Origin of the sequence: Caulobacter vibrioides (genome assembly GCF_002858865.1) — a bacterium.
Taxonomy (GTDB): domain Bacteria; phylum Pseudomonadota; class Alphaproteobacteria; order Caulobacterales; family Caulobacteraceae; genus Caulobacter; species Caulobacter vibrioides.
Map to the genome: position 1 here is coordinate 112,881 of NZ_PJRR01000013.1, position 108,316 is coordinate 221,196.

Here is a 108,316-nt window from a genome sequence, read left to right on the forward strand (position 1 = left end):
GATGGTCGCCGCCGCAGGGTGCGGCGACAACATGAGGCAGTCGACGAGCGTATCGACGACGGATTGGGAGGATCTGACCATGGACGCCCCGTGGTTCTTGTGACCAAGCGGCACGCGAACCCGGTTCGTCGGCCACTACCCGTCGTGGACGGGTATGGACGATATGGATGGAGATTTCTTCCACATGTCAAGCGCACGTCCATGTGGACGTAACGTCCACAATGGGCGCTTTGACGCTTGTGATTCTAGCGAAGCATCCGGAAGGGCAGATCAACGGCATGGATCGCGCGGACGCTCGAAGCGTCATAGCGAACCTCGTTCCCCTCGCCGCTCGGCGGGTTGTACTGCCATGCGAAGACCTGGCCGTCGCGCTGGCCGCGATAGCTCTTGATCAGCCCAGATCCGTCATTGAACTCGATCAGGCAGTCCTGGCCGCGCGCAGGCGGCAAGCCGAGGCGGACGGTAACAGCCTCGCCTGCGAAGTAGCGAGGCTCCATGCTGTCTCCGATGATCCGGACGACCGCTAGATCGCCCACGCCATTCCAGAGCGGCGGCGCATCTACCCAGTCGATTACCTGACCCGGATTGATGGCGATGCGCTCTGAGCCGCCCGCAGCCGCATAGCCATAGACAGGGATGCGCCTTGGCGCAGTGCGTCGGCGCTCCGACAGCTGTTCGACTGCCGCCTCGCGGTCGATCGGCTCGCCGAAGAACTGCTCGATCTTCAGCAGCTCGTCAGCGCGAAGCCGGCGCTCGCCCTTCAGCGTCTTAGTCAGGCTGGACGGATCCAGGTTCAGGTGACGCGCCAAGTCGGCCTGCGAGCGTTTGAGCTGGCGCAGGCGCGAGGGGATTTCGGAGATTTCCATAACCGCAAGCATGGAAAATATTTCCGTGGAACGTCTCTTGAGGTTTTTTCCAAATCGGTCCAGGCCTGGACGTGGAAATAATCTCTAGATGGATTTTCCATGATGTCCATGGGTGACGCTTCGGAAACGCCGGCCAATCGTGCCGTGCGCCTATTGGGCCTGATCGATCTGGCCCATGCATGCCGGCTGACGACCGACGCGGTTCGCAAGTGGCAGAAGAGCAAAGGCGGCCTGATCCCAGCCGCTCACCAAGCTGGGGTGCTTCGATTAGCGCGCGAAAAAGGTGTGTCGCTGACTGCCGCCGATATCATCGGCGGAGAGGCAGGGGGGGCAGATCAATGACCCGCACACCTCACGCCACCTCGGCCGATATCGCCAAGTGGAAGCGCCTGGCCAAGGAGGCGTCGCGCGCAAGCGGTGACGGCTCCGTCCCGCTCGGCGACCTGGAGAAGGCGACCGCCGCCGCGCGCCGCGCGATCGTTCCCGTCGGGGTCATCGACAAGAACAACCCGTTCGTTCGCCTGGTGCGGACCTCGCAGCGGTATCTCGCCAGCGACCGGGAACGCATCGAGCTGGCCTCCGACATGGCGATGCTGGCCCAGACCTGCGAGGCGCAACTTGCCCCGGCCCCTGACCCTCGGGCCTTGGCGCGCGAACCGCGTTCGCGCCTGCCCTACGCAGACGAGTAGGCGCCATGTCGGGGGGCGGTCACTTCAGCTGGACGGTCGGAGCGCTCGAAGATCTGCGCGCCTTCAACCGGATCGACGGCGACCTGAAGAAGCTCGCCCACATCATGGGCTGCACCTCGCAGGACGTGGACCAGGCGCTCTGGTTCCTCCTCGGTCGCAGCCCCGAACAGGCCCTTGAGGCCATGCACCAATATCGAATGGGGGCCTGCGCGTGAGCTGGGGCAACGATCAGAACCTGCGCATCGAAGATCTACCCGACTTCGCGACGCGGGCGCGTGGCGTCTTACGCCACTCGGGCGTGACCACTCTGGCCGACGCCGCCGCCAATCGCGGCGCCTGGCGAGACCATCCGCTGGCGACCAAGACCGTGATCGCCCATGTCGAGGACGTGCTCGCCGAGTACGGCGCGCCGGCATGACGGACGCGGGCCGTTTCTTGCGCGCGGCCATGGACTACGCCCGCCGTGGGATCGCGGTCTTTCCGCTCCAGCCGCGCGACAAAGCCCCATATGGTCGGACCATCGGCTTCAAGCAGGCCGCGCACATGCCGGGTCTGGTCGAGGACTGGTGGACCGGCCGGCGCCGTCTCGAGTTGAAGGCGGACGCCGACAACAAGTCGCCGGTGCGCGCACGGCTCAACAGCAACATCGGCATCGCGACGGGCGCGATCTCGGGCTTCTGGGTCCTGGATCTAGACGGCCCAGAGGCCGAGGCGGCTATCGCGCGGCTCGAAGCGCTGCATGGTCCGCTGCCGAAGACCGTCCAGCAGGCGACGGGGCGAGGTCGCCACCTATGCTTTGCGTGGAACCCGGCCCTCCCGGTGCGCAACATGAGCAAGCGCAGCCAAGAGCGGATCGGCGCCAAGATCGACGTGCGTGGCGACGGCGGCTACATCGTCGCGCCGCCGTCGGTTCACCCCGGCAAGCCCGAGGAAGGGATCCCGCCCGGCCGGATCTACGCTTGGGCGCCAGGCTGCTCGCCCCAGGATCTGCCGTTCGCGGACGCCCCGGCATGGCTGATGGAGCTGGTTTGCCCGCCGCCGGAACCAGAGCCTGTTCGCGCACCCATCAAAACTCGGGCGCCGGCGGCTGGTCGCGCGAGCGCCTATGGCGAGGCTGCGCTGGATGGCGCCGTCCGCACGATCCACGGCGCACGGGTCGGAAGCCGTGACACGACGCTCTATCGCGCCAGCTGCTCGATCGGCTGTCTGATCGCGGGCGGAGAGATCGACCACGACTATGGCCGGTCGGTACTGATCGAAGCGGGCCGGGTTCACGTGCCCGACGCCATGACGGTCGCCCAGCTGGAGCGCCAGGTGGATCGCGCGCTGGCCTGGGGCGAAAGCCGCCCGCGATCCGCGGGCGAGCGCCCGCGCCAGCGCAGTGTCCAAACCGAACGGCGGGCGTCGGCGACCAAAGGGGTAGAAGCCATCCCTGGGGATGAGGCGAACGCGGCGGCCCAGCTGTGGGACACGGCGCGGTCGGCCTGGTGCAAGGCGACAGTTCAGTGGTTCGAGGCCCGAGGCCTTGCCGGCACGCCGTGCGGCGTCACCGAGCTGCTCAATCGCTTCCGGGTCCACCCGAACGCCCCGATCGGCGGCGGCCGGACAGGTCCCGCCCTGATCGCGCCGCTGGTGCGCCTCGACGGCGATCCCATCGAGGCGCTGGCGGTGCTGCCGTTCGAAGCCGACCGCATCACGCACCTGGTCGGCGACAGCGACGGTCGCGTCGTCATGCTGACGCCGTTGCGCCCAGGGCATGAGCCGGAAAGCCTGATCGTCGCGCTCGACTTGCAGGACGCTTGGTACCTGCTGACCCAAGCCTGGCGCGAAGAGATATCGGCCGGCGCGGTGATCGCGCCTCGCCTTTCCACCTTTGCCGGCGGCGCGCTGGGCGACCGCTGGGGGCGCATTGATCCTGACGCCCCCGCGCACGATCCGACACGTCCGCCGTGGCGCGCCAGCGATCAGCGCAGCGTCTGGCTTGCTGTCCGGCGTGACATTCGTGGTCCCGAGATGCGGGCGCGGGCGTTCGGCGGCGGCTCGCGGCCGGTGCGCCTGGAAGGCGACGAGGCCAGCCGGTTCTACGGCGGGCTCGCGACCCAGGCCTGGCAACGGCCGGCCGAGAAATTCAATCCCGCGAACCGGGTTCGCGTGATCGGCCCGCTTGGGACGGGCGGCTTCAACGTGGGAGGACAAATCTAGTGGCCGACGGTGAGTTTCCGGGCGCGGCGCCGATGAGCGCAGGCCCCTCGGCAGCTGAATTGAGCGGGTATCCGCTGAACGACTTCGGCAACGCGATGCGCTTCATTCGGCTCGTCGGCGGTGAGGTCGACAAGGACGGCGACGTGCGCGAGCTGTCGGCGGCGACCGTGCTGTACGTGCGAAACCATGGCTGGGTCGGCTTCAACGGCCAGCACTGGGACCTGAAGGCTGGCGAGGGGTTGGCGCGCAAGTGGGCGGCCAAGGTCGCGCGCGGCATGCACGCCCAGGCCGAGATCCTGTCGCAGCAAATCTCGGCGACGGGCACCGCCTCCAAGAAGGACATCGAGGCCCCTTACGACTTCGCCGAAAGCTGCGGCAACAGCGGGCGTATGGACGCCATGTTGAAGGTGGCCAAGACGTACTTGGAGGTCGAGCTGGACGCGTTCGACCGCGATCCGCTGGCGCTGAACGTCCGCAACGGCACGCTGTTCTTCAAGCGCAAGAGGGACGCGAGGGACCGGGTTGTCGGCGCGGAGTTCGAGTTCCGGGCGCGGCACGACCCGTCCGACCGCATCACCCGCATGGCCGAGGTCAGTTACGACCCGAAAGCCGAAGCCCCAACCTTCCAGGCCGTGCTGTCGACTTGGCAGCCGCAAGAGGCGCTGCGCCGCTATCTCCAGGTGCTGACCGGGTACGGCTTCACCGGCGACACGTCCGAGCAGATCTTCATCATCTTCCAGGGCCTGGGCCGAGACGGCAAATCCACCTTCATGAACATGCTGCGGAAGCTGGCGGGCAGCTATGCCGCGACGGCCGACGTGAAGACGTTCCTGGAGCAGTCAGCCAAGGGCGGCGGGGACGCCAGTCCCGACCTGGCGCGCTTGGCCGGGGACACCCGCATGATCTCGACGGCGGAGCCGCCCAAGAACGCCAAGCTCTCGGACGATCGGATCAAGAGCTTCACCGGCGGCGGCAACATCACGGCCCGCCATCTGCGCGAGGGCATCTTCGAGTTCGAGCCGGTGGGCAAGGTCTTCATGGAGTGTAACGGCAGGCCTCAGCCACAGGGCTCCGATGAGGGGATCTGGCGACGGCTGAAGCTGCTGCTCTGGGAAAATCAGATCCCCAAGGGGACCGAGGACAAGGAGCTGCCGGGCAAGCTGGCCAAGGAGTGGCCCGGCATCCTGAACTGGATCATCGAGGGCATCGTCCGGTGGCTGACCGAAGGGGTCAAGGATCCGCCGCGCGTGCTGGAAGCGATCGAGGACTATCGCAAGGGCTCGTCCAGCTTCGCCGAGTGGGTCAGCGACAGCCTGGTTCTGGACAAGCAGGCGATCACGCCCGCCAAGGAGCTGTACGACAGCTACAAGACCTTCATCACCGATCGCGACGAGAAGCCGATGAGCCAGACGGCCTTCGGACGCGCGCTCGCCGATCTCCAGGTCATCCGAGGCAAGCGCGACAGCGTGGGCCGCGTCATGCGCACCGGCGGTCGCCTGAAGACTGATGCCGAGCGCGCGGAAGAGACGGCGGCATCGTCAGAGGATGGCGCCGGCGGCTCGTCGTTTGGCGACCTCGGCGGCGCATCCGGCTTCGACATCCCGCCAGACGAGGAGGAGGACTGAGGGCGCGCTCGCCCATGGCTGAGCGGCGCGGAGCCGAACAGTCCTGAACAGTTTGAACAGTTGAGCGCTGGGGCAAGGGCCTCGCCGAACAGTTCGAACCCTTCGGCGAGGCGGGACTATTCGGGGACTAAGTGACTGAACATGCTGGGGTTCTGAACAGTCCGAACAGTCCGAGGAGTTTTTAGGCGACGGGCGTTCGTGAGGCGAGTGCGGGCAGGCGTGGCGTTTGTGGGTGTGTGAGGCGGGTATCTGTTCGGCGTGTTCGGTGGGTGTCGAGGCGTCGTTTTCTGGGTCGGGAGAAGTTGAGATGATCAAATCCATCAAAAAAGAAACCAAGGGGAAGGCTGGCCGGAAGGCCAGCGGGCTGCGTGACCTGTCGCCGGAAGCCGCCCGTCTGGCGATCAGCCGCGCGGCGCTGAAGGCGATCGAGACGCCGCTTCCCGCCGACATGTCGGCGGCGGCGCAGCAGGCCCGCCGGGCGGAGATCGCTCGGGTCGGCCTGAAGCGGGAAGCGAACCTGGTTCGCGGCGCGGTCGCCCTGCAACAGACCGCCATCAAGGCCACGGGCATGTCGGGCGGCGTCCCGACCCTGGAGCGCCTGCTGCGCGAGGATGTCTCGATCGCCAGCTTGCAGACGGTCGAGGACGGCGAGTTCGCTATCCGCCCGGTCATGCGCAGCAAGACGATGCAGGAAGTGCTTGTCGGCTGTGGCGTTGAACGGGCGGTCGCCTGGGCTGGCGAGGAGTTCATTGCCGATGTTGAGCGTGCTACGATCGGGCGTCTGACGGCGAGCTACGGCGAGGGCCTTGGCGGTGCGGCCACGGCCGAGCCGCTGCGTGTTCTTCAAGCCCTCGACCGCCTTGGCCGGGCGCAAGAACGGCTGACCCGCAAAGAGCGTGTCGCCGTGTGGGGGTTCCTAGTGCTGGGCATGTCGGCCACCGACGTAGGCTGGGCCTTGGTGGGCAACGCGCTGGCCAAGTCCAAGGGCGGCGAGCGCGACATGCGGACTGCGACGGCCCTGGTCGTCGAGGCGGCCCTCGAACGAATGGCGGTCTTCTACAAGTCGGTGGCTTGACAAAAACGGCACTTTAATCGCATTGATTTCCTCACGCACAGAGTTGCGCCTGAAGCCCGCCTGGCCCCGAGCCCGGCGGGCTTTTTCGTGGCCCGACGCTGGCGCGTGCGTCCCCTCCCAAGGTCCCTCGGCGTTCGCCCTGTCGCGGGGCGGACGCCCTTCTTGGAACGTCATGCCGTCTCAGCCCCGCATCTTCCGGCCGGGCGGCTCACGCACGCGCGCCGCCGCCCGCCGCGCCTACGACGCCACGCGCCGGGAGCGCCACGCCTGGCGCGCCTGGTACGGCTTGGCACGCTGGCATCGCATCCGCGCCCGCCAGCTGCGCGACCATCCGCTTTGCGCTGAGTGCGACCGCCAAGGGCGCATCACCCCGGCCACCGTCTGCGACCACGTCGAGCGCCATGGTGGTGACGAGGAGAAGTTCTGGGCGGGTCCGTTTCAGTCGCTCTGCAAGCCCTGCCACGACCAGACCAAGCAGGCCGAGGAGGCCGCCGCCCGCCGCGCCGCCCCCCGGCCGCGCGAGGGTGGGGGGGCATCAAAAGTCTGAGGTCGCACGGCCCCCACACCGGCATCCCAAGGACGCGCATTTCTCCGCGATATTTTCCGAGAAGTTTTTTTATAGGGAGGGGCGCATGGGCCGACGCCCTGATCCCGCGAGCGTCCAGCACGCGAAAGGCAATCCTGGCAAGCGGCTCTCGAAAGCCGAGCGCCAACGGTTGGAAACGGAACGCCTGGCGGGCCTCATGGCCGCCGCACCGGCGGCTGGTGCCGACCCGCTGTCGCCGCCCGCGTTCCTCGACGATCGTTTCGGCCCGGCCCTTGCGATCTGGCGCGAGTACGCGCCGAAGCTGGCGGCCACCAACCGCCTGGGCGAGCTGCACCGCCACACCTTCGCGCTGTTCTGCGTCTACATGGGCGAGTGGGTGGCCGCGAACGAAGAGATCGCGACCAAGGGCGCGACCCAGCGGATCAAGAACGTGTCGGGCTCGTACCGGGAAGTCGACCGCCCGGCCGTCTCGCGCCGCGCCACGGCCTTCGCCGCCGTCATGGAGCTGTCGGAACACTTCGGCTTCACGCCGCACGACGAGTACGCGCTGATGAAGGACCAGGTGGCGATGGGCCAGCTGGGCCTCTTCGGTGGCCACAAACCTGCCGCCGGCGCAGCACCGCAACCCGAACAGCCTGCGGCGGCCACCCAGGCAGATGACCCCATCGGCGCCCTCGGGCGCATGGACTCGGCGCCTCCGCGCCTCAACTGACCATGACGCGCGACGAGGCGTCGGCCGGCGCCTCGCCGGACGCGATCCAGGCGGGCGCGGGTGAGGGTCTGTGGCCGCTGCCCGACTGGCTGAAGGCGGTCGAGAACGACCCGACCTACGCCTGGGTGGTCAGCCAGTGGAAGCGCGCGGCGTCGGTGCCCGGCGCGTGGTTCGACTACGCCAAGGCCCAAGGCGCGGTCGATCTGTGGCCCACGATCTTCACGCTGACCGAGGACCGTTTCGCCGGGAAGCCTTTCCGGCTGGTGCTCTGGCAGGAGTTCATCGTCAGGCTTCTGGTCGGCTGGAAGGTCCCGGTGGACCTGCTGGACGAAGAGACCGGCGAACCGAAGGTCGAGCAGGTCCGGCTGTTCCGCCGGCTGATGCTCTGGATCCCGCGCAAGAACGGCAAGAGCGAGTTCCTGTCGGCGCTGGCCCTGCTGTTCTTCGTGCTGGACGGCACCGTCGCCGGGCAGGGCTTCGCCTTCGCCCGCGACGAGAAACAGGCCAAAATCGTCTTCGACAAGATGAAGGCCATGGTCTTCGGCGAGCGGTCGGACGGCAAGCCGCCGCCGCTGGCCAAGGGCATCGTCGGCTTTAAGAAGTCGCTCTGGATCCCCAAGATCCGCGCGCTGTTCGAGCTGCTCACCGGCAAGGCCGAGGGCAAGCACGGCCGCTCCCCCACCGTCATCGTCGGCGACGAGATGCACGAATGGGAGAGCCTGGATCTCTCGACCACGCTTCGCCAGGGCACCGGCGCTCGCCTGCAGCCGATCGAGCTGTACGCCTCGACCGCCGGCTTGAAAGACAAGGTGGTCGGCTTCGGGCTCTGGGAAGAGAGCCGAGCGATCCTGGAAGGCCGCATCGACGATCCGACCACCCTGGTGGTGATCTTCGCGGCGGATCCCGACGCCGACCCGTTCGACGAGGCCAACTGGCCGGGCGCGAACCCATCTCTGGGCCTGTCGCCCACCATGGCCTTCCTTCGCCGCGAGGCGGCGCTGGCCAAGGACAATCCGCGCGCCGAGGCCCACTTCCGGCGTTATCACCTGAACCAGTGGGTCGACAGCCTCGTCCGGTGGCTGAACATCAAGCGCTGGGATGCTTGCGCCAAGGACAAGAAGGCCTGGAAGCGGTTCCCCAAGGATCTGCTGGGCCGCAAGTGCTTCCTGACCATCGACGTGTCGTCGACCCAGGACGTCACGGCGCTGGTGCTGCTCTTTCCGCCCGTCGAACCGGGCGAGCCCTGGAAACTGGTCTGCCGCTTCTGGGTGCCCGAGGAGACGCTGGCGAACCGGGTTCGCAACGATCGCGTCAGCTACGACAAGTGGCTGTCGGTCGGCGCGCTGGAAACGACCGACGGCGACTACGTCGACCAGAACGCCGTCTATGAGGCGGTGCTGGAAGCGTTCAACGACTACGAGATCGAGCTGCTCGGCTACGATCCGTGGAACGCCCGCAAGCTGATCGGCGACCTGCAAAAGGCCGGCGTCGATCCTGAGAAGATGGTCGAGATCCGGCAGGGCATCCCCTCGCTGGGCGAAGGCACCAAGCACTTCGAGCGCCTGGTCTATGCCGGGCAGATGGACCACGGCGGCAACCCGATGCTGCGGTGGATGGCCGGCAACACCGTCGTCCGCTTCGACGAAAACATGAACTTCGCCCCGGCGAAAAAGAAGTCGCGCGAGAAGATCGACGGCATCGTGGCTGCGGTCATGGGCTGTGTCCTGGCCTTCCATGAGGAGCCCGAGGACGAGACGATCGGCGGCGGCGTGGTGGAGGTCTGATGCTCGGATCCAAACCCAAGGCCTCAGCCGCCTACCGACCGCTGGTTCTCGACGAGCCCACGGCGGATCGGCCCCAGGCGGCCACCACTTTTCTGTCGTCGGATCTGGAAGCCTGGCAGGGTCTGTTCCCGGACCTGGGCGCCGGCGTTTCGCCCGACACGGCGATGCGGCACTCGACGGTCTATCGCTGCGTCTTCCTGATCGCCTCGGCCATCGCCAAAGCGCCGCTGCTGTCCTTCCGTCGTGGCGAGGACGGCTTCGACGTCGAGCTGGTCGATCATCCGACGGCCCGGTTGCTGAAGGATCGCCCGAACCCGCGCATGACGCCGACCATCTTCTGGCGGCTCGTCGTCTCGCAGATGCTGCTGCGCGGGAACGGCATCGTCTGGATCGAGCGCAAGCGCTCGGGCGAGCCGGTGGCGTTGTGGCCGATCCCCATGGCGCGAGTGACGATCAGCCTGCGGAATGGGCGTCTGCGCTACCAGCTCACGCTCGATGACGGCACGATCGTCATTGCCGACCAGGATGACGTGCTGCACTTCCCCGGCTCGACGGAATGGGACGGCCTCAAGTGCAAGACCCCGATCCAGGCGATGGGGGCCTCGGTCGGCATCGGCCTGGAAGCCGACCGCTATGCGCGCGCCTTCTTCGAGAACGACGCCACGCCGCCGAGCTACATCACCTATCCGAACCAGTTCAAGAACGCCTCGGGCCAGGCCGACGAGATCCGGCGCGTCTGGAAAGACCGCTTCGGCGGCGCCAATCGCCACTCTGGCCCGGCCGTCCTCGACCAGGGCGGCGAGGTCAAGCAGCTGGCCATCACGGCCGAGGACGCCCAGCTGCTGGAAACCCGCAAGTTCCAGGTCGAGGATATCGCCCGCCTGTTCGGCGTGCCCCGCCCTCTGCTGGCCATGGACGACACCACCTGGGGTTCGGGCGTCGACAGCCTGGGCCTGCTCTACCTCGTCCACACCCTCGACCCGCACTTCGTGGCCATCGCCCAGGAGTGCGGCTGGAAGCTCTACACGCCGTGGGCCATCTACTGCGCCCACGATCCCGAGGCCCTGACGCAGTCCGACACGAAGGGCCGATCGGAAGCCGATCGCGTGGCCCTCGGGGGTTCGGCCGGCCCTGGCTACATGACCCCCAACGAAGTCCGCCGCCGTCGCCGTCTGCCTCGCAGCAGCGACCCCAACGCCGACAAGCTGACCGGCTGGACCCCAAAGCAACAAAAGGACACCGGCGATGCAAAAGCTGATCCAGCTGCTGGCCAGCAATAGGGACCGCGGTTCACGGCCGAAGGCGGAAGCCTCGGGCGACGAGGCCACGGTCTATCTCTACGACGCCATTGGCTATTGGGGCGTCGAGGCCTCGGACTTCGTGAAGGATCTGAAGGCGATCGACGCCAAGACGATCAACCTCCGCATCAACTCGCCGGGCGGTGATGTCTTTGACGCGCGCGCCATGAAGGTCGCGCTGGAGCAGCACCCCGCCAAGATCGTCGCCCATATCGACGGCCTGGCCGCCTCGGCCGCCTCTTTCATCATGCTGGCGGCTGACGAGATCCGCATCGCCGACGGCGCCTTCGTGATGATCCACAAAGCCTGGGGGCTGGCTATCGGTAACGCCGATGAGATGCGATCGACGGCCGATCTTCTGGACAAGGTCGACGGCACGATCGTCAACGACTACGTGGCCAAGACCGGCAAGACGGTCGACGAGATCAAGGCCTGGATGGTCGCCGAGACGTGGTTCACGTCGGCCGAGGCCGTCGAGCATGGCTTCGCCGATAGCGTCGCCGAGAAGCAGAAGGCCGACGCCTCCGCCGCCAACTTCGATCTGTCCGCCTACCGCAACGCGCCCAAGGCGCTGCGCGAGCCGGCGGCGAAAACCTTCGACGCGATGGCCAATGACCGCCAGCGCTACGAAGCCCGGCTCGGTCTTTACGAACGCGCCGCCTAAGCCCGCCCCCGCAAGGGCGTCACACCCAAGCCGCCAGGGACCTCCCGGCGGCTTTTTTTATGGAGACTACTGATGTCGAAAGGCATTCAGGCCCTGCGGGAACAGCGCACGGCCCACGCGAAGGAAGCCCGCAACATCCTGGACACCAAGACCGGGAAGGACTGGACGCCGGAAGCCGCCGCCCAGGTCGACGAGCTGTACGCCAAGATCGACGATCTGGACGGCCAGATCGAACGCTTCGAGCGCGCCCTGCAGCTGGAAGACAGCCTGGACGAACGCGGCCAGCAGCGCGCCGAACGCACGGGCCGCTCGGCCGACGAAGAGACCCAGAACGTCGCCACCGAGAAGGCGATCTTCGACGCCTGGTGCCGGGGCGGCACCGAGCAGCTGAACGACGAGCAGCGCGAGTACGTCAACAACCGCCGCAACGAAGCCCGCCGTCTGTACGGCGCGCAGTCGGTCGGCACCGGCTCGCAGGGCGGCTATCTGGTGCCGCGCGACTTCTCGGCCACCCTGCTGGAGAAGATGGCGGCCTACGGCGGCGTGCGCTCGGTCGCCGACGTCATCCAGACGGACGGCGGCAACTCGATCGACTATCCGACGGTCGACGAGACCGGTCAGGAAGGCGAGCTGGTCGGCGAGAACACGGCGGCCACCGGCCAGGACGTCACGTTCGGCACGACCGACATCGGCGCCTACAAGTACAGCTCGAAGGTCGTGGTGATCCCGATCGAGCTGATCCAGGACTCGCGCATCGACGTGGAAGCCTACGTCAATCGCGCCCTGGCCGAGCGCATCGCCCGCATCACGAACCGCCACTTCACCGTCGGCGACGGCACCAACAAGCCGCGCGGCGTCGGCGTCGCTGCCGCCTTGGGCAAGACCGGCGCGGCCGGCCAGACCACCAGCGTCACCTACGACGATCTGGTGGACCTGGAGCACAGCGTGGATCCGGCTTACCGCGCCTCGGGCGCGCGCTGGATGTTCCACGACCAGACGCTGAAGGTGCTGAAAAAGCTGAAGGACAGCACGGGCCGCCCGCTGTGGCGTCCGGGCGTCACCGGCGGCGATCCGAACGACATCCTGGGCTACGGCTACACCATCAACCAGCACATGCCCCAGATGGCCGCCGGGGCGAAGTCGATCCTGTTCGGCGACTTCAAGAAGTACCTGATCCGCGACGTGATGGCGGTGACGCTCTTCCGCTTCGCGGACAGCAAGTACATGGAAAAGGGCCAGGTCGGCTTCCTGGCCTGGTCGCGCCATGACGGCGACCTGATCGACGCCTCGAACGAGGCGATCCGTCACTACGCCAACGCCGCCTCGTAAGGCGGTCACGCCGGCCGGGGCCAGCCTCGGCCGGCTTTCTCTTCCCCTCTCGCGACAGGATCGGACGCCATGTTCGTCAAGATGCTCACGGCCATGGCCGGAGACTCGTTCTCGTATGACCACGGCGCTGTGGTCGAGGTTTCGGCCAAGTACGGCAAGGCGTGGATCGCCGCCGGCCTCGCCGAGGAGACCCGCCCCACCGATGTGCTGGAGGCCGAGGTCGACAAGCAAGCGGGCGTCGCGAAAGAGGCGGTCGCCAAGTTCAAGGTCGCCGAGCGCGATCTGGCCATCCACAAGGCCGATCTCGCCACCGCTCGACAGCAGATCGAAGCTCTGACTGGACAGCTCTCTGAAGCGCAGGCGGCGACCCAGGCTCTCGCGACCGAAGTCGAGGAGCTGAAGGCCGCTCTGGGCGACGAGAAGGAAGCGAAGCTCACCGCCCTGGAGGAGCTGGACACCGAACGGGCGGCCAAGGAGATCCTCGAAAAGGAACTCGAGGCGCTGAAGACTGCCACGGCCCAAGAGCCGCCGCCGGCTGAAGGCGCCGCGTGATGGCGGACCCGGTCGAAGTCCCGGCCGGGCCGCTGGTCACGCTCGACCTGGCCAAGCAGCACCTGGGCGTCTGGTCCGATGAGACCGACGCCCTGATCACCCTCTATATCAACGCCGCCAGCGACCGGATCCGCACCCGCCACGTGTTCGGCGATCCGGTGCCCGCCAATGTCCAGGCCGCCGCCCTGCTGATGGTCGAAGACCTCTACGACCCACCGGAAGCAGCGGCAGGCGAGCAGCGGCTCAAGACGATCGACAACCTGCTGCGTCCCTTCGAGACGCCCGAGGTCTAGGAGGCCGCGCCATGGCTTGGGTCGAGTTCACCGACAAGTTCCGCTTCGTGCCGCCGGCCGATCGCCGCGTGACCGTGCGCTACAGCGCCGGCCAGCGTCTGTCGGTCACCGCCGAGTGCGCGCGCCAGGCCGTCGAGGCCGGCGTGGCCAAACGGATCAAGGCCCCGGCGCGCGGCGAGGTCCCGGATGGGACGCCCGCCGAGGAGGCCGAGGCGAACCCGGTTCGCGAGGACTGACATGCGTTCCGGCGAGTTTCGCGAGCGCGTCCAGTTCCAGCAGCGCGCGGAGGACGCCAACGGCGACCGCCTGGGGGACTGGGAGACCGAGGACAGGTTCAAGACCGCCGCGCGCTACACCTTCCTGCGCGGCGGCGAGACCGTCATGCAGGCCCGCCTGACGGGCGTCCAACCCGTGGTCATCCGCGTGCGCGCCTCTGGCGCCATGCGCGAGGTGACCGCCGACTTCCGTGTCCTGGATCTGCGCACCGGCGCGGCCTTCAACATTCGATCGGTGCTGCCGGATCTGCGCCGGAAGGTCATCGACTTCACCTGCGATACGGGCGGCGCCGATGGCTAGGACCAAGATGGAAGGTCGCCTTGAGCTGAAACGGAAGCTGGCGCGGGTGTCCGCCGCCGGCAAGGCCGTGCTCGAAGCGGAGGTCGAGTTCGAGGCGAACGACTTGGTCAAGCGCATGAAGCGCATCGTGCCGCGTCGCAGCGGCAACCTGGCCAAGTCGATCCGCAAGGAGCCCGGCCCGCACGAGCTATCGTGGGACGTCAGGGCTGGCGGGCCGCTCACCACGAAGAAGGTCGGCAACAGAACTTACGATGGCGATGTCATTCTAGGGTCTGGGGACACCCAGGGCCGCAAATCCAAGGCCGGCGGCAAGCACGTAACCTACGACTACGCGAACGCCTTTGAGTTCGGCACCCAAAACCAAGCGGCTGACCCATTCTTCTTCACCACAGTCCGCGCTCGGCGGAAGGCCTACAAGCGCCGCCGGACCACGGCGCTGAACAAGGCCGTGAAGGCGGCGGTGACGTGATGAAGGATCCTACCGGACCCATCTGCGCCTCGGTCGAGTTGCGGCTTCGCGACAATGCCGGCGTCAAGGCCAGCATGGGCGGCAAGACCCGGTTCTACGACCGCGTGCCGCCCAAGGCCGTCTTCCCGTATGTCGCGCTCGGCCCCGTCGAGGTCGATTTCGAGGACGAGACCGACTGCAACAGCGGCGCGGAAACCGTCGTCCAGCTGGACGTCTATTCGCGCGCCGTATCGTCGGACGAGATCCGCGCCGTCGCCGGCGCCGTGGTCGAGGCCTTCCGGGCCGACCTGGCAGTCCCCGGCCACGACGTGATCGATCAGGCGGTCAGCGCCGCCCGATACCTGGACGATCCGGACGGCCTTAGCCGTCACGCCGTCCTGACCCTGCGGTTCGATACCGAACCTTCCTAACCATCGCCGCCCTGGCGCGGCCTTTCCCGGAGACAACCATGGCCTCGGTCAAGGGCATCAAGCTCGTGCTGAAGGTGGGCAATGGCGCCACACCCGAAGTTTTCACCGCCCGCTGCAGCCTCAACGCTCAGCGCGGCATCAAATTCACCGCCGACCTGCAAGACACCGCCGAGGTGGACTGCACGGACCCGGAGAAGGTCGCCTGGCTCGTCCGCGACAAGGTTTCGGTCTCGGGCGAGGTGAACGCCTCGGGCACTCTGGACAAGGCCGACCTGGCCTTCTTCTTCGACTGGGTGAAGGACAAGGACGCCAAGAATTGCGAAGTCATCGTCGACATCGCGGGCGGCTACCTCTGGGAGGGCGCCTGGCACTGCTCGGACTTCGAGGTGACGGGTGATCGCGGCAAGCGCTGCGAGATCTCGATCAACCTCAAGTCCGAGGGCGAGATCGAAGGCTCGGCCGTCACCTGATGCGCTACGACGGCAGCATCCAGCTGTCGTTCGGAGGCGGAAGGCATACCTTCCGCCTCGCGCTCGGCGAGCTGCAGGAGCTGGAAGAGGTTTGCGGCGACCGCAAGCCCGACGGCTCGATCCGCCGCGTGGGGCCGGGCCTGGTGCTCGATCGCCTTCGCACCAACCAGTGGACCACGGCCGACGTGCTCCACACGATCCGCCTCGGCCTGATCGGCGGCGGCATGAACCAGTACGAGGCCCAGCGCCTGGCCGACCGCTACGTCGCCGAGCGCCCCGCCTGGTACGAGAACGCCCTGGTGGCCCTGGCCGCGCTGGACGCCGCCCTGGCGGAGCCCGACGAAAGCCTGGGGGAGCTGGGGGCGGAGGGGACGGGGACAGGCTCCCAGACGGCCGGATCTCCTTCGCCAGCATCTACCGAAACGCCGGCGCCCTAGGCTACGACATCGACCAGGTGAACCGGATGTCGCTCTGGCAGTTCCGGGCCATCGTCGAGGGCTACCGCAAGGCCAACAGCACCGACGACGACAAGCCGCCCGCGCCCACGGACGCGGAGCATGATGAACTCATGGCGAAGTACGGCTAGGCTCCCTCCTGGAGAGGGAGAGAGCATGCGTCGTACAACCCTGGTCGCCGTAGCGCTAAGCGTATGCAGCTGTGGCCCCACCGGAGCCGGAAAGGACCTCGCTGCGGCGGGTCTTCGCGATCCGTCTTCAGCGCAGTTTCGCGACGTCAGAGCACGCGGCGACGTTGTCTGCGGCGAGGTCAACGGCAAGAACGGCTTCGGGGCTTACGTCGGGTTCAGACGCTTCATCAGCGTGCCGCGTACGCGCGAGGTCAGCTTAGCTCCCTCGCGCGACGACGGTGCCGATGCTGGATCGACTGCGCTGGCCAGCTTGGCCTTCGAGCGTGCCTGGGCCGCAACGTGTCCGCCCGGCAAGACCTCCCCTGACCAAGATGCGGCGGCGCTCGCTCGCCATACCGATGAGCTTCAGCGGACGCTGGAAGAAACAAAGAAGTACGGGGCTAAGACCCCCGACTAAGGGGGTGCTGTGGCCGACATCGACGTTCAGCGCCTACTCGTTCGCCTGGAAGCGCGCATCGACAAGTACGAGCAGGCCCTGTCGAAGGCGAATGCCCAGACGGATAGGCGCGCCCGCGCAATCGAGGCCCGCTTCGACCAGTCGGTGCGCAAGCTCGACGACGCCGGGCGTAAGATGGGCCGGGTCTACGACCCTCTCTTGGCTGCGTCTAAGCGTATGGAAGGCCAGCTCGGGGCTAGCAGCGGGAAGATCCGCAGCGCCCTGCTAGCGACTGCCGCGCCCATCGGGGCCGGCTTGGTTGCGGGGTTCTCGGCGAACAAGATCAAGGACTACGCGGACGGCTATACTCGCTACACTAACCAGCTGAAGGTTGCCGGGCTTGAGGGTCAGAACCTCACGACCGTTCAGGATCGCCTGTTCGCGACGGCCCAGAAATACGGCGCCCCGCTGGAGCAGCTTGGGACCCTCTATGGCAGGACCGCAGCGGCGCAGAAGGAATTGGGAGCTTCCAACGAGGATCTCCTGCGTTTCACGAACGGCACGGCTGCAGCGCTGAAGGTGCAAGGCGGCAGCGCCGAGGAAGCTCGCGGCGCTCTCCTGCAGCTGACGCAAGGTCTCGGAAGCACGATCTTCCGCGCGGAAGAGTTCAACAGCGTGCTGGAAGGCGCTCGGCCTATCATTCAGGCGGTCGCACGGGGAAGCGATCGGTGGGGCGGATCGATCTCCAAGCTCCGGGCCGACATCATCGCCGGCAACGTCTCGAACAAGGAGTTCTTCCGCGCCGGGCTGATCGGCTTTCAGCAGACCGAACAGGTCGCCGAGAAGGCCACTCTGACAATCGGCGCGTCCCTACAGATCATCAACAACGCCCTCGGCAAGTACATCGGTGAGTCCGACGCCTCGCTGAGCGCTACGGCCAGGCTGTCGGCTGGCATCCAGGGCGTCGCGAACAACCTCGACGTCATCGTTCCCGCGCTTGGCGTGATCGGCGCTGCCTACGGCGTTCGCGTGACCGGAGGTCTGATCAAGGCCAACGCCGCACAGATCGAGCTGGCCTTGGCTGTGGCTAGCGGTAACGCCGTTATGATCGACGGCGCTCGCGCTGCGGTTCTGAAGTCCGACGCCGCTGTGAAGGCGAACCAAGCTGAGATCGCCTCGATCCAAGCGAACATTGCCGCGCTGCGCGAAGAGGCCGCCCAATATCAGGCCAACCTTGCCCTAGCCACGGAGCAGCGTCTCGCGGCGAGGGCGGCGCAGGCTCAAGCAGCGACCAACGCAGCAGCGGGCTTCGGAAACATCCGCGTCGGTGCTGGCGGACTGTCGGACCCGGTCAACGCCACGGCTGCTGCGACGCAGTTTGGTGAAGCGGGCAAAAATGCCATTGCAGACCGTCGGCGGTTAGCTGCCGTAACCAAGGAGCTCGAAGTCGCGGAAGCCGCCCTGACGGTAGCGTCTGGGCGCGCTGCGGCTGCGCAGGCCGCCCACACGGCCGCTGTCGGTGCCGCGAGCATCGCTGCTCGCGCCGGGGCCGTTGCAACGCAGCTGTTCACCGGCGCGCTCACGCTTATTGGGGGCAGCGTCGTCGGCGGCGCCGTGGTTCTGGCTTTGGGCGCGATCGTCGGAGCGATCATCCTGCACAACCGCCACGTCAAGCAGGCAGCGGCAGACCAGGCGGCGTTGCGCGCCAACACGACCGCCCTGTCGGACAAGCTCAAGGAGACTGCTACCTACGGTCGGGCGGCGTCTGAAGGCGTTAAGGGCCTGGGGATCCAGGCAGCGAACCAGGCTCCGAAAGTAACCGCCTTCGCCGGCGCCGTGGGCGAGCTGGCCGATCAGCTCTATCGAGCCGCTAACGCACGCCGTGCCGAAGCCATTGCCAGCCTCGAAGCGCTGAAGTCCAAGGCCCAGATCGATCTGAACAAGGCCGCCGCGCGCCAGGAGGAAGAGCGGCGGGCCGTGCGCGGCCCAATTGGCGAACCCGGTTCGCGTGGCGCTGCCGGTGCTGCGGCGTCGGTCGGCCTGTCCCAGGTTCAAGCGCTCTCGCAGGGCGCGGCTTCGCAGGAAGTGGCCCAGGCTCAAGCGAACTTGAAAGCGGCGAACGCGGAGTTGGATAGGCTCAAGGCGCTGAAGCCCGAGGACTTCGTTCGCCCGGAAGATCGCACGGGCGGGCGTAACCTCGCAAAGGAGCTGACCGATCTCCAAACCCGCCTGAAGATCGCTCAGGCTGCGCACAACGGCGCCGCGACCCGCGAACTCCAGGCGCAGATCTACACGCTGAAGAAAACGTCGGCGTACATGAAGGACGGTTTGAAGTTCGACGAGGCTTACGCCCTGGCCTCGAAGGAAGCCGCCGAGATCAAGTCGGCCGCCGAGGGCTACGCCGCTCAGCAGGCCGGGAAGAGGGCCGATCGCACGGCGCTTCAAGAAGAGCGCGCGGACCTGCAGCACGACCGCCGCTACGCCGCCGATCTGGCGCGCGCCCAGGACGATCAGCTCCAGGCCCAGGCGGACCTGACCTCCTCGACCCAGGACCGCCTCAACGTCGAGCTGGCGCGGATCGAGAGCGCGCGAAAGGCGCGTGAGGAAGAGCTGGCCGACCAGGCGAAGTCGAAGGCCAATCCGAGTGGCTACACGCCCGAGGAGATCGCCGGTCTGACCAAGCTGGCCAACGACACGGCAGACAAACAGAAGGCCCGCGCCAGGGCCGTCGCTGACCAAGAAATCGCCGACCAAGCCGTCGCCCTTGCTGAGGATGACCGCCGGAACCGCGCCGAGCTGCTCCAGGCGCAACAAGGCCTCGCCACCACGGTGGCCGAGCGCCGTGACCTGGAGCTGAAGATCCTCGACCTGCAGCAGCAGGAAGAGCGCGCTCGCGTCGAAGCCATCATCGCCTCGAAGACGGCGTCGGATGCCGAGAAGGCCGTGGCGAAACAACGCCTCGCCGCCCTGCCGGCGATCGAGGCCTATCAGCGTAGCGCGGTCGAGCGGGCCAACGAGAGCCAGCTGGCGTCCTACCGCCGGTCGGTGATCGTGCCGGGCTCGGAACAGGCTGATGCGGGCGTCGTCGATGGCTTGCAGGCCCTCCGGTCGTCGCTTGTCAGCGCGGCGCTGGCGGCCGGCAACTTCGACGACGTCCTGGCCAACATCGGCCGCGTGGCCGGCGAGCGCATCATTGGCGGCCTGGTCGACCAGCTGCTGATCGCGCCCACGGCGGCGGCGGCGGAGAAGGCGCTCAATGCCCTGTTCGGCGCGGCCGATACGGCGGCCGACGCGGCCGGAGCGACGGCTTCGAGCGCGAAGGCGGCGGCGGATGGCGCTGCCACCGTGAGCGTCACCGCTCTAACGGCGGCCACGACCTCGGCCACGGCGGCGCTACTGGCGCTGACGGCGGCTGCGACCTCGTCGGCCAGCGCCGAGGGTGCGGGCATCGTGGCTGGCTTCCTGGGTCTTCGCGGCGGCGGCGCCATCCCCGGCTATGCCGGCGGTGGCGGCCTGGTGCGCGGCCCCGGCGGCCCGAGGGATGACGCGATCCTGGCCCAGCTGGCCAGCGGCCGGTTCCTGAAGTTGTCCAACGAAGAGTTCGTCGTGAACGCCGAGGCCACCCGGCAACACCGGGGCCTCCTGGAAGCGATCAACAGCGGCTCGCTGCGCGGCTACGCCAGCGGGGGCTCGATCACGACGGGGGGCGCGCTGTCGACCGTTCGCAAGGTCAATAGCCTGTCGTTCTCGTCCGGCCTGGCCGGCGGCGGCCGACAGTCGGTGTTCCAGTTCGATCTGCGCGGCGCGATCCTGACGGAGGATCTGATGCAGGACATCAACGGCAAGATCTCCGCCGCCGAGAGCCGGGCCGCCATCCGTGGCGCCCAAGGCGGCGCGGCGATGGCCCAGGCGCAAATCCAGAAGGCGGGCGCATCGCGCCTGGGCCGCTGACATGGCGATCCTGCTGCCCGCCCTGCCGCGCTCGGCCGAAGTCGAGGGCGAGATCCCCGACGCCAGCGCGCGCGTCACCCCCACGACCGGCGCGGGCGCGGCGCAGACGATCCTGCGGCCTGGGCGTTTCGCCGTGTCGGTGACGATCGGTGATCTGAGCGAAGCGGGAGCCGCCGCCTGGTTGGCGGCCCAGCTGCGCCACAAGACCGAGGGCGCCGCGGTTCGCCTGGTCTGGCCTCGCTATGGCGTGACGGGCCTGCCCGCCGGCGCCGTGGCCGACGGCTCGGGCCAGGCGGGTTCGGTGCTAGCGATCCGGGGTCTGACGCCCGGCTTGCCCCTGCCGACCTTCACGCCCTTCAGCTTCATCAAGAACGGCGTCGTCTACATGCACCGCACGACCACGGAAGTGGTCGCCGATGGGGCGGGCAAGGTCATCGTGACGATCGGCCCGATGCTGCGCGCCTCGCCCACGGACGGCACGGCCCTGGCCTTCACCGAGCCGATGATCGAGGGCGACCTCGACCCCGGCCCGGTCAAGTGGACCGTCAAGCGGCTGCGCTTCAACACCGTCTCGTTCAAGATTACGGAACGGTAGGCCCATGAGCTTCTCGCCCGAGAGGGCCGCCGCGCTCCAGCAGCCGGCGGTCATGCTGCCGTGCTGCCTGCAATGGGACCTTCCCAGCGGGCCGCTTCGCCTGGCCGAGGCCGGCTTCTTCTCGTTTGAAGTCGATGGCCAGGAGGTCACCTTCCAGGAGCGTGACGAGGTGTTCGGCGTCCTGGGCGCGATCGGCCCGATCGCCGATGGCCTGATGACGGAGGCGCCCTCGACCTCGTTCGTGATCTTCCCGCCGACCAACGCCGCTATGGCCGCGATGGCCGCTCCGGGCGTGCAGGGCTCGCGGGTGCGGATCTGGGAAGTCGTGCTGGACCCCATCACCGGCCAGGTGGTCGGTGAGCCAGACGAGCAGTTCGTGGGCGAAAGCGACGTCCTGACCAACACGGTCGATGAGAACATCCGCAGCCTGACCATCACGGCCAACTCGAGGATGGCGCGGTTCCTCCGCAAGAAGGAAGGCGCGCGGCTGAACAACGGCTTCCACCAGCGCTGCCGCCCCGGCGAGCTGGGCTTGCAGTACATGCAGGCCGTCAGCCGCGCCATTCCGTGGGGCTCGGACACCCCGACCAGTGCGCTCAGCGCGGCCCAGGCGGCGGCCTACGCCCGCCTCTACGGCACGACTTACTTCGGGGTCTGAAGATGACGCCGCTCGATATCCGCGTCGCCGCCGCCCAGGCGGCGCGCGAGGCTTTCTGTGACCAGACGTTCGAGTGGGGAGTGCGCGACTGCGTTCGCCTCGCCGCCCACGACCTGAAGGGGCTGGGCTATCGTCCACGCCTGACGCGAGGCGGCTACTACAAGACCGCGATCGGCGCCCGGAAGGCGCTGAAGCGAACCGGGTTCGCCACCTTAGAAGCCGCGCTCGACGACCTCGGCTTACCGCGTCGGCCATGGGCCTACGCCCTGCCCGGCGACATCGTGGCCCTCCCGTCGGCCGAGGACTGGCCCGCGCTCGGCGTGGTCATGGACCAGACCCTGGTTCTGGCCTTCGCACCTGACGGCGTCTGCCGCCTGGCCAAGCCCGCCGCCGCCGACATCCTGTGCCTGTGGAGCGCCGCCCCATGCCTCAAGCCGCGCTAGCCGCCGCAGTCTGGGTCGGTAGCCAGGTCGCCTTCGCCGCCGCCGCTGTCGGAGCCTCGACGGTCGTGGCCGCCGCCGCCGGCTACGCCACGCTCGGCGCGACCCTGGCGGCCGAGGTCTACGCGGTCAGCAAGGCCACCCAGGCGCTCACGCCCAAGATCAAGGGCGCGGAAACGGTTCTCCAATGGCAGGCGGATCCGCGCGCCGGCATCCCGTATGGCATCGGCCGCAGCGCCATCGCCGGCAACATCGTCTTCAACCAGGCGGCCGGGGACACCAACAAGTTCCTGAACTTCGCCACCGTCTATTCGGGCGCGGGGCCGATCGACGGGTTCGAAGCCTTCCAGGCCAACGGCGTCACCGTGCCGTTCACCGCGGACGGCGGCGAGGGTGCGAGCGGCTACTACCTGAACCGCATGTGGCTGAAGACCCAGCTGGGTCAGGCCAACGAGCCCTATCTGCACTGGACGGCGACGGGCTCGAAGGACACGCCCGCCAACCACGGCGGCATGCCGTCGGAGTGGACTTCGGCGCACAAGCTGTCGGGCTACGCCGCCTCGCTATGGGCGCTGGAGTACGACCCCAAGAAGTACGCCTCGGGGGTGCCCACGCCGCGCATGATCGGCCGCTGGGTCAAGACCTATGACCCGCGCCAAGACTCGACCTATCCCGGCGGCTCTGGTCCGCACCGCTGGAACGACGAGAGCACCTGGACGTGGTCGCGGTGCCCGTACCGACACTCGATCACCTGGATCATCGGCCGGCGGTCGAACGGCGTCCTGACCCACGGTCTGGGCGCAGACATCAGCGAGATCGACGTTCCGGCCTTCGTCCACGGCGCCAACGTCTCGGACGCGAACAGCTGGTGCGTGGACGGCGCGGTCGACAGCCTGGACGACGACTACGAAGTCCTCAAGGCCATGCTCCAGGCTGGTGGCGGCGTGCCGATCCTGGGCGGCTCCAAGATCTCGTGCATGGTCAACGCCCCGGCGGTCAGCCTGGCCACGATCACCGAGGCCGACATCGTCGGCACCATGACCATCCCCGGCCAGGTCAGCGCCGCCGAGCGGATTAACACCGTTTGGCCCAGCTATACCGAAGAGGCCCTGGACTGGCAGGTCGTGACCCCGGATGCCCCGGTGCAGGTCGCCGAGTACGTCGCGGTCGATGGCGAGGAACGCTCGATCGAGCTGGGCATGCCGCTCGTCAGCAACGCGACCCAAGTCGGCCAGATCTCGCGCTACGCCATCGAGGACGCCCGCGAGCTGACGGGCATCGTCCTGACCCTCTTCCCGCGTTGGAAGTGGCTGCCGCCCGGCGCTTGCGTCACGGTGAACAGCCCCGAGGCGGGCCTCAACGGCCAGAAGGTGCGGATCCAGAAGCGGACCCGCGACCTCTCGACCAAGCTGCCGACCTACATCTGCCGCACCGAGACCGACGGCAAGCACGCCTACGCCCTGGGCCAGACCAACACGCCGCCTGCGGATCCGTCACTGACCGGCGTGGACGCCAATGTAGTCCCGCTGCCGGGCGACGGCGCGTGGCAGATCGTCGGCGGGGTGACGGCGAACGAATTCGGTTCGCTTCCCGCGATCGTCATCCAGGGCGAAGCGGACCTCTACGACGCAGTCTCGATCGTCGTGGACTACCGCGAGGTGCTGGGGCCGTCTTCTTTCGGCCCCTGGCAGTCGCAAACCTTCCCGGCCTCGGCGCGTCAGCTGATCGTCACCGGCGTCAAGCCCGGCGCCGTCTACCAGGTCCGCGTCCGTTACATCACGGCCGGCGGAGTCGAGAACCCGGACACCGGCACCGACCTGGGCACGGTCAACACTGGCGAGATCATCGCGGCCAAGATCGGCAAGTTCGCTGAGGAGCAGCTCCAGTATTGGACCGAGCTGACCCAGCAGGCCGAGGCCACCGCGCGCGACGCCCAGCTGCGCGTGCTGGACGCCCTGACCAAGGCGGCCGGCTGGGACCTCGACCTTCTGGGCCAGATCCTGCCGCCCAGCGGTCGGCCGGTTGGGGCGACGATCGACGATCAGATCCGCAAGGTCGAGAGCAACACCGAGACCATCGCCGAGCATTATGAGGAGATGTCGGTCGGCTTCGCCAACGCCGCCGCCGCCCTGGCGATCGAGGCGTTGACGCGGGCGAGCCAGGACGAGGCGCTGTCGGCGTACCAGATCGCCCTCGCCGCGACGGTCAACAGCAACTACGCCACGGTCAACTCGACCCTAGCGACCTTGACGACGAACCAGAACGCCACGGCCCTGGCGCTCACCACGCTCACGACCAACTTCAACAGCAACGTCGCCACGGTCAGCAGCCAGCTGACGGCGCTCTCCAACGCCCAGAGCGCCCAGGCCAGCAGCATCTCGACGCTGTCTTCGACCGTGGGCGGCAACACGGCTTCGATCTCGACGATCAGCACGACGCTGGCGACCTTGAACGGCCAGGTCGGCGCGGCCTTCGGTCTTCAGTTGTCGGCCGGCAACAAGATCATCGGCTTCAAGGGGATCAATAACGGCGTCACCGGCGGCTTCCTGATCGACGCCGACTATTTCGGGATCTCGAATGGGCTGGGCAGCACCTACCCGTTCTTCGTCAGCGGCGGGACGGTCTACATGACCAACGTCGCGATCCTGGGCTCGCTGATCGTCTACGGCACGGTCGACGCGCCCCAGCTGGCGAACCGCGCAGCGACCAGCACGTCGCGGTCCAACGCCTCCTACGCCGTTGGCGGCTCGGGCGGCTTCCAGACGATCCTGTCGCACTACGTCTACCTGCCGAAGGCCGGGACGGTCGATGCCGACTGCACGGTCGCCCAGCACTTCCCGAGCGGCGACCGGAACTGGGAGTTCCAGCTCTACATCGACGGCGAGCAGCAATTCCGCTGCTACGGCGCCAACGGTCAGGACAGCGTGAGCCTCGCCGGCTCCAAGGACTGCGCCGCTGGATACCGCCTGGTCGAGGTAATCTGGTCGGCTCACACCTCGGTCAACGTCGACTACCGCATCCTGAAAAGCATGGGGAGCTGGTGATGCAGACGATCAACGCCGTCATCTTCGAACCCCTCGCGGACGATCCCAGCAGCGGCCGGATCCTCTGGACCACCCAAGCGCCGCTTGGCGCCATGGAGCTGGAAACCCGCCCCTGGATCGCGACCGAAGACTACGATCCGCAGCTTGATCAGACCCACAGGGTCGAAGGCGGGCGGCTCGTCCAGACCCATCGCTGGGTGCTCGACGAGAACAACCGCCGCATCGGCACCGAGCCGCTCTAACCCTTCCACAAGGACACTGTCATGACCGACACGACTTCGACCCCCACGGTCGGAGAGCGCCTCGCTGCGCTCGCCGCCTCTGCCGATGCCGCGCGTAAGGCCCAAGCCCAAGCCACCCTCGGCCCGCTCGCCGCCCTGATCGCCCAGGCGGGCGCGCTGTCGATCGAGGAGATCGTGCAGGTCATCAAGGGCCTGCTGCCGCTGATGACCGAGGACACCCAGGAGAAGATGGCGCTGGCCAACGCCACGCTGATCCTGCCGGGCCTTCCGGGCGCGCTGAAGATCGCCCTGCAGCAAGCCGAGAAGGCGAGCGCCTAAGCCATGGCCCTGGGCATCCCTGAGTTCACGACCCAGCTCGCCGCCCTGCAGGCGCAGTTCGCTGCTGGCGACCTGACCCAGGAGGCGCTGGCCACGGCGCTGCGCGCTCTGTGGGAGCAGTACGACAGCGTCCTGACACTGGCGGACAACATCCAGTCCCTGCTGGCGATCAAGGAAGCGATCCTCGACGCCTATCAGGCCGGCATTGGTTTGAAGGGCACCGTATCCGCGGTGAGCGAGCTACCGGCGGCTGCCGCCGAGGGCTCGGCCTACAAGCTCGTCAACGTGTTGGACGTCGCCGATGGTCATCTGTTCGCTCGGATTTCGGGCGCGTGGGTGGATCTGGGGCTGCTGACGGGGCCTAAGGGGCGCAGTGCGTACGAAGTGGCGGTCGCCAACGGTTTCGAGGGTACCGAGGAGCAGTATGCTGCTCTCCCGTTGAACAAGGCCGATCTCGCCCAAGAGAAGGCCGACTTAGCTGACGGCAAGGCGACCTTCGCGCAGGAGCAGGGCGACTACGCCAAGGGCCAGGGAGACTACGCCAAGGGCCAGGGCGATGATGCGCAGGCGGCGGCGGCGGCGGCAAACCTGGCTCGCGACGTGGCTAGGTTCAAGGCTATCTATCTTACCCGCTCTGCGCTGTTCGCGGACCTCGCGCATGAACCAAACGTGCTTGGTCTGGTCGCTGACGATCCGACGCCAGGATACAACGGTACCTACCTGAAGCTCGGCCAGGCAGGCGTGGGCACCTGGTCAAAAGTCGACTCGGTCAATGGCCTGACCTTCCAGGAGCTGCCCCGCGACACCGGCTATCTAGCCGCGTTCTGCGATGCAGCCGGCCGTCCGGCTTGGCTTGTGCGCCTCGACGGCGCGTTCGAGGTCCGCAAGATCGTTATGCCGGCAGGCATCTTGGCCGGCGCTTCTCTGTCACCAGGCACCGTCGACGCGTCGAAGCTTGAGGCGACGATCCAATCCAGTCTGACCCGTATCCCAGTCGAGTCGCCTGTCGAAGAAACGGGCTATGTCTATGCGATCACCGACGCGGCCAAGCGTCTGCTGTTCGGTATCGCGCGCGACGGCTCCACATACATTCCTAAATTCTCGCCGCTGACTGCCCTGATCCCCAAGGACTTGTCGGTTACGAGCGCTAAGCTGGCGACGGACCTCGCCGCCCTGATCGCAAGCCCCATGCTGGCGTCGGAGACCGGCTACGTCTGGACGATCACGGACGCCGCCAATCGCCTCCTCGCGGGTATCAAGCGCGACGGGACCTTCTACGCCGCCAAGTTCGAACTGAAGGACGCCTCGATCACGGAGACCAAGTTCTCGGCCGAGGTGCGCCAGCTGATGGCGACGAGCCTTTCGCCAGAGAGTGGCTATGTCTACGCCATCGTGGACGCGGCCAACCGTAGGCTGTTCGGGATCAGGACCGACGGCACCCTCGTCGGCAAGTTTGAGAACGCTCTGAACGACGGCGCGGTGACGACGCTAAAAATCGCCAGCGGCGCGGTCACCGAGGCGAAGCTGGATCCGCCGATGGCGCGCCTGGCGGTTCCGCGCGTCGGGGACGTCATTGAGGTTCCGCCCGACGCCTGGCGTTCCAAACTTGGAAGCGTTGCGGTGCGTACCGAGGCGATCGGTAGCCTCTGGGTCCAATTCCCGAGGTTCATGACCAAGGCGCTTCGTGGTCTGAACGCGGCGTCAACCTCGATCGACTTCCGCAAGTCGTCTGGCCTGTCTTTCAGGGGTAAGCGGCAAGGGAACGACTGGAGCCCCGTGGCTACGACGGCCGTGCCTTCGCTCATCAACAAGGGTAACACGACCGATCCGTCCGCGCTGTCCACGGCCGGTCGCGTGCTCGGCGACTATTATCGCTATTCGGTCACGAGCGGCACGACCACCTTTGACGGGCAAACGGTCGGCCTGGGCGACCTGATCGTCTACGACGGCTCGGCTTTCCGCGTTCAGAAAGGTCCGACGCCTCCAAATGGGGGTGGCTACACCAGCCGCGAACGCGGCGACTGGTGGATCGTGACGGCCGACGGCACGTTCGACGGCGTGTCCTACGTGGCCGGCGACCGTATCGTCTGCATCGGCTTCGATAGCCAATCGGGCTTTGGCGTCATGCTCTGGTTCAAGGGCAAGCCTGCCGAAGGAGACCTGTTCTATCGCGGCGAACACGACGCGTCGGGCGGCGCCTATCCGACCAGCCCGGCCCATGGCGACACTTGGCAGATCTCGGTCGCGGGCACGCTCAGCGGTGAGGTTTTCGCGGCGAACGACTACTTGATCTACGACAGCGGTGTTTGGGGGCGCGTGCCTGGAAACCCGATCACGACGGTGGCCAGCGGCAAGATGATCCCTGGGCTCTCTTGTGTGCAAAGCGCTTCGGAATGGGAAGTGCGGCGCACCGACAAGAGCAACACGCGCGTCGGCGTCACTGCGGCCGGTCGCCATCAGCTTTCGCCTCGGCGCAGCTCGGACGGCATTGTCTGCCGGTCCGACAGCATGTTCGGCGTCGCCGCGATCCAGACGAACCTCGGCAACCTTGTCACGCCGCGCCAGGTCGTCGCGATCGCACGGGGCGGCGGCACGAGCGACAACGTCCTGGCGACGATGGAGCACGAGATCGCAAACGGCGGCGATCCGTATCGCGGCTGGTTTGAGTTCATCTGGCAAGGTCAGAACAATCAGCCGGGCGCCGTTGGCGACGCGAACTGGTGTCGCACGATCGAGGCGGCGCTTCGCATCGCCGAGCTGATCGGCGTTCGGGATAGTCGGTTCGCCTTCCTGTCCATCTTGGGCAGCATGGCGATGACCTTCGACGGCACGCGGATCAACTGCACCCAGTGGGAACCGATGCAGGCCGGCACCCACGTCCTGGCCAAGCTGGAAGACTGGTACGCCACCAATTTCCCGGGTCAGTTCGTGAACACCCGCAAGGTTCTGCTGGCGAAGGCGGCCGCGAGCACCGTTCCTGATCCGCGCGTCCTGGGCGCCATGACCGAGGCGCAGACGGCGGCCGCCTACGGCTGGGTGCCCTATAGTTGGATGAACAAGAACACGGCCTACAGCTTCTCGCTGGTGGGGCTGAACTATATCGGCTGGTGGTCTGGCGCCGGCACGCTGCCGACCGGGGGCGCGGACGGTGACGCCTACGTGCGGAGCGCGGGCGCGACCACGATCGGAACCGGCGGCGTGGGCAATCTGATCGTCCGTCAATCCGGCGCTTGGGGCGAGTACGCACCCGACACCATCCACATCGGCGGAGGGGCCACCCAAGGCGGCCCGCAGCTCGCCGCCGCCCTGAACGACCACCTCATCACGACCAAACTTTAGGAGCCTGGAAATGGGCCAGCGCGTCAGCCTTAGCGACTACGTCACCGACACGAACATTCAGCCGCTCTACGATGATCCGGGCATTTCGGCGGGGACGCTGTTCCTGTTCGATCCTGGCCACTCGAAGGGGGCCTTCGCCGGCATCCCAGCCAACGGCGGGTCGGTTCCGAACATTGCGGCGTCCGTCGCGGCCGGCGTTCTGGGCGTGGATGCTTCCACCCTCGCCGGTACCGTTGCGTATCAGCGCGAAGCGGCGAATGCGCTTCTCATGGAGCGCACGACGAAGCTGGGCATCCACGGCTTGCCTTCTCAGGTCAATCAAACGACCCAGTTCAACGGCTGGAACTTCGCTCTGCCGACGGCGATCCGCGACCACATCTTCACCAACGTGCCCACGCGCGGTCTCTACGTGTCGATGATGGCCCGCAAGACCAGGGACTACACCGGCTCGCCGGCGGCGCCCCAGTCGTTTGGCCACATCCACAGCACCACGGCTGCCACGACAAACTACCTGTTCCACCTGCAGGCGCTCGCGCCCTCGCCGCCGACCAGCACCCAGCTTATCGGCAGATCCCCCACCGGCGTTCCGGCCGTGAACGTCAACACGCTGACTGCGGTGGCGGTGAAGGACTGGAGCGGCACCAAGCCGGGCAGCGCCGCTAACTCGGTCTCTTCCTTCGGCGTCGGTATCTTCGGCTCCTGGGCAAGCCTCAACATCAATAAGGGCGCTGGCCTGGTCCTCTACCGGGTGAAGGTCGAGGACCTGACGTTGACCAAGCGCGCCAACGGCGGCGCCGGCGGCACGCTCGCCGAAGAGTATGCGGCCGCGCTGGCGCGCGACCAGGAAGACTTCAACGCGTTCTTTGGCGTCGGCGGCAAGTTCTACGGCGACACCTGGACCGACCCGGCGACGTTCGCGTGAGGCGGCTCGATACGCGGCGAAGCGAACGCCTTCGTTCTGCCGTCGTCCTGCCGAGCATGTTTACTGGCGACGCGTCGTCGGCGGCGCAGCGCCAAGCTGCGCGACTGCTCGCTTTAGGCCTGGCGAAATCTCGAGTAGTGCTCCAATGGCCCGGAACAGCCCCGCCAGCAGATCGTGGGGAACCGGCGATCCGAGGTGGGCCGGTCCAGCGCTCTTGAGCGTCAGATAGGCTTGATCATTCTCGGGGTCGTGGGTCAGGCCCAAGGTCTGGATTGGGAAGGGCACGACGACGGGTCCGTCAGGGCGTTCCTCCGCCAACTGATCAGCCTTCGCCTTGATCGCTTGTAGCTCTCGGATGACGTGATCGAGAACGGACGGCTCACAGTCGAAGAGGATCGTAGGGCCACCTTCCACCTTCAGCCCGAACCCTGCACGCTCGCCTTTGGGCCACATGAGCACCTGGTCAGGACCGGAGATAGGGTAAGGGCCCTCTTCGTCTCTCTCTTCGCTCAAGCTCGCCTCCGCATCTGAGGCGGCAGCTAAGCCTTAACCACGCGCGGGAGTCGAGCCCGCGCATGTCTATCTCCTGGCGGTCGGTCCTTTGGTCATCATTCCGCGAACGGAAATTCCAGCGTTCTTTCCGCCCCAACGCCCACAGTCACCCGGACGCGCAGCACGCCGTCAGTAGGGTAGTGGATGAAGGCTTGGGCGTTCCGCCCGTGGTCGGGATTAAGGGTCAGGTTCTCGTCGATCAGGTCTTCAATCGCCGCATTGATCGGGCCTGCCACAACCCCGAGGATCTTTACCAGGGCTATGATTTCGTCTTCGGTAGCGCCTTGCAGCTCAATCGCCGCGCCGCCGCGAAATACGTGCGGGTTGCTCACGCCAAAGTGGACAGTGTCGCCACCTTGGATAGCGCCTTGAAGGATCTTGGCGGCGTCTCTCGCGGCCTTTTCCGCTTTGGGCGAAAGCGCCGTTTTCAAGCTGGCGGCACCCGCGTCTAGCGCTTTCCCAACCAGCCAAGCACGAACGTCCGGCATTGCGACTGCAAATAGCGGTGACATTGTCGCCCAGCCGGCGGGGCTGAGGAGCCAGTGAAGAACGTCGTTGGGGCCGGCTAGAGCAAAGAGCGTTTCGACCTCGACGTCGCGCTCAAGAAGTTCTCCAAGCAGTCTCTGGGATGCCAAAACCGGCTCGCTCTCGTGGCGATAGACGGTGCCCACGTGCGTGCCGAATTCCAGGTCGCGGGCCAAGGGCCTCTCCGCTTTTTTGGTGACTGAACTCAGAGCGTAACCATCACCCGCCACGGTGGCGATTGTCCACCGTCACAATTTCGCGCCGTGCGAACGGGGTCCGCATCATCATCATCGGGGGTCCACATGGACAAGAACCGCCTGCTGGGCGGCGTGGTCACGGCTGTGATCGTGTTTCTGCTCACTCTGCCCGAGCTGGTGGGCGTGCTGCTCGCCGAGCCGCCGCCGACCACGCGCAAGGCCTGGCGCTCGGTGATCGAGGCCATCGCCTCAATGGGCGTCGCCTTCGCTGTCGGGATCCTCTGCGCCAACTGGTCGGCCGGGGTCATGACCACGGTGATCCAGCACTTCCTTCACGTCGAGCTGAAAGTGGATCCCCTGGCCACGGGGGTAGCGCTGGCGGTGCTGGTCATGAGGATTGGCCCGACGATCGTCGCCCAACTCGAGAAGCGCGCGAACCGCAAAATCGACGAGGTGCTGCCGTGAGCGCCCTCGCCATCCTCGACCTCTCCCTGCTCTGGGCAGCGGCCTACGCCTTCCACTGGCGCGGTCATCTGCTGGGCCGGCGCGCGGAGGGATGGCCCCAGGCGCCGCGCAGCGTTCGTCGCGCTCTCGACCTGGCGGCCGGCGGGTGCTTCCTCGCGGGCCTCGCCGTCCTGATCTTCCGGCCCGCGCCGAACCTGGCGCACCTGGCCGTGGATACCACGATCGCGGCGTACGCGATCGTCATGGCGATCAACGTCGCCCGCCAGCGCGCCTCGCGCGGCTGATCTCACGCGAACCCGGTTCGCGTCTCCCACAACCTGAACCCCTAGGAGGCAGGCCATGAAGCCGAGCCCGCGATGCGTCGCGTTCATCAAGAGCTTCGAGAAGTGCAAGCTCACCGCCTACATGCCCACCAAGAACGATCGGCCGACCCTGGGTTGGGGCTCGACCGGGCGCGACATCAAGATGGGCATGACGTGGACCCAGGAGCAGGCCGACGCCCGCTTCGACCGTGACCTGGCCATGTTCGCCGCTGGCGTCGATCACCTGATCGGCGGCGCGCCGACGACCCAGGCGCAGTTCGACGCCATGGTCTCGTTCGCCTACAACGTGGGCCTCGATGACGACGGCGACGGCGTGGCCGAGGGCTTCGGCGACAGCACGCTGCTGAAGAAGCACAAGGCTGGCGACTACAAGGGCGCGGCCGACCAGTTCAAGTTCTGGAACAAGCAGAAGGGCCTCGTCCTGGCCGGCTTGACCCGCCGCCGTGGCGCCGAGGCGGCGATGTACAGGGGCGAGATATGAGCGCCCTCCTCGCGTGGGCCATCCGAGCGGGTGGATGGCTGAAAGCCTTCGCCCAGACCCGCTTCGGCCGCCTGGTGCTCGCGGTCCTCTTCATCGCCCTGCTGGTGGGCCTGGCCTGTGGCCTGAGCTACGGCGCCGGCGTCGACCATGAGAAGGCCGCCGAGGCCAAGCGGCGCGCGGCGGCCGTCAAGGTCGTGCAGCGCGTGGCGACCAAGGGCCGGGAGATCTCGGCCGACGTCTCCTACCAGCTCGACGCCCGCAAGGTCGAGATCCGCACCGTCACTCAAACCCTGATCAAGGAGGTACCGGTCTATGTCACCGCTGAAAGCGACCGCGCTTGCGTTGTGCCTGTTGGCTTTGTCGGCCTGCACGACGCCGCAGCTCGCGGGTCCGCCGTTCCCGCCGCCCCCGGTGGACCTGTCGAAGCCCCTTCCGGGGTTCCGCTCTCTGCCGTCGCCGAAACCGTCGCCGCCAACTACGGCGTCGCCTTCGAATGGCGGGCTGAGGCCCTAGCCTGGCGCGACTGGTACGCGCGTCAGGCCGATCTCTGGCGAAAGAATATCAGGCGGCCGGATCCAGGGCCTGACCGCTCGCCGACAGGTTAGAGCGAACGAAAAGGCCCCGCCGGTTAGGCGGGGCCTCAAGCCCGTTACCGGCGCCAGCTAATCTGCGGCTTCGGGCGCGGCGCGCGCACACCCGGCATCAACTTCGGCAGATGGCGGATGGCCTCGGGGTCCCGCGAGAGGAAATAGTCGCGGGAGCGATCCGGGATCCAAACGGTTTCGAGAAATTCAATGAACAGCGGCAGCATGCGCATCGGGTACTGGCGGGCCTCGAACTCGCGCTTCGGCGTCCAGTGCATGTACATGCTGTAGCAGTCAGCGACACTGTCGTGGTTTTCCTTGAGCCACTCCGAGAACAGCCGGCCGGCGCTCACGTCCGGGCGCAGCTCCTTACCGTCCGGAGCGACGTCTGCCATCAGGTGGCCGACCATCTCCAGGCGGCCGTGAAGGCGCACGGCCATTTCGCTGATCACAGAGAAGTAGCCGGGCGAGACCCGATCCCAGTTCTCGTTGAACCGTCGAATGAACTTCGGCGTACCGGCGCGGCCATAGCTGCCCGTCTTCCGAATGGACGGCAGCACCTCGGAGGTCACCCACTTCTTGAACCGCTTCGAGCCTTCCTTCCGGCTCGTGAGGATCAAGCTGTAGAGCCCGGACTCGTTGATGATCGTCTGCTGCTGCGTCCGTCCCATGGCGTCGGCAATACCGACGGCATCCTTCTCATCTGCATCGAGGCGTCCAGCCGCATCACGCGGATTGAGAATTTCCAGCGCCTTGCACACGTCCGTGAGGACGAACCAGGGTTCGCCATCTCGATTGATAGTCCGGAATTGGTCTTTGTCTTCAGTCTCGAAGACTTGCAGTTCAAATTGGAGCGCCATGGCGCTGTAGGCCTTTCCCCGGCTGTGCCGGATTGTAAGAAGGCCGTTGACAGCGAGGTCATCCCGCCGGTACCACCGGCGTACTCCCAAGGTAACTCCACTGCCGAGGCGGGGCCTATACCGCATCGGACGTTGCCCTGGACTGGCGGGTCGTTGGCGCCCAACCGACGACCCGTCCACAGCAACGCTCCCCTACCCAATCAGCCTCTTCGCGGCGCGCTTCAAGCGGCTGCAGGCGTGTTTTTGCTTAACAACCTGTGAACGGCGGTGATTGCGCGAGCAATTTCAAGGGGTTGCGCGACCGCAAAAAAACCGCTTTTCAAACGGGAAAAGAGGCAAAGTTTTAAGAACTCAGCCTCGAACAGCGATTCTGACCTTGAGGCTTGGCCGGCGATTCTGTCTCGCGCGAGTAGATCTGTCGGCGGGACCTGGTGCCAGAGAACTTCTTGAGTAGTCGGAGAGCGACTGTCAGCGACCGTCTGGGCCGTAGCCTCGGTAGGCATTGTAGGCGCGGTTGGCGCGCCGGCTCTTCCAGACCTCGATATCGCGCGCGCTCGGCGCCTTCAGCTGGGTCCATGACCCACCCTTGGCCGTCCTGGCCGAGAACGTCACGAAGCCCTCGCAGGGGAACCGCCCATCGCTGACCACGGTGCACCGCGGATGTCGGCCCCAGCCGATAGTGTCCGGGCCAAGCACCTGCACCATCACCTTCAACGAGACCCGCTGGGTGACGCCGCAGCGCCCACAATGCGACCGTAGCTGCCAGCCTAGAACGTGCATCTCGCCCAGGGTCAGCGCCGTGAGCGGCATAGCCGGCGGACAGACGCGATCGGGGCTTGGTCCACCCATCTCCAGTTTCCAGCCTTCTTGCCCGGACCTCGGGCGGGACCGGCGCGCGCCAACGCGCCGATCGACGAGCGCTCCCTCGTCACGCACCGCCGTCGATCGCCGACGGCCCGTCCGCCCTGCCCAGGGCGGCGGACTCATAAGCGCCAAGAGGAGCTTCCCGCAAATGAAATGTTCCGTAAATGTTCACGTTCCGCCATGCGACCCGGTGACGCCTGCCGAACCGGCAGCGCCGTGGATCGGAGGTAAGCGCCACCTAGCCAAGCGCATTTGCCAGATCCTGGCCGCGACGCCTCATGACGCCTACTGCGAGCCGTTCATCGGCATGGGTGGCGTGTTCCTTCGCCGGGCAGTGCGCCCCGGCGTCGAGGTCATCAACGATGTGTCCGGCGACGTCGTGACGCTGTTTCGCGTCCTGCGGGCTCACCCCGAGGCGCTGCTTCGCGAGCTGCGCTGGCGGCCGGCGATGCGCGCCGAGTTCGACCGTCAAAAGGCGCTCGCGGCCCACGACCTCACGGACGTCGAGCGGGCCGCACGGTTCCTCTATCTCCAGGTGCTAGCTTTCGGCGGCAAGGTGCGCGGCCGAAACTTCGGCGTGGACCCGTCGGCGCCGCACAACTTCGATATCCGGCGCCTGGAGCCCAGGCTGCGCCGGATCCACGACCGACTGGCTGGTGTGACGATCGAGAACCTGGACTGGTCGGAGTTCATCCCGCGCTATGACCGCGCCGGCACGCTGTTCTACCTCGACCCGCCTTACTGGGGCAGCGAAGACGACTACGGCCGGGAGCTGTTCGCCCGCGCCGACTTCGAGCGCTTGGCCGACATGCTGTCGTCGATCGAGGGCCGGTTCCTGCTGTCGATCAATGATGTGCCGGCGATGCGAACCGCGTTCGCCTGGGCTCAGATCGAGGCGGTGAACACCGTCTACTCGGTTGGCAATGCGGACCCGTCGGCGCCGGCAAAGGAGCTGCTGATCGGACGCGGCGTGAACCTCGCAAGCGTCGCACCGCCCCCGACACTCTTCTGATGCGGCGACGCGACGCACCGAGCTAGCCTCGCGGAAGAATATGCCCTGAAGGCGCTCTAAGGCACGCCAAAGCTCGGCCGAGCCGCGCAGTCGCCTCAGAAAGTTTTTAGGGTAAGTTTGAGGGTACGAGATCGCGTGTTGGCGCGAAAGCCAAGCGCTGCGGGTGTTCTCGGAAAGTCCTTGGTGGAGCCGAGGGGAATCGAACCCCTGACCTCCTCATTGCGAACGAGGCGCTCTACCATCTGAGCTACGGCCCCAAGGAGCGGCGGAGATACGGCCCCAAAGCGCGCTCGTCAAGCGGCTCCTTGCTTGCCAGCGCGCGCGTGGCGCGGCAAGAAGCGGAAAGTCCGGACGGGAAACCCATGACCGCCATCATTCAATTCGTTTTCTTCATCCTCGGCGGCCTGCTCAGCCTCCTTTGGTGGGCCATCGTCATCTCGGCGATCCTCAGCTGGCTGGTCGCGTTCGACGTGATCAACCGCCGCAACACCGCTGTGTACCAGGTGCTGGATTTCCTGGATCGCGTGACCGGACCGGTGCTTCGCCCGTTCCAACGCGTGATCCCGTCGCTCGGCGGCGTCGACATCAGCCCGATCGTTGTTCTGCTGATCATTTCGGGCGTGCAGAACTATCTGCTGCCTGCGCTTCAAGGCACGCTGATCGCTCTTCTTGGCTGACGGCGTGGCGGTGACGCTCGTGGTGCGCCTGACCCCGAGGGGCGGGCGAGACGCCGCCGAGGGTTGGGCGCTTGACGCCGACGGCCGCCTCTATCTGAAGGTGAGGGTCGCCAGTCCGCCCGTCGAGGGCGCGGCGAATGCGGCCCTCATCGCCTTTCTGGCAAAGACCCTGAAGATTCCTCGCTCGGCCGTACGACTGGCGGCTGGCGAAACCGCGCGGCTAAAGCGTCTCGAACTGGAGGGCGTAGACCCAGCCGATGTCGCACGCGCGTTCGGGCCGCCGAACTAGCGCGGGTCGGCATTCTTGGGATTTTATGCCTCAAAATCTGCCCCAAAGGCAGCAACACGCAAAAATCTTCCGGTGCGCGCCGGAGACCCAAGCCGTTGACGAAACGCTGGTCTTTCATTTCCTCTTAGCCCCTCGTGACTAGGGTTATTGGGTAAGGGATTGCTCTGCGATCTCCTTGGGGGGGCGGAGCGCCCATGAGCGCCGAGACGAAGGATATTGACCTGGAACGCGCTGTCGCCTCACGACGCGTCAACACCTATCTGCGCCTCAGCTCGACCTTTGCGATCTGCGCGACCCTGCACCTCGTCGTTGGCTTGCGCTGGGTTTGGATCTGGGGAGCGCTCTACACCGCGATCCAGTTCCTGGAGACCTGGCTGGCGCTTCAGCTCATCAAGCGACCGCAGAGCAGCCCTGATCGCTGGCGCCGCTTCTCCGTCATCGCCCTGCCCTTTCTGACCTCCTCCGTCTTCGGATTCCTGGCGATTCCCCTGTTCGCGTCCGACGCCCGGTTCGCGCCGACCTTGGGCGGCATGCTGCTGGCCGGAGCGCTGATGAACGTCGTCATCGTCCACGGCGGCCTTCGCTCAGCGACCATCGCCGCAGCGACGCCGTACGTCGGCTATCTTCTGGTCATCCCCATCGTGGCCCGGCAGGCCAATCCCGATGCACCCCTGGCCAACGCCCTGTGGTTTGGCGCGCTCCTGCTCATCGCAGCGATGGCGGTCGCCTCGCGCAAGCTTCACGCCGCGCTGAAAGCGGAGGCGGACGCCAAGACCGAGGCGGAGCGTCGCCGCCACGAGGCCGAGGAAGCCGTCGCGGCGAAATCGGCCTTCGTCGCCATGATCAGTCACGAACTTCGCACGCCGATCAGCGCCATTCTCGCGGGGGCCAGCCGCCTGCACAGCGAAGCGCCCGAAGCCAGCTCCAAGGTGCACGCCCAGCTGATCGCCGACGCGGGCGGGCTGATGCGCACGCTGCTCAATGACCTTCTGGACTTTTCGCGGCTCGAGGCGGGCCGAATGTCGGTGGAGAAATCGCCGTTCAACCTCCGCCAGAGCCTGTCGGATACGCTGCGCTTCTGGCGGCCGGAGCTTGCCCGCAAGGGACTGAAGCTGCGCGTCGTCGGCGCCTCGACGATCCCGCAGTGGACGCTCGGCGACGCCATGCGCCTGAAGCAGGTGCTCAACAACCTATTGTCCAACGCCGCCAAGTTCACCCGAAGCGGCGGCGTGTCGGTGACGCTGGGGGCCGAGATCGTCGGCGATCAGGTGCGGCTGGTTGTCGACGTGGTCGATACCGGTCCAGGCATTCCCGAAGCCGCGCTTCCGCGCCTGTTCACGCCTTTCGATCAACTCAATGAGTCGGTGGCTCGCCTGCACGGCGGGTCCGGGCTTGGTCTGGCCATCAGCCGCGAGCTCGCGCGCCTGATGGGCGGTGATCTGACGGCGTCCAATGCGCTAGGCCAGGGCGCGCACTTTCGGTTTTCGGCATTGCTGGAGGCCGCCGAAGCGCCTGTGGTTCCGACGCTGGGCCCATCGATCAGCGGCCTGCGCGTGCTGGTCGTCGACGATCACGTCGTGAACCGGCGGGCCGTCGAACTGGTCCTGCAGCCCTTCGGCGTGGAAGCCACCCTCGCCGAATCCGGGGAGGAGGCCCTCGAACTTCTTCGCTCCGAGGTCTTCGACGCCATTCTGATGGACGTCTACATGCCGGGTATGGACGGGCGCGAGACGACCCGCACGCTCCGCGCCGGCCAGGGCCCCAATCGCGATGCGCCGGTCGTTGCGGTCACCGCCTCGGCCACGATCAAGGATTGGGAGGCCTGCGCGGCGGCCGGCATGAACGCCCATGTCGCCAAGCCCATCGATCCGGCCGAACTGTTCTCGGCGCTCGCTCAAGTCATGGCGGCGCGCGGCGCTGTCGAACCTTTCAAAACCGAAGTCGCCGCGAGCAGCGCCTGAAGCCGGGCGCTCAGGGCCGCTTCGTCCTTGAAGTCACACTCCCAGACCACCTGGGTCCGCCATCCGGCCTGCGCCAGAGCCGCCAGGGCGCGCTGATCCCGCGCGATGTTTCGGGCGACCTTGGCCAGCCAGTAGTCGCGGTTCGCCTTGGGCACGCGCGCGCCCCGGGCGCAGTCGTGACCGTGCCAGAAGCAGCCGTGGACGAAGAAGGCCAGCCTGCGCCCCGGCATGACCACGTCCGGCGACCCCGGCAGATCCTTGCGATGCAGGCGATAGCGGGCGCCCAGCCCCGTAAGCAGCCGGCGCAGGCGAAGCTCAGGACCGGTGTCCTGGCTTCGCACGCGCGCCATGACGGCCGAGCGCTTGGCCTTGTCATAGACGTCGGACAAGGCGCGCCGCCCCCAGGCCTAGAGCCCGTCGAACAAAGCCGTCGACAGGTAACGCTCGGCGAAGCTGGGGATGATCACGACGATCGTCTTGCCCTTGTACGCATCGCGCAGGGCCAGATCGAACGCGGCCGTCAGGGCCGCGCCGGAGCTGATGCCGACCGGCAACCCTTCGGTGGCCGCCGCGCGGCGGGCCATGGCGAAGGCGTCGTCATTGCTGACCTGGACGATGTCGTCGATGACGCCGCGATCCAGCACGCCGGGCACGAAGCCCGCGCCGATCCCCTGGATCTTGTGCGGACCCGGCGCGCCGCCCGACAGCACCGGCGAGGCCTCGGGCTCCACCGCCACCATCTTCAGCGAGGGCTTGCGCGCCTTCAGCGCCTGGCCAACGCCCGTGATGGTGCCGCCGGTCCCGACGCCCGAGACCACCGCGTCGACCGCGCCGGCGGTGTCGTTCCAGATCTCCTCGGCGGTCGAGACGCGATGGATCAGCGGATTGGCGCTGTTTTCGAACTGTTGCGGCATCACCGCGCCCGGGGTCGCCTCGATCAGCTCCTGGGCCCGGGTGACCGCGCCGCGCATGCCCTTCTCGGCCGGAGTCAGTTCCAGCTTGGCGCCGAGCAGCAGCAGCATCTTGCGGCGCTCGATCGACATGCTCTCGGGCATGACCAGGGTGAGCTTGTAGCCCTTGGCCGCCGCGACGAAGGCCAGGGCGATGCCGGTGTTGCCCGAGGTCGGCTCGATGATCGTCGCGCCCGGCTTCAAGACGCCCTGGGCCTCCAGCGACTCGATCATCGAGACGCCGATCCGGTCCTTTACCGAGGCGATCGGGTTGAAGAACTCCAGCTTGGCCAGGACCTCGGCCTTGGGGTTCAGTTCGGCGGACAGACGCGGCAGGCGCACCAGCGGGGTGTCACCGATCGTGTCGATGATCGAGTCATAGATCTTGCCACGGCCAGCGCGCTTGAAGCGGGCGGCGTCATAGAGGGAGGAAGCGTCGTCCATCGGAGCACCCTGGGGCCTTATGCGGAGAGGCGGCACCCTAGACCCGCCTCAGGCCGCTGTCAGGGGGTCATTCGGCGGCGAGGCTTGCAGTTTTGCTATCAACGAGCGGGACCAGCAGGGTTTCCGCCAGCCAGCGCACGACGGGGACGGCGACGCCGTCGCCCATCACCTGCAAGCCTGCGGTCTGCGACTTGGGCAGCTGGTAGCTGTCGGGCAGGCCCATCAGGCGCGCGGCTTCGCGGGGTGAGATCAGGCGCGAGCGAACTTCGCCCCCGTCGATCACCAGCAAGGTCTGGCGCGAGGAGCCGCCGCGCGGCGTCCGCAGGCATCCGGCCAGACCATCGAACCGGACCTCGGCGCGCTGCTCGCCGCCGCGCATGCGCCGGAAGACCGCGCCCACGGCGCGCTCGCGCCCGGCCCGGCGCGCCTCGACGGCGGCGCGATGCGATGGCGCCATGAGCGCCAGCAGGGCTGCGGTGCGTTCCGGCGGGTTCCAGACAGCCCTGTCGTCGGGCTCCAGCATCGAAGCGAGGTCTGTATTGCGCGCGGGCGGCGACGGCGCGCCCCACCAGACCCAGCTCGCCTGCAGATCGGCGGGCAGACGCGCGGCCGCCTCGCGAACGGCCCGCGTGTGGAAGGCGCTGGAGCCGACAAGGTCGCCGGGCGGGTTTCGCGTGGCGACCACGAACACGCGGGGCCGGGACTGAGGCACGAAGGCGCCGGCGTCGATCTCCAGCGCACCGAAGCGATAGCCTTCCTCATGCAGGGCCTGGCACAGCGCGGTGAAGTCGGCGCCGCCATGCGAGGTGAGCAGTCCGACCACGTTCTCGATCACGATGACCGGTGGCGCGCGCCCTTCGGCCGAGAGGGACCGCATCAGGCTCCAGAAGCCGAAGAAGGCCGAAGAACGCCCGCCCGCCAGACCCGCGCGCGCGCCCGCCAAGCTGAAGTCCTGGCAAGGGCTGGACGCCCAGGCCAAATCGGCGTCGGGCAAGCGCTCGGCGCTGAGCGCGAAAACATCGCCTTCCTGGAAGTGCTTACCCGCGTCCGCGAAGTTGGCGCGATAGGTCGCCGCCTTGACCGGATCGAAGTCGTTGGCGAAGGCGCACGCCCAATCGGCGCCCAGGCCGAGGCGGGCCATGCCGCCGCCGGCGAAGAACTCCAGAAAACGCCGTTGACCGTTCCGATTCATCGTCGGCGAGTCTAGCCTCAAGCGACCTTTCGGGGATAGCCACAGACATGCGCCACGCCCTCCTGATCGCCGCCGCCCTGATGCTCGCCGCCTGCGGCGCCCCGATGGGCGCGTCCGAGAACGCGCCGCCGCCGGCCGACGCGCCGATCACGGTCGGCCCCGACTATTCCGGCGACTTCGACGCCATCGGAACAGAGCCGTTCTGGGCCGTGAAGGTGCGGGCCGATAGCTTCACCCTGACGCGTCCGGACGCGCCGGAGGTCACCGCCGCCAACCCCGGCGTCCGCGCGGACGGCGAGCAGGGGGTCTGGGACGGCACGGCGGGCGAGCAGCGTCTGGTTTTGCGCCTGACGCCCGGCGAATGCACGGACGGGATGTCGGAGCGCCGCTACGGCTACGCCGCCGAGGTCTGGATCGACGGCGAGACCCTGCGAGGCTGCGCGGCCAAGACCGCCGCCCTGGCCGCCCAGCCCAGGCCCTAATCGCCCTTCGGCCCCAGATAGTCGGGGCCATAGACCGCCGCGCGGAAGTCGCGGTGCAAGGTCCCGTCGAAGGGCAGGGTCTGTACGAACAGCACCGCCGTCAGCTGATTGGCCGGATCGACCCAAAACACCGTGCTGGCCATGCCGTCCCAAAAGTACTCGCCCACCGCGCCGCGATTTTCGCTCGGGGTCTGGGGCTGGCTGTTGCGAACGGCGACATCGAAGCCGAAGCCGACCGCCCCCTTGCCGGGCAGCCAGCTTCGCGCCGTCACCCGGGGGTCGAGATGATCCGACGCCATCAATCGCACGGTCGAAGGCTTGAGGATCCGCACGCCGTCCAGAGCGCCTTGCCCCAGCAGCATTCGGGAAAAGCGGGCGTAGTCGTCGATTGAGGCCACCAGCCCCGCCCCGCCCATGGTGAGGCGGCGGCTGGGGTCGAAATTCATCCGCCGGGTGACGACATCGTCCTGACGCGCCAGCTTGCCGTCCGCGCCCCTCTGATAGGTCGCGGCCAATCCGGCGAAGGCGGCCTCGGGCTGGGTCCAGGCGGTCGTCCTCATGCCCAGCGGCTCAAGGACGTTGGCCTTGACGTAGGTCTCGAACGGCTGGCCCGAAAGCCTTTCCACCAGCAGCGCCTGGACGTCGACGGCGGCGCTGTAGCTCCAGCGCTCGCCAGGATCGTACAGCAGGGGCGCGGTCGCCAGACGGCGGCCGAACTCGGCAAGGTCGTTGTTCAGGTTCAGCGGATCGGCGGCGCGGAACGCCGCATCGGCGGGGCCCTCGCCCCAGCCGTACGAAAAGCCCGCCGTATGGCGCAGGATGTCACGAACCAGGATCGGCCGGGCCGCCGGCCGCACGCCGCCCTGACCGTCCGACACCTTCATGTCGGCGAACTCCGGCAGGTAGCGGGCCAGCGGATCGTCCAGGCCGAACTTGCCCTGCTCCCAAAGCTGCATCAGGGCCACGCCCGTGACGGGCTTGGTCATCGAGAAGATCTGGACGAGAGCGCTGCGGTCCATGGGCTTGCCGGCCTCGCGGTCTGCCATGCCGGCGACGCCGAAATAGCGCTCCTGGCCGCCTTGCCAGACCAGCGCAGAGACCCCGGCGGCGCGACCGCTGTCGACCATGGCCTTCAGCGCCGCATTGATCCTGGCCTTGTCGATCTTGACGCTCGCCGACGCCTCGGCGGCCCGGGCGGGCGCGGCGATCGTCGGCGCGGCCTGCGCGCAAAGCAGCGACGCCGCGACGGCGGCGAGAACGAACTTCCTGGACACGCGGCCCTCCCGCAACGCTGTTGTGACAACGTTGGACTGTCGCCGAGCGCGCGGCGCTTTTCCAGCGCGACGTGGACTTAAGCCTGCTTCGACAGACCCAGGCGCTGGCCCGCATAGCGTTCGCGCAGCGGCGCCCACCAGGCCTCGTTGTCGAGGTACCACTGGATGGTCTTGCGCAGGCCCGTGTCGAACGTCTCCTGCGCCGTCCAGCCGAGCTCGGTCTCCAGCTTGGTGGCGTCGATGGCGTAGCGGGCGTCATGGCCCGGACGGTCGGCGACGAAGGTGATCAGGTCGCGGCGGCTCCGGCCGGGGATCGGGCGCAGCTCATCGAGGATGTCGCAGATGGCTTCGACCACCTGAAGGTTGGTCCGCTCGTTGCGGCCGCCGACATTGTAGCTCTCGCCGGGCACGCCCTTCGTCGCGATCAGATGCAGCGCGCGGGCGTGATCCTCGACATGCAGCCAGTCGCGGACATTGTCGCCCTTGCCGTAGACCGGCAGCGGCTTGCCCTCCAGCGCGTTCAGCGTGACCAGCGGGATCAGCTTCTCAGGGAAGTGATAGGGCCCGTAATTGTTCGAGCAGTTGGAGACCACGACCGGCAGGCCATAGGTGTGCTGCCAGGCCCGCGCCAGGTGGTCCGATGAAGCCTTCGACGCCGAATAGGGCGAGCGCGGATCATAGGGCGTTGTCTCGCTGAACAGGCCCTCGGCGCCCAGGCTGCCGAACACCTCGTCGGTCGAGATATGGTGGAAGCGGAAGCGGTCCTTCGCCTCGCCTTCCAAACCGCGCCAGTGCTCCAGAGCGGCCTGCAGCATCACATAGGTGCCGACGATGTTGGTCTGAATGAAATCGCCCGGGCCGGTGATCGAGCGGTCGACATGGCTCTCGGCGGCCAGATGCATCACGACGTCGGGGCGGAACGCCTTGATGGTGGCGCAAACCCTCGCTGCGTCGGCGACGTCGCCCTGAACGAACTGATAGTCGGCCTTGCCCTCCAGCATGGCCAGGCTGGCCTGCGAGGCGGCGTAGGTCAGCTTGTCGTAGTTGAGGATCGCGACATTGTTCTGGCCGGCCAGATGACGGCACACGGCCGAGCCGATGAAGCCCGACCCGCCGGTCACCATCACGCGAAGATTTTGCTGCGACATGCGCTGGACGGCTCTTGCCCTTGGAAGAGCAAGCCCCGTATCCAGTTTTTAGTGTACGCGCAACTCCACCCGCCTAATCGGTGAACACCACAGTCTTGCGGCCGTTGAGCAGCACCCGGTCTTCCAGGCGGTAACGCAGGGCCCGGGCCAGGACGCGGCGCTCGATGTCGCGGCCCTTGCGGACCAGATCCTCTGGCGTGTCGCGGTGGCTGATGCGCTCGACGTCCTGCTCGATGATCGGACCTTCATCGAGGTCGCCGGTCACATAGTGAGCCGAGGCGCCGATCAGCTTCACGCCCCGCGCATGGGCCTGGTGGTAGGGCTTGGCGCCCTTGAAGCCCGGCAGGAACGAGTGGTGGATATTGATGCAGCGGCCCTGCAGCTTGGCCGACAGGCCGTCGGACAGCACCTGCATGTAGCGGGCGAGAACGACGATGTCGGTCTTGGTTTCCTGGATCAGCTTCCACAGTTCGGCTTCCTGCTCGAACTTGGTTTCCTTGGTCACCGGCAGGTGATGGAAATCCAGACCCGACAGATCAACGTGAGCGTAGGTTTCCGCCGGGTGGTTTGAGACCACGCCGGTGATGTCCATCGGCAGCTCGCCGATCCGCCAGCGATAGACGAGGTCGGCCAGGCAGTGGTCGAACTTGCTGGCCAAGAGCAGCACCCGGTAGCGGTCGGCGCGATTGCGCAGCGTCCACTTCATCTTGAAGCCGTCGGCGAGCGCGCCGAAGTCGCCGCGAAGCGCCTCGCGATCCGCGCCGTCGGCGTCGAAGACCACCCGCATGAAGAACTGACCGGTCTCCTGGTCGTCGAACTGCTGGGCGTCGAGAATGTTGCAGCCGCGCTCGAACAGGAAGGCGGAAACCTTGGCGACGATGCCGCGCTGGTCGGGACAGGAGAGGGTCAGGATCATGGTCCGCTCCCTCTAGAGAAGCCGGCGCGCAAAGAAAAGCGCTTCATCCTGGCGGGCGAGCACGAAATCACCCAGCGGCGGGCGCTCTGATCGCCACAAGGGCACGTCCTTGCGGAGGAGAACCCTGAGGGACGCCGGGGTGGCCGATTAGGTGCAAACGGGTCTAGGCTGGCGCCATGGTCGCCTCCTCAGAAGCCCTGTCCGCCCGCGCCATCGACATCCTGGCCAAGCTGGTGGCGTTCGACACCACCTCGCGTCGCTCGAACCTCGCGCTGATCGAATGGGTCGAACAATATCTCGCCGAGCTGAACGTCCCGACCCGACGCGTGCCGAACGCGGACGGGACGAAATCGAACCTGATGGCGATGATCGGACCGGCCGTGGAGGGCGGAGTCGTGCTGTCAGGCCATACCGACGTGGTGCCGGTCGACGGCCAGCCCTGGTCCACCGATCCTTGGACGCTGACCGAGCGTGACGGTCGGCTGTATGGACGCGGAACCTGCGACATGAAGGGGTTTCTGGCCCTGGCCCTGGCCGCCGCCCCAGACCTGGCCCAGGCGAACCTTCGCAAGCCCGTGCACCTGGCCTTCTCCTATGACGAAGAGGTCGGCTGCCTGGGCGCGCCCGACATGATCGACGTGATCGCCCGCGAAGTTCCCCGCCCCGCCCTGGTGGTGGTGGGCGAGCCCACCGACATGGTGGCGGTACGCGCCCACAAGGGCATCGCCAGCTTCAAGGTCACCGTCACCGGCCGCGAGGCCCATTCCAGCCTGACCCATCTGGGGGTCTCGGCGAACATGGTCGCGATCAAGCTGATGGCCATGCTGGTCGGTCTCTCCGAAAAGCTCGAGCGGGAGGCCGATCCCAACTCGCCGTTCACGCCGAAGGGCGCGACCCTGACGATCGGTCAGGTCAACGGCGGCACGGCGGTCAATATCCTGGCGCGCGAATGCGTGTTCATCTTCGACCTGCGGACGCCCGCCGGGATGGATCCGGTCGCGCTGCTGTCGGACTTCTTCGCCATGGCGTCGGCCCTGGACGCCGAGATCAAGGCCAAGGCCCCCGAGGGCGGGGTCAAGGTCGAGCGGCGTTCGCTGACCCCGGCCTTCGCGCCGGAAGAAGACGGCGTCGCCGAGGCCTTCGCCCGCAAGCTGGCGGGTGACAACGGCCCCGCGCGCGTCGTGCCCTACGCCGCCGAAGCCGGACAGTTCCAGGGCGCGGGCTTCTCGACCGTGATCTGCGGACCCGGCTCGATCGACCAGGCCCACCAGCCCAACGAGTATGTCGAGATCAGCCAGATGCAGCGCGGCGGGGCCTTCATGAGGCGGCTGGTCGAGGACCTTTCCACTTCCTGATCACGAACCGCCGGCCGATAAAGGCCGCCGGATCGAGCGACATCACCCGCAGGATCGCGCCCGGCGAGGCCTTGCGCCTGGCCTGGATCACCCGACGATCCGCCATCACCTGGTCCAGATCCTCGCGCTTCAGCGCCGCCCGGATGCCCCGGATCGCCGGCGCCACATCACCCCGCCGCCAGTGCAGCAGCAGAAGCCCAGCCGTCACCGCCACGTGCAGCGGCAGCGTCACCGGCAACAGCCAGCCGGGCGTGTTCTTCAGGAACGTCCAGACGCGGTTGCGCGAGCCGTGGAAGATCGAGAAATCCGACCGAACCCCGGTGCTGGCCGAACCCACATGGGCGACCTTGGCCTTGGGCAGGAGCAGCGTCGGCTGGCCATAGAGCCGCAGGCGATAGCCCAGATCGACGTCCTCGCAGTAGCAGAAGTAGCGCTCGTCAAAGCCGCCGACCGACAGGAACAGGTCCCGGTCGATCAGCATCGCCGCGCCGCAGGCCGAAAACACCTCGCCCTCGGGTAAGACCGGCGGCGGCTTGCGGCCATACCCGCCGCGAAACGGTATGCCCGCGCTGGTGACATTGTCGCCGGCGCCGTCCAGCAGACCGGGACGATCGGCAGACAGTTGCAGGGAGGCGAAGCTCTTCACGGTCGGATGGCGCGCCGCGCCCGCCATCAGCTGCTCCAGCCAGTCCGGTTCGGCATAGGCGTCGGGATTGAGCAGCACCAGCCACCGGCCCTTGGCGCGCCGGGCGGCCAGGTTGTTGCCGGCGGCGAAGCCGAGATTGGCGCCCGCCTCGACGAAATCGACCCAAGGATGGGCCTTGGCCGCCGCCTGGGGCGCGCCGTCGGTCGAGGCGTTGTCGATCAGGATCGTCTCGAAGTCGCGAAACGTCTGCGCCGCCAGCCTGGCCAGGCAAGGCTCCAGCGTCGGCCCGCTCTGATAGGAGACGATGACCACCGTTACCGCTGGGCCGGTCTTGTGTTCGGTCGTTTCAGACGGCATCGGTGGTCAGCAAATTCCAGAGCAAAGTATCGCGTCATGAAGATCACGCCGTTGGCGATCCCCGAAGTGCTGCTTATCACGCCCGCGCGCCATGGCGATGAGCGCGGCTGGTTTTCCGAGACGTTCCGGCAATCGGCGCTGGAGGAGGCCGGATTCCAGGCCGCCTTCGTCCAGGACAATCACGTGCGTTCGACGACACGCGGCATCCAGCGCGGCCTGCACTACCAGAAGCCGCCGCACGCCCAGGACAAGCTGCTGCGCTGCGTGGTGGGATCGATCTTCGACGTCGCAGTCGACATCCGCAAAGGCTCGCCGACCTTCGGCCACTGGGTCGGGGCCGAGCTGTCGGCCGAGAATCGGCAGCAACTGCTGGTGCCCAAGGGCTTCGCCCACGGTTATGTCACCCTGAGCGACGCCTGCGAGGTGCTCTACAAGGTCACCGACTACTACGCGCCCCAGGCCGAGGGCGGCGTGCGCTGGAGCGATCCGGCCATCGGGATCGACTGGCCGATACCGTTGAACGAGATCACGGCCAATGATCGCGACAACGCCGCCCCGCTGCTGGCGGAGATCGAGACGCCTTTCGCGTACTGAAATCCTCCCCCCAGCGGGGGAGGTGTCCGCGAAGCGGACGGTGGGGGAAGTTCTGGAGGGCCTACCACTTCCCTCTCCGTCGCCTTTCGGCGACACCTCTCCCCTAGGGAGAGGATTTGAGATGACCGCTTTCACCGACCTGTTCTGGAGCTCCCACGACGGCCTGACGCTGCATGCGCGCGACTATGCGCCGGTCGATGCGGCGCGCGGCCTGCCGGTGATCTGCATCCACGGCCTGACCCGCAACGCCCGCGACTTCGAGGACCTGGCCCCGAGGGTCGCCGCCATGGGCCGGCGCGTGCTGGCGGTGGATGTCCGAGGCCGGGGTCTTTCGGCGCGCGACCCGCAGCCGCTGAACTATCACCCCGGGACCTATGCGGCCGACATTGTCGCCTTGCTCGCGGCGACCGAGATCGAGCGGGCGGTGTTCGTCGGCACCAGCATGGGTGGCCTGATCACCATGGTGCTGACCTCACTGCAGCCTGAGGCGATCGCCGGGGCGGTGCTCAACGACGTGGGTCCTGAACTGTCGCCCGTGGGTCTGGCCCGTATCGCCGGCTATACGGGGCTGGCGAGCCGCTTTGCGACCTGGGACGAGGCCGTAGCCTACGCCAGGGCGATCAACGCGGCGGCCTTCCCGGGCTTTGGAGCGCAGGATTGGGACGTCTTCGCCCGCCGCCTGTGCGACCAGGAAGGCGACGGCTTCGTGCTGGCCTATGATCCGGACATCTCCGCCCCGATCAAGGCCGCCGCGCAAGCCGCCGCCAAGACCCAGGCTGAGGGCGGCCAGGCCTTGGCGCCGCCCGACATGTACCCGCTGTTCCGGGCCCTGGCGAAGAACCGGCCGCTGCTGCTGGTTCGGGGCGCCATCTCGGACCTGATCGACATCGATATCGCCGAGCGCATGCGCGCCGTCGCGCCCGAAATGGCCTATGCCGAGGTCCCCGGCGTCGGGCACGCGCCCATGCTGAGCGAGCCGGAAGCCTGGTCGGCGATAGAAAAGCTGCTGCGTGAAGCCCCCTAAGAGACGTGAACGGAACGCCCTGGCGTGCTAGAGGCCCCGCCACGGCAGTTTCTCGCCGCGACAGAAGTGGACGACATGACCCTCGACCTCGCCGCTATCCAGGCCGCCGCCGGCCGTCTCCAGGGCCAGATCGAGCGCACGCCGTGCCGCCACTCCAAGACCCTCTCGAAGATCACCGGCGCCGAGGTGTGGGTGAAGTTCGAGAACCTGCAGTTCACCGCCGCCTACAAGGAGCGCGGCGCGCTCAACAAGCTGATGCTCCTCTCGGAGACCGAGAAGCAGCGCGGCGTCATCGCCGCCAGCGCCGGCAACCACGCCCAGGGCTTGGCCTATCACGGCGCGCGCCTCGGCGTGCCGGTCACCATCGTCATGCCCAAGACCACGCCTTTCGTGAAGGTGCAGCACACCCGCGACTTCGGCGCGACCGTGGTCATCGAGGGCGAGACCTATGACGACGCCAACGCTCACGCCCGCAAGCTGCGCGACGAGCAGGGCCTGACCTTCGTCCACCCGTTCGACGACTACGACATCATGGCCGGACAGGGCACCATCGCCCTGGAGATGCTGGAAGACGCGCCCGATCTGGAGATCCTGCCCGTGCCGATCGGCGGCGGCGGCCTGATCAGCGGCGTGGCCACGGCGGCCAAGGCGCTCAAGCCGGACATCCGCATCATCGGCTGCGAGCCGGCCATGTATCCGTCCTTCACCGCCAAGATGCGCGGCGTCGCCGCCCACTGCGGCGGCCAGACCATCGCCGAAGGGGTCGCGGTCAAACAGGTCGGCGAGCTGACCTATGGCGTCGTTCGCCCGTTGCTGGACGACGTGCTGCTGCTGGAAGAGCCCTATCTGGAGCAGGCCGTCTCGCTCTATTGCAATGTCGAGAAGACCATCGCCGAGGGCGCGGGCGCAGCCTCGCTGGCCGCTTTGCTGGCCTATCCCGAACGCTTCCGGGGCAAAAAGTGCGGCCTGATCCTGTGCGGCGGCAATATCGACACTCGCCTCTTGGCCTCGGTGCTGACCCGCGAACTGGTGCGCGCCCAGCGCCTGGCAAGCCTGCGGATCATCGGTGACGACCGTCCGGGCCTGTTGTCGACCGTCGCCTCGGTCATCGGCGCCATGGGCGCCAACATCATCGAGGTGAACCACAACCGCCTGGCCCTGGACGTGCCGGCCAAGGGCGCGGAGTTCGACATCACCATCGAAACCCGCGACGCCCAGCACACCCAGGAGGTCATGGAAGCCCTGCGCGAGAGCGGCTACCCGCCGCGGGTGGTTTGATCCAAAGCCCTCCCCCTCAGGGGGAGGATTTTCATTCCTTCGGCTTGCCCGGACCGATGCGGTTCACGTCGAGCAGTTCGATCCGGAAGATCATCACGCTGTTGCCCGGGATCGGCCCCTTGTCCTGCGCGCCATAGCCCAGGGCCGGCGGCACATAGAGGATCCACTCATCGCCCGTCTTCATGCGCTGCAGGGCGATGACCCAGGCCGGCACCAGACCGTCCAGCGGGAACACGGCCGGCACGCCGCGCTCGTAGCTGGAATCGAACACCGTGCCGTCGATCAGCTTGCCCTCGTAGTGGACCTTGACCTCGTCGGCCTTGTTCGGGTGCATGCCGCCGTTCGGGCCTTCGCGCACGACCTTGTACTGCAGGCCCTGCGGCAGGGTGACGACGCCCGGCTCCTTGGCGTTCTTGGCCATGAAGGCGTCGGCGGCCGCCAGGTTCTCCTGCGCCTTCTTGCTGGGTCCGCAGGCCGAAAGGGCCAGTCCGGCGGCGGCGAGGGTGACGAGCAGGGCGCGGCGATGCATGGGAACCTCGATCAAAATACGCCGTCCAGCTAACACGCCCTGCCTAGAATTCCACGCTCCGACGTCCCTAAGGGCTTAAGCGACGCGAATTTCACGGAACAGTGGTGGCGCTCATGCGACTTGGCGCCTAGAAACAGCAACCCATGTCCGCAGACGAGATGTCCATGAAACCCGTTCGCAAAGCTGTTCTTCCGGTCGCCGGTCTCGGTACGCGTGTCCTGCCGGGCACCAAGACCACGCCAAAGGAACTGCTGAACGTCGTCGATCGGCCAATTCTTTCCTACATTGTCGAGGAAGGTCGCAAGGCGGGCATCGAACACTTCGTCTTCGTCACCGGCCGCTCGAAGGGCGCGATCGAGGACTATTTCGATCATCAGATCGAGCTTGAGGCGCAGCTGGAAGCCAAGGGCAAGATCGAGATCCTGGAACAGCTGCGCGCCGAGCTGCCCAAGCCCGGCGAGATGAGCTTCGTGCGCCAGATGGCCCCCCTGGGCCTGGGCCACGCCGTCTGGTGCGCCCGTGACATCATCGGCGACGAGCCCTTCGCGGTCATGCTGCCGGACGTCATCGTCGACGCCGAGCGCGCCTGCCTCGGCCAACTGATCGACCTCTACAACAAGGTCGGCGGCGGCAATGTCATCGGCGTCGAGGAAGTGCCGGAAAGCGAGACCCACAAGTACGGCGTCGTTGCGCCCGGCAAGGTCGATGGCCGCATGGCGACCATGACCGGCATGGTCGAGAAGCCGGCGAAGGGCACGGCGCCGTCCAACTGGGCGATCGCCGGCCGCTATATCCTGCAGCCTGAAATCTTCGCCCTGCTGGCCGCCCAGGAAAAGGGCGCCGGCAACGAGATTCAGCTGACCGACTCGATGGCCAAACTGATGCAGGACCAGGCCTTCCACGCCTATGTCTATGAAGGTGTCACCCACGACTGCGGCGACAAAATCGGCCTGCTGCGGGCCAATGTGGCCTTGGCCTTGAAGCGCGCCGACCTGGGCGTCGCCGCCCGGGCGGCGGTTGAGGCGGCGCTGAAGGCCTAAGAATAGATCCTCCCCCCAGCGGGGGAGACGGCTGAAGGCCGGAGGGGGAAGTTCGGGCTATCCGGCTACTTCCCCCTCCGTCGCCTGCGGCGACACCTCCCCCGCCGGGGGGAGGATTTGCCACTCCGCCAGAACGTCGGGGTGGCTGTCGGGGCCTCGCAGCGCCCGCGCCGCGTCTCCGAGCAGGCGACGCGCGGCCCATACCGCCGCGCCACGAACCACGGGCGCTGGGTCGTCGAGCAAAGGCTCGACCACATCCATCAGGCCTGCATCGCCGCTATTGCCGATCGCGTAGAGCACGTTGCGCACGAAGCGGTCGCGGCCGATCCGCTTTATCGGGTTCTTCGAGAACAGCGCCCGGAACGCCGCATCGTCCAGCACCGCCAGTTCGGCCAGGGACGGCTGACGCAAGGCCTCGCGCGCTACCAGCTTGGCCTCGTTCGACAGGCTGGCGAACTTGTTCCACGGGCATACCGCCAGGCAGTCGTCGCAGCCGTAGATCCGATTGCCGAGCGCTGGCCGGAACTCGGCTGGGATCGGGCCGGAAAGCTCGATGGTCAGGTACGAGATGCAGCGCCGCGCATCCAGTTGCCGCGGCGCGGGAAAGGCGTTGGTCGGGCAGACGTCGAGGCACGCGCGGCATGAGCCGCAATGGTCGACCTCGGCGTCGTCCGCAGGCAGGTCCAGGGTGGTCAGGACGCTGCCCAGGAACAGCCACGAGCCGAACTGGCGCGAGACGAGGTTGGTATGCTTGCCCTGCCAGCCCAGGCCCGCGCGCTGCGCCAGGGGCTTTTCAAGCAGCGGCGCGGTGTCGACGAAGACCTTCACCTCTTGGCCAAAGCGGCGGTGCATCCAGCCCGCCAGCACCTTCAGGCGCTTCTTGATCACGTCGTGATAGTCGTCGCCCTGGGCGTAGACCGAGATCGCCGCGCGCGCCGGATCGGCCAGCTGTTCGAGCGGATCGATGTCGGGTCCGTAGTTGACGCCCAGCACCACCGCTGACTTGGCGTCGGTCCACATGGCGGTCGGATGCGACCGCCGCTCCAGCGTCTCCTCCATCCAGCCCATCGCGCCGTGACGCTCGGCCTGGACAAACTCACGCAGCCATTCGCCGTTGGGCCAGGCCTCCGTGGCGCTGGCGAAGCCACAGACGGAAAAGCCGAGCTTCAGGGCCTCGGCGCGGATCTCGTCCTTGATCGCCAAGAGGCTTGCGGGAGGCGTGGGCTCAGAAGTCGAGATCGTCATAGTGCGCGGCCGGCGCGAGGCCGGGCCAGCGGTCGGCCAGGATCGGCCTGAAGCACGGCCTCGACTTGAGCTTCATGTACCACGTCTTGGCCGCCTGGAAGTCCTTCCACGGCACGTCGCCGAAGTAGTCGATCACCGACAGGTGCGCGGCGGCGGCGAAATCGGCCAGGCTCATGCGACGACCCGCCAGCCAGTCGCGAGTCTGCAGCAGGCTCTCGATATAGCCAAGATGCATGCGCAGCGCTTCTCGCCCCTGGCGCAGGGCGGCCAGGTCCGGCGCGCCCATCCGCAGCAGCCGCTTTTCCATCTTCTCGTGAAGCAGGAAGCCGTTGACCTCGTTGTCGAACTTGCGGTCGAACCACTGCAAGAGCCGGCGAGCCTCGGCGCGCTCGGCCGGATCGCGGCCCAAGAGCGGCGGTTCGGTTTCGGTCTCCTCGATATGCTCGAGGATCGCGCGGGTCTCGCAGATCACGAGGTTGCGCTGATGCTTGGTCTCGACCAGCACCGGCGGCATGCCTGACGGGTTCAGGCTGGTGAACTCGGGCGGCATCTCCCAGTAGCGGACCTGCATCTCGACGAACGGCAGGCGCTTCTCGCCCAGCGCCAGGCGCACCTGTCGCGAGGCGGGGTCGAGAGGGAAATGATGAAGAGTACGTTCGACGCTCATGCCCAGGCGCAATCAGGCTGCATCGAAAGAGCGATGCGCCGTTTTGCTTAACAACAGATTGCTGAACCGCGTTTAGTCAGGAAATCCAGCCTATTGCGCGGCGTTTTAGCGTCGCGGTCTCAGCTGTTCATCCGGGCGATGAGGTTCGTCGTGCTCTGACCCTGCTTGAGCTCGGCGAGCACCACCTTGCCCCCGTAGCCCAGCACGACGTCGGACCCCACCACCGTCTCGACCGTATAGTCCGCGCCCTTGACCAGGACGTCGGGTCGGAAGGCCTTGATCAGCTCCAGCGGCGTGTCCTCGTCGAACAGCACGACCAGATCCACCGACGACAGCGAGGCCAGCACCGTGGCGCGGCCCTGCTCCTTCTGAACCGGACGGGTCGGCCCCTTGAGCTTGGAGACCGAAGCGTCGGTGTTGAGGCCGACGATCAGCCGATCACAGGCCGCCTTGGCCTGGGACAGCAACGACACATGGCCCGGATGCAGCAGGTCAAAGCAGCCGTTGGTGAAGCCGACCTTCAAGCCCCGCGCGCGCCAGCCCTCGACGATCCGTTGAGCCTGATCGCGATCGGCGATCTTGATCTCGCCCGGCTCGCCCTGGGCCGAGCTCGCGCACGCCGTAAGCTCGGCGGCGGTGACGACGTCGGTGCCGAGCTTGGCCACCACCAGCCCGCCCGCCAGATTGGCCAGCTGAGCGGCCTGCGCCAGGCCGGCGCCGGCGGCGACCGCCAGGGCCAGGGTCGCCGCGACGGTGTCGCCGGCGCCCGACACGTCGAACACCTCGATCGCCGTCGCCGGCAGATGGATCGGCGCCTGGTTCCGCACCGCCAGGGTCATGCCTGCGCCGCCGCGGGTGATCAGGGCCGCTTGCAGGCCCGGCGCCATGGCCAGGATCGCCACGCCGGCGTCTTCCGAAGCCGCATCGCTGTTCTCGACGATCCCGGTGGCCTCGGCGGCCTCCTTGCGGTTCGGCTTGATCAGGGTCGCGCCGTCATAGCGCGCGAAGTCGCGGCTCTTGGGATCGACGATCACCGGCTTGCCGGCAGCCTTGGCGGCGTTGATCGCGCCCCGGACCACCGCCGGCGTCAGGACCCCCTTGGCGTAGTCGGACAGGACGACGACATCGGCAGAGGCCAGTCTGGCCTCGAACGCCGCCAGCAGGGCCGCGCCGTCGCCCGGGCTGCGGCCCTCGCGGTCGACCCGCAGCATCTGGTGCGAGCCGGAGATGTAACGGACCTTCTCGGTCGTGCGTCGCGCGGGGTCGACCACCAGCTCAGCCTCCAGGCCCGCCTCGGCGTCGATCATCCCGCGCAGCGCCGCCCCGGCGTCATCCTGGCCGACGAGCCCAATCAGCACCGCCTTGGCGCCCAGCGCCGCGACGTTGCGCGCGACGTTGCCGGCGCCGCCCAGCATGGCCGTTTCCTTCTCGACCGCGATCACCGGCACCGGGGCCTCGGGCGAGATGCGGTCGACCGCGCCGTAGATGAAGCGGTCCAGCATCACGTCGCCGAGCACCAGCACGGTCTTGCCGGCGAAGGCGCGGGGCAGGTGAGCAAGGGCGTCGTCCATGGGGGTCCTTCGAAGGTCTCGCGGCGCTTTTGCCCCCGTCGGGGCGCCTTGGGCAAGCGTCGTCAGTCGTGTTCGACCTCTGAGAACAGCCCGCCGTGTTTCTCAGCGAGCCCGCGCGGATCGCCGTGGATGATCAGGTCCGCAGCGGGGAAAGCCGCCAGTACCCGGTTCTCCGCCGCAACGATGATCGCGTGAGCCTCGGCCAGCGAGATGTCCCCGGCGAGGTCGGCGTGCATCTGGATGTGGATGTAAGGACCCGAGGCCCGCGTGCGCAGCTGATGGACGCCCAGGACATTGGGATCGGCGGTGACCAGGGCGACGATCTTCGTACGATCCGCGTCCGGCAGCTCGTGGTCCATCAGCTGGTGCGACGCTTCGCGGAACACCCCGACCGCGCCCCAGATCAGCCACAGCGCCACGATCAGGCCCGCCGCCGCATCCACCCTGGGCAGGCCAAGCCACGCCGCAGCGCCCACGCCGACCAAGGCGACGGCGTTCGAGGCCAGATCGGCGGCGTAGTGGGCCCGATCGCCCGAGATCGCGATCGAGCCGCTGGCCTTGACCACCCGCGTCTGGGCGGTGATCAGGGCGAGCGTCAGTACAATCGAGATCGCCATGACCGCCACGCCGGCCAGGCCATGCTCGACGGGCTGCGGATGGAGCCAGGCGTTGATGGCTTCACGCCCGACCAGGGCTCCGGAGGCGAAGACCAGACCGCCCTGCATCAAGCTGGAGAACGCCTCGGCCTTGCCGTGCCCGAAGCGGTGCTCGGCGTCCGGCGGTTCGGCCGCGTAGCGCACCGCATAGACGGTGATCAGCGACGCGATGAGGTCCAGCGCCGAGTCCGACAGCGACGCCAGAATCGCCACCGAGCCGCTGGCCTGCCAGGCGATCGCCTTGACCACGATCAGAATGGCGGCCGTAGCGACCGACAGCATCGCCACGCGCTGGGTGGCTTTGCGGATTTCGGGCGATGCGGCGGAGGGCGACATGCTCCCTCTCTACCGCACTCAACGCCGAAGGCTAAGCCGCGACGCGGACCTCGGGTCCGACATAGACCGATTGGGGCCGGATCAGGCGGCCGCCAGCCAGCTGTTCGCGCGCATGGGCCAGCCAGCCGGCGACGCGCCCCATGGCGAACACGCAGGTGAAGCTGGACGGCGGCAAACCCAGCGCCTCGAGCAGCAGGGCGGTGTAGAACTCAACATTGGTGTCGAGCGGGCGATCGGGCTTGTGCTCGCGCAGGATCTCGAGCGCGGCGCGCTCCACGGCCTCGGCGAAAGCCAGCCGGCCCGGCAAACCGCCAGACGCGCTGGACAACCGACGAACGGCGGCCTTCAAGGCGTCGGCGCGGGGATCACGGACGCGGTAGATGCGGTGGCCAAAGCCCATCAGCCGGTCGCCGCGCGCCAGGGCCCGCTCCAGCCAGGGCCGGGCGTTTTCCGGGGTTCCAATCGCGTCCAGCATGTCGATGACCGGTCCCGGCGCGCCGCCGTGCAGCGGACCCTTCAGCGCCGAAAGGCCGGCCAGAACCGCCGAGGTGAGACCTGCGCGGGTCGAGGCCACCACCCGGGCGGCGAAGGTCGAGGCGTTGAGACCATGGTCGCAGACCGTCACCAGATAGGCGTCGAGCGCGGCGGCTTCGGCGTCGGTCGCCGGGACGCCTCGGATCATCCGCAGGATGTCGGCGGCGTGCGACAAGGCCGGATCGGGGGCGATCGGCGCATCCCCGTTGGCGACCCTCAGAACGGCCGGCGTGAAGACCGCCGGCGCGGCGATCAGCCTCAAGGCTGTCTTCAGGTCGTCACCGTCCGGAATCCGCGCCAGCAGCGCGCGCAGGGCTTCGACCGGATCGCGTCGCGCCAGGCCCTCATCCAGGGCGGCCACCTCGGCGAACACGCCGACGCGCGCCTCGCCTAGCGCCGACGAAAGATCGCTGGGCGCGTCGTCGAAGAAGCCGTCGAGCAACAGGTGGGCGGCGTCCTCGAAGCGCGTGCGGCCCGCGAGATCCTCGACGACGTAGCCGCGGATCACCAGGCGCCCGTGCGCGCCATCGACATCGGAAAGAACAGTTTGGGCGGCGATCACGCCCTCAAGACCATCAGACATGCGCGGTCTCCTTTCGCGGCGAAGGAGCGCCTCACCGTCTTGATGGTCAATCTTGATCAATATAATCAATCTATATGGCTGACTGGTTGGACGCAGAGCAGGTGCTGGAGCGGCTGGGGATCCGGCCGCAGACGCTCTACGCCTATGTCAGCCGCGGGCGGATCGAAGCGGCGGCGCACCCCAGCGACCCCCGCCGCAGCCTCTATCGCGCCTCCGACGTCGCGGCCCTGGCGCGCAAGAAAGCGCGCGGCCGGCGCGTCGCGGACGTCGCCGCCGAGGCGATCGCCTGGGGTGAGCCGGTGCTGCCCTCGGCCATCACGACCGTGAGCGGTGGCAAGCTCTGGTATCGCGGCGAGGACGCGGCGGGTCTCGCCGACCAGGGCCTGGCGCTCGAGAATGTCGCGCGCCTGCTACGCGGCGGTCACGGGGCGGCGCTGAAGGCGTCAAGCCGGCCGCCGCCGCCCGCGACGGACAGCGCGCGGTCGCGCCTGTTCCTGACCCTGGCTGAACGCGCGGGGCGGGAGCCCCCCGCCCGCGGCCGCGCCCCGCTGGCCCTGGCCATGGAGGCCGCCGACCTGCTGGATGCGATCGTCGACGCCGCGACCGGCCAGGCGGGCGACGGACCTGCTCACCAGCGCTTCGCCCAAGCCTGGAACCTGACCGCGGACGGCGCCGACCTGGTCCGGCGCGCGCTGGTGCTGATGGCCGATCACGAGCTGAACGCCTCGACCTTTGCGGCGCGCGTGGCCGCCTCGACCGGCGCATCACTTTCGGCGGCCTGTCTGGCGGGCCTGTCGGCGCTGTCTGGGCCTTTGCACGGCGGCATGGCGGCGCGGGTCGAGGCCCTTGTCGAAGAAGCTGATCGACGGGACGCCGCCCGCGCCGTCTCGTCGCGCCTTGAGCAGGGCGCCAGCCTGCCTGGCTTCGACCATCCGCTCTATCCCGGCGGCGATCCGCGCGCCGCGGCATTGCTGGCGAGGTTCGAGCCCCCTGAGCCGTTGACGGCGCTTTGGCAAGCCACCCGCGCGGCGACGGGTCTAGCGCCCAATATCGACTTCGCGCTGGTCGCCCTGGCGCGGGGCCTCGCCCTGCCGCAGGACGCGCCCTTCATCCTCTTCGCCACGGCGCGCAGCGCCGGATGGACCGCCCACGCCATCGAACAGCTACAGACCGGCCGCCTGATCAGGCCTCGCGCCCGCTACATCGGGACCGTCCCAAGCGCCGCGGGCTACTCGCCCTCCTCATCCTCATAGCCCACCAAGCGCAGGGCTCGAGCCGGTATGCCCTCCAGCTGACACCAGCGCTCCAGGGCCTCCTCGCGCCCGTGGGTGATCCACACCTCGCCGGGCCTCAGCTCATCCAGCGTGCCTGTCAGTTCGTCCCAGTCCGCGTGATCCGACAGGATGAGCGGCAACTCCACGCCGCGCTGCCGCGCCCGGGCGCGCACCCGCATCCAGCCCGAGGCGAAGCAGTCGACGGGGTCGGGGAAACGGCGCGACCAGCGATCGGCGATGGCGCTGGGCGGGGCGATGACGATCTGGCCCGCAAAGGCGTCCTTCGGCCCCGAGGCCGTAGCCGGCGCCAACGGCCCCAGATCCACGCCATGGGCCTCGTAGAGCGCGTTCAAGCGCTCCAGCGCGCCATGAACGTAGATCGTCTTGTCCCAACCGGCTTCGCGCAGCAGGCGGATCACCCGCTGGGCCTTGCCCAAGGCGTAGGCCCCGACAAGGTGGCAACGGTCCGGGAACTGCGCGACCGACGACAGCAGGCTGCGGATCTCCCCCGCATCGTCCGGATGGCGGAAGACCGGCAGGCCGAAGGTCGCTTCGGTGATGAACACGTCGCAGGGCACGGGCTCAAACCGCGCGCAGGTCGGATCGCGACGGCGCTTGTAGTCGCCGGAGACCACCATGGTCAGACCCTTCCAGCGCACCACGGCCTGGGCCGACCCCAGGACGTGACCTGCGGGAACCAGCGTCACCGAGACCCCATCGCGCGTGAAGCTTTCACCGTAGGGGATCGGCTCACGGCGACCGGCGAAGTCCTCGCCGTAGCGGACCGCCATGATCGCCAGGGTTTCCGGCGTGGCGGCGACCACGCCGTGTCCAGCGCGGGCGTGATCGGCGTGACCATGGGTTACCACCGCCCTGTCCACGGGACGGACCGGGTCGATATAGAAGTCTCCCGGCGGGCAGTAGAGGCCTGCTGGCCGGGGACAGAGAAGGTCTTCGGGCTTGATCACGTCTGGATATGACAACGCCTTAAGCGCTAAGCCTATCGGTATGAGCGATCACGAACAGACAAAACTCATCGCCACGGCGATGAACGAGGGTAGCCCTCAGGCCAAGGCCTTGGGGTTCACCACCCTGGAGATCGGCGATGCGGTCGCCCTGCTGAAGGTCCCCTATCGCCCCGAGATCATCGGCGATCCAGAAACCGGCGTCATCGCCGGCGGCGTCGTCACCACCTTGCTGGATCACGCCAGCGGTCAGGCGGTCCACGCCGCGATGGAGACCTGGACCTCGATCGCGACCCTGGACCTGCGGATCGACTATATGCGCGCCGCCGAGCCTGGCCTCGACGTGATGGCCCGCGCCCATTGCTACAAGCTGACCCGCTCGGTGGCCTTCGTCCGCGCCGTGGCCTACGACCGCGATCCCGAGGACCCGATCGCCACGGGCCAGGCGACCTTCATGCTCGACTCCAGCGCGGGCAAGAAGGCCGGAGCCAATCTGAAACCCTCGCGCCAACAGCGCTCCAAGACCGGAGGGGTCGACCAATGAACGACGCCGACACCCGCCTCGTCTCGGTGCTGGACTCGATCCCCTACGCCCGTTTTCTCGGTATCAAGGCCGAACTGGCCGGGGATGAGATGACCGCTGTGCTGCCGTTCGCCCAGCACATCGTCGGCAATCCGATGCTGCCCGCCATCCACGGCGGCGTCCTGGGCGCCTTCATGGAGATGACGGCCCTGGCCCAGCTTTCCGTGGCCGCCCCGATGAAGCGCCAGCCGCGCACGATCGACGTCTCGATCGAGTACCTGCGCTCTGGCCGTCCGCAGACCACCTACGCCCGCGCCAGCATCAAGAAACTGGGCCGTCGCATCGCCAATGTGCACGTCGAGGCCTGGCAAGAGACGAGATCCGCCCCGATCGCGACCTTGCGTGGACTGTTTCTGGTCGCCCCCAGCGAGGATTAAAGCCGCAGACCCGATGCAGGCCGCTTCAGGGGGAAAAGTTTCCCGCGAAACGACCTTGTGCGATCACATTACACCGCTGTAACCTCGATTACGTGCGTCAACGTTCCTTAAATCGGCGTCATGAAGCAAGAGTAACGTGTAATAACCATGGGGCGGACCTATATCCCTCTCATCGGACGCCAACGGGGCGGCCGAAGAAAAAAGGGATCAAGACCATGACCATGAAGACCAACGCCGTCGCCGGTATCGCTTCGCTCTTCCTCGCGGTTCTGCCGCTCGTCGTCATCGCCGGTTCGCTCGCCTCGAGCCTGTAAGTGATCGCCGCGTACCTCTCGTCGGGCGCCGCTCCAACCGGAGCAGGCCCGACGGAGATGGCGATGAGAAATCGCCCAAGACTATAAAGAACAAAGACTTTTCGCCGTCCGATGCAGGATGGCGTGGCGCGCCGCCAGACGATCGATATCCGCGTCGTAGCCGCCGCCGATGACCCCGACCACCGGGATCTCCGAGGAAAGACAAGCGCCCAGGACATAGGCCTCTCGCCGCGCGAGACCCTCATCGGTCAGCGCCAGGCGACCCAGCTTGTCGTCCGCATGCGGATCGACCCCCGCGTTGAAGAAGACGATATCCGGCCGGACGCTGATCAGCAGCGCCGGCAGGATCTCCTCCAGCTTGGCCAGGTAGGCGCCGTCATCGGTTCCGTCCGGCAGCTCGATATCCAGATCGCTGCTTGCCTTGCGGTGCGGGAAGTTCTTCTCCGCATGCATCGAGAAGGTGAAGACGCTGGGATCGTTCTCGAAGATCCGCGCCGTGCCGTCGCCCTGATGCACATCCAGATCAACGACCAGCGCCTTGCCGATCGCGCCTTCGGCCAGCAGCCGTCGCGCCGCCACCGCCACATCATTGAACACGCAGAAGCCGGCCCCACTGTCCGCCGCCGCATGGTGGCTACCGCCCGCCGTGTTGCAGGCCACCCCGTGCGCCAACGCCAGACGCGCTGCCAGCAGCGTCCCGCCCGTGGCCGCCCGCGCCCGGGTCGCGACGCTTTCGGTGTTGGGCATGCCGATCCGCCGCACGATATCGGGCGGTAGAGAGAGCTCGATCACACCCCGCACATAGTCTTCGGAATGAGCCAGACATAGCGTCTCGACATCCACCGGCTCAGGCCGCGCAAAGCCATCGGGTCCGGCCACGCGCTCGGCCTCCAGCAGGGCGGCCAGGCGCGAGAACTTGTCCATCGGAAAGCGATGGCCCGCCGGCATTTCGGCGCGAAAGGCGGGGTGGTGGACGATCGGTGGCGGTGCGGACATGCCTTCACGATGGGGAGCGCGGCCGCGTGACGCAAGGAGACGGGTTGCGGCGCCGCAAAACGCGGCTTATCGCAGTGCGCCATGCAGACGACCGAGAACCTCGCCGACATCCTGGACCTCGAACCGATCGAGGTGAACCTGTTCCGGGGCGTCAGCCCCAATGACGGCTTCCCCCGCATCTTCGGTGGCCTTGTCATCGCCCAGGCCCTGCTGGCGGCCTACAAGACGGTGCCCGACCGGGTCTGTCACTCGCTGCACGCCTATTTCATCCGCCCGGGCGACGTCACAGCCCCCGTGCTTTACGAGGTGGAACGCGCCCGCGACGGCGGCACCTTCACCACCCGCCGCGTCGCCGCCATCCAGCACGGCGAGCAGATCTTCAACCTGGCCGCCTCGTTCCAGACGCCGGAAGACGGCTTCGAGCACCAGTCGGAGATGCCCGCCTCGGTGGATCCGGAAAGCCTGCCCACCGAGGCGGACTTCCTGCGCAGCCTCGGCGACCAGATCCACCCCAAGATGGTGGCCATCGCCGAACGCCCCCGGCCGGTCGATATCCGCTGGATCGATCCGCAAAACCCGATCGCGCCGGTCAAGAAGTCCGGCACCAAGCAGGTCTGGATGCGCGCCAAGGCGCCGCTGGGCGAAGACGTGAAGATGCAGCAGGCCGCCCTGGCCTATGCATCGGACATGGCGTTCATGGAAAGCGCCCTGCGCCCGCATGGCCTGATCTGGACCACGCCCGGCATCCAGGCCGCCAGCCTGGACCACGCCATGTGGTTCCATCACCCGTTCAACTTCAACGACTGGACCCTGTTCGCCCAGGACAGCCCCAGCGCCTCGCAGGGACGCGGCCTGGTGCGCGGCCAGATGTTCAGCCAGGACGGAAAGCTCCTGGCCTCGGTGGCGCAGGAATGCCTGATGCGGGTGCGGAAGTAGGGCCTAGACGGGCTCGATTCGCGCCACCCCGGCGGCGGCGAGGCCCCGAAGCAGGGCGCTGGTCTGCATGCCGACAGTGAGTTCGCCGGCCAGGGCCATGCGGATGGCCTCGGCGGTCGAGACCCAGAGAGTCTCGATGCGCTCTGTCGGGTCATCCTTGGGCTCGGCCACGCGGACCACATCGCGGGCGAGCACAATGTGAGTGCGATTGCTGTGGGTGCCGGCGTTCGGACGGCTCTCCCCGACCAGACTGAAGGTTCCGGTAAAGCCGGTTTCCTCAAGCAGCTCGCGGGCCGCCGCCGCGATCGGATCGGTCTCGCCGGGGTCCATGCCGCCGGCCGGCAGTTCGGTGGAGATGTCGCCAAGGCCGTGGCGATACTGACGAACCAGCAGCACATTGTTGTCGGCGTCCAAAGCGATCAGCTCGACCCAGTCGCGATACTCCAGAACATAGTAGGGCGCGACGACTGCGCCTTCGTCGGTCACGCAGTCGTCGGCGCGCAGGCTGATCCAGCGGTCCTTGTGGATGTAGCGCGAGGCGGTGACCCGCCATTTACCGTCCGACATCGCTTGGGCCTCCTGGCGGCGGATCAGTCCCGGTCGCCCAGCTCTTCGTTTTCGTCCAGGCCCTTTTCCTCTGGCCCCTCATGGTCGCCCACGAGCGCCGGAGGATCGGCCAGGATCAGACCTTCGCTGACTTTGACTTCGGGGACAGCCGCCCGCGTGAACGGCAGGTACCAAGTCGGGCCGCCGAGATCCGGCGTGATCTCGAGAATATCGCCGGCGCCGAAGTTCTGAACGCTTTTTACGCGGCCCAGCAACTGGTCGGTCTGGATGTGGCGAACGGTGAGACCGACGAGGTCGGTCAGGTAGAACTCGTCCTCCTCCGGCTCTGGCAGGGCCGAGCGGGGGACGTAGAGCCGCAGGCCGCGCAGGGCGTCGGCGGCTTCCTTGGTTTCAACCCCGGGACAGCGGCAAACCACGCCGTCCTTGGTCTTGCGGGCCGAAGCGATGGTCAGGGCCGGCGAGCCGTCCTGGCGCTTCAGCGCCTTGAAGCCCGCGATGCTCATCGGGTCTTCGGTATAGGTCGTGATCCGCACCTCGCCGCGCACGCCAAAGCCGCCGGCCACGCGGCCGACCAGGATCAGCGGATCGTCGGGAGATACAGCCATGGTCCGGACAGAGTCGCGCCGCCGTCTCGAAAGAAACGGCGGCGCTGGAACCCTGATTAGCCTTCGGCGGCTTCTTCAGCCGGAGCTTCAGCGGCCGGAGCCTCTTCAGCCGGGGCTTCTTCAACGGCCGGAGCCGCGGCGGCGGCGGCGGCGGCTTCAGCAGCGGCGGCCTTTTCAGCTTCGGCGGCGGCCTTGGCGTCGGCTTCGGCTTGCTTGCGCTCTTCTTCACGCTGAGCGCGCTCGGCCAGACGCTCTTGCGCCTTCTTGCCCGGCTTACCCTTTTCCGGGTTGTTGCCGTGCGTCCAGGCGACGAGGCCTTGGGCGGCCAGGAAGCGGGCGACGCGGTCGGTCGGCTGGGCGCCCTTCTTGAGCCACTCCTGGATCGACTCGACCTTCAGGGTGACGCGGTTGGCGTCGTCCTTCTTGAGGAGCGGATTGTAGGTGCCGACCTTCTCGATGAAGCGGCCATCGCGCGGCGAATGGCTGTCGGCGACGACGATCGAGTAGTACGGACGCTTCTTGGCGCCGCCACGGGCGAGACGGATCTTCAGCATTTCGGTAGTCCTTAAGGTCTAAAGTTCTATTTCTTGAACGGGTTGAAGCCGGGCAGGCCCAGGCCGGAGAGAGGGTTGGGCTTGGCGTCGCCGCCACTCCCGAGGCCCGGCAGACCGGGCAGCCCCGGGAAGCCTTGGCCCCCCGCTGCATTAGGATCAGGCGTCGGCATCTTGCCGCCGCCCAGGTTCTTGAGACGGGCCATGTCGCCGCCGCCCATCATCTGGGCCATGCGGGCCAGGCCCTTGCCGCCGTCCTTGGACATGGCCTTGAACATGTCGGCCATCTGGCGGTGCTGCTTGAGCAGACGATTGACCTCGGCCACGTCGACGCCCGAGCCGGCCGCAATGCGGCGCTTGCGCGAGGCGGCGAGAATGTCGGGCTTCTTGCGCTCTTCCTTGGTCATCGAGCTGATGATGGCCTGCTGGCGACGGAAGATGCTGTCGTCGACGCCGCTTTCGGCGATCTGCTTCTTGACCTTCTGGACGCCCGGCAGAAGGCCCATGATGCCTTCCATGCCGCCCATCTTCTGCATCTGGCGCAGCTGGGCGGCGAGGTCGTCCAGGTCGAACTTGCCCTTGGCCAGCTTCTTGGCCATGCGCTCGGCTTCGGCCTGGTCGAGGTCGGCCGCGGCCTTCTCGACCAGAGCCACGACGTCGCCCTGGCCCAGGATCCGACCGGCGACGCGGCGGGCATCGAACACGTCCAGCTGGTCGATCTTTTCGCCGGCGCCGAGGAACTTGATCGGCAGGCCGGTGACGTGGCGCATCGACAGCGCCGCGCCGCCCCGGCCGTCGCCGTCGGCGCGGGTCAGGATCAGGCCCGTCAGCGGCAGGCGCTCGTGGAAGGCCTTGGCCGTGCGCACCGCGTCCTGACCGGTCAGGCTGTCGGCGACCAGGATGGTCTCGGAGGGGCTGGCGATGCGGGCGATTTCCGCCGCCTCGCTCATCATCGACTCGTCCAGCGTGGTGCGGCCGGCGGTGTCGAGGATCAGAACGTCATAGCCACCCAACTTGGCGGCGGTCAGGGCGCGCTTGGCGATGTCCGGGGCGCTTTGGCCGGCGACGATCGGCAGGCTCTCGACCTCGACCTGTTTGGCCAGCGTCGCCAGCTGCTCCATGGCGGCCGGACGACGGGTGTCGAGCGAGGCGACCAGCACCTTCTTGCGCTCGGTCTTGGACAGGCGCAGCGCCAGCTTGCCGGTGGTGGTGGTCTTGCCCGAGCCCTGCAGGCCGGCCATCAGGATCACCGACGGCGGGTTCAGCGCCAGGTTCAGGCCCGTGGGGGCCTCGCCGCCCAGCATGTCCACGAGGCCGTCGTAGACGATCTTGACCACCTGGTCGGCCGGCTTGACCGAGCGGATGACCGCCTCGCCCGAGGCCAGTTCCTTGGCCTTGGAGATGAAGTCCTTGACCACCGGCAGGGCGACGTCGGCCTCGAGCAGGGCGACGCGGACCTCGCGCAGCGCCTCGTCGATGTCCTTTTCGGACAGCACGCCGCGACCGCCGAGGCGTTCAAAGACGCCGGAAAGTCGCTCTGTAAGGCCGTCGAACATGTCGAACCCTGAATAGAACCAAAGCTCCAAACGCGATCAGCCCCCGTGGACGATCACGTCGACGGGGGTCCTCGCCGTCCTCGTCCGGATGGATCCTGCGCTAACAGGCCGGGGTCGTGACGGTGGAGGCGCTGCTGATAAAGCGCCGGAAGCCGGGGCTTATGGCTGAAAACCAGGCGAGAGTCAAAAGCACCCCTCCATCCGACCTTGCCGGCGACACGTCAGTGCGGCGCAGCCAATACCAGGATCCAGATGGAAGAGCGTTTGGTTATCCGCCAAGAGCACGGAGTTCTTCCAAACCGCCCCGTCGCTATGAGATCTGGGCCCCGGCATTCGCCGGGCAGATCGGATTTGAAAGGGGTTACGCCATGCCCAGATAGTCGCGCTTGCCGACCTCGACGCCGTTGTGGCGCAGGATCGCGTAGGCGGTGGTCAGGTGGAAGAAGAAGTTCGGCTGGGCCTGACCCTGGAAATAGGCCAGACCCTTGACCACGCTGGTCTCGCCGCGACGGGTCAGGGTGATGTCGCGGTCCTCGGCGCCGGCGAAGGCGGCCGGGTCCAGGCCCTCGACATAGGCGATGGCGCGGTCGATGCGGGCGATCAGCTCGGCGAAGCTGGTCTCGACATCGTCCCAGGCCGGAACCTCTTGGCCGACCAGACGCGCGCAGCAGCCCTTGGCGAAGTCGGTGGCGATCTGCACCTGGCGGATCAGCGGGAACATGTCGGGATAGAGCCGCGCCTTCAGCATGGCGTCGGCGTCCCAGCCCTTGGCCTCGACCTGCGCGGCGGCCTTGGTCAGCACGCCTTTCAAGCCTTTCAGGCCCTGAACGAAAACGGGGACGCTGGCCTGGTGCATGGAAAGGGTCATGGAAGCTCCGCTTGAACGTGTGGCGCACAGATAGGGCGGCGAGAGCCCGACGGGAAGCGTGCGGCCTATCGCCAAGAAAAAGGGCGGCCCCGTGAGGAGCCGCCCTTCGTCGTTCTTCGCTCGAAAGTCGCTTAGACCAGCGAGCTGTCGATGGCCTTGCAGGCTTCCATCAGGCCCTTCACCGACTCGACCGACTTGGCGAACATCGCCTTCTCGTCGTCGTTGGTTTCGAACTCGACGATCTTCTCGGCGCCGCCGGCGCCGATGACCACCGGCACGCCGACATAGAGGTCGTTCAGGCCGTACTGGCCGGTCAGGTAGGTGGCGCACGGCAGGACGCGCTTCTTGTCCTTCAGGTAGCTGGTCGCCATGGCGATGGCGCTCTCGGCCGGGGCGTAGAAGGCCGAGCCGGTCTTCAGGAGGGCGACGATCTCGCCGCCGCCCTTGCGGGTGCGCTCGACGATGGCGTCCAGCTTGTCCTGCGACAGCCAGCCTTGCTTGACCAGTTCCGGCAGCGGCAAGCCGCCGACGGTCGAGTGACGGACCATCGGGACCATGTCATCGCCGTGACCGCCCAGGGTCCAGGCGTGGATGTCTTCCACCGAGACGCCGGTGGCTTCAGCCAGGAAGTAGGCGAAGCGGGCCGAGTCGAGGACGCCGGCCATGCCGATGACCTTTTCCTTCGGCAGGCCCGAGAACTGCTGCAGGGCCCAGACCATCGCGTCCAGCGGGTTGGTGATGCAGATGACGAAGGCGTTGGGGGCGTGAGCCTTGATGCCTTCGCCGACGGCCTTCATGACCTTCAGGTTGATGCCCAGCAGGTCGTCGCGGCTCATGCCCGGCTTGCGCGGCACGCCGGCGGTGACGATGCAGACATCGGCGCCGGCGATGTCGGCGTAGTCGTTGGCGCCCTTCAGGGCCACGTCCTTGCCGAACACGGCCGAGGCTTCGGCGATGTCGAGGGCCTTCCCCTGCGGGGTGCCTTCGGCGATGTCGAACAGGATCACGTCGCCCAGCTCTTCGCGAGCGGCGATGTGGGCCAGGGTGCCGCCGATCATGCCGGCGCCGATAAGGGCGATCTTCGCGCGAGCCATGGGGTCTCCATCAAGGCTGTGGACAGTGGAATCTCGGGGCGCGGTCTAGACCCGTAGCGGCCCAGCCTCAAGCCCCCTTTCCCGTTTCGCTGCACTGCGGCAAAGATGCGTGAACAACGATAAGCGGCGCCAGGGGCGAGGGGCACGATGAGCAAGACCGATCCCGGAAACTATTTCGAGGATTTCCGACTGGGGCAAAGGCTGGTTCACGCCACCCCGCGCACGGTCACGGCGGGGGACGTCGCGCTCTACACCGCCCTCTACGGTCCCCGGTTTTCGCTGTTTTCGTCGGACGCCTTCGCGCAGGGGTGCGGCCTTATGTCCGCCCCGGTCGACCCGCTGATCGCCTTCCATGTGGTGTTCGGCAAGACGGTGCCCGACATCAGCCTGAACGCCGTGGCCAATCTCGGTTACGCCGAGGGCCGATTCCTGGCGCCGGTGTTCCCGGGCGACACCCTGAGCGCCGTCTCGGACGTGATCGGGCTGAAGGAGAACTCCAACCGCAAGACCGGGGTCGTCTATGTCCGCACCACCGGCGTAAACCAGCGTGGCGAGCCGGTGCTGAGCTATGTGCGCTGGGTGATGGTCCGCAAGCGCGACGCCGAAGCCGAGGTCGCCGAACAGGCGGTTCCGTCCCTGGCCGGCGCGGTCGCTCCGGCTGACCTCGTGCTGCCGCCAGGCCTCGATTTTTCCGGCTATGACTGGGCGCTGGCCGGTGCGCCGCACGCCTTCGAGGACTATGCGATCGGCGAGAAGATCGACCATGTCGACGGCATGGCGGTCGAAGAAGCCGAGCACCAGATGGCCACGCGTCTGTGGCAGAACACCGCCAAGGTCCACTTCAACCAGTTCGAGCGCGCCAAGGATCCGTCCGGCAGGCGTCTGGTCTATGGCGGGGTGGTGATCTCCACGGCCAAGGCGCTGTCGTTCAACGGCCTGCAGAACGCCGGCCTGATCCTGGCGATCAATGGCGGGCGGCACGTCGCCCCGTTCTTCGCCGGCGGCACGGTGTTCGCCTGGAGCCAGGTGCTGGACAAGGCCGACCTCGGCGCCGTCGGCGCTCTGCGTCTGCGCCTCGTGGCCACCAAGGACCGCCCCTGCGACGACTTCCCGGACAAGGACGCCGAGGGCGCCTACAACCCGGCCGTAATCCTGGATTTCGACTACTGGGCGGCGGTTCCCAAGCGTGGCTGAGTTCCAGCTCGACCCGGCGTTCGTCGCGACCTCGCACGCGGTGATCGACCTGCCGCTGTGCGAGGTCCGGCTGCAGGACGACGCCCGCTATCCTTGGCTGGTGCTGATTCCGCGCCAGCCGGGCCTGCGAGAGCTCGAGGACCTGACCCCCGCAGAGCGCGCCCAGCTGATGGAAGAGACCATCCGCGCCGGATCAGCCGTCCGCGCGGTTGGAGCCCTGCTAGGCCTCCGGATCGATAAGCTGAACATCGGCGCTCTGGGCAATGTCACCGCCCAGCTGCATGTCCATGTGGTGGGGCGGCGGGGCGATGATCCCGCCTGGCCCGGGCCTGTCTGGGGCCATAGCCCCGCGTTGGCCTATGACGAGGCGATCCGCGAGGCGACGATCGCGACGGCCCGCAAGGCCCTGTCTCTCTAGCGCGACTCTCTAGCGCGCTTTTTTGGCCGCCGTCGCCTTGCCCTTGCCCTTGCGCGCGGCGGTGGCCTTGGACTTGCCCTTCTTGGCGGCCGAGGCCTTGGACTTCTTGGCGGCGGCGGCGCACTTGGCCTTGGCGGCCTTCAGCGCCTTGCCCTTCTTGCCCTTGGTCGAGCAGACGGCCTTGGCGGCGGGCGCCGGGCGGCTGGCGGCGACGCGCGGCGGCCAGACATAGGGCCCCCGTCCGGGCGATTCGTATCCCGGCGGCGCCTGCGGCAGGATCCGTTCGGCCTGGACCCCGACGCTTGCGCCGTTCTCGTAGAGCTCGCCGGACCAGGCCTCGTATCCGGCGGGACGCAGGGTCAGCACGGCGGACGCACCGCCACGCGGGCTGAAGCGGGCGATGATCTGATCGCCCTCTTGTCGCAGGTCATCGATCAGGCCTGTCGAGCCTACGGACCCCGGCCGCCGCACGTCGCGCCAGGCGCCTTCCAGTTCGCTCGCGCCGCCGGCCTTGTCGACGATCTGCAAAGCGTAAAGCTCTGCGCCATCGGCGTCGGTGACCTTCCAGCTCCCGTCGAGCGGACCTTGCAGGTTCTGCGCCGCCGCGACCGAGCCCTTGACCCTGAGCTCATAGATCTGAGCGGTCGTCAGGTAGGCTCCGGGGGTTGTCGGGGCCTCAGGCTCGGGCGGCGGGATTGGCAGGATGCGGCCGCGCCGGCGCGGCGCCGGGGCAGCGGCGGTCTCGGCCGCCTCCTCGTCCAGGGTCTGAGCGCTCTGAGCGATCAGGTCGGCAAGGGGGTCCAGGGCTTCGGGCGCCTGGGTGGGATCGACGCCCGGCGGCGCGGCCTGAGGCGCCGTGCTCACCGGCGCTTCGGGCCCTGGCGGGGTCGGCGCGGCCGGTCGGGCGCTCTGCGTCCCAAAGGTCGGCACATAGTCCGAGAGCGGGGGCATCGCCGGAGTCTGCTGCTGCGCCAGCACGGGGCTGGCGACCAGGACGACGGAAAGAACGATAGCCCGCATAGAAACCTTCAACCGCCGCCTAACCTTGGGCCGCCTAACCTTGGGCCGATCGTCCCGAAATGGCCTGCGCCACCGCGACAAGACGCTCTGCCTGCGCCAGATGCAAGCGTTCGGCCATCTTTCCGTCGACCCGCAGCGCGCCCTTGCCCGCATTTTCGGGCGCATTGAAGGCCGCGATCACCGCATGGCTCCAGGCCACGTCCTCGGGCGAGGGCGAGAACACGCGATTGCAGATCTCCAGGTGCTTGGGATGGATCAGCGTCTTGCCGTCGAAACCGAAATCGACGCCCTGCACGCAGACAGCCTCCAGGGCCGCCAGGTCCTCGATATCGTTGTGCACGCCGTCCAGGATCATCAGCCCGTGGGCCCGGGCGGCCGCGACCGACAGGGTCAGCAGGGGCAGGAACGGCGCGCGATCCGGGGTCTGGCGGGCCCGCATCTCCTTGGCGAAATCATTGACGCCCATCACCCAGGCCGAGAGACGCGTGCTGTGCGCGGCCTCGGCGATCTCCCACAGATGGAAGGCCGCTTTCGCCGTCTCGATCATGGTCCACAGGCGCGTGCTGGTCGGGGCGGCGCTGAGGTGCTGGTCGTACAGCCGCACGTCAGCCGCATCATTGACCTTGGGCACCAGCACCGCGTCAGGCCCGGCCTCGGCGGCGGCGGCGAGATCATCGGCGCCCCAGGGCGTATCGAGCCCGTTGACCCGGATCACCACCTCGCGCGGGCCAAAACCGCCAGCCTTGACCGCCGCCACGGCCGCCTCCCGCGCCGCCGGCTTCATTTCGGGCGCCACGGCGTCTTCCAGGTCCAGAATAATGACGTCGGCGTCGAGCGTGCGCGCCTTTTCGACCGCCTTGGCGTTGGAAGCGGGCATATAGAGAGCGCTGCGGCGCGGGCGATTGGCTTGGGCGGTGGTCATTGAAACTCCCCTGCAGTCTTTTGTGCTTTGTCGCGACCTTAGCAGTGCTGCGACGCAGCAAAAGCCTTTCCAACGAAATCATCGCCACGGGGAGCCGGCTTGTCGCTGGTCCGTCGGGAGCGCAGGATCGGGCCATGACCACCACCCGCTATGACAAGAACGCCAAGAACGTGCTGGGCCAGGAACTGGTCCCCTGTTCGCTCGACCCCGTGACCGGCTTCTATCGCAACGGCTGTTGCGAGACCGGCCCGCACGATCTGGGCCTGCACACGGTTTGCGCCGTGATGACCCGCGATTTCCTGGCCTTCTCCAAGGCCCAGGGCAATGACCTCTCCACGCCGCGCCCTGACCTTGCCTTTCCCGGCCTGAAGCCGGGAGACCGCTGGTGCCTTTGCGCCGGACGGTGGAAGGAGGCGCTGGACGCCGGCATGGCGCCGCAGGTCGTGCTGGAGGCGACGCACGAGGAGATGCTGGCGGTGGTGCCGCTAGGCGTGCTGAAGGACCACGCCGCAGCCTGATCAGACGTCGAGCAGGTACTCGCGCTCCAGCCGATAGGCCGAGCCCTCACGGGTTTGCCAGCTGGAATAGAGGCCGAAGCGATCGACCCTGAACGAGGGCGAGCGCAGCAGGTTGCTGGCCTGCAGCCAGGCCCCGACCTCGGGAACCGAAGGCCGCTTCAGATAGGCCAGGGTCACGTGCGGCGTATAGAGGCGGCTCTCCGGCTTCAGACCCGCCGTCCGCGCCGCGCGCTCATGGCTCTTCTGCAGCTGGCGAAGGGGCGCGCTCTCGTCCACCCCCGCCCAGACCGCGTGGATGTCCGCGCCCTCACCGAAATGACCCGCACTGGCCAACTCGAGGTCGAAGGCGGGCGCGGTGATCTCGGCCAACGCTTCATCGAGATCGGCGGCGAGGTCTTCGGCGACATCGCCGACGAAGCGCAGGGTGATGTGAAACGCCTCCAGAGGCCGCCACCGCGCGCCCTCGATCCCGCCCTGCCGCGGCAGCAGGCCTTGGCCGATCTGCGGCGGGATGGCGATGGCGGTGAAGAGACGGATCATGTCGCGGGCGCGCCTACGGGCAGGGATTGGGGTGACGCAGGTGGATGGCGTCGACGGCCTTTTCCAGCTCGTCGGTCCAGGCGATATCGAAGGCGTCGATATTGATCTTGAGCTGATCCATCGAGGTGGCGCCGATAATGGTGGCGGTGACGAACGGGCGTGCGTCGCAGAACTTCAGCGCCAGTTGAGCGGGGTCGAGGCCATGGGCGCGGGCCAGGTCGACATAGCTGCGGAACGCCTCGATCGCGCCGGGGCCCTCATAGCGTTGCATCCGATCGTAGAGCGCCTTGCGCGAGCCCGGCGGCAGGGCGCCGTCCAGGTACTTGCCCGTCAGCTGGCCCTGGGCCAGGGGCGAGTAGGCCAGGAGGCCCACCTGCTCGCGCATGGCGATTTCGGCCAGGCCATACTCGAAGGTGCGGTTGGCCAGGTGGTAGGCGTTCTGGATCGAGGCGATGCGCGGCAGGCCGCGCGTATCGCTCTCCGACAGGAAGCGCATCACGCCCCAGGGAAACTCGTTCGAGACCCCGACATGGCGGATGTTGCCCTTCTGCACATGGGCGTCCAGCGCCAGCAGGATGTCGCCGAAGCGCTCGAATTCGAGGCTGTAGTCCTTGTAGGTCTGGCCACCGAACACCCGCACCCGACGATCGGGCCAGTGCAGCTGATAAAGATCCAGATAGTCGGTCCCGAGGCGACGCAGCGAGCCCTCGACCGCCTCGTCGATCTGGGCCTTGGTCTGGCGGGTGACCGCGCCGTCCTTGCGCAGCCAGGGCAGGCCGCCGAACGCCGCGCCCTGGCCGGCCACCTTTGAGGCCAGCACGATCTCGCTGCGCTTGCCGGTCTTGCGCAGCCAGGAACCGATATAGGTCTCGGTCAGGCCTTGGGTCTCGGGGTTTGGGGGGCTGGCGTAGAGCTCGGCGGTATCCCAGAAATTGACCCCACGGCTGAGCGCATAGTCCATCTGTTCATGGGCCTCGGCCTCGGTGTTCTGCGAGCCCCAGGTCATGGTGCCCAGACAACAACGCGACACCATCACGTCCGATCGGCCCAGCTTGGCGTATTCCATGAGCGATGCCCCTTTTGCGCAGAGCCTGCGTTGTAGGAGGGGCTGCGCGCGTCTCGCAAGATGGACCGTAGGGAAAGGGAGGCCGCCGCCGCTTTCGCGAACGCATACCATGAACGCACGCGAAGGGGGATTGCGCGACGACGCAGGACACACGATATTTGGGGAGCGTCCATGGTGGACGCCTAGCTCAAGGGCTTTTTCGATGAACGACTTCAACCGCGGCTATGCGCGCTCGATCCCGGCGGATCGCGCCGACATGTCGGTTGACGCCGGCCTGCGCAAATTCATGCTCGGCGTCTACAACAAGGTGGCGCTGGGTCTGGTGGTTTCGGGCGCGCTCGCCTACGCCACCTCGTCTGTCCCGGCCGTCCGCGACCTGCTGTTCGTGGTGCAGGGCGGCCGCCTCGCCGGCGTGACCCCGCTCTATATGGTGGTGGCTTTCGCGCCGCTGGTGCTGATGCTGATCGCCGGCTTCGCGATGCGGAATCCGAAGCCTGAAACCGCTGGCGCGCTGTACTGGACGATCGTCTCGCTGATCGGCGCTTCGCTGGGTTCGGTCATGCTGCGCTACACGGGCGAGTCGGTCGCGGCGACCTTCTTCGTGACCGCCACGGCCTTCGGCGGCCTCAGCCTGTTCGGCTACACCACCAAGAAGGACCTGACCGGTTTCGGCAGCTTCCTGATGATGGGCGTGATCGGCCTGATCGTCGCTTCGATCGTCAGCATCTTCCTGAAGAGCCCGGCCCTGTTGTTCGCGATCAATGTGCTGGGCGTGCTCATCTTCTCGGGCCTGATCGCCTATGACACCCAGCGCCTGAAGATGACCTACTACGAAATGGGCGGCGACCGCGCGTCCATGGCGGTGGCGACCAATTTCGGCGCGCTGAGCCTCTACATCAACTTCATCAACCTGTTCCAGTTCCTGCTGTCGTTCTTCGGCGGCAACCGCGAGTAGGACGAAGACGTTCATCGCCTGGCGATGACGCAAAGCCCCGGCGGATCACCGCCGGGGCTTTTTCTTGGCCGCTCGCTCGGCGGTTCAGTCGATGACCGCGAACTTGCCCTTCTCAAAGACCCGCAAGACCTGGGTCAGCTCATGGCCGCGCTTGAGGATCTGGCCGCCCTGGCCATAGACGGCCCACGCCCCTTGCTTGCGCGCCAGGGCCGGACGCTTTTCCACCCGGTAGAGCGGAGCCTCGGCCGCATGGCGAAAGATGGAGAAGACGGCGCTCTCGGATAGCCCGGCGATGCCGTAGTCGCGCCACTCCCCGGCCGCCACCATGCGACCGTAGAGGCGCATCAACTGGTCGAGCTCGCGCCGCTCGAAGAAGACGACGCCCCCGTGGGGCGCGGATGAGGACTCCAGGGCCATCCTTGGAATCTAGCGATAAACGAGGCGATTGGAACTATCCGTGTCGCGACGGTCACGCTCGCCGGATTTGCTGCGGCATCGTCATGCAACGCCTCGATATGACCTTAATTCGGTCCTTCGCCCGCCTGTTTGCGGGTCGATAAGATCAATGTCGGCTGATCGGAGACCCTGTGGTCCAGGATCCTGAACAGCCCCCCCAGCCCCCCAGATCATGGGCCGGTCAGCCGACAAACCTATATCCCCTCCCCGAGATGAGCCCGCGCGGACCACCCCCACCGCGCGGGCTTTTTCGCGCGTTATCGGCCGCCCCGCCACGAGACGGCCACGCTCCGCCGTGAAACGACCTTGTTTTGGTCGATCCCCCGCCCGGTTGGGCCACGATAAAAGAAGGGTCGAAAGCGACCGGACCGGGTCCTGACCAGCCCCCCCAGCCCTCCCGGTCAAACAAGCGGTCGTCTTCGGCTTGCAAAGGACCCGCGCGGCTCGTCCCCTCCAGCCGCGCGGGTTTTGCTTGCCCGCTTTTCGGGATCAGCGCTTGGCTTCGCCGGCGCTCTGCAAGACGCCCAGGATCCGGCCGCCCTTGGCGCCCTGGACCAGCACCACCGTCACCAGATCAGCGTCATTGGCGGCGGGCAGGCGATAGAGCTTGGGCTTGCCGGCCCAGGGACCCAACCTCACCAGCTCACGGACGACATTGCGGTGAACCAGGGTCTGGCCCTTGTTGTCACCGCGCTTGATGGCGATGTCCTGCTCGCGCGGGTCGTAACGCACCAGCCAGACCTCGCCGCCGCCACGCGGGGCCGGGCCCGAACCGACCGCGACGCGGGCCGCGCCGATGAATTGCATGTCCGGCGGGTTCAGGCGGGCGCGAGCGGCCGTCTTCACCAGGTCCTCGACCGCTTCGGCCTTGGTCCCGGAAGCCTGGACACGGCCGGCCACGACCATCTGCGGGGTGGGCACGTCGCGCAGGGCGAACTTCTTGGCGTAGGCGCGCTGGCGTTCGGCGAAGACCGGCTTGGCGAAGGTGTCCTTCCAGCCCAGATAGTCCCAATAGTCGACCGCATAGGTCAGGGCCAGGACCCCGTCCTGCTTGGCGAGGTCCGCGGCGACCTGATTGGCCTTGCCGCACGACGAGCAGCCTTGAGCCGTAAAGAGCTCGACCACCACGGGCGGCTTTTGAGCCCACGCGACACCCCCCCACGACAGGGTGGCGACGACGCCGGACAAAACCAGGCTGAACAGGGAAAGGGCGGCCTTACGCATTGAGCGCACTTAAGCCAAGAACGCCCCGCTTAGCCGTTCACGAGGCCGTGAATAGCGGCGTCATATGGGGAGAAAGCGATCCGACATCGTTGTCAGTTCGCCCTACACACGAAAACGGCCGGCCCCTGTGAGGGACCGGCCGCCTTTTCGGGTCGCTTGAACGCGCGGCTTAGTCGGCCTTGGCCAGGTTCCGCAGCACGTAGTTCAGCACGCCGCCGTTCTTGAAGTACTCAAGCTCGGTCGGGGTATCGATGCGGCAGCGGACCGGGAAGCGGGCGATGCGGCCGTCGGTCGGGCGGTAGAGCTCGACGATCAGCTGCTTGCGCGGCGCCAGATCCGTCAGACCACGGATCGAGACGATCTCCTCGCCGGTCAGCTCCAGCTTCTGCCAGCCGTCCTGGACGAACTGCAGCGGCAGCACGCCCATGCCGACCAGGTTCGAGCGGTGAATGCGCTCGAAGCTTTCGCAGATCACCGCGCGGACGCCCAGGAGCTTGGTGCCCTTGGCGGCCCAGTCACGCGACGAACCGGTGCCGTATTCCTTGCCGCCGAAGACGACCGCCGGGCGGCCTTCTTCCTGGTACTTCATGGCCGCGTCGTAGATCGACATCACTTCGCCGGTCGGGAAGTGCTTGGTCACGCCGCCTTCGATGTCCGGGGTGATGCGGTTGCGGATCCGGATGTTGGCGAACGTGCCGCGCATCATCACCTGGTGGTTGCCGCGACGCGCGCCATAGCCGTTGAAGTCCACCGGCTCGACGCCGTTGTCGATCAGGAACTTACCCGCCGGGCTGGAGGCCTTGATCGAACCGGCCGGGCTGATGTGGTCGGTGGTGATCGAGTCGCCGAACACGGCCAGGATGCGGGCTTCCACGATGTCGGTCACCGGAGCCGGCGTCATCGACATGTTGGGGAAGTAGGGCGGGTTCTGGACGTAGGTGGAGTCGGCTTCCCAGGCGTAGGTCTGGCCGCCGGTCACCTTGATGCCCTGCCAGTTCTTGTCGCCCTTGAAGACGTCGCCGTAGCGGGTGGCGAACATCTTCTCGTTGATCGCCTTGCGCTGCAGGGCGGCGATGTCCTCGTTCGAAGGCCAGATGTCCTTCAGGTAGACGTCGTTGCCCTTCTTGTCCTGGCCGATCGGCTGGGTGGCCAGGTCGATCTTCAGGCTGCCGGCCAGGGCGTAGGCCACCACCAGCGGCGGCGAGGCCAGGTAGTTGGCGCGCACGTCCGGGTTCACGCGGCCTTCGAAGTTGCGGTTGCCCGACAGCACCGAGCAGGCGACCAGGTCGTTGTCGTTGATCGTCTTGCTGATGGCTTCCGGCAGCGGGCCGGAGTTGCCGATGCAGGTCGTGCAGCCGTAACCCACGAGGTTAAAGCCGAGCGCATCGAGGTGCTTGGTCAGGCCGGCCTTGGCCAGGTAGTCGGTGACCACCTGCGAACCGGGGGCCAGCGAGGTCTTCACCCACGGCTTAGCCTTCAGACCCTTGGCGACCGCGTTCTTGGCCAAGAGGCCGGCGGCGATCAGCACCGAGGGATTGCTGGTGTTGGTGCACGAGGTGATGGCCGCGATAACCACGTCGCCGTGGCCGACGTCGAAGTCCTCGCCTTCCACCGGGGCGCGCAGCTCGGGGTTTTCGGCCTTGCCGAACTCACCGGCCAGCGACTCGGCGAACTTGGCGGCGGCGTCCGACAGCAGCACGCGGTCCTGCGGACGCTTGGGGCCGGCCAGCGACGGCAGGACAGTCGACAGGTCGAGTTCCAGGGTGTCGGTGAAGGTCGGCTCGGCGACGCCGGGCTCCCACCACAGGCCCTGCTCCTTGGCGTAGGCTTCAACCAGCGCGACGCGCTCGGCGGCGCGGCCGGTGCCCTTCAGATAGGCGATGGTGGCGGCCGAGATCGGGAAGAAGCCGCAGGTGGCGCCGTATTCCGGAGCCATGTTGGCGATGGTCGCCTGGTCTTCCAGGGTCAGATTGGCCAGGGCGTCGCCGTAGAATTCGACGAACTTGCCGACCACGCCCTTCTTGCGCAGCATCTGGGTGACGGTGAGCACCAGGTCGGTGGCCGTCGCGCCTTCCGGCATGGCGCCGGTCAGCTTGAAGCCGATAACCTCGGGGATCAGCATCGGGATCGGCTGGCCCAGCATGGCGGCCTCGGCCTCGATGCCGCCCACGCCCCAGCCCAGCACGGCCAGGCCGTTGACCATGGTGGTGTGGCTGTCGGTGCCGACGACGGTGTCGGGATAGGCGACTTCAGCGCCGTCGACCGTGTTGGTCCACACGGTCTGGGCCAGGTACTCAAGGTTCACCTGGTGGCAGATGCCGGTGCCGGGCGGCACAACGCGGAAGTTGTTGAAGGCCGACGAGCCCCAGCGCAGGAAGCGGTAACGCTCGATGTTGCGCTCGTACTCGCGCTTGACGTTGGCGTCATACGCCTTGGCGTCGCCGAAGTTGTCGACCATCACCGAGTGGTCGATCACGAGGTCGACGGGGTTCAGCGGGTTGATCTTGGCCGGGTCGGCGCCCAGGGCGACCATGGCGTCGCGCATGGCGGCCAGGTCGACGACGGCGGGAACGCCGGTGAAGTCCTGCATCAGCACGCGCGCGGGGCGGAAGCTGATCTCGTGCTCGACCGAGCCCTTGTTGTTGAGCCAGGCGGCGACCGCCTTCAGGTCGTCTTCATTGACCGAGACGCCGTCCTCGTTACGCAGAAGGTTCTCGAGGAGCACCTTCATCGAGACCGGCAGCGAGGAAACGTCGGCAAGACCGGCTTCCTCGGCGGCGCGAAGGCTGTAATAGACGTAAGACTGTTTGCCGACCTTGAGCTCGCGGCGGGCTTTGAGGCTGTCCACAGACGCCATTTTCAAGGATCCTTCTCTGTCCACGGCCGCCCGAAAACCACTCCCGGAATCACGCGCAGATCGGAAGGGACACACAGGTTCCGCCTCCGCGCCGCGTACCACCCTGAACGACTGGAGGGGGGCGACCGGCCGCTTCTTAGCGCCGCCGTCGACCAACGTCCATGTCACGTGCGGGGTCTTGGCGTGTTGAGAGCTGTTCTCATTAAGGATCTGGCGATTTCGCGCGGTGAGCGAACGCTGTTTTCCAAGCTGGATCTGACACTTCGCGCCGGCGAGGCCGCGACCCTGGTGGGACGAAATGGCGCGGGCAAGACCAGCCTTTTGCGCGCCGTGGCGGGCCTTTTGCGCCCGGCCGCCGGTTCGATCGCCTTCGAGGACGCGAACGGCCCGGTCGAGGCGGACACCGCCCGCGCCGAACATCTGCACATGCTGGGTCACCAGGATGGTCTGAAGTCCAGCCGCACGGCCTGGGAGGAGCTATGCTTCCAGACCCTGTGGACCGGCGGAACCGAGGACAGCGCCCGCGCCGCCGCCCAGCGATTCGACCTGCGCCGCTTGCTGGATCTGGAGGTGCGCCGCCTCTCCGCCGGCCAACGTCGGCGCCTGGCCCTGGCCCGCCTGGCCGCCAGCCCGCGGTCGCTCTGGCTTCTCGACGAACCGATGGCCCCGCTGGATGCGGGCCAACGCGCGGCGTTCGGCGCGGTGATGGCCGAACATATCGCCGGCGGAGGCATGATCCTCGCCTCGGTCCACGATCCCCTGCCCATCCCGGCCCGCAGCGTGGAGGTCGGCGCATGAGGGCGTTCGGAATCCTGCTGCGGCGCGAGCTGGCCCTGGCCTGGGGCAAGGGCGGCGGCCCGCTGCTGGCCCTGACCTTCTACGCCTGCGTCGTCGTGCTCTTGCCCATGGCGTCCGGCCGCGCGCCCGAGCGTCTGGCCGCCATCGCCCCGGGCATCGCCTGGCTGGCCCTGGCCCTGGCGGCGCTGCTGTCGCTGGAGCGCCTGTTCGAGCGTGACTACGAGGACGGGACGCTCGACCTGCTCGCCATGGGCCCCGCGCCGCTGGAGGCTGTAGCCGTGGCCAAATGCCTGGCCCAGTGGCTGGCGACCGGCGCGCCGCTGGCCCTGGCGGCGCCGGTCGCGGCCCTGATGCTGGGCGCGGACCCCAAGGTCATGCCGCTGCTGGTGCTGTGCGCCCTCGCCGGCGGCCTCGCCTTCGCCTTCCTGGGCGGTCTGGGCGCCGCGTTGGCGCTGGGGAGCAAGCGCGGAGGCCTGCTGGTCGCCGTGATCGTGCTGCCGCTGTTCGCGCCGCCGGTGATCTTCGGGGCCGGCGCCCTGGACGGCTATGCGGCCGGCCTGCCCTGGACCGGCGGCCTGCTGCTCCTGCTGGCCTACAGCGCCGGGGCGGTCGCGCTGACCCCGCTCGCCATGGGCGCAGCCTGCCGCAACGCTCTGGATTGAGCCGATAGACTGTCATCCCGGCTAAGCGCAAAGCGCGCAGAGCCGGGATGACAGCTTTTACGGCGTCGGCGCGACGGTGGCCTGGAGGTCGCCGGGCTTGGCCTGCCGCTCGCCCATCACCACCGCGAAGCTGCCGCTAATGATCAGCAGGCCGCCGGCGAACAAGGCGGCGGTCAGGTGGTCGCCGAACAGCAGGACGCCGCAGGCCGCGCCCATCAGCGGCTCGATATTGATGAACACCCCGGCGCTGGCGGCCCCGACCTGGGCGGCGCCGTACTGCCAGGCGGCGGTCGCCAGCAGGGTGGCCACGACGCCCTGGGCCACGATCGCGGTCCAGGCCGGCGCGCTGAGCGCCAGCTTCGGTGGACCGTGCATGATGAGCGCGATCGGCAGGACGACCACTGCGGCGACGATGATCGACACCGCCGGGATGGCCATCGGATTGGGCGCGGGCGGGGCGCGGCGCAGCACCAGCAGCCAGGTCAGGAACAGGAACAGCGCCGCGATCGACAGGGCCACGCCCAGCGGCGAACTGGCGCCGTCAGGCTTTCCGGCGATCAGGGCTGCGCCCAGGGTCGCTGCGGCCACGCCCGCCCAGGACAGGCGCGAGACCTTCTCGCCCAGCACCCGGGCGCTGACCGCGATCAGCGCCGGCATGGCGCCCACCAGCAGGGCCGCGACCGTGACGCTGACATGGGCCAGACCCTCGAACTGAACCAGGAACGCCACGCCGTAGAGCGCGCCGGCCAGGAGCACGATCGGCGAGCGGAACAGCGCCCGGACCTCGGGTCGACGCAGCGCGAAGGGCGCGGCCGCCACCGCCGCCACCAGGAAGCGCAAGAGCACCATATGGGCCGCATCGGTCTCGCGCAGGATCAGCTTGCCGGTGGGAAACCCAAGCCCCCAGCTGATCCCGGCCAGGGCGAGCGCAACAAAGGCGAGGGTCTTCATGCGGCCTCCAGCCGGCAGGGGTTCGCCGCGCGATCGCATGGCGTGACGACCATGACTAGAGGGGCCAAGCGCCAGAACCTGTCAGCTAAGCCGCCCAGCGACGCCGAACGCCGTTACCGCGATGGGGCAAACCTGTAGAATTGTTCATGAACCCGGACATTTTCGCGCCATAACCGCGTGGCCAAGCTCCAGGCTCGGACTACGACAGGGAGCTCACAACCATGCGTAAAACCTCCACGCGGCTGGCCGTCGCCAGCGCCGCCCTCTCCACCTTGATCGCCGGCGCGGCTTTCGCGCAGGTCCCGACTCCGCCCGCCCCCCCGGCGCCGCCCCCGCCGCCCGAAGCGCCCCTGCCCCCACTGCCGCCGCTGCCGCCCATGCCCATAGAGGGCATGATGGCCATGGCGGGTCCCGGCATGGACATGATGGTGATGCGCCACGGCCGCTCGGCGGACCCGGAAAAGCGCGCTCAACGCCTGCGCGACGTTCTGCAACTGCGTCCGGACCAGGACGGCGCCTTGAAGGCCTTTGTCGAGGCGACGACGCCGAAGATCGAGGTCAAGCGTGAGGCCGTCAAAAAGGAAAAGGGCGACAAGGCCGACGGCGACAAGATGGAATGGACCGAGCGCACGCCGCCGACCACCCTGGAGCGTCTCGACCGCATGACCAAGGCCGCTGACGCCATGAAGAAGCGCGCCGAGGCCACCCGCGCCTTCTACACCGCCCTCACGCCCAGCCAGCAGAAGACCTTCGACGTGCTGGGCATGGGCGAGGACGGCATGGGCGGCGGAGAGCGCGTCTTCGTCCATCGCTTCGACACCAAGGGCCCCGCCATGTTCAAGGGCGGCGACCGTAAGGTGATCCTCCAACGCAAGGTCGGCTGACCCTGCCCGCGCGGCGGAAGCGGCGCCCTTGAGGACGCCGCTTCCCCTCCGTAGCGATACGGCCATTGCCCAGGCGCGCCGGCCGCACTAAGCAGCCTGCATGGACGCCCGCCACACGTTCGACTTCCTGACCAACCCCGAGCGGTTCATGGCCTTCTCGCGATGGGCTGCGCCATGGCTTGGCGGCCTGTCCGCCGTCGCCGCCGTCATCGGGTTGACCCTGACCTTCATGGTCCCCGAGGACTATCAGCAGGGTGATACGGTGCGGATGATGTTCATCCATATCCCGGCCGCGTCGCTGTCGATGTTCATCTATCTTTGCCTCGGGATCGCCAGCCTGTTGTCGCTGGTCTACCGGCATGTGCTGGCGGACCTGGCGGCGCAGGCCTGCGCGCCGATCGGCGCGGTCTACACCGTCCTGGCCCTGATCACCGGATCGCTGTGGGGCCGGCCGATGTGGGGGACCTATTGGGTCTGGGATGCGCGCCTGACCTCGGTGCTCGTCCTGCTGCTGTTCTATCTGGGCTACATGGGCCTGCGCGGCGCGCTCGAGGACGAACAGAAGGCCGCGCGCTCGGCCGCCATCCTGGCCCTGGTCGGCGTGATCAACCTGCCGGTCGTGAAGTTCTCGGTCGACTGGTGGAACACCCTGCACCAGGGCTCGTCGACCTTCTTCGCCGACAAGGGCGACCACCTGCCGGCGGTCTATGCCTGGCCGGCCGCCTTCATGGCCCTGGCCTATCTCGGCGGCTTTGGCGCGTTGTGGCTGGTGCGGATCCGGGCATTGGTCTGGCGTCGCAAGGCGCGGAGCCTGTCCCTGAAGCTGGCGGAGGGCGCGCGATGAGCTTCGACTTCGACGCGGGCAAGTACGCCGTCTATCTGTGGCCGGCTTTCGCGATTTCTGCGGTCGCCTTCGCCTGGCTTATCGGCGACAGCCTGGCCATGGCCCGTCGCTGGCGTCGCGAGGTCGACCGCCTGCAGGCCGAACTGGACGAGAACCGTCCGTGAAGCGCTGGCTGGCCTTTTCGCCGCTGATCGTCCTTGTCGCCCTGGCGGTGCTGTTCGCCGGCTATGCGCTGCAGCGTGATCCCCGCGTGCAGCCCCAGGCCCTGGTCGGCAAGCCCATGCCCGTCCTGATGCTGCCCGATCTGGACACCGGTCGCCCGGCGCCGCTGCGCCAGACCGGCGAGGGTCCGATCCTGGTCAATTTCTTCGCCTCCTGGTGCGCGCCGTGCGAGGTGGAGCACCCGCAACTGATGGCGCTGAAGGCCCAGGGCGTGACGGTGGTCGGGATCGCCTACAAGGACGCCCCGGCCAACACCCAGGCCTTCCTGACCCGTCTCGGCGATCCCTTCGCCGCCAAGCGTGTGGACCGCGATGGCCGCGCAGGCCTGGAGTTCGGCGTCACCGGCGTGCCGGAGACCTATCTGGTCGGCTCTGATGGCGTGATCATCGCCAAGCACACCGGCCCGCTGACGCCCGACGCGGCGGAGGACCTGCTGAAGCAGGCGAAATAACCGCTACTTGACGCAGGTCTTGGGCGAGGCGGCCTCGCGCCGGAGTCCCGGCATCATCGCACGCGCTTCGGCGGCGGGGATCAACCGCAGGGCTTCGCGGCCCACGCCGAGTTGATAGTCGCAGTCGAGCAGCTTGAACGGCGGCTTGTCGTCCGTCGGATGGCGCTCGATCAGCATGCGATCGCGCGAGGCCCAGACCGAGGTCACCTCGGTGATCAGCGCCTTGCGGTCCGGCGTCCGCACCCACGTCTCACCCTTGCCGCCGACCGACACCTGATAGCCGTTCGCCAGCACCTGATGGGTCGGCAGCATCGAACGCACCATCGCGGCGATGAACACCGCGACCGCGCCGAGCACGACCAGAAAGATGATCTTCTGCCGGTTCATGGGGCCTCCCGTCGTCCCGTGTCGCGCCAGGTGCGCTCTCAGGTCGCGGAGCTAGCGCGTTAACCCGGCGTTGACCATACTCGCCGACGATCCGTTAACCATGTTAGTCTGCGAGTCATGAGCACCGTCCGCCCCGCCGGTTGGCCTACCGTCCCGTCGAAAACGACCTCGACCCCCGCTGCGGGTCAGGGCGCCTCAACGCGCGCGGCCTTCTTCCAGGCGGCCTTGGGCGACGCCGCGCCGACCCGTCCGGCCGTGGCGCCCTCGACGGTGCAGATGCAGACCATGGCCCAGCCCCAGCAGCGCCAGGCCCCGCAAAAGCCGTTCGTGCAGCCCGACGCCCAGCCGCAGAGGATCCTGCGGCCCGGGTCGCTTCTGAATATTGTCGTCTAAGCCCGTCAGGCCGCCTTCTTGGCGGCCTTGTCCTTCTTGGGCTTCTTGTCCTTCTTGGGCTTCTCGGCCTTCGGCGCCTTGATCTTCTTGGCTTTCGGCTCAGCTTCGGCCGGGTGAAGGTCAGCACCCGCCATATCGGACAGCAGATCCAGGAAGCCATCGCGCTTGCTGGGCTTCAAAAGCGCCAGGATGCGCGCATCGGCCATGGCGACCATCGGACGAATCGCCTCCAGCGCCTCGCGGCCGGCGTCGGTGAGACGCACGCTATTGGCCCGGGCGTCCTCGCTGCTGCGCTGACGCTCCAGGTGGCCTTTGGTGATCATGCGGGCGACCATGTCGGCCAGGGTGGAGCGGTCGATGCCGGTGGCCCGCACGAGGGCTGTCTGGGTGACGCCCTCGTTCTCAGCCACGGCGGCCAGCACCGCGAACTGGCGCTGGGTCACCCCGGCGTTCCCACATTCCTCGGCGTAGATATCAAGCGCCAGTTGCAGCACGCGGTGCAGCAGGTGACTGGGCGAGCGCTCCAGAAGACCCGCGCCCAGCTTGTCGCCCTTGCCCTTGGCCATTGCCGCAGCCCCCTGCTCGCGCGGCCCTGCTCGGCCGTTGGATGAGAGCTAGCATCTTAACACGTCGATTTGACGACAACGGTCCGTGGACGGCGGATACCTAAAAGCCGGCGTCCGGGGGCTCGACGGCCTTGGCGTCGTCGCCCTTGGCCATATGCTTCATCATGAATGGCAGCTGTGTGGCGACGAACACCAGGGCCACCGGCAGAAGGGCCAGGCGGAACTTCACCCAGGTGTCGGTATCCTGGGTGTTGCGCACCACCTCGTTGATGATGGCGACAAACGCGAAATAGGCCCCGTAGCGCAGGGTCAGGGTGCGCCAGGCCGCGTCCGGCAGATGCAGGGCCTCGCCCATGATGACCTTCAGCGGCTGACGCTTCAACAGCACGCCGCCGACCAGGAAGCTGGCCAGGGCCAGGTTGATCACCGTCACCTTGATCTTCACGAATACGTCGGAACCGAAGATCAGGCCCAGGGTCCCGAAAACCAGCGCCATGCCGCCGAAGAACAGCGGCAGCATGGCCAGGCGCCGCTCGACCGCATAGCCGATCGCCAGGGCGGCGGCCGAAGCGGCGACCAGAACCCAGGTCGCCTTCTGGAAGTCCTTGGTGACAAAATAGGCCACGCCGAAGGCGATCGCCGCACCGTAGTCGACGACGGTCCGCACCCAGCCATTGTTGGGCTTCTTGGCCCCTTGATCGTCCGGCGAAGCTTCGCTCACGGATTAATCCTTCAGGCCGACGAGCGAGCGCGAGAACGCGCGGGCGTCGAACGGTTGCAGATCCTCGACGCCCTCGCCGACGCCGATCAGCTTGATCGGGCTGTCGGAGGCGCGCGCCACGGGCACCAGGACACCACCGCGAGCGGTGCCGTCCAGCTTGGTCATGACAATACCAGAGACCCCGACCTGGCTGCCGAAGATCTTTTCCTGGGCCAGGGCGTTGCGGCCGACGGTGGCGTCCAGGACCAGCAGGGTCTCGTGCGGATAGTCCGGATCGACCTTCTTCACGACGCGGATGACCTTGAGGAGCTCGTCCATCAGGCCCTGCTTGTTCTGCAGGCGGCCGGCGGTGTCGATCAGAACGACGTCATAGTGCTCGGCCTTGGCGCGCTCCACGGCCTCGTAGGCCAGGGCGGCGGCGTCCGAGCCGGTGGGCTTGGACATGAAGTCGGCCCCGGCGCGATCAGCCCAGACCTTCAGTTGCTCTACGGCGGCGGCGCGGAACGTGTCGCCGGCGGCGATCAGAACCCGCGCGCCCTTCTCGGTCAGGTCGGCGGCGATTTTGCCCAGAGTCGTGGTCTTGCCCGACCCGTTCACGCCGATGAACAGCACGACATAGGGACGCGGTCCGTTCAGCGGATCAAAGTCGCCCTGACGGTCGGCAAGCTCGGCGGCGATCAGTTCGGCCAGGGCTTCCTTGACCTCGTCGTCGGTCGACGACTTGCCGAACCGCGCCTTGCCGAAAGCTTCCGTGATGCGCGCGGCGATCTGCGGACCAAGGTCGGCCTCGATCAGCATCTCCTCGAGGGCGTCCAGCTGCTCCTGGTCCAGGGCCTTCTTGGTGAAGACCCCGGTGACCTGCTCGGTCATCGCCTGGGAAGACCGGGTCAGGCCGGACGTCAGGCGCTGGAACCAGCCTTTTTTCTGCTCGGGCTTATCGCTCATCCGCGCCCCTTTAGTCGAACGGGCGAAAGTGTAAATCGGGATTTAACGGTCAATGGTTAGCGCCGCACGCGGACGCGTGCGATGGAGGGGCATGGACTTGCAGCTTGACCCGCTCGGAACCGCGCTTTTCTGGCTCGACTACGCCGCTGCGGCGGTGTTCGGGGCAACCGGCGCCCTCGCGGCCGCCCGGCGCAAGCATGACATCATCACCTTCGGATTTTTCGCCGCCATCACCGGCGTGGGCGGGGGCACGCTGCGCGACCTGCTGATCGGAGCCCCTGTGTTCTGGGTGCAGCGGCCGGGCTACATCCTGGCCTGTCTGGCCGCCGCCACCGTCGTCTGGCTGATGGGCAAGCGCGGCTGGCGGTTCCGGGCGCTGCTCTGGCTCGACGCGCTCGGCATGGCCGCCTACGCCGTGGTGGGGACGGCCAAGGCGCTTGGGCTTGGCGTTCATCCGATCAGCGCTGTGGTGATGGGCGTGCTGACCACCGCTTTCGGCGGCGTCATTCGTGACGTGCTGGCCGAGGAACCGAACCTTCTGTTGCGTCGGGAAATCTACATCACCGCCGCGCTTCTGGGCGCGGGCGTGTTCGCGGTGCTGAAGCTTATGGGCGTCGCCTTCTGGCCCGCGGGCATCGCCGGCTTTATCGCCGCGTTTGGCCTTCGCGCTTGCGCGATCCTGTTCGGCTGGAGCCTTCCCGGGTTCGCCGAGGGCGAGGTTTCGGGCGATGTGCGGCAGTAGGTCGCAAAACGCCAGCCTGTCGCCCAGGGTTTACCCCTTGCGCTGGCCGCAGCTTCACCCAATATCTGTTGTGCGGGCCGGGCCCCTCTGACGACCCTCGTGCTGAAAAGCGCGATCGTGATGTCGGACCGCGTCGGGCGCGCCCGGCGTTGGGTCCAAGGGTCGCCCCCCCCCGAACCCCGCCAGCCCGGTGTCAGGCGCGCCCTCCCAACAGAGGAGAGCAAACATGTCCCTGAACCCTATCCATGCCGCACGTGTGCGGATCGCTGAAACCTGGACCCCCGCCCAGCTCGACCAGCTCGACGCCCTTGTGGCCGTTTGCGCGCTCGTCGCTCGGGCCGACGGCTGGGTGACGCCTGACGAGCGCGAGCGGATGCTGGAGCGTATGCGTAGCCTGGCGGCCTTGGCCGTGTTCGGGATCGACGACGCCCTGGAGGCGTTCGAAGCGCTGGAACGTCGCTTCGAGCAAGATCCGGAGGGCGCTCAGTTCGAGGCTGAGATCGCCATCCGACGCCTGCGCGGACGCGACGATGCGGCGCGGGCGGTGGTCAACGCCGCCTGCGTGGTCGCCGCCTCGGACGGTGGTTTTGACGCAGAGGAGCGGGATGTTCTGCTCCGGATCTGCAGCCTGCTGTCGCTGAGCCCGGTGCAGTTCGACCTTGTCGCCGAGCGAGGCCGACGATGAGAGTCGGAACCTCAATCCCTTCGAACTGGGTCGCGCTGCGGATGGCCCAGCAGACGTTCGTGCAGGCCGCGTCACACGCCAGCCAGCCCACCGCCAAGCCCGTCACCGAGCCTGACCGGGTCGAACGCAGCCCGGCGCCCCGCCCGCTCACCGCGGGACGGCTGGACATTCGGGCATAAAGCTAGACCTAAATAGCGCGCCGCTCACCAAGCGGCGCGCTCACCCTTAAAAGGGCGAGACAAACCCCGGGGGCGATCCCATCGCCGCCGCCTCGTCCACTGCTAACGATTGAACGAGATCATGGATATTCTGACCCTGCCGGTGATCGGCAAACCGCTCTGGATGTGGGCGGGCTTCATGCTGGCGGTAGTGGCCCTGCTCGCCTTCGACCTAGGCGTCCTGCACCGCAAGACCCGTGAAATCGGCGTACGCGAAAGCCTGCTGATGTCGCTGGTCTATATCAGCCTGGGCCTGGGCTTCGGCGGCCTGGTCTGGATGCAGCTGGGCGCGACCGCCGGGGTCGAATACCTGACCGGCTTCGTGATCGAAAAAAGCCTGGCCATCGACAATGTCTTTGTCATCGCCCTGATCTTCGGCTTCTTCGCCATTCCTCCGGCCCTGCAGCACCGGGTGCTGTTCTGGGGCGTGCTGGGCGTGATCGTCCTGCGGGCCATCATGATCGGCGTCGGCGCAGCCCTGGTCAGCCAGTTCGGCTGGGTGCTGTATATCTTCGCCGCCTTCCTGATCCTGACCGGCGTGAAGATGCTGTTTGCGGGCGACAAGCCCATGGACCTGACCAACAACGCCGCCCTGAAGTGGCTGCGTCGCGTCATGCCGATCAGCGACAAGCTGGAAGGCGACCGCTTCTTCGTTCAGGGCATCGACCCGCGCACCGGCAAGGCCGCCCGCCTGGCCACCCCGCTGTTCCTGGCCCTGGTGCTGGTGGAGCTGGCCGACCTGGTGTTCGCCGTCGACTCGGTGCCGGCCATCTTCGCCATCACCACCGACCCCTACATCGTCTACACCTCCAACATCATGGCGATCCTGGGCCTGCGGGCGCTGTACTTCGCCCTGGCGGCGGTGCTGCACCGCTTCGCCTACCTCAAGCAGGCCCTGGCCGTGCTGCTGGTGTTCATCGGCGGCAAGATCTTCATCGCCGACGCCCTGGGCTGGGAGAAATTCCCGGCCACCCTGTCGCTGTCGATCACCTTCGCCATCCTGGCGGCGGGCGTGGGCTGGTCGCTCTGGAAGACCCGCAAGACGACCGCCCTCCCGGGGGCGCCCGGCGCAGGCGGCTAAGCGCTCGCCCGGTTCGCCGGGCGATCTGCAGAAGAACCGGGTCGGACCCTGTCCGGCCCGGTTTTTTCATGGCCGTGGCGGGGGGGCAGGGCGAGCCGGGATCAGGCGGGCTCGATCTCGCAGATCAGGGCCTGAACCGGGATGCCCCAGGCCTTCGAAAGCAACCTGATCTGCGGCAGGGTCAGGTCGCGGCGGCCGCTGAGGATTTCCGAGGCGCGGGATCGCGAGCCCAGAAGTTCAGCCAGGTCCGACTGCCCAAGCCCCCGGCGGTCCATAGCGAAGCGGATGGCCTCAACCGGACCGGTTTCGGGCATTGGAAAATGCTCTTCCTCATACTTGGCCAGAAGCAGGCCCAGCAGCTCGAACCGATCACCGTCTTCACTGCCGGGGACGGGCTCGTGATCGAAACAGGCTTCGAATTCAGCCAGGACCGCCGCATAGCCGGCCTCGTCGCGGATGATGCGGACGGCGCCGCACTGGCAGCCGCCGCTCAGGGTCATGCCGCCAGCTCGGCGATCACCCGCGCGCCGTCATGGCCGGTGACGCGGAAGGCCAGGATCTGGCCGGAGGGCGCTTCGCCCGCGAAGGCGATCTCGGTGAAGTCCTCGGCCCGGGCCACGCCGTCGCGCTCGACCAGTCCGGAGAGCACGCGGCCGACCTGGCGCTGAAGGTGGCGTTCCAGGCCTCGCTGCCCGGCTTCGCGCAGGCGGCGGGCGCGGTCCTTGATCACCGGCCCCTTGACCGGCGGCATCCGCGCCGCCGGCGTGCCGGGGCGGGCGCTGTAGGGGAAGACATGCAGGAAGGCCAGACCCGCCTCCTCGACCAGCTTGAGGGTATTCTCAAAGGCCTCATCGGTCTCGGTCGGGAAGCCCGCGATCAGGTCGGCGCCGAAGGCGGTGTCGGGGCGCACGCGGCGCACCTCGGCCACCAGTTTCAGCGCGTCCTCGCGGCTGTGGCGGCGCTTCATCCGCTTGAGGATCAGGTTATCGCCCGCCTGCAGCGACAGGTGCAGGTAAGGCATCAGGCGCGGCTCGGTTTCGAGCAGCTTGAAGAGATCCGGATCAATCTCGGCCGCGTCGATCGAGGACAGGCGCAGGCGCGGCAGGTCCGGAACCATGCGCAGGATGCGGCCGACCAGCTGGCCCAGCGTCGGCTGACCCGGCAGGTCCGCGCCCCAGGACGTGACGTCGACGCCCGTCAGCACCACCTCGAGATAGCCCTCGGCGGCCAGCTTGCGCACCTGCTCGACGACCTCGCCGGCCGGGGCCGAGCGCGAATTTCCCCGTCCATAGGGGATGATGCAGAAGGTGCAGCGGTGATCGCAGCCGTTCTGCACCTCGACATAGGCGCGGGCCCGGTCCTTCAGGCCATCGATCAGGTGACCGGCGGTCTCCTTGATCGACATGATGTCGTTGACCCGCACGCGGGTGGAGGTGTCGGTCAGGGCGCCGGGGGCGGCCTTCTCGGCGTTGCCCAAAACGAGATCGACCTCGGGCATGGCGGCGAAGGCGGCGGGATCCACCTGGGCGGCGCAGCCGGTGACGATGATCCGGGCGCCCGGCCGCTCGCGCCGCGCCTTGCGGATCGCCTGACGGGCCTGGCGCACGGCCTCGTTGGTCACCGCGCAGGTGTTGAACACCACCGCGTCCGAAAGCCCGTCCGCCGAAGCGCGGGCCCGCATGGCCTCGCTCTCATAGGCGTTCAGCCGGCAGCCGAAGGTGACGACGTCGACGCCGTCGGGGCCTGACAGGGTGGTCGCAGGACCGCCCTCCTCGCCCGCTGCAGGCGGAGACTTCGGGGTCGCCTTGATGACGGTGTAGGTGGTCACGGCTTGTCGACGCCCGACGAGGCGAAACTCGCGAAGGCGTCCTTCCAGTCGGGATGCCAGCGCGAAAGGGCCGGGCGGTTCTCGATGATGTCGCCCATGGCCCAGGCCATGCGCCTCTCATCGACCGCGCGGCTGACGTCGTTGTCCGGGCACAAGATGTAGAAGTCGCCGGCCTCGATGCGGGCGAGCATGAAGTGGACCACCTGCTCGGGCGTCCAGGCCGCGTCGGGCTTGCCGCCCGGACCGCGCCTGGTCATGCCGGTGAAGGTGTAGCCGGGGATCAGCAGGTGGGCGGTGACCTGGCAATCCTCGGTCTGGCGCAGCGTGTGGGCCAGGCCCTCGGTCAGGGCCTTCACCGCCGACTTGCTGACATTATAGGCCGTGTCGCCGGGCGGCTGGGTGATACCCTGCTTGGAGCCGGTGTTGATGATCAGGCCGGGACGCCCCGACAGGGCCATCTCTTCGCCGAACACCTGCACGCCGTTGATCACGCCCCACAGATTGACGTCGAGAATGCGCTTCCAGGCGTCGTCGCCGGCGAAGGCGTCGCCGCCGCCGCCGACCCCAGCATTGTTCATCAGCACGTCGACCGCGCCGAATTTTTCCAGGGCGACGGCTTTCAGAGCCTCGACGGCCGCGCGGTCGGCGACATCGGTGGGCGCAGCCACAGCGCCGATCGCCTCAGCCTCTTGCTTGAGCTTGCGACCGGTGACATCGGCCATGACGACATTGAGGCCCAGCTCGCGGAACGTCCTGGCGGCGGCCAGGCCGATGCCATCGGCGGCGCCGGTGATGACGGCCGTCTTGCCGGCGGCAAGGGCGGGATGAAGGCTCATGCGGCGACCAGCTCCGGCAGCTTGCCGGCGTATTCCATGGTGATCGGGCCCGTCATGATCACGTGGCCATCGCTTTCGCGCCATTCGATGGTCAGGGAGCCCGTGTCGAACTCAACCCGCGCCTTGCGATCGGTCAGGCCGCGACGCACGGCGGCGACCTGGGCCGCGCAGGCGCCGGTGCCGCAGGCCTGGGTGAGGCCCGCCCCGCGCTCCCAGACCTTCAGCCGGATATGGTCGCGGCTGGCGATGTGCGCGAAGCCGACATTGACGCCCTCGGGGAACAGCGGGTGATGCTCGACGAGGCTGCCCGTGCCGCGCGCGAAGTCGTCGGTGACCGGCGCGTCGACGAAGAACACCACATGCGGATTGCCCATCGAGACGCAGACCGGCGTGTGGACCAGCGGCGCGTCGATCGGACCGACCTGCAGCTCCACGCGCTCGGTGTTCATCTCTTCAGACAGCGGGATCTGGGTCCAGTCGAGACCGGGCGGACCCATGTCGACCGTGACCAGCTTGTCGCCGGCCGCAACACCCGACAGGCGCCCGGCCACGGTGTCGAAGGCCACCGCGTCCTTGCCGGCCGACTGCATCAGGAGCCAGGCGACGCAGCGCGTGCCGTTGCCGCAGGCGCCGGCGACTTCCCCGTCCGAGTTCCAGAACCGGACATAGGCCGACGCGCCCTCGGCCCTGGGCGGATCGATGGCGATGACCTGGTCGCAGCCGATCCCTCCGTCCCGTTTGGCGATCGCACGGATCTGCTCAGGGGTCGGATCAAAGCTCTCGGTCAGGGTCTGGACGACGACGAAGTCGTTGCCCAGCCCGTTCATCTTCAGGAAGGTGCGGCTCATGGCGGGCTATATAGTGGAAAAGCCGCGCCAAGTCAGGGGACGCGGCGACGCGGGGCATGATCGCCCACGCTCGGGCCGTTTCCCGGTTCAAGACATTCGAAAAGTGGGCTGGCGCGCGACGGAATGTTCGATACCGTCCCCAGCCATGATGACGCTCCGCCACGGCTCGGCCGCCGCTCTCGCCCTTGTCCTCCTGGCCTCCGGCTCCGCGCGAGCCCAGGAGACCGACCCGCACCTGGCCCTCGAGGCCGTCGAAAGCCCTGAGGCCCTGGCCTGGGTGAAGGCGGAGAACGACAAGACCCTGCCGCTGCTCTCAAGCGATCCGCGCTTTGCGGGCCTGCAGGCGGAGGCCCTGAAGATCCTGGCCGCCAAGGACCGGATCGCCATGCCCAACTTCGTCGGCAAGACGGTGTTCAACTTCTGGCAGGACGCGACCCACGTGCGCGGCGTCTGGCGGCGCACCAGCCTTGAGTCCTACAAGTCGGCCGATCCCCAGTGGGAGACGGTGATCGACCTGGACGCGCTCTCAGCCGCCGAGGGCAAGAACTGGATCTGGAAGGGCGCCGACTGCCGCCCCAAGACCCACGACCGGTGCCTGGTAAACCTCTCCAATGGCGGCAAGGACGCGGTGACCGTCCGTGAGTTCGACCTCACCACCAAGACCTTCGTCGATCCGGCGGCGGGCGGCTTTGTCCTGCCCGAGAGCAAGCAGTCGATCGAGTGGCTGGATCCCGACACCCTGATCCTGACCCGCGACTGGGGGCCGGGCACGACCACCGACAGCGGCTATGGCATGGTGGTCAAGACGCTCAAGCGCGGTCAGGCCCTGGATCAGGCGGTCGAGATCTATCGCGGCCAGAAGGGCGACGTGTCGGTGCGCCCGAACGTCATTCGCGACGCCAAGGGCGGCCGCGTGGTGCTGATCGAACAGGCGACCGACTTCTTCAACAGCCTCTATTTCGAATGGACACCCAAGGGTCTGGCGCCGCTGCCGCTGCCCAAGAAGGGTGGCATTGTCGGCATGTTGGACGGCTTGCTGGTCGTAAAGACCGAGGAGCCCTGGACCTTCGCCGGCGTCGCCATCCCCGCCGGCAGCCTGGCCCTGGTTTCGCCCGAGCGCCTGCGTCCCGGCGCCGAGATCGTGGCGTCGAACGGCTGTAACCCCTGCGCGATCCTCTCGCCGGGGCCGCGGCAGTCGATCGCCCAGGCCACGGTCACCGACAATCGCGTGGTCGCGGTCGTCTATGACAATGTGCGCGGCTCGCTGGTCAGCCTTGAGAACCGGGGCGAACGCGGGGTGGTCAAGACCAACCTGCCCGTCATCGACAACGCCGCCGTGACCCTAGGCTCGCACTCGGACGAGGGCGATCTGGTTTTCTACACCGACGAGGGTTTCGCCACCCCGACCCAGCTGAAACTGGCCGACGCCACCGGGACCACCGCCCAGACGATCAAGGCCCTGCCCGCCCAGTTCGACGCCAGCAAGCTGGAAGTCGAGCAGAAGGTCGCCACCTCCAAGGACGGGACCAAGATCCCCTACTTCCTGATCCATCCCAAGGGTCACAAGCACGACGGCAAGAACCCGCTGCTGCTGCACGCCTATGGCGGCTTCAACCTGTCGAAGCTGCCCGTCTACGACCCGCTGATCGGAAAACTCTGGCTCGAACGGGGCGGCAGCTACGCCGTGGCCAATATCCGGGGCGGCGGGGAGTTTGGCCCAGGCTGGCACCAGGCGGCGCTGAAGGCCAACCGCCAGCGCGCCTATGACGACTATTTCGCCGTGGCCGAGGACCTGATCGCCAAGAAGATCACCTCGCCCCGCCATCTGGGCGCCTATGGCCGCTCGAACGGCGGCCTCTTGATGGGCGTGGCCATGACCCAGCGGCCCGACCTGTGGAACGCCGTGATCGTGGAAAGCCCGCTGCTGGACATGATCCGCTATACCCAGCTGCCGGCGGGCGCCTCGTGGATCGGCGAGTACGGCGATCCGGCCATCCCGGCCGAACGCGCCTGGATCGAGGCCTATAGCCCGTATCAGAAGCTGAAGGCGGGCGTGAAATATCCGCTGGCCTACATCACGACCTCGACCAAGGACGACCGCGTCCATCCGGGCCACGCGCGCAAGTTCGCCGCCCGTCTGGACGACCTGAAGGTCGACAACCTCTATTTCGAGAACACCGACGGCGGCCACGCCAATGGGGCCGACCCCAAGGCCAACGCCCGCCGCTGGGCCCTGCACTACACCTACCTGTCGCGCCAGTTGATGGATCACTAGATGCGTAAGTCCCTGCTTGCCCTCCTCGCTTCCACGAGCCTGATGACCCTGACCCCCGCCATCGCCGCCGACACCGCAAAGCCCACGGGCAAACCCGCCGCCGAGGCCCGCACGCCCCTGTCGGAACTGGGCAAGGACGATCCCTATCTGTGGATGGAGGAGATCGAGGGGACGCGCGCGATGGACTGGGCCAAGGCTCAGAACGCCCGCTCGCTGCCCGTGCTGCAGGGCGACGCGCGCTATGCCGACCTAGAGTCAAAGGCCCTGGCCATCCTGAACGCCAAGGACCGCGTGCCCGGCGTGTCGTTCGCCGGCGATGGTTCCCTGCGCAACTTCTGGCAGGACAAGGATCATGTTCGGGGGATCTGGCGCAAAACGACGCTGGACAGCTACCGCACCGCCGAGCCCGCCTGGGAGACGATCCTCGACATCGACGCCCTGACCAAGGCCGAGAACGCCAACTGGGTGTTCAAGGGCGCCGGCTGCCTGCCGCCGGAGGACACCCGCTGCCTCATCACCCTGTCGAACGGCGGCAAGGACGCGGTGACGGTTCGCGAATTCGACACCACCACCAAGACCTTTGTCCCCGGCGGCTTCGAACTGCCGGAGGGCAAGCAGAACTACACCTGGCTGGACAAGGACACCCTGCTGGTCGGCCGCGAATGGAAGCCGGGCGAGCTGACCAAGTCGGGCTACGCCTATGTCCTGAAAGCGCTCAAGCGCGGGCAGCCCCTGGATCAGGCCAAGGAAGTCTTCCGCGGCGTCGAGACCGACGTTTCGGTCAGCCCGTTCGTGCTGCGTGACGCCGACGGCAAGGCCGTCGCGGTCATGGCCACGCGTGGCGTCACCTTCTTCGAGAGCGAGACCTATCTGATCGAGGGCGACAAGCCCGTTAAACTCGACCTGCCGCTGAAGAGCTCGATCCAGGGCTATGTCGACGGCCAGATGGTTGTCCTGATGGAGCAGGACTGGCCGGCGAAGGGCTTCAAGGTCGGCGACCTGATCAGCTTCGATCTGGCCAAGCTGAAAGCGGCCCCGGACAAGGCTGTGGCCACGCTGGTGCTACGCCCCACGGCCCGCCAGTCGGTGGAGCAGGTCCAGACCACCCGCACCAAGCTGGTCGTCGGCATGCTCGACAACGTCAAGGGCGCGGCCAAGGTGTTCACCCACGGACCCAAGGGCTGGACCGCCCAGGCGCTGGACCTGCCGGCCAACAGCGCGATCGGCCTGGGCTCGTCCGACGACAAGGGCGAGCGCCTGTTCGTCACCGTCACCGGCTATCTGACGCCGACCACCTTCTGGCTGGCCGACGCCGGTTCGCTGAAGCTGGAGCAGATCAAGGCCTCGCCGGCCCGCTTCGACGCCTCGACGCACGTGGTCGAGCAGTTCGAGGCGACCAGCACGGATGGAACCAAGGTTCCCTATTTCGTCGTGCGGCCCAAGGACGTGAAGTACGATGGTTCGGCCCCGACCCTGCTCTACGCCTATGGCGGTTTCCAGGTGCCTCTGACACCCGGCTATTCGGGCACGATGGGCAAGCTGTGGCTGGAGCGCGGCGGCGTCTATGTGGTGGCCAATATCCGGGGCGGCGGCGAGTTCGGTCCGGCCTGGCACTCGGCCGGTCTCAAGGAGAACCGCCAGAAGGTCTATGATGACTTCTTCGCCGTCTCGCAGGACCTGATCACGCGCAAGATCACCTCGCCGCGTCGCCTGGGCATCATGGGCGGTTCGAACGGTGGTCTTCTGATGGGTGTCGCCCTGACCCAGCGGCCCGAGCTCTACAACGCCATCGTCGTGCAGGTGCCGCTGTTCGACATGATCCGCTACAGCCAGATCGGCGCGGGCGCGTCGTGGGTGGGCGAATACGGCGACCCGGCCATTCCGTCGGAGCTGGCCGTGATCGCCAAGTATGACCCCTATTCCAACCTCAAGGCCGGCCAGAAGTACCCCGAGGTGTTCATCGAGACCTCGACCAAGGACGATCGCGTGCACCCGGCCCACGCTCGCAAGGCCGCCGCGCGCCTGATGGAGCTGGGCTATCCGGTGCTCTACTACGAGAATGTCGACGGGGGTCACGCGGCCAGCGCCAACCTGGCCGAGACGGCGCGCCGCCAGGCGCTGGAATATGTCTATCTGACGCGCAAGCTGATGGACTGACACGGCCGGCGCCGCTCGCCCTTAAGGAGAGGCGAGCGGCGCAAAGCCTCGCATACCGGCGTCCCGTCAACCCTAAGGCAATCTCTCGGCATCAGAGTGCTGTCCGACTCTTCTGTCGGACTGGCCCATTTTGCCCATCGAAATCGTCAAAGCGCTGGAACTTTCGGACGCCGATGTCGCGCGGTGGACGCAGCTGCAGCACGGCCAGACGCGGCTCGATTCCCCGTTCCTCTCACCCCAGTGGACCCTGTCTGTCGCACGCGCCCAGGGCGACAAGGGTGACCAGGTGAAGGTCGCGATCCAGCGTGGCCCCGAGGGCGAGGCGCTGGCCTTCCTGCCGGTGCGGGTGCGTCAGGACGTGGCCATGCCTGTGGGCGCGCCGATGTGCGACTATCAGGCCCTGATCTCCGCGCCCGGCGTGACCATGGACCCGCGCGACCTGCTGCACGTGCTCGGCGTGGGTCGGATCGACTTTTGCCACATGATGGCTGACGACGAGACGCTGGGTCGCCATGCGCGCGGCCAGACCGACAGCTGGGTCGTCGAAACACCCGACGGCTACGAAGCCTATGCCGCCGAGCGCAAGGCCGCGGGTGTCGGCGTGCTCAAGGATATCGACAAGAAGCGCCGCAAGGCCGAGCGCGAAGTCGGTCCCTGCCGTTTCACCGCAATGTCGGAGAGCCGGGCGGCGTTCGATCAGCTGATCGCCTGGAAGCGGGTCCAGTTGCTGCTGACCCACCAGACCGACCTCTTCAAGGCGCCGTGGGTCAACAAGCTGCTGGATGATCTGTTCGCGCGCCGCGACACCGATTTTGGCGGGGCGCTCTACACCCTGCATCTGGGCGAGCGCCTCGCGGCCGTGCACTTGCACCTTCGTGGCGAGCACACGATCCACGGCTGGCTGATCGCCCACAATCCCGACCTCGAGCGCTATTCGCCGGGCATGATGCTGTTCCAGGACATCCTGAAGAGCATGGACGGGACGCCGTACATGCGGCTGGATCTCGGAACCGGCGACTACCGCTTCAAGCGCGAGCTCTCCAACGCCCAGCAGCGCGTGGTGTTCGGCTTCCTGGGCTCGCCCTCGATGCCGAGCTTGGTCCGCCACGCGGTCTACGGGGTACGCAGTGTGGCCGAGGCCCTGCCGCTGGGGCGCATCTCGGAACTCCCCGGCAAGGCGATGCGACGCATCGACCTGCTGCGCGGACTGCACTGACGTCTAGAGCATTTTCCGACGAAGTGGATCCGGTTCGTCGTCAGAAAATGCGTTAATACAAAGGGCTAGAGCATTTCTCCGATCCAAACAGATCGGAAAATGCTCTAGGCGTCACGCCTCCCGCGTCCAGCCGTACTTCAGCTCGCCTTCCCGAAAGGCGAAGCGGTCCAGATGTTTGGCCACCACGTCTTCAAGCCTGGCGAGGCCTTCCTGGTCGGCGGCCTCGACGGTGATGTCGAGACTGTCCGCGTGGGCCGTCATGCGACAGAGGCCGAGCGGCAGCGGAAAATAGGCCGAGGCCTCGTCGTAACGAACGTCGAACTTGTGACTCCAGTGCTTGGCGAGCTGGATCATGTAGCGGGCCGCCTTGTCGGTGGCGACGCGAGCGTGGCTTTCCATCGTCGCTTGTTCCTCAGAGGGTCTCGATGGTCGCTGCGGCGTCATCCAGCGCCTTGGCGATGCCGGCGATCTGCTCGGCCGTCAGCTGGCCGCCGTGCAGCTTGAGCCGAAGAGCGGTCTTCAGGTTCTCCCGCGCCCGCAGGATCTGCGGTGAGAACGCGGCGCTGGTCGAAGCGGCCTCGGCCATGCGCTCGAACAGCGAGCGCACAGGCTGTTCGTTGCTGACCAGGAACGCCTCGCCTTCCGGCGTGATCGTATAGAGCTTCTTGCCGCCGCCGGCCTCGCTGGCGACGACATAGCCCAGCTCCTCGAGCAGGGTCAGGGTCGGATAGACCACGCCGGGGCTAGGCGTATAGGCGCCGCCCGCCGCCGTCTCGATCGCCTTGATCAGTTCGTAGCCGTGGCTGGGCTTGTCGGCGATCAGCTTCAGCACCACCAGGCGCAGGTCGCCGTGGTCGAAGAAGCGGCCCATGCGTCCGCCGCGCCCCCGGGGACCGTGATGGTGACCGTGAAAGCCAAACGGATGCCGACCGTGATGCTGGCCCGCGTGGCCACCCCACGCGCTGCGGTGGGAATAATGTCGTCCAAACATGTTTTAGATCCTGTTTCGTTATATCGGAATTACAGATATATCGAAAATGGCGATCGTCAAGAGCGCATTTCGATATATCTAAATACGGACAGGCTCGACGGGCGCGGCGCCGGCGCCACGCTTGCCGACAAACCGCGAAGCCCCCGCGCCCAAGGGGTTCCAGTGCGCCGGTGGGTGGATCACATCGTAAGGCTCGCGGCGGGCGTGACTGAGTCGCGCGACGCCCAGGCGATTTGCGCTCAGGCGTTCAAGCGTAAGCGAAATAGTCGGCCTCAATCTTGATACGGAGGGCGTCGTGAATACATGGCGCCTATGAGAAGCAGGAGCATCCGCTTGCGCGACCGGCATCAAAGCGCGCGCCCACAAGGGTTCCGACGTCACCTCGCCGTCGGCGCCCTGGCGGCCGCCGGCCTTCTGGCGGCGGCGTCGAACGCGCAGGCGCAAGCCGAGCCTGCGCCGCTCGCTTCGGCCGGTCCGGCCGCCAATGATCCCCTGGAAGGCTTCAACCGGGCCTCGTTCAAGCTCGGCATGGGGCTGGACCGTGCGCTGCTGGCGCCGATCACCCACGGCTATATGGCGGTGACGCCGCGCGTCGTCCGCGACCGGGTCAGCTTGGTCATCTACAATATGGGCGAGCCGAACACGGTGATGAACCAGGTTCTTCAAGGCAAGCCGCGTCAGGCCGTGCGCTCGAGCACCCGTTTCGTGGTCAACTCCACGGTCGGCGTGGCGGGCCTGTTCGACGTCGCCGCCAAGATGGGCCTGCCGCCGCGCGGCGCCGATTTCGGCCAGACCTTCGGCCGCTGGGGCGCAGGCCCCGGAGCCTATATCTACGTGCCCCTGATGGGCCCCTTGAACGTTCGCGACGGCGTCGGCCGCGCGCTCGATATCGTCACTGACCCGGTCTCGCTGTTCGTGGGCGGCTTGGACACCGACTTCGGTCGGGCCCGCACGGCGATCACCGTGGTCGACCTGCGCGCCACGACAGACTCCGCATACGAAGCGCTGAAGGACGCGTCCGACCCCTACGTCACCACCCGCTCCGCCTATGCGCAGTATCGGGAGGCCTTCGTCCGCGAAGCCACCGGCGAGAGCGAAGCGCTCCCTGATTTCGACGCGCCGCCGTCCGAACCGAACACCTCATCGGCGACGCCCAATCCATGACCCTCCCCGGTAACTCTATGCGAAACACCTCCATCACCCGCCGCGGCGCCAGCGTCGCGGCTTTGGCGTTCTTCGGCGCCGCGCTTTCCGCCGCCTCCCCCGCCCTGGCCCAGAGCGGCGCGCGCGACCCGGCCGCCGAGGCCTTTGTTCAGACCAAGGCCCAGCGCGTGATCAGCGTGCTGGCCAGCAAGAGCATGAGCGAAGCCCAGAAGAAGCAGGTCTTCCACCAGGCCGTGGACGAACTGGCCGACGTGCCGCGCATCACCAACTTCGTGCTGGGCAAGTACGCCCGGACGATCACGCCGGAGCAGCGGGCCAGGTTCACGCCGGTATTCCGGACCTATGCCGAGAACGTCTACCAGAGCCGCATCAGCGACTATCGCGGCGAACAGCTGAAGGTGACCGGCTCGGTCGTCCGCAAGCCCGGCGACGTGATCGTCAACACCGTGGTCGCCGGCGGTCAGCTGAGCCAGCCGGTGCCGGTCTCCTGGCGCGTGTTGAACAGTGGCGGCGCCTGGAAGGTGGTCGATGTCCAGTTCAAGGGAATCTGGTTGGCGATCACCCAGCAGCAGGACTTCGTGTCGACGATCGACAACGCCGGCGGCAACATCGACGTGCTGATCAACCAGCTTCAGAAGGGCGGCTCGGGTCGTCGCTAGGCGGGACCTGGACTGGAAGGACAACGGCATATGGCATTGCGCGAACAATGGGCCGAAACGGCCATGGGCGTGGTCGTCCTCGCCCTGACGGCGGGGTTCCTGACCTATTCGCTGACCGTGGGCGGCGTGCACATGAAGCGGGGCGACTACGAGATCAGCGCCAAGTTCGGCGAAGCCGGCTCGCTGGCCCCGGGGGCTGCGGTCACGGTCGCGGGCGTCAAGGTCGGCACGGTCTCGCAGATTACGCTGGAGCCCAAGACCTATCTGGCCGTGGCCAAGCTGAGCATCGACCCGACGGTCAAGCTGCCTGCGGACTCCACCGCCAAGATCACCAGCGACGGCCTGCTGGGCGGGGCCCACGTGGCCATCGCGCCCGGCGCGTCACTGGACGACCTGAAGCCGGGCGGCGAGATCGAGAACACGCAAGGCGCCGTCGATCTGTTCGGCCTGATCGGCTCGGTGATCCGGCCGCAAGGCGGCGCGGCGGCGACCTCGACGCCCGCCGAGGCCAATCCGGCCACCCAGCCGGCCGAGAGCTACTGACATGACCGCGGCCGAGGCGGCCCGGCGGGTCGCCACCCATCCCATCCAGGCCCTGGGGCGCTCGACCCTGGCCACCGTGCGCATGGTCGGCGCGGTCGGCGTCTTCGCCGTGCGCGGGGTCATCGCGGCCCTCACGCCGATCTGGTTCTTCAGCCAGCTGCGCCGGCAGATCGTCGCGATCGGCTTCTTCTCGTTGCCGGTCGTAGGCCTTACCGCCGTATTCACCGGCGCGGCCCTGGCGCTGAACATCTTCACCGGCGGGGGCCGGTTCAACGCCGAGCAGGTCATGCCGCAGATCGTCGCGCTGGGCATCACGCGCGAGCTGGGCCCCGTGCTCGCAGCGCTGATGCTGGCCGGCCGGGTTTCGGCGGCCATCGCCGCCGAGATCGGGGCCATGCGCGCGACCGAGCAGATCGACGCCATGCGCACCCTGTCGACCGACCCCTTCCGCTATCTGGTCGCGCCCCGCCTGCTGGCGGCGGTGCTGACGCTGCCGCTGCTCACCGCCGTGGCCGACATCATCGGCATCGCCGGCGGCTGGCTGGTGGCCACGCGGGTGCTGGAGTTCAATCCGACCGTCTATATCCGCAACACCATAGACTTCCTTGAGAGCTGGGACATCATCTCGGGCCTGATCAAGGCGGCGGTGTTCGGCTTCATCGTGGCCCTGATGGGCTGCTATCACGGCTACAACGCCTCGGGCGGCGCGCGCGGCGTCGGCCGGGCCACGACCCACGCGGTGGTCTCCTCGGCGATCCTGATCTTCGCCACGGACTATCTCCTGACCACCCTTTTCACGCACATGTCATGACGAGCCAGGTTCCAAAACTCGCCTGGAAGGGCGTCACCAAGCAGTTCGGGGATCGCAAGGTCCTCGACCAGCTCGACCTGTCCGTCGCCCCCGGCCGCTCGCTGGTCATCATCGGCGGTTCGGGCCAGGGCAAGTCGGTGACCATCAAGACCGCGCTGGGCCTGCTGCGTCCAGAAGCCGGGGCGATCGAGTTGGACGGCAAGAACGTGGTCGGTCTGTCCGAGACCCAGCGGCGCAAGCTGTTCTCGCGTGTCGGGGTGCTGTTCCAGGGCGCAGCCTTGTTCGACAGCCTGACCATCTGGGAAAACGTCGCCTTTCGGCTCATCAACGCCGACGGGGTTCCACGCCGCAAAGCGCGAGACCGCGCGATCGAGGCGCTGGAGCAGGTGCGGCTTTCGGCCGATGTCGCGGAAAGGTTTCCCTCGGAGCTGTCGGGCGGGATGCAGAAGCGCGCGGGTCTGGCCCGCGCCGTGGTGGCCCGGCCGGAAATCCTGTTCTTCGACGAGCCCACCACGGGCCTGGATCCGATCACGGCGGCGGCGATCAATCAGCTGATCTCCGACCAGGTGCGTCGCCTGGGCTCGACGGCGGTGTCGATCACCCATGACCTGGCCTCGGCCCAGACGATCGGCGACGAGATCGCCATGCTGCATGGGGGCAAGATCATCTGGCGGGGTCCGGCGGCGGAGCTGGCCACCACCGACAACCCCTATGTGCGCCAGTTCGTCGAGGGCCGAGCCGAAGGTCCGATCTCTCAGACCCACTGAGGTCTATCAGACCGCCTGCCGCAAGGTGTCCGCCAGCAGGCGTCCCTCGACGCCCCGGCTGGAGCCCGCACGCCAGGCCACGACGATCTCGCGGCTGGGATGGGCGGTCGCCAGGGGACGAACCGTCACGGCCGCCTTGTCGGTCAGCCCGGCCTGAACCGCCATCTTCGGCAGGAACGAGACGCCCAGACCAGAACCGATCATCTGCACCAGCGTGGGCAGCGAGGTCGCCGCGAAGGTCTCTTCCTCGCCAACCCCGCGCGGCGGCTCCAGCCCGCAGGCCGCCAGGGCATGGTCGCGCAGACAGTGGCCGTCCTCCAGCAGGATCAGGTCCTCGCCGGCCAGGCTGTCAGGATCCACCTGGGTCGAGGCGGCCATGGGGTGGTTGGCCGGCGCGGCCGCCAGCAGCTCATCATCCTCGACATGCGCCCAGTCCAGGCCGCCCATGTCGTAGGGCAGGGCGATCAGCGCCGCGTCCAGAGCGCCGGTCTTCAAGGCGCCGATCAGCCGATGCGTCAGATCCTCGCGCAGGAACAGCTTCAGCTTCGGGAAACGGTCGCGGAGCACCGGCAGTGCGCGGGGCAGAAGATAGGGCGCCACGGTCGGGATCACGCCCAACCTGAACCGGCCGGCCAGCGGCTGGCCAGCGCCGCGCGCGGCCTGCACCAGGTCCTCGGCCCGGGCGAGGATGTCCTCCGCGCGTCGAACAGCCTCCTGCCCGGCGGCGGTGAGGATCACGCCCGACCGCGCCCGGTCAACGACCGGCGCGCCCAGGATCTTCTCCAGCTCCTGGATACCGGCCGACAGGGTCGGCTGGGTGACGTGCGCGTTCTCGGCGGCGCGACTGAACGAACCGTGCTCCGACAGGAGCTTCAGATACTGGAGTTGGCGGAGCGTGGGTAACAGCATAGCTTCGCATATAGGGCGTATCTATTCGTTTTCAAAAAACTATCGATTGGACCAAGGCTCAAGCCCCGTCTACCGTCAGACTGTCGAAGCGTCCGGTGATGTCTCCCCACCCCGACCCGGATGTCTGGCGCCTCCCGGTCCTGCCGCCTTCCCCCTTGCGGTTCGGACCGGGACGAACGCTGCGCCCAATGCTACTTCGTCATCGATGGCCATGGAGCATCACGTGTCGATCGAGGCCCTGCGCGCCCGCCTGCCCGACTACGCCCACGATCTTGGGACCAATCTCGCTTTGCTGGTCGACGATCCCGCCCTCGATCCGGAGGCGCGCTGGGGGTGCTTCGTCGCCAGCGCCTGCGCGGTCGGCGAGCCGCAGACGCTTCGCGCGATCGACGCGGCGGCGACCGCAGCAGGCCTGACGGCCGAGGCGAACCGCGCCGCCCGCAAGGCGGCCGCCATGATGGCGATGACCAATGTCTATTTTCGCGCGGTGCATCTGATGGAAGGCGCGGCCTATCAGGCCCTACCCTCCCGGCTTCGCTTGAATCGGCTCGCCCACGCCGGCGCGCGAGGCGTCACCTACGATCTGTCCTGCGTGGCTGTGTCGGCGATCAATGGCTGCGGCGCGTGCCTCGACAGCCACGAGGCCGAGCTTCGCGGACGGGGCGTTGAGCCCACCCAAATCCAGGCCGCCCTGCGTATCGCGGCGGTTGTATCGGCGGTCGCCCGGACGCTGGCGGCGGAAGCCGCGCTCCATCCCCAGAATTTAGAGATTTGAACAGGGCCGCGACGCCCGGTCGCGGCGTCGGCCCCTCGACATTCATCTTGTCCGTAAACTAAGTTGTTAACCTCTGGGTAACAGATTCGCGGCGTCCGCCGAGCCGTCCACTTCTGGACGCCGAGGACTCGCATGGGGCGAAGGTGGGCCGAATGAGACTGCTGTCGAAGAACTCGCGCGAAACCAAGAACGGCAAGCCCACCGTTCTGGGTGATGAAGCTCGCGCCGAGGCCATGCAGCACCAGATCGAGTCCACCCAGGCCATCGGTCAGCGCTACGAGACCATCCATGGCGGCCTGGACAGCATCGGCCGGGTGATGGAGCATCTGAAGGCGATCGAACCGCTGATCGCCGAGATCCGCGGCCCTGTCAGCCAGGAGTTCGAAGCCCGTCGCGCCGAGCACGCCGAGCTGATCGCCGTGCGCGCCAATCTCGACCAGGCCCAGCGCCAGATCGCCTTGATCCAGGCCGAGGAACGCGAGGTTTCCGCCCGCCTCGCCGCCGCCGAAACGGCGCTCGGCGAATCCGACGCCCGTCGGCAGACCCAGGACGCGGCGCTGGAAGACAACGCCCTTGAGATCGACCGCCTGCGCAACGCCCTGCTGCAGTCGGACCTGAAGGTCTCCAGCCTCGACGCCTCGCTGCGCGACGCCACCGCCCGCATCGAGCACCTCGTGCAGGACGTCGAAGGCCTGCGCGTCCAGGCCCAGGACATCGACGCTCGCCGTGGCGACGCCGAGGCCGCCCTGGCTCGCGCCAACCAGGACAACGCCCTGCTGGGCGAGGAAGCCGCGACGCTGAAGAAGCGCGTCGATCAGGCCGGGCTGGACCTGGCCCGCCTGTCGCGCATCGAAACCGATCTTGAAGCCCAGCTGGCCGCCGAGCGCGCCCGCGTTCAGGCCGTCGAAAACGCCCTGGCGGCGCATCAGGCCGACAGCGGTCGCACGATCCGCGGCCTGGAAAGCCAGGTCGAGGCCAACCGCGCCGAGATCTCCGCTCTGCAGACGCGCCTGGAGACCGCTACGGGTCGCGCCGACAAGCTGGAAGAGATGAACGGCCAGATCTCGGCCCGTCTCGCCGACTCCAGCGCCCAGCAGAAGGCGGTGGAACGCCGCGCCGGCGATCTCAATGTCGCCCTGGAGCGCGCCCTCGACCGTATCCGGGCCCTGGAGGAAGAGGCCGACGGCCTGCGCCAGCGTCACGCCGGCGTCGACACCGCCCGCGCCACGGCCATCGAACGCGCCGATCAATTGGCCAAGAGCGCTGTGGCGCAAGAAAAGGCCCTCAAGCGCGCCGAGGAACGGGCTCAGCAGCTACGCGCCCGCCTCGATGCGATGCAGGAAGCGCAAGACCAGGTTCGCCGCGATCACGAGGCGAAGATCGCCGAGCTGCAGGCGACCATCGAGCGCCTGACCTCGGAAGCCGCCCTGGCCGAAGGGGCCCTGGAAGCCGCCCGCCGCGACCGCTCACGCCTGCAGATGGCCCTGCTGGGCGCCAGCGACGGCGACGTGGCCGCGAGCGCCTAAACTCTAAGGCGCTCCAGAAACAAAGACGCCCGCGACCGAGAGGTTCGCGGGCGTTTTTCTTTGGGCGTCAAGACGGCGCGTCTAGAGCCTGTCTGGTTTAGATGGAATCATCTAAACCAGATAAACAGGCTCTAAAACCAAACACTTAGAGCCCTTTCAAACGCTTTAGATGATTCCATCTAAAGCTAAAGGGCTCTAGCGTCCCTCGACAGCCGCCTTCAGGCCCTGGACCTGCTGGCCCAGAACCCCGTCGACGGGCGCGGCCAGCTTGTCGAGCCCGCCCCTGAAGTACCCGCCGACGTCATAGGTGACCGTCACGGTCGTGGCGCCGTCCTTCTCGGCCAGGACGATGGTCATCGCCCCGCTTGCGCCCGACGACTGCAAGGGGCCAAGCCCGCCGTTCAGCACCAGCTTCTGGCCGGGCGCAGCATGGACCGTCGTCATGTGCAGCACCGAGCCGCCATTGGGCAGGCGCTCGCAGAAGCAGCCGCCCGAGGCCGCGCCGAGCGACAGGTTGGCGGCCGACCCCGACCAGGTGTGCGCCGAGGCCCACCATTTCGACGGCTGAACCAGGACGCTCCACACGGTGGTCGCCGGCGCGGCGATCACGACCTGATGGCGGACCTGAAACCCGCTCGGCTGAGCGTCCGTCACCTCGGCCCGCGCGGCGCCCGCCACCAGCAGCGCCAGAACGCTCGCGGCGATCATCGTCTTCATCGGTTCGTCCTCCCGACAAGACCTTGGTCGGCGCGAGCCTGGCGCGTCAACTCACCGCCCTATTCGACGGGCGAGGTGATCGTCGCGCCCCGCGCCTTCAGGCGGTCCAGGACCCCGTCGGCCGGCAACAGGAAGCCAAGATCGACCACCGCGACCGTGACCCCCGGCCGCTTTAGCGCCTCGGT

The 108,316-nt window shown here is 67.4% G+C and carries 124 protein-coding genes and 1 tRNA gene (2 of these 125 only partly in view); 76 read left to right on the forward strand and 49 right to left on the reverse strand.

Annotated elements, in window-relative coordinates:
* Both CVUC_RS08695 and CVUC_RS08700 read right to left on the reverse strand, forming a co-directional pair.
* Positions 1–81, reverse strand: partial view of a hypothetical protein gene (locus CVUC_RS08695; RefSeq protein ID WP_125469948.1) — the start only. It extends 234 nt beyond the left edge of the window; only the first 81 of its 315 coding nucleotides appear in the window; the start codon lies at positions 79–81; its stop codon lies off the left edge, out of view.
* 164 nt (positions 82–245) lie between these two features.
* A complete protein-coding gene (locus CVUC_RS08700; RefSeq protein WP_096034571.1) occupies positions 246–878 on the reverse strand; it encodes a LexA family transcriptional regulator in 633 nt (210 codons plus the stop codon).
* Between the two features lie 87 nt (positions 879–965).
* Between CVUC_RS08700 and CVUC_RS08705 the strand changes: the two genes are divergently transcribed.
* The 32 genes from CVUC_RS08705 (at position 966) to CVUC_RS08855 (ending at position 30,092) form a co-directional block, all read left to right on the forward strand.
* A complete protein-coding gene (locus CVUC_RS08705) occupies positions 966–1,208 on the forward strand; it encodes a hypothetical protein (protein WP_233279797.1) in 243 nt (80 codons plus the stop codon).
* On the forward strand, positions 1,205–1,555 hold the full coding sequence (locus tag CVUC_RS08710) for a hypothetical protein (RefSeq protein WP_096034572.1): 351 nt from the start codon (positions 1,205–1,207) through the stop codon (positions 1,553–1,555). Before CVUC_RS08705 ends, CVUC_RS08710 begins: the two co-directional genes overlap by 4 nt.
* Positions 1,556–1,560: 5 nt before the next feature.
* The gene (locus tag CVUC_RS08715; protein WP_096034573.1) at positions 1,561–1,770 is read left to right on the forward strand and encodes a hypothetical protein; all 210 of its coding nucleotides are present in this window, start codon (positions 1,561–1,563) and stop codon (positions 1,768–1,770) included.
* Entirely contained in the window at positions 1,767–1,973 is a 207-nt protein-coding gene (locus CVUC_RS08720; protein WP_096034574.1) for a hypothetical protein, read from the forward strand. The genes CVUC_RS08715 and CVUC_RS08720 overlap by 4 nt, the downstream gene beginning before the upstream one ends.
* Positions 1,970–3,757: a bifunctional DNA primase/polymerase gene (locus CVUC_RS08725; protein ID WP_096034575.1), complete on the forward strand. Its 1,788-nt coding sequence runs from the start codon at positions 1,970–1,972 to the stop codon at positions 3,755–3,757. Before CVUC_RS08720 ends, CVUC_RS08725 begins: the two co-directional genes overlap by 4 nt.
* Positions 3,757–5,382: a DNA primase family protein gene (locus CVUC_RS08730; protein ID WP_096034576.1), complete on the forward strand. Its 1,626-nt coding sequence runs from the start codon at positions 3,757–3,759 to the stop codon at positions 5,380–5,382. The genes CVUC_RS08725 and CVUC_RS08730 overlap by 1 nt, the downstream gene beginning before the upstream one ends.
* 307 nt (positions 5,383–5,689) lie before the next feature.
* Entirely contained in the window at positions 5,690–6,457 is a 768-nt protein-coding gene (locus tag CVUC_RS08735) for a hypothetical protein (protein WP_096034577.1), read from the forward strand.
* A 172-nt stretch (positions 6,458–6,629) separates the two neighbouring features.
* Complete coding sequence (locus tag CVUC_RS08740; RefSeq protein ID WP_205685757.1) at positions 6,630–7,004, forward strand: HNH endonuclease; 375 nt, start codon at positions 6,630–6,632, stop codon at positions 7,002–7,004.
* 85 nt (positions 7,005–7,089) lie between these two features.
* Positions 7,090–7,716, forward strand: a complete 627-nt coding sequence (locus CVUC_RS08745; RefSeq protein ID WP_164512751.1) for a P27 family phage terminase small subunit — start codon at positions 7,090–7,092, stop codon at positions 7,714–7,716.
* A 2-nt stretch (positions 7,717–7,718) separates the two neighbouring features.
* A complete protein-coding gene (locus CVUC_RS08750; protein WP_096034579.1) occupies positions 7,719–9,500 on the forward strand; it encodes a terminase large subunit in 1,782 nt (593 codons plus the stop codon).
* Positions 9,500–10,780 carry a phage portal protein gene (locus tag CVUC_RS08755; RefSeq protein ID WP_096034580.1) on the forward strand — a complete coding sequence of 427 codons (1,281 nt, stop codon included), beginning with the start codon at positions 9,500–9,502 and terminating at the stop codon, positions 10,778–10,780. Before CVUC_RS08750 ends, CVUC_RS08755 begins: the two co-directional genes overlap by 1 nt.
* Entirely contained in the window at positions 10,746–11,462 is a 717-nt protein-coding gene (locus CVUC_RS08760) for a head maturation protease, ClpP-related (RefSeq protein ID WP_096034839.1), read from the forward strand. The genes CVUC_RS08755 and CVUC_RS08760 overlap by 35 nt, the downstream gene beginning before the upstream one ends.
* A gap of 72 nt (positions 11,463–11,534) precedes the next feature.
* On the forward strand, positions 11,535–12,791 hold the full coding sequence (locus CVUC_RS08765; RefSeq protein WP_096034581.1) for a phage major capsid protein: 1,257 nt from the start codon (positions 11,535–11,537) through the stop codon (positions 12,789–12,791).
* 69 nt (positions 12,792–12,860) lie between these two features.
* A complete protein-coding gene (locus tag CVUC_RS08770) occupies positions 12,861–13,343 on the forward strand; it encodes a hypothetical protein (protein ID WP_096034582.1) in 483 nt (160 codons plus the stop codon).
* Positions 13,343–13,636 (forward strand): head-tail connector protein, encoded by a 294-nt coding sequence (locus CVUC_RS08775; protein WP_096034583.1) that lies wholly within the window; start codon positions 13,343–13,345, stop codon positions 13,634–13,636. The genes CVUC_RS08770 and CVUC_RS08775 overlap by 1 nt, the downstream gene beginning before the upstream one ends.
* A gap of 11 nt (positions 13,637–13,647) precedes the next feature.
* Positions 13,648–13,872 (forward strand): hypothetical protein, encoded by a 225-nt coding sequence (locus CVUC_RS08780; protein WP_096034584.1) that lies wholly within the window; start codon positions 13,648–13,650, stop codon positions 13,870–13,872.
* Between the two features lies 1 nt (position 13,873).
* The gene (locus tag CVUC_RS08785; RefSeq protein ID WP_164512752.1) at positions 13,874–14,212 is read left to right on the forward strand and encodes a head-tail adaptor protein; all 339 of its coding nucleotides are present in this window, start codon (positions 13,874–13,876) and stop codon (positions 14,210–14,212) included.
* Positions 14,205–14,681 (forward strand): HK97 gp10 family phage protein, encoded by a 477-nt coding sequence (locus CVUC_RS08790; protein ID WP_105212850.1) that lies wholly within the window; start codon positions 14,205–14,207, stop codon positions 14,679–14,681. Before CVUC_RS08785 ends, CVUC_RS08790 begins: the two co-directional genes overlap by 8 nt.
* Positions 14,681–15,091, forward strand: coding sequence for a DUF3168 domain-containing protein (locus tag CVUC_RS08795; RefSeq protein ID WP_096034587.1), 411 nt, complete (start codon positions 14,681–14,683; stop codon positions 15,089–15,091). Before CVUC_RS08790 ends, CVUC_RS08795 begins: the two co-directional genes overlap by 1 nt.
* Positions 15,092–15,129: 38 nt before the next feature.
* On the forward strand, positions 15,130–15,561 hold the full coding sequence (locus tag CVUC_RS08800; RefSeq protein ID WP_096034588.1) for a phage tail tube protein: 432 nt from the start codon (positions 15,130–15,132) through the stop codon (positions 15,559–15,561).
* Complete coding sequence (locus CVUC_RS08805; protein WP_096034589.1) at positions 15,561–15,998, forward strand: gene transfer agent family protein; 438 nt, start codon at positions 15,561–15,563, stop codon at positions 15,996–15,998. Before CVUC_RS08800 ends, CVUC_RS08805 begins: the two co-directional genes overlap by 1 nt.
* Before the next feature lie 26 nt (positions 15,999–16,024).
* On the forward strand, positions 16,025–16,147 hold the full coding sequence (locus CVUC_RS20670) for a hypothetical protein (protein ID WP_272865294.1): 123 nt from the start codon (positions 16,025–16,027) through the stop codon (positions 16,145–16,147).
* A gap of 25 nt (positions 16,148–16,172) precedes the next feature.
* Positions 16,173–16,604, forward strand: a complete 432-nt coding sequence (locus CVUC_RS08810) for a hypothetical protein (protein WP_096034590.1) — start codon at positions 16,173–16,175, stop codon at positions 16,602–16,604.
* A 9-nt stretch (positions 16,605–16,613) separates the two neighbouring features.
* The gene (locus tag CVUC_RS08815) at positions 16,614–20,534 is read left to right on the forward strand and encodes a tape measure protein (protein ID WP_096034591.1); all 3,921 of its coding nucleotides are present in this window, start codon (positions 16,614–16,616) and stop codon (positions 20,532–20,534) included.
* Position 20,535: 1 nt separating this feature from the next.
* Positions 20,536–21,129: a hypothetical protein gene (locus CVUC_RS08820; protein ID WP_096034592.1), complete on the forward strand. Its 594-nt coding sequence runs from the start codon at positions 20,536–20,538 to the stop codon at positions 21,127–21,129.
* Between the two features lie 4 nt (positions 21,130–21,133).
* Positions 21,134–21,787 carry a hypothetical protein gene (locus CVUC_RS08825; protein WP_096034593.1) on the forward strand — a complete coding sequence of 218 codons (654 nt, stop codon included), beginning with the start codon at positions 21,134–21,136 and terminating at the stop codon, positions 21,785–21,787.
* Between the two features lie 2 nt (positions 21,788–21,789).
* Positions 21,790–22,230, forward strand: coding sequence for a DUF6950 family protein (locus CVUC_RS08830; RefSeq protein ID WP_096034594.1), 441 nt, complete (start codon positions 21,790–21,792; stop codon positions 22,228–22,230).
* Positions 22,212–25,271 carry a fibronectin type III domain-containing protein gene (locus tag CVUC_RS08835; protein WP_096034595.1) on the forward strand — a complete coding sequence of 1,020 codons (3,060 nt, stop codon included), beginning with the start codon at positions 22,212–22,214 and terminating at the stop codon, positions 25,269–25,271. The genes CVUC_RS08830 and CVUC_RS08835 overlap by 19 nt, the downstream gene beginning before the upstream one ends.
* Positions 25,271–25,513 carry a hypothetical protein gene (locus CVUC_RS08840; protein WP_096034596.1) on the forward strand — a complete coding sequence of 81 codons (243 nt, stop codon included), beginning with the start codon at positions 25,271–25,273 and terminating at the stop codon, positions 25,511–25,513. The genes CVUC_RS08835 and CVUC_RS08840 overlap by 1 nt, the downstream gene beginning before the upstream one ends.
* A gap of 21 nt (positions 25,514–25,534) precedes the next feature.
* The gene (locus CVUC_RS08845) at positions 25,535–25,831 is read left to right on the forward strand and encodes a hypothetical protein (protein ID WP_096034597.1); all 297 of its coding nucleotides are present in this window, start codon (positions 25,535–25,537) and stop codon (positions 25,829–25,831) included.
* 3 nt (positions 25,832–25,834) lie between these two features.
* The gene (locus CVUC_RS08850; RefSeq protein ID WP_096034598.1) at positions 25,835–29,170 is read left to right on the forward strand and encodes a hypothetical protein; all 3,336 of its coding nucleotides are present in this window, start codon (positions 25,835–25,837) and stop codon (positions 29,168–29,170) included.
* Positions 29,171–29,180: 10 nt separating this feature from the next.
* Positions 29,181–30,092 (forward strand): hypothetical protein, encoded by a 912-nt coding sequence (locus tag CVUC_RS08855; RefSeq protein WP_096034599.1) that lies wholly within the window; start codon positions 29,181–29,183, stop codon positions 30,090–30,092.
* Positions 30,093–30,152: 60 nt separating this feature from the next.
* On the opposite strand, the gene CVUC_RS08860 is transcribed toward CVUC_RS08855, so the two are convergent.
* Entirely contained in the window at positions 30,153–30,605 is a 453-nt protein-coding gene (locus CVUC_RS08860) for a hypothetical protein (protein WP_096033637.1), read from the reverse strand.
* A gap of 95 nt (positions 30,606–30,700) precedes the next feature.
* On the reverse strand, positions 30,701–31,345 hold the full coding sequence (locus CVUC_RS08865) for a hypothetical protein (protein ID WP_096034600.1): 645 nt from the start codon (positions 31,343–31,345) through the stop codon (positions 30,701–30,703).
* Positions 31,346–31,471: 126 nt separating this feature from the next.
* Between CVUC_RS08865 and CVUC_RS08870 the strand changes: the two genes are divergently transcribed.
* Genes CVUC_RS08870 through CVUC_RS08885 form a run of 4 tightly spaced genes read left to right on the forward strand, consistent with a single transcriptional unit; the run spans position 31,472 to position 33,240 of the window.
* Complete coding sequence (locus CVUC_RS08870; protein ID WP_096034601.1) at positions 31,472–31,831, forward strand: hypothetical protein; 360 nt, start codon at positions 31,472–31,474, stop codon at positions 31,829–31,831.
* Positions 31,828–32,115, forward strand: a complete 288-nt coding sequence (locus CVUC_RS08875) for a hypothetical protein (RefSeq protein WP_096034602.1) — start codon at positions 31,828–31,830, stop codon at positions 32,113–32,115. Before CVUC_RS08870 ends, CVUC_RS08875 begins: the two co-directional genes overlap by 4 nt.
* A 55-nt stretch (positions 32,116–32,170) precedes the next feature.
* Positions 32,171–32,635: a lysozyme gene (locus tag CVUC_RS08880; RefSeq protein ID WP_096034603.1), complete on the forward strand. Its 465-nt coding sequence runs from the start codon at positions 32,171–32,173 to the stop codon at positions 32,633–32,635.
* Positions 32,632–33,240 (forward strand): hypothetical protein, encoded by a 609-nt coding sequence (locus tag CVUC_RS08885; RefSeq protein WP_096034604.1) that lies wholly within the window; start codon positions 32,632–32,634, stop codon positions 33,238–33,240. Before CVUC_RS08880 ends, CVUC_RS08885 begins: the two co-directional genes overlap by 4 nt.
* A 44-nt stretch (positions 33,241–33,284) precedes the next feature.
* Here the strand turns inward: CVUC_RS08885 and CVUC_RS08890 are convergent, their stop codons facing one another.
* Entirely contained in the window at positions 33,285–34,079 is a 795-nt protein-coding gene (locus tag CVUC_RS08890; RefSeq protein WP_096034605.1) for a BRO-N domain-containing protein, read from the reverse strand.
* Positions 34,080–34,547: 468 nt separating this feature from the next.
* The gene (locus CVUC_RS08895; RefSeq protein ID WP_125469949.1) at positions 34,548–34,928 is read right to left on the reverse strand and encodes a hypothetical protein; all 381 of its coding nucleotides are present in this window, start codon (positions 34,926–34,928) and stop codon (positions 34,548–34,550) included.
* A 205-nt stretch (positions 34,929–35,133) separates the two neighbouring features.
* Between CVUC_RS08895 and CVUC_RS08900 the strand changes: the two genes are divergently transcribed.
* Positions 35,134–35,955 carry a DNA adenine methylase gene (locus tag CVUC_RS08900; RefSeq protein ID WP_233279798.1) on the forward strand — a complete coding sequence of 274 codons (822 nt, stop codon included), beginning with the start codon at positions 35,134–35,136 and terminating at the stop codon, positions 35,953–35,955.
* 181 nt (positions 35,956–36,136) lie between these two features.
* Here the strand turns inward: CVUC_RS08900 and CVUC_RS08905 are convergent.
* Positions 36,137–36,212 (reverse strand) — tRNA-Ala (locus CVUC_RS08905).
* A 105-nt stretch (positions 36,213–36,317) separates the two neighbouring features.
* Between CVUC_RS08905 and CVUC_RS08910 the strand changes: the two genes are divergently transcribed.
* The 3 genes from CVUC_RS08910 (at position 36,318) to CVUC_RS08920 (ending at position 38,882) form a co-directional block, all read left to right on the forward strand.
* Positions 36,318–36,632 carry a YggT family protein gene (locus CVUC_RS08910; protein ID WP_096034608.1) on the forward strand — a complete coding sequence of 105 codons (315 nt, stop codon included), beginning with the start codon at positions 36,318–36,320 and terminating at the stop codon, positions 36,630–36,632.
* Positions 36,625–36,921, forward strand: a complete 297-nt coding sequence (locus CVUC_RS08915; protein ID WP_010921449.1) for a DUF167 domain-containing protein — start codon at positions 36,625–36,627, stop codon at positions 36,919–36,921. The genes CVUC_RS08910 and CVUC_RS08915 overlap by 8 nt, the downstream gene beginning before the upstream one ends.
* 194 nt (positions 36,922–37,115) lie before the next feature.
* The gene (locus CVUC_RS08920; protein WP_096034609.1) at positions 37,116–38,882 is read left to right on the forward strand and encodes an ATP-binding protein; all 1,767 of its coding nucleotides are present in this window, start codon (positions 37,116–37,118) and stop codon (positions 38,880–38,882) included.
* On the opposite strand, the gene CVUC_RS08925 is transcribed toward CVUC_RS08920, so the two are convergent.
* The 3 genes from CVUC_RS08925 to CVUC_RS08935 form a co-directional block, all read right to left on the reverse strand.
* On the reverse strand, positions 38,816–39,271 hold the full coding sequence (locus CVUC_RS08925) for a very short patch repair endonuclease (RefSeq protein WP_096034610.1): 456 nt from the start codon (positions 39,269–39,271) through the stop codon (positions 38,816–38,818). The genes CVUC_RS08920 and CVUC_RS08925 overlap by 67 nt on opposite strands.
* 18 nt (positions 39,272–39,289) lie before the next feature.
* A complete protein-coding gene (gene cysK, locus CVUC_RS08930) occupies positions 39,290–40,276 on the reverse strand; it encodes a cysteine synthase A (protein ID WP_010921452.1) in 987 nt (328 codons plus the stop codon).
* Between the two features lie 67 nt (positions 40,277–40,343).
* Complete coding sequence (locus tag CVUC_RS08935) at positions 40,344–41,468, reverse strand: DNA cytosine methyltransferase (protein WP_096034611.1); 1,125 nt, start codon at positions 41,466–41,468, stop codon at positions 40,344–40,346.
* A gap of 47 nt (positions 41,469–41,515) precedes the next feature.
* On the opposite strand from CVUC_RS08935, the gene CVUC_RS08940 reads away from it, so the two are divergent.
* On the forward strand, positions 41,516–41,950 hold the full coding sequence (locus CVUC_RS08940) for a COG3650 family protein (protein WP_010921454.1): 435 nt from the start codon (positions 41,516–41,518) through the stop codon (positions 41,948–41,950).
* Here the strand turns inward: CVUC_RS08940 and CVUC_RS08945 are convergent.
* The 3 genes from CVUC_RS08945 to purU form a co-directional block, all read right to left on the reverse strand.
* Positions 41,947–43,224, reverse strand: coding sequence for a serine hydrolase domain-containing protein (locus CVUC_RS08945; protein ID WP_205685758.1), 1,278 nt, complete (start codon positions 43,222–43,224; stop codon positions 41,947–41,949). The two genes, CVUC_RS08940 and CVUC_RS08945, sit on opposite strands and share 4 nt — an antisense overlap.
* Positions 43,225–43,301: 77 nt before the next feature.
* On the reverse strand, positions 43,302–44,372 hold the full coding sequence (gene rfbB / locus CVUC_RS08950) for a dTDP-glucose 4,6-dehydratase (protein WP_096034613.1): 1,071 nt from the start codon (positions 44,370–44,372) through the stop codon (positions 43,302–43,304).
* A 73-nt stretch (positions 44,373–44,445) separates the two neighbouring features.
* The gene (gene purU, locus CVUC_RS08955) at positions 44,446–45,288 is read right to left on the reverse strand and encodes a formyltetrahydrofolate deformylase (RefSeq protein WP_096034614.1); all 843 of its coding nucleotides are present in this window, start codon (positions 45,286–45,288) and stop codon (positions 44,446–44,448) included.
* A gap of 176 nt (positions 45,289–45,464) precedes the next feature.
* Here purU and argE point away from each other — a divergent pair, with 176 nt between their 5' ends.
* Positions 45,465–46,643 carry an acetylornithine deacetylase gene (gene argE, locus CVUC_RS08960; protein WP_101685810.1) on the forward strand — a complete coding sequence of 393 codons (1,179 nt, stop codon included), beginning with the start codon at positions 45,465–45,467 and terminating at the stop codon, positions 46,641–46,643.
* Here the strand turns inward: argE and CVUC_RS08965 are convergent.
* On the reverse strand, positions 46,606–47,646 hold the full coding sequence (locus tag CVUC_RS08965) for a glycosyltransferase family 2 protein (RefSeq protein ID WP_096034615.1): 1,041 nt from the start codon (positions 47,644–47,646) through the stop codon (positions 46,606–46,608). The two genes, argE and CVUC_RS08965, sit on opposite strands and share 38 nt — an antisense overlap.
* 36 nt (positions 47,647–47,682) lie before the next feature.
* Between CVUC_RS08965 and rfbC the strand changes: the two genes are divergently transcribed.
* The 3 genes from rfbC (at position 47,683) to CVUC_RS08980 (ending at position 50,542) form a co-directional block, all read left to right on the forward strand.
* Positions 47,683–48,240, forward strand: coding sequence for a dTDP-4-dehydrorhamnose 3,5-epimerase (gene rfbC / locus CVUC_RS08970; protein ID WP_096034616.1), 558 nt, complete (start codon positions 47,683–47,685; stop codon positions 48,238–48,240).
* 121 nt (positions 48,241–48,361) lie between these two features.
* On the forward strand, positions 48,362–49,264 hold the full coding sequence (locus tag CVUC_RS08975; RefSeq protein WP_164468245.1) for an alpha/beta fold hydrolase: 903 nt from the start codon (positions 48,362–48,364) through the stop codon (positions 49,262–49,264).
* A 75-nt stretch (positions 49,265–49,339) separates the two neighbouring features.
* Positions 49,340–50,542 carry a threonine ammonia-lyase gene (locus CVUC_RS08980; protein WP_010921462.1) on the forward strand — a complete coding sequence of 401 codons (1,203 nt, stop codon included), beginning with the start codon at positions 49,340–49,342 and terminating at the stop codon, positions 50,540–50,542.
* Positions 50,543–50,573: 31 nt separating this feature from the next.
* Here the strand turns inward: CVUC_RS08980 and CVUC_RS08985 are convergent, their stop codons facing one another.
* Positions 50,574–51,086: an FKBP-type peptidyl-prolyl cis-trans isomerase gene (locus tag CVUC_RS08985; protein ID WP_164468246.1), complete on the reverse strand. Its 513-nt coding sequence runs from the start codon at positions 51,084–51,086 to the stop codon at positions 50,574–50,576.
* 128 nt (positions 51,087–51,214) lie between these two features.
* Here CVUC_RS08985 and CVUC_RS08990 point away from each other — a divergent pair, with 128 nt between their 5' ends.
* Positions 51,215–52,111: a UTP--glucose-1-phosphate uridylyltransferase gene (locus CVUC_RS08990; protein ID WP_164468247.1), complete on the forward strand. Its 897-nt coding sequence runs from the start codon at positions 51,215–51,217 to the stop codon at positions 52,109–52,111.
* A gap of 57 nt (positions 52,112–52,168) precedes the next feature.
* Here CVUC_RS08990 and queG read toward each other — a convergent pair whose 3' ends face one another.
* From queG to CVUC_RS09015, 5 genes are all read right to left on the reverse strand, one after another.
* Positions 52,169–53,356, reverse strand: a complete 1,188-nt coding sequence (gene queG / locus CVUC_RS08995) for a tRNA epoxyqueuosine(34) reductase QueG (RefSeq protein WP_096034619.1) — start codon at positions 53,354–53,356, stop codon at positions 52,169–52,171.
* Entirely contained in the window at positions 53,337–54,023 is a 687-nt protein-coding gene (gene fzlA / locus CVUC_RS09000) for an FtsZ-binding protein FzlA (RefSeq protein ID WP_010921466.1), read from the reverse strand. Before fzlA ends, queG begins: the two co-directional genes overlap by 20 nt.
* A gap of 119 nt (positions 54,024–54,142) precedes the next feature.
* Positions 54,143–55,594: a D-glycero-beta-D-manno-heptose-7-phosphate kinase gene (gene rfaE1, locus CVUC_RS09005; protein ID WP_096034620.1), complete on the reverse strand. Its 1,452-nt coding sequence runs from the start codon at positions 55,592–55,594 to the stop codon at positions 54,143–54,145.
* A 62-nt stretch (positions 55,595–55,656) separates the two neighbouring features.
* Positions 55,657–56,586 carry a cation diffusion facilitator family transporter gene (locus CVUC_RS09010; RefSeq protein ID WP_096034621.1) on the reverse strand — a complete coding sequence of 310 codons (930 nt, stop codon included), beginning with the start codon at positions 56,584–56,586 and terminating at the stop codon, positions 55,657–55,659.
* A 31-nt stretch (positions 56,587–56,617) separates the two neighbouring features.
* Positions 56,618–57,703, reverse strand: coding sequence for a citrate synthase/methylcitrate synthase (locus CVUC_RS09015; RefSeq protein WP_096034622.1), 1,086 nt, complete (start codon positions 57,701–57,703; stop codon positions 56,618–56,620).
* A gap of 74 nt (positions 57,704–57,777) precedes the next feature.
* Here CVUC_RS09015 and CVUC_RS09020 point away from each other — a divergent pair, with 74 nt between their 5' ends.
* Positions 57,778–58,956 (forward strand): citrate synthase family protein, encoded by a 1,179-nt coding sequence (locus tag CVUC_RS09020; RefSeq protein ID WP_096034623.1) that lies wholly within the window; start codon positions 57,778–57,780, stop codon positions 58,954–58,956.
* On the opposite strand, the gene CVUC_RS09025 is transcribed toward CVUC_RS09020, so the two are convergent.
* On the reverse strand, positions 58,932–59,960 hold the full coding sequence (locus CVUC_RS09025) for a ligase-associated DNA damage response exonuclease (RefSeq protein ID WP_096034624.1): 1,029 nt from the start codon (positions 59,958–59,960) through the stop codon (positions 58,932–58,934). The two genes, CVUC_RS09020 and CVUC_RS09025, sit on opposite strands and share 25 nt — an antisense overlap.
* A gap of 25 nt (positions 59,961–59,985) precedes the next feature.
* Here CVUC_RS09025 and CVUC_RS09030 point away from each other — a divergent pair, with 25 nt between their 5' ends.
* The 3 genes from CVUC_RS09030 to CVUC_RS09040 all read left to right on the forward strand — a co-directional run bounded on the left by CVUC_RS09030 (position 59,986) and on the right by CVUC_RS09040 (position 61,216).
* Positions 59,986–60,486, forward strand: coding sequence for a PaaI family thioesterase (locus CVUC_RS09030; protein ID WP_024265987.1), 501 nt, complete (start codon positions 59,986–59,988; stop codon positions 60,484–60,486).
* A complete protein-coding gene (locus CVUC_RS09035) occupies positions 60,483–60,902 on the forward strand; it encodes a PaaI family thioesterase (protein WP_010921473.1) in 420 nt (139 codons plus the stop codon). Before CVUC_RS09030 ends, CVUC_RS09035 begins: the two co-directional genes overlap by 4 nt.
* 215 nt (positions 60,903–61,117) lie before the next feature.
* Positions 61,118–61,216: a hypothetical protein gene (locus CVUC_RS09040; protein ID WP_010921474.1), complete on the forward strand. Its 99-nt coding sequence runs from the start codon at positions 61,118–61,120 to the stop codon at positions 61,214–61,216.
* A gap of 81 nt (positions 61,217–61,297) precedes the next feature.
* Here the strand turns inward: CVUC_RS09040 and CVUC_RS09045 are convergent, their stop codons facing one another.
* Positions 61,298–62,212 carry a histone deacetylase family protein gene (locus CVUC_RS09045; RefSeq protein WP_096034625.1) on the reverse strand — a complete coding sequence of 305 codons (915 nt, stop codon included), beginning with the start codon at positions 62,210–62,212 and terminating at the stop codon, positions 61,298–61,300.
* 81 nt (positions 62,213–62,293) lie between these two features.
* Between CVUC_RS09045 and CVUC_RS09050 the strand changes: the two genes are divergently transcribed.
* Positions 62,294–63,148 carry an acyl-CoA thioesterase gene (locus CVUC_RS09050; RefSeq protein ID WP_096034626.1) on the forward strand — a complete coding sequence of 285 codons (855 nt, stop codon included), beginning with the start codon at positions 62,294–62,296 and terminating at the stop codon, positions 63,146–63,148.
* Between the two features lie 3 nt (positions 63,149–63,151).
* Here CVUC_RS09050 and CVUC_RS09055 read toward each other — a convergent pair whose 3' ends face one another.
* The 6 genes from CVUC_RS09055 to mdh form a co-directional block, all read right to left on the reverse strand.
* Positions 63,152–63,715 carry an NUDIX hydrolase gene (locus CVUC_RS09055; protein WP_096034627.1) on the reverse strand — a complete coding sequence of 188 codons (564 nt, stop codon included), beginning with the start codon at positions 63,713–63,715 and terminating at the stop codon, positions 63,152–63,154.
* A gap of 23 nt (positions 63,716–63,738) precedes the next feature.
* Positions 63,739–64,320, reverse strand: a complete 582-nt coding sequence (rimM, locus tag CVUC_RS09060) for a ribosome maturation factor RimM (RefSeq protein ID WP_096034628.1) — start codon at positions 64,318–64,320, stop codon at positions 63,739–63,741.
* 56 nt (positions 64,321–64,376) lie between these two features.
* A complete protein-coding gene (rpsP, locus tag CVUC_RS09065) occupies positions 64,377–64,874 on the reverse strand; it encodes a 30S ribosomal protein S16 (RefSeq protein ID WP_010921479.1) in 498 nt (165 codons plus the stop codon).
* A gap of 26 nt (positions 64,875–64,900) precedes the next feature.
* Positions 64,901–66,427, reverse strand: coding sequence for a signal recognition particle protein (gene ffh / locus CVUC_RS09070; protein ID WP_096034629.1), 1,527 nt, complete (start codon positions 66,425–66,427; stop codon positions 64,901–64,903).
* Between the two features lie 361 nt (positions 66,428–66,788).
* Entirely contained in the window at positions 66,789–67,295 is a 507-nt protein-coding gene (locus CVUC_RS09075) for a DUF1993 domain-containing protein (RefSeq protein WP_164468248.1), read from the reverse strand.
* 131 nt (positions 67,296–67,426) lie between these two features.
* On the reverse strand, positions 67,427–68,389 hold the full coding sequence (gene mdh / locus CVUC_RS09080) for a malate dehydrogenase (protein ID WP_010921482.1): 963 nt from the start codon (positions 68,387–68,389) through the stop codon (positions 67,427–67,429).
* A gap of 147 nt (positions 68,390–68,536) precedes the next feature.
* Between mdh and CVUC_RS09085 the strand changes: the two genes are divergently transcribed.
* Positions 68,537–69,583: a MaoC family dehydratase gene (locus tag CVUC_RS09085; protein ID WP_096034631.1), complete on the forward strand. Its 1,047-nt coding sequence runs from the start codon at positions 68,537–68,539 to the stop codon at positions 69,581–69,583.
* Positions 69,576–70,001, forward strand: a complete 426-nt coding sequence (locus CVUC_RS09090) for an HIT family protein (protein WP_096034632.1) — start codon at positions 69,576–69,578, stop codon at positions 69,999–70,001. The genes CVUC_RS09085 and CVUC_RS09090 overlap by 8 nt, the downstream gene beginning before the upstream one ends.
* A gap of 9 nt (positions 70,002–70,010) precedes the next feature.
* Here CVUC_RS09090 and CVUC_RS09095 read toward each other — a convergent pair whose 3' ends face one another.
* Positions 70,011–71,174, reverse strand: coding sequence for a hypothetical protein (locus CVUC_RS09095; protein WP_233279821.1), 1,164 nt, complete (start codon positions 71,172–71,174; stop codon positions 70,011–70,013).
* Positions 71,056–71,943 (reverse strand): HpcH/HpaI aldolase/citrate lyase family protein, encoded by an 888-nt coding sequence (locus tag CVUC_RS09100; RefSeq protein ID WP_010921486.1) that lies wholly within the window; start codon positions 71,941–71,943, stop codon positions 71,056–71,058. The genes CVUC_RS09095 and CVUC_RS09100 overlap by 119 nt, the downstream gene beginning before the upstream one ends.
* Before the next feature lie 134 nt (positions 71,944–72,077).
* Between CVUC_RS09100 and CVUC_RS09105 the strand changes: the two genes are divergently transcribed.
* Positions 72,078–72,461, forward strand: coding sequence for a DUF2237 family protein (locus CVUC_RS09105; protein ID WP_096034634.1), 384 nt, complete (start codon positions 72,078–72,080; stop codon positions 72,459–72,461).
* Here CVUC_RS09105 and thpR read toward each other — a convergent pair whose 3' ends face one another.
* Both thpR and CVUC_RS09115 read right to left on the reverse strand, forming a co-directional pair.
* The gene (gene thpR / locus CVUC_RS09110) at positions 72,462–73,001 is read right to left on the reverse strand and encodes an RNA 2',3'-cyclic phosphodiesterase (RefSeq protein WP_096034635.1); all 540 of its coding nucleotides are present in this window, start codon (positions 72,999–73,001) and stop codon (positions 72,462–72,464) included. It abuts the gene before it with no gap.
* A gap of 13 nt (positions 73,002–73,014) precedes the next feature.
* Positions 73,015–74,067 carry an aldo/keto reductase gene (locus CVUC_RS09115; protein WP_096034636.1) on the reverse strand — a complete coding sequence of 351 codons (1,053 nt, stop codon included), beginning with the start codon at positions 74,065–74,067 and terminating at the stop codon, positions 73,015–73,017.
* A 202-nt stretch (positions 74,068–74,269) separates the two neighbouring features.
* On the opposite strand from CVUC_RS09115, the gene CVUC_RS09120 reads away from it, so the two are divergent.
* Complete coding sequence (locus CVUC_RS09120; protein ID WP_015923334.1) at positions 74,270–75,022, forward strand: Bax inhibitor-1/YccA family protein; 753 nt, start codon at positions 74,270–74,272, stop codon at positions 75,020–75,022.
* Positions 75,023–75,106: 84 nt separating this feature from the next.
* Here CVUC_RS09120 and CVUC_RS09125 read toward each other — a convergent pair whose 3' ends face one another.
* From CVUC_RS09125 to acnA, 3 genes are all read right to left on the reverse strand, one after another.
* On the reverse strand, positions 75,107–75,439 hold the full coding sequence (locus CVUC_RS09125) for a DUF2794 domain-containing protein (RefSeq protein ID WP_096034637.1): 333 nt from the start codon (positions 75,437–75,439) through the stop codon (positions 75,107–75,109).
* Between the two features lie 528 nt (positions 75,440–75,967).
* Positions 75,968–76,702 (reverse strand): DUF1223 domain-containing protein, encoded by a 735-nt coding sequence (locus tag CVUC_RS09135; protein WP_024265989.1) that lies wholly within the window; start codon positions 76,700–76,702, stop codon positions 75,968–75,970.
* 169 nt (positions 76,703–76,871) lie between these two features.
* The gene (gene acnA, locus CVUC_RS09140) at positions 76,872–79,559 is read right to left on the reverse strand and encodes an aconitate hydratase AcnA (RefSeq protein WP_096034638.1); all 2,688 of its coding nucleotides are present in this window, start codon (positions 79,557–79,559) and stop codon (positions 76,872–76,874) included.
* A 183-nt stretch (positions 79,560–79,742) separates the two neighbouring features.
* Between acnA and ccmA the strand changes: the two genes are divergently transcribed.
* Both ccmA and ccmB read left to right on the forward strand, forming a co-directional pair.
* Positions 79,743–80,357, forward strand: coding sequence for a heme ABC exporter ATP-binding protein CcmA (gene ccmA / locus CVUC_RS09145; protein ID WP_096034639.1), 615 nt, complete (start codon positions 79,743–79,745; stop codon positions 80,355–80,357).
* Positions 80,354–81,019: a heme exporter protein CcmB gene (ccmB, locus tag CVUC_RS09150; RefSeq protein ID WP_010921496.1), complete on the forward strand. Its 666-nt coding sequence runs from the start codon at positions 80,354–80,356 to the stop codon at positions 81,017–81,019. The genes ccmA and ccmB overlap by 4 nt, the downstream gene beginning before the upstream one ends.
* A 57-nt stretch (positions 81,020–81,076) precedes the next feature.
* Here ccmB and CVUC_RS09155 read toward each other — a convergent pair whose 3' ends face one another.
* Positions 81,077–81,970: a DMT family transporter gene (locus CVUC_RS09155; RefSeq protein WP_164468249.1), complete on the reverse strand. Its 894-nt coding sequence runs from the start codon at positions 81,968–81,970 to the stop codon at positions 81,077–81,079.
* A gap of 221 nt (positions 81,971–82,191) precedes the next feature.
* Here CVUC_RS09155 and CVUC_RS09160 point away from each other — a divergent pair, with 221 nt between their 5' ends.
* The 4 genes from CVUC_RS09160 to CVUC_RS09175 all read left to right on the forward strand — a co-directional run bounded on the left by CVUC_RS09160 (position 82,192) and on the right by CVUC_RS09175 (position 84,371).
* Complete coding sequence (locus CVUC_RS09160; protein WP_101685811.1) at positions 82,192–82,854, forward strand: Spy/CpxP family protein refolding chaperone; 663 nt, start codon at positions 82,192–82,194, stop codon at positions 82,852–82,854.
* Between the two features lie 100 nt (positions 82,855–82,954).
* A complete protein-coding gene (locus CVUC_RS09165; RefSeq protein WP_096034641.1) occupies positions 82,955–83,698 on the forward strand; it encodes a heme ABC transporter permease in 744 nt (247 codons plus the stop codon).
* The gene (ccmD, locus tag CVUC_RS09170) at positions 83,695–83,862 is read left to right on the forward strand and encodes a heme exporter protein CcmD (RefSeq protein ID WP_010921500.1); all 168 of its coding nucleotides are present in this window, start codon (positions 83,695–83,697) and stop codon (positions 83,860–83,862) included. Before CVUC_RS09165 ends, ccmD begins: the two co-directional genes overlap by 4 nt.
* Positions 83,859–84,371 (forward strand): DsbE family thiol:disulfide interchange protein, encoded by a 513-nt coding sequence (locus CVUC_RS09175; protein ID WP_096034642.1) that lies wholly within the window; start codon positions 83,859–83,861, stop codon positions 84,369–84,371. The genes ccmD and CVUC_RS09175 overlap by 4 nt, the downstream gene beginning before the upstream one ends.
* 3 nt (positions 84,372–84,374) lie before the next feature.
* Here the strand turns inward: CVUC_RS09175 and CVUC_RS09180 are convergent, their stop codons facing one another.
* On the reverse strand, positions 84,375–84,758 hold the full coding sequence (locus tag CVUC_RS09180) for a hypothetical protein (protein ID WP_096034643.1): 384 nt from the start codon (positions 84,756–84,758) through the stop codon (positions 84,375–84,377).
* A 117-nt stretch (positions 84,759–84,875) separates the two neighbouring features.
* Here CVUC_RS09180 and CVUC_RS09185 point away from each other — a divergent pair, with 117 nt between their 5' ends.
* Positions 84,876–85,151: a hypothetical protein gene (locus tag CVUC_RS09185; RefSeq protein WP_010921503.1), complete on the forward strand. Its 276-nt coding sequence runs from the start codon at positions 84,876–84,878 to the stop codon at positions 85,149–85,151.
* A gap of 5 nt (positions 85,152–85,156) precedes the next feature.
* On the opposite strand, the gene CVUC_RS09190 is transcribed toward CVUC_RS09185, so the two are convergent.
* The 3 genes from CVUC_RS09190 to ftsY all read right to left on the reverse strand — a co-directional run bounded on the left by CVUC_RS09190 (position 85,157) and on the right by ftsY (position 87,383).
* Positions 85,157–85,717 carry a MarR family winged helix-turn-helix transcriptional regulator gene (locus tag CVUC_RS09190; protein ID WP_010921504.1) on the reverse strand — a complete coding sequence of 187 codons (561 nt, stop codon included), beginning with the start codon at positions 85,715–85,717 and terminating at the stop codon, positions 85,157–85,159.
* A gap of 100 nt (positions 85,718–85,817) precedes the next feature.
* Positions 85,818–86,438: an inner membrane-spanning protein YciB gene (locus tag CVUC_RS09195; protein WP_015923335.1), complete on the reverse strand. Its 621-nt coding sequence runs from the start codon at positions 86,436–86,438 to the stop codon at positions 85,818–85,820.
* A 3-nt stretch (positions 86,439–86,441) separates the two neighbouring features.
* Positions 86,442–87,383, reverse strand: a complete 942-nt coding sequence (gene ftsY / locus CVUC_RS09200) for a signal recognition particle-docking protein FtsY (RefSeq protein WP_010921506.1) — start codon at positions 87,381–87,383, stop codon at positions 86,442–86,444.
* Positions 87,384–87,474: 91 nt separating this feature from the next.
* Between ftsY and CVUC_RS09205 the strand changes: the two genes are divergently transcribed.
* From CVUC_RS09205 to CVUC_RS09215, 4 genes are all read left to right on the forward strand, one after another.
* Positions 87,475–88,125 (forward strand): trimeric intracellular cation channel family protein, encoded by a 651-nt coding sequence (locus CVUC_RS09205; protein WP_024265992.1) that lies wholly within the window; start codon positions 87,475–87,477, stop codon positions 88,123–88,125.
* 226 nt (positions 88,126–88,351) lie between these two features.
* Entirely contained in the window at positions 88,352–88,810 is a 459-nt protein-coding gene (locus CVUC_RS09210; protein WP_024265993.1) for a tellurite resistance TerB family protein, read from the forward strand.
* The gene (locus CVUC_RS19710; protein WP_096054105.1) at positions 88,807–88,989 is read left to right on the forward strand and encodes a hypothetical protein; all 183 of its coding nucleotides are present in this window, start codon (positions 88,807–88,809) and stop codon (positions 88,987–88,989) included. The genes CVUC_RS09210 and CVUC_RS19710 overlap by 4 nt, the downstream gene beginning before the upstream one ends.
* A 109-nt stretch (positions 88,990–89,098) precedes the next feature.
* On the forward strand, positions 89,099–90,109 hold the full coding sequence (locus CVUC_RS09215) for a TerC family protein (protein WP_015923336.1): 1,011 nt from the start codon (positions 89,099–89,101) through the stop codon (positions 90,107–90,109).
* Positions 90,110–90,210: 101 nt separating this feature from the next.
* Here the strand turns inward: CVUC_RS09215 and CVUC_RS09220 are convergent, their stop codons facing one another.
* Genes CVUC_RS09220 through dapF form a run of 4 tightly spaced genes read right to left on the reverse strand, consistent with a single transcriptional unit; the run spans position 90,211 to position 93,621 of the window.
* Positions 90,211–90,609, reverse strand: coding sequence for a helix-turn-helix domain-containing protein (locus CVUC_RS09220; RefSeq protein ID WP_096034644.1), 399 nt, complete (start codon positions 90,607–90,609; stop codon positions 90,211–90,213).
* Positions 90,606–91,937: a tRNA (N(6)-L-threonylcarbamoyladenosine(37)-C(2))-methylthiotransferase MtaB gene (mtaB, locus tag CVUC_RS09225; RefSeq protein WP_096034645.1), complete on the reverse strand. Its 1,332-nt coding sequence runs from the start codon at positions 91,935–91,937 to the stop codon at positions 90,606–90,608. Before mtaB ends, CVUC_RS09220 begins: the two co-directional genes overlap by 4 nt.
* Positions 91,934–92,857 carry an SDR family NAD(P)-dependent oxidoreductase gene (locus CVUC_RS09230; protein ID WP_164468250.1) on the reverse strand — a complete coding sequence of 308 codons (924 nt, stop codon included), beginning with the start codon at positions 92,855–92,857 and terminating at the stop codon, positions 91,934–91,936. Before CVUC_RS09230 ends, mtaB begins: the two co-directional genes overlap by 4 nt.
* Positions 92,770–93,621 (reverse strand): diaminopimelate epimerase, encoded by an 852-nt coding sequence (gene dapF, locus CVUC_RS09235; protein ID WP_096034647.1) that lies wholly within the window; start codon positions 93,619–93,621, stop codon positions 92,770–92,772. The genes CVUC_RS09230 and dapF overlap by 88 nt, the downstream gene beginning before the upstream one ends.
* A 13-nt stretch (positions 93,622–93,634) precedes the next feature.
* Between dapF and CVUC_RS09240 the strand changes: the two genes are divergently transcribed.
* From CVUC_RS09240 to CVUC_RS09250, 3 genes are all read left to right on the forward strand, one after another.
* Entirely contained in the window at positions 93,635–95,896 is a 2,262-nt protein-coding gene (locus CVUC_RS09240) for a prolyl oligopeptidase family serine peptidase (protein WP_096034841.1), read from the forward strand.
* Positions 95,897–98,053, forward strand: coding sequence for a prolyl oligopeptidase family serine peptidase (locus tag CVUC_RS09245; RefSeq protein WP_096034648.1), 2,157 nt, complete (start codon positions 95,897–95,899; stop codon positions 98,051–98,053).
* 130 nt (positions 98,054–98,183) lie between these two features.
* Positions 98,184–99,269, forward strand: coding sequence for a GNAT family N-acetyltransferase (locus CVUC_RS09250; protein ID WP_096034649.1), 1,086 nt, complete (start codon positions 98,184–98,186; stop codon positions 99,267–99,269).
* Between the two features lie 111 nt (positions 99,270–99,380).
* On the opposite strand, the gene CVUC_RS09255 is transcribed toward CVUC_RS09250, so the two are convergent.
* A complete protein-coding gene (locus CVUC_RS09255; RefSeq protein ID WP_205685759.1) occupies positions 99,381–99,668 on the reverse strand; it encodes a DUF2218 domain-containing protein in 288 nt (95 codons plus the stop codon).
* A 13-nt stretch (positions 99,669–99,681) separates the two neighbouring features.
* The gene (locus CVUC_RS09260; RefSeq protein ID WP_164468251.1) at positions 99,682–100,260 is read right to left on the reverse strand and encodes a PadR family transcriptional regulator; all 579 of its coding nucleotides are present in this window, start codon (positions 100,258–100,260) and stop codon (positions 99,682–99,684) included.
* Positions 100,261–100,563: 303 nt separating this feature from the next.
* On the opposite strand from CVUC_RS09260, the gene CVUC_RS09265 reads away from it, so the two are divergent.
* From CVUC_RS09265 to CVUC_RS09285, 5 genes are read left to right on the forward strand one after another with little or no spacing between them, the layout of a single operon-like run.
* Positions 100,564–101,424, forward strand: a complete 861-nt coding sequence (locus CVUC_RS09265; protein ID WP_010921519.1) for an MlaA family lipoprotein — start codon at positions 100,564–100,566, stop codon at positions 101,422–101,424.
* On the forward strand, positions 101,421–102,083 hold the full coding sequence (locus CVUC_RS09270) for an MlaC/ttg2D family ABC transporter substrate-binding protein (protein WP_096034652.1): 663 nt from the start codon (positions 101,421–101,423) through the stop codon (positions 102,081–102,083). The genes CVUC_RS09265 and CVUC_RS09270 overlap by 4 nt, the downstream gene beginning before the upstream one ends.
* A gap of 30 nt (positions 102,084–102,113) precedes the next feature.
* On the forward strand, positions 102,114–102,626 hold the full coding sequence (gene mlaD / locus CVUC_RS09275; RefSeq protein WP_096034653.1) for an outer membrane lipid asymmetry maintenance protein MlaD: 513 nt from the start codon (positions 102,114–102,116) through the stop codon (positions 102,624–102,626).
* A gap of 1 nt (position 102,627) precedes the next feature.
* Positions 102,628–103,437, forward strand: coding sequence for an MlaE family ABC transporter permease (locus CVUC_RS09280; RefSeq protein ID WP_096034654.1), 810 nt, complete (start codon positions 102,628–102,630; stop codon positions 103,435–103,437).
* Positions 103,434–104,204, forward strand: a complete 771-nt coding sequence (locus CVUC_RS09285) for an ABC transporter ATP-binding protein (protein WP_096034655.1) — start codon at positions 103,434–103,436, stop codon at positions 104,202–104,204. Before CVUC_RS09280 ends, CVUC_RS09285 begins: the two co-directional genes overlap by 4 nt.
* A 6-nt stretch (positions 104,205–104,210) precedes the next feature.
* Here CVUC_RS09285 and CVUC_RS09290 read toward each other — a convergent pair whose 3' ends face one another.
* Positions 104,211–105,113 carry a hydrogen peroxide-inducible genes activator gene (locus CVUC_RS09290; RefSeq protein ID WP_010921524.1) on the reverse strand — a complete coding sequence of 301 codons (903 nt, stop codon included), beginning with the start codon at positions 105,111–105,113 and terminating at the stop codon, positions 104,211–104,213.
* Between the two features lie 223 nt (positions 105,114–105,336).
* Here CVUC_RS09290 and CVUC_RS09295 point away from each other — a divergent pair, with 223 nt between their 5' ends.
* Both CVUC_RS09295 and creS read left to right on the forward strand, forming a co-directional pair.
* Entirely contained in the window at positions 105,337–105,888 is a 552-nt protein-coding gene (locus tag CVUC_RS09295) for a carboxymuconolactone decarboxylase family protein (RefSeq protein ID WP_096034842.1), read from the forward strand.
* Between the two features lie 152 nt (positions 105,889–106,040).
* Positions 106,041–107,414: a crescentin gene (creS, locus tag CVUC_RS09300; RefSeq protein WP_015923341.1), complete on the forward strand. Its 1,374-nt coding sequence runs from the start codon at positions 106,041–106,043 to the stop codon at positions 107,412–107,414.
* A 195-nt stretch (positions 107,415–107,609) separates the two neighbouring features.
* Here creS and CVUC_RS09305 read toward each other — a convergent pair whose 3' ends face one another.
* Both CVUC_RS09305 and CVUC_RS09310 read right to left on the reverse strand, forming a co-directional pair.
* Positions 107,610–108,131 carry an SRPBCC family protein gene (locus CVUC_RS09305; RefSeq protein ID WP_096034656.1) on the reverse strand — a complete coding sequence of 174 codons (522 nt, stop codon included), beginning with the start codon at positions 108,129–108,131 and terminating at the stop codon, positions 107,610–107,612.
* Between the two features lie 59 nt (positions 108,132–108,190).
* Positions 108,191–108,316 carry the final stretch of a TraB/GumN family protein gene (locus tag CVUC_RS09310; RefSeq protein WP_096034657.1) on the reverse strand. 843 nt of this gene lie beyond the right edge of the window, so the window shows 126 of its 969 coding nt (coding positions 844–969); its start codon lies beyond the right edge, outside the window; it ends in the stop codon at positions 108,191–108,193.

Bases quoted from the DNA above. Each gene is read 5' to 3' on its own strand.
- CVUC_RS09270 (WP_096034652.1), top strand. From the start codon at position 101,421: ATGACCCTCCCCGGTAACTCTATGCGAAACACCTCCATCACCCGCCGC.
- CVUC_RS08980 (WP_010921462.1), top strand. From the start codon at position 49,340: ATGACCCTCGACCTCGCCGCTATCCAGGCCGCCGCCGGCCGTCTCCAG.
- CVUC_RS09075 (WP_164468248.1), bottom strand. From the start codon at position 67,295: ATGACCCTTTCCATGCACCAGGCCAGCGTCCCCGTTTTCGTTCAGGGC.
- mdh (WP_010921482.1), bottom strand. From the start codon at position 68,389: ATGGCTCGCGCGAAGATCGCCCTTATCGGCGCCGGCATGATCGGCGGC.
- CVUC_RS08870 (WP_096034601.1), top strand. From the start codon at position 31,472: ATGGACAAGAACCGCCTGCTGGGCGGCGTGGTCACGGCTGTGATCGTG.
- rpsP (WP_010921479.1), bottom strand. From the start codon at position 64,874: ATGCTGAAGATCCGTCTCGCCCGTGGCGGCGCCAAGAAGCGTCCGTAC.
- CVUC_RS08705 (WP_233279797.1), top strand. From the start codon at position 966: ATGATGTCCATGGGTGACGCTTCGGAAACGCCGGCCAATCGTGCCGTG.
- ccmB (WP_010921496.1), top strand. From the start codon at position 80,354: ATGAGGGCGTTCGGAATCCTGCTGCGGCGCGAGCTGGCCCTGGCCTGG.
- CVUC_RS08770 (WP_096034582.1), top strand. From the start codon at position 12,861: ATGTTCGTCAAGATGCTCACGGCCATGGCCGGAGACTCGTTCTCGTAT.
- CVUC_RS08735 (WP_096034577.1), top strand. From the start codon at position 5,690: ATGATCAAATCCATCAAAAAAGAAACCAAGGGGAAGGCTGGCCGGAAG.
- rfbC (WP_096034616.1), top strand. From the start codon at position 47,683: ATGAAGATCACGCCGTTGGCGATCCCCGAAGTGCTGCTTATCACGCCC.
- CVUC_RS08940 (WP_010921454.1), top strand. From the start codon at position 41,516: ATGCGCCACGCCCTCCTGATCGCCGCCGCCCTGATGCTCGCCGCCTGC.
- CVUC_RS09100 (WP_010921486.1), bottom strand. From the start codon at position 71,943: ATGACCACCGCCCAAGCCAATCGCCCGCGCCGCAGCGCTCTCTATATG.
- CVUC_RS09160 (WP_101685811.1), top strand. From the start codon at position 82,192: ATGCGTAAAACCTCCACGCGGCTGGCCGTCGCCAGCGCCGCCCTCTCC.
- CVUC_RS09050 (WP_096034626.1), top strand. From the start codon at position 62,294: ATGCAGACGACCGAGAACCTCGCCGACATCCTGGACCTCGAACCGATC.
- CVUC_RS08745 (WP_164512751.1), top strand. From the start codon at position 7,090: ATGGGCCGACGCCCTGATCCCGCGAGCGTCCAGCACGCGAAAGGCAAT.
- CVUC_RS09010 (WP_096034621.1), bottom strand. From the start codon at position 56,586: ATGTCGCCCTCCGCCGCATCGCCCGAAATCCGCAAAGCCACCCAGCGC.
- CVUC_RS08845 (WP_096034597.1), top strand. From the start codon at position 25,535: ATGACCGACACGACTTCGACCCCCACGGTCGGAGAGCGCCTCGCTGCG.
- CVUC_RS09115 (WP_096034636.1), bottom strand. From the start codon at position 74,067: ATGGAATACGCCAAGCTGGGCCGATCGGACGTGATGGTGTCGCGTTGT.
- CVUC_RS08715 (WP_096034573.1), top strand. From the start codon at position 1,561: ATGTCGGGGGGCGGTCACTTCAGCTGGACGGTCGGAGCGCTCGAAGAT.
- CVUC_RS09245 (WP_096034648.1), top strand. From the start codon at position 95,897: ATGCGTAAGTCCCTGCTTGCCCTCCTCGCTTCCACGAGCCTGATGACC.
- CVUC_RS09040 (WP_010921474.1), top strand. From the start codon at position 61,118: ATGACCATGAAGACCAACGCCGTCGCCGGTATCGCTTCGCTCTTCCTC.
- CVUC_RS09085 (WP_096034631.1), top strand. From the start codon at position 68,537: ATGAGCAAGACCGATCCCGGAAACTATTTCGAGGATTTCCGACTGGGG.
- CVUC_RS08785 (WP_164512752.1), top strand. From the start codon at position 13,874: ATGCGTTCCGGCGAGTTTCGCGAGCGCGTCCAGTTCCAGCAGCGCGCG.
- CVUC_RS08780 (WP_096034584.1), top strand. From the start codon at position 13,648: ATGGCTTGGGTCGAGTTCACCGACAAGTTCCGCTTCGTGCCGCCGGCC.
- CVUC_RS08825 (WP_096034593.1), top strand. From the start codon at position 21,134: ATGAGCTTCTCGCCCGAGAGGGCCGCCGCGCTCCAGCAGCCGGCGGTC.
- CVUC_RS08990 (WP_164468247.1), top strand. From the start codon at position 51,215: ATGTCCGCAGACGAGATGTCCATGAAACCCGTTCGCAAAGCTGTTCTT.
- CVUC_RS09105 (WP_096034634.1), top strand. From the start codon at position 72,078: ATGACCACCACCCGCTATGACAAGAACGCCAAGAACGTGCTGGGCCAG.
- CVUC_RS08885 (WP_096034604.1), top strand. From the start codon at position 32,632: ATGAGCGCCCTCCTCGCGTGGGCCATCCGAGCGGGTGGATGGCTGAAA.
- CVUC_RS08755 (WP_096034580.1), top strand. From the start codon at position 9,500: ATGCTCGGATCCAAACCCAAGGCCTCAGCCGCCTACCGACCGCTGGTT.
- CVUC_RS08880 (WP_096034603.1), top strand. From the start codon at position 32,171: ATGAAGCCGAGCCCGCGATGCGTCGCGTTCATCAAGAGCTTCGAGAAG.
- purU (WP_096034614.1), bottom strand. From the start codon at position 45,288: ATGATCCTGACCCTCTCCTGTCCCGACCAGCGCGGCATCGTCGCCAAG.
- CVUC_RS08840 (WP_096034596.1), top strand. From the start codon at position 25,271: ATGCAGACGATCAACGCCGTCATCTTCGAACCCCTCGCGGACGATCCC.
- ftsY (WP_010921506.1), bottom strand. From the start codon at position 87,383: ATGAGCGATAAGCCCGAGCAGAAAAAAGGCTGGTTCCAGCGCCTGACG.
- CVUC_RS08890 (WP_096034605.1), bottom strand. From the start codon at position 34,079: ATGGCGCTCCAATTTGAACTGCAAGTCTTCGAGACTGAAGACAAAGAC.
- argE (WP_101685810.1), top strand. From the start codon at position 45,465: ATGGTCGCCTCCTCAGAAGCCCTGTCCGCCCGCGCCATCGACATCCTG.
- CVUC_RS20670 (WP_272865294.1), top strand. From the start codon at position 16,025: ATGTCGCTCTGGCAGTTCCGGGCCATCGTCGAGGGCTACCGCAAGGCC.
- CVUC_RS09265 (WP_010921519.1), top strand. From the start codon at position 100,564: ATGGCGCCTATGAGAAGCAGGAGCATCCGCTTGCGCGACCGGCATCAA.
- CVUC_RS09290 (WP_010921524.1), bottom strand. From the start codon at position 105,113: ATGCTGTTACCCACGCTCCGCCAACTCCAGTATCTGAAGCTCCTGTCG.
- CVUC_RS08710 (WP_096034572.1), top strand. From the start codon at position 1,205: ATGACCCGCACACCTCACGCCACCTCGGCCGATATCGCCAAGTGGAAG.
- CVUC_RS08975 (WP_164468245.1), top strand. From the start codon at position 48,362: ATGACCGCTTTCACCGACCTGTTCTGGAGCTCCCACGACGGCCTGACG.
- thpR (WP_096034635.1), bottom strand. From the start codon at position 73,001: ATGATCCGTCTCTTCACCGCCATCGCCATCCCGCCGCAGATCGGCCAA.
- queG (WP_096034619.1), bottom strand. From the start codon at position 53,356: ATGACGATCTCGACTTCTGAGCCCACGCCTCCCGCAAGCCTCTTGGCG.
- CVUC_RS09055 (WP_096034627.1), bottom strand. From the start codon at position 63,715: ATGTCGGACGGTAAATGGCGGGTCACCGCCTCGCGCTACATCCACAAG.
- cysK (WP_010921452.1), bottom strand. From the start codon at position 40,276: ATGGACGACGCTTCCTCCCTCTATGACGCCGCCCGCTTCAAGCGCGCT.
- CVUC_RS09135 (WP_024265989.1), bottom strand. From the start codon at position 76,702: ATGCGTAAGGCCGCCCTTTCCCTGTTCAGCCTGGTTTTGTCCGGCGTC.
- CVUC_RS09125 (WP_096034637.1), bottom strand. From the start codon at position 75,439: ATGGCCCTGGAGTCCTCATCCGCGCCCCACGGGGGCGTCGTCTTCTTC.
- CVUC_RS08790 (WP_105212850.1), top strand. From the start codon at position 14,205: ATGGCTAGGACCAAGATGGAAGGTCGCCTTGAGCTGAAACGGAAGCTG.
- CVUC_RS09260 (WP_164468251.1), bottom strand. From the start codon at position 100,260: ATGTTTGGACGACATTATTCCCACCGCAGCGCGTGGGGTGGCCACGCG.
- CVUC_RS09030 (WP_024265987.1), top strand. From the start codon at position 59,986: ATGAGCGATCACGAACAGACAAAACTCATCGCCACGGCGATGAACGAG.
- CVUC_RS09095 (WP_233279821.1), bottom strand. From the start codon at position 71,174: ATGCGGGCAAGGGCGCGCTGCGGGTCGACGGAAAGATGGCCGAACGCT.
- CVUC_RS08795 (WP_096034587.1), top strand. From the start codon at position 14,681: ATGAAGGATCCTACCGGACCCATCTGCGCCTCGGTCGAGTTGCGGCTT.
- CVUC_RS09205 (WP_024265992.1), top strand. From the start codon at position 87,475: ATGGACTTGCAGCTTGACCCGCTCGGAACCGCGCTTTTCTGGCTCGAC.
- CVUC_RS08810 (WP_096034590.1), top strand. From the start codon at position 16,173: ATGCGTCGTACAACCCTGGTCGCCGTAGCGCTAAGCGTATGCAGCTGT.
- CVUC_RS09190 (WP_010921504.1), bottom strand. From the start codon at position 85,717: ATGGCCAAGGGCAAGGGCGACAAGCTGGGCGCGGGTCTTCTGGAGCGC.
- dapF (WP_096034647.1), bottom strand. From the start codon at position 93,621: ATGAGCCGCACCTTCCTGAAGATGAACGGGCTGGGCAACGACTTCGTC.
- CVUC_RS09020 (WP_096034623.1), top strand. From the start codon at position 57,778: ATGGCTGACTGGTTGGACGCAGAGCAGGTGCTGGAGCGGCTGGGGATC.
- CVUC_RS09045 (WP_096034625.1), bottom strand. From the start codon at position 62,212: ATGTCCGCACCGCCACCGATCGTCCACCACCCCGCCTTTCGCGCCGAA.
- rimM (WP_096034628.1), bottom strand. From the start codon at position 64,320: ATGGCTGTATCTCCCGACGATCCGCTGATCCTGGTCGGCCGCGTGGCC.
- CVUC_RS08965 (WP_096034615.1), bottom strand. From the start codon at position 47,646: ATGCCGTCTGAAACGACCGAACACAAGACCGGCCCAGCGGTAACGGTG.
- CVUC_RS08835 (WP_096034595.1), top strand. From the start codon at position 22,212: ATGCCTCAAGCCGCGCTAGCCGCCGCAGTCTGGGTCGGTAGCCAGGTC.
- CVUC_RS08820 (WP_096034592.1), top strand. From the start codon at position 20,536: ATGGCGATCCTGCTGCCCGCCCTGCCGCGCTCGGCCGAAGTCGAGGGC.
- CVUC_RS09035 (WP_010921473.1), top strand. From the start codon at position 60,483: ATGAACGACGCCGACACCCGCCTCGTCTCGGTGCTGGACTCGATCCCC.
- CVUC_RS08895 (WP_125469949.1), bottom strand. From the start codon at position 34,928: ATGGGTGGACCAAGCCCCGATCGCGTCTGTCCGCCGGCTATGCCGCTC.
- CVUC_RS08700 (WP_096034571.1), bottom strand. From the start codon at position 878: ATGCTTGCGGTTATGGAAATCTCCGAAATCCCCTCGCGCCTGCGCCAG.
- rfbB (WP_096034613.1), bottom strand. From the start codon at position 44,372: ATGTCGCAGCAAAATCTTCGCGTGATGGTGACCGGCGGGTCGGGCTTC.
- acnA (WP_096034638.1), bottom strand. From the start codon at position 79,559: ATGGCGTCTGTGGACAGCCTCAAAGCCCGCCGCGAGCTCAAGGTCGGC.
- CVUC_RS09015 (WP_096034622.1), bottom strand. From the start codon at position 57,703: ATGTCTGATGGTCTTGAGGGCGTGATCGCCGCCCAAACTGTTCTTTCC.
- CVUC_RS08920 (WP_096034609.1), top strand. From the start codon at position 37,116: ATGAGCGCCGAGACGAAGGATATTGACCTGGAACGCGCTGTCGCCTCA.
- CVUC_RS09185 (WP_010921503.1), top strand. From the start codon at position 84,876: ATGAGCACCGTCCGCCCCGCCGGTTGGCCTACCGTCCCGTCGAAAACG.
- CVUC_RS19710 (WP_096054105.1), top strand. From the start codon at position 88,807: ATGAGAGTCGGAACCTCAATCCCTTCGAACTGGGTCGCGCTGCGGATG.
- CVUC_RS09280 (WP_096034654.1), top strand. From the start codon at position 102,628: ATGACCGCGGCCGAGGCGGCCCGGCGGGTCGCCACCCATCCCATCCAG.
- CVUC_RS08765 (WP_096034581.1), top strand. From the start codon at position 11,535: ATGTCGAAAGGCATTCAGGCCCTGCGGGAACAGCGCACGGCCCACGCG.
- CVUC_RS09155 (WP_164468249.1), bottom strand. From the start codon at position 81,970: ATGAAGACCCTCGCCTTTGTTGCGCTCGCCCTGGCCGGGATCAGCTGG.
- CVUC_RS08725 (WP_096034575.1), top strand. From the start codon at position 1,970: ATGACGGACGCGGGCCGTTTCTTGCGCGCGGCCATGGACTACGCCCGC.
- ccmD (WP_010921500.1), top strand. From the start codon at position 83,695: ATGAGCTTCGACTTCGACGCGGGCAAGTACGCCGTCTATCTGTGGCCG.
- CVUC_RS09180 (WP_096034643.1), bottom strand. From the start codon at position 84,758: ATGAACCGGCAGAAGATCATCTTTCTGGTCGTGCTCGGCGCGGTCGCG.
- CVUC_RS09220 (WP_096034644.1), bottom strand. From the start codon at position 90,609: ATGACCCTGAGCGGCGGCTGCCAGTGCGGCGCCGTCCGCATCATCCGC.
- CVUC_RS08830 (WP_096034594.1), top strand. From the start codon at position 21,790: ATGACGCCGCTCGATATCCGCGTCGCCGCCGCCCAGGCGGCGCGCGAG.
- CVUC_RS08850 (WP_096034598.1), top strand. From the start codon at position 25,835: ATGGCCCTGGGCATCCCTGAGTTCACGACCCAGCTCGCCGCCCTGCAG.
- CVUC_RS09210 (WP_024265993.1), top strand. From the start codon at position 88,352: ATGTCCCTGAACCCTATCCATGCCGCACGTGTGCGGATCGCTGAAACC.
- CVUC_RS08775 (WP_096034583.1), top strand. From the start codon at position 13,343: ATGGCGGACCCGGTCGAAGTCCCGGCCGGGCCGCTGGTCACGCTCGAC.
- CVUC_RS08740 (WP_205685757.1), top strand. From the start codon at position 6,630: ATGCCGTCTCAGCCCCGCATCTTCCGGCCGGGCGGCTCACGCACGCGC.
- CVUC_RS09165 (WP_096034641.1), top strand. From the start codon at position 82,955: ATGGACGCCCGCCACACGTTCGACTTCCTGACCAACCCCGAGCGGTTC.
- rfaE1 (WP_096034620.1), bottom strand. From the start codon at position 55,594: ATGGACGACGCCCTTGCTCACCTGCCCCGCGCCTTCGCCGGCAAGACC.
- mlaD (WP_096034653.1), top strand. From the start codon at position 102,114: ATGGCATTGCGCGAACAATGGGCCGAAACGGCCATGGGCGTGGTCGTC.
- CVUC_RS08855 (WP_096034599.1), top strand. From the start codon at position 29,181: ATGGGCCAGCGCGTCAGCCTTAGCGACTACGTCACCGACACGAACATT.
- CVUC_RS08805 (WP_096034589.1), top strand. From the start codon at position 15,561: ATGCGCTACGACGGCAGCATCCAGCTGTCGTTCGGAGGCGGAAGGCAT.
- fzlA (WP_010921466.1), bottom strand. From the start codon at position 54,023: ATGAGCGTCGAACGTACTCTTCATCATTTCCCTCTCGACCCCGCCTCG.
- CVUC_RS08750 (WP_096034579.1), top strand. From the start codon at position 7,719: ATGACGCGCGACGAGGCGTCGGCCGGCGCCTCGCCGGACGCGATCCAG.
- CVUC_RS09255 (WP_205685759.1), bottom strand. From the start codon at position 99,668: ATGGAAAGCCACGCTCGCGTCGCCACCGACAAGGCGGCCCGCTACATG.
- creS (WP_015923341.1), top strand. From the start codon at position 106,041: ATGAGACTGCTGTCGAAGAACTCGCGCGAAACCAAGAACGGCAAGCCC.
- CVUC_RS09285 (WP_096034655.1), top strand. From the start codon at position 103,434: ATGACGAGCCAGGTTCCAAAACTCGCCTGGAAGGGCGTCACCAAGCAG.
- CVUC_RS08910 (WP_096034608.1), top strand. From the start codon at position 36,318: ATGACCGCCATCATTCAATTCGTTTTCTTCATCCTCGGCGGCCTGCTC.
- CVUC_RS09305 (WP_096034656.1), bottom strand. From the start codon at position 108,131: ATGAAGACGATGATCGCCGCGAGCGTTCTGGCGCTGCTGGTGGCGGGC.
- CVUC_RS09120 (WP_015923334.1), top strand. From the start codon at position 74,270: ATGAACGACTTCAACCGCGGCTATGCGCGCTCGATCCCGGCGGATCGC.
- CVUC_RS08935 (WP_096034611.1), bottom strand. From the start codon at position 41,468: ATGAATCGGAACGGTCAACGGCGTTTTCTGGAGTTCTTCGCCGGCGGC.
- CVUC_RS08800 (WP_096034588.1), top strand. From the start codon at position 15,130: ATGGCCTCGGTCAAGGGCATCAAGCTCGTGCTGAAGGTGGGCAATGGC.
- ffh (WP_096034629.1), bottom strand. From the start codon at position 66,427: ATGTTCGACGGCCTTACAGAGCGACTTTCCGGCGTCTTTGAACGCCTC.
- CVUC_RS09230 (WP_164468250.1), bottom strand. From the start codon at position 92,857: ATGGCGCGAAAGCGATGGCCACGTGATCATGACGGGCCCGATCACCAT.
- CVUC_RS08760 (WP_096034839.1), top strand. From the start codon at position 10,746: ATGCAAAAGCTGATCCAGCTGCTGGCCAGCAATAGGGACCGCGGTTCA.